Consider the following 107,387-nt stretch of genomic DNA (forward strand, 5'->3'; position numbering starts at 1 on the left):
TCCTCCCAGACAGGATGAATCACAAATCAGCTCCAACAGGAATCCCCGCGATTCAGGTTTTCAGTCGGATGCTTTAGATGAAGAGCCACATCAGGGCGCAAGCATCGCAGGAAGGCAAGCAAACCCCCGAAAACGAAGGCGGGGTGAGCGAACGGCCTCCGGACAAATCGTGAAATCTGGAAAGCGATCGAGGAATCGAGATAGTGCGATCCTTCCCTCCATTCGCGCGAGCGTCAGACCGACGCAGGTATGAGGCCCTCCGGCAAAGGCGAGATGACGGTTGGGCCGCCGCGTGGGGTCGGGGCGATCGGGATCATTGAAGGCTGCCGGATCCCGATTGGCGGCACCGATCGCGAGGTGAAGATCCGTACCCGCCGGAACCGCAATACCCCCGATCTCCACGTCCGCGGAAGTCAGGCGGTTGCCAAACTGGTTCGGGCTTTCAAGGCGCAGAATCTCCTCAACAAGACCCGGCATCATCTTCGGTTCTGCAAGGCACTGCCTGCGAAGACCTGGGTGGGCGTCGATCAGGGCAAGCCCGTTTCCGATGAGGTTCGTCGTCGTTTCATGACCTGCATTCAGAATGAAAATACAGTTCTGAACGAGTTCTTCGCCACTGAGAGCCGCCTCGCCATCTGCGGATAATAGGCGTGTCAGAACGTCTGTTTTCGGATCTCCTGGTAACGTCCGTCGGTGTGCAATGATCTCGTCCATAAGCCTTGAGAATTCCTCGACAGCACGGTGACCATCCTCGAGAGTTTCCTTTGTTGGCCTTGGCTCCAACGCTCCCAAGATGGCGAGCGACCAACGGCGCAGATCGCCCCGCATATCCAGCGGAACGGCAAGTAGATTTCCGATGACTTCAACGGGAATCGCTCCGGCAAATTCCTCGATCAGATCGGGCGATCCTTCGGGTTCGAGTTGATCAAGCAAAGATTCTACGAGCACCTCCAGCCCGGGTTCGAGGCGCTCAAGAGCGCGGGGACTGAGCGCCCCAACCATGACCTGGCGCACACGCGTATGAAGCGGTGGATCGTTGAAAACCAAAGATGTCGTGTGATGGCGGTAGAGCGGTGTGTCCTCGCCGAACTTCGGCCCAAAAAGCGGCTTCTTATCGGATAGGAACAGTGCCGTGTCCCGATAAACTCTATTGAGATCGGCATAGCGCGACAGCAGAACTGAGCCGTCGGGCTGCAGGCAAACCGGAGCCTGTTCGCGCAGTTGGGCATAATAGGGAAATGGGTCGTCTATGAACCCCGTCGGCGGATTTGCAAGGTCTAGCATGTCGGCCAATGGTTCATTCCGGAATGATTGACCAGCGCTCGGGATCATGCAACGCCCTAGCCGATAGAGGGTCAAGAAGGCGTGGGGAGGCAACCTGACGATGGATGCGGAAGAGCGGGCGAGGCGGTCCGCTGAGGCGATGTGGCGCGGCGACGGCGCTTCGGCGTGGTTCGGAATGACGTTGACCCATGTTGCCGAAGGAACGGCTACACTTGAGCTTGCCGTCGAAGCGCACCACGCGAACGGGCATGGTATCTGCCATGGTGGCGTCGTCTTTGCCCTGGCCGACAGCGCCTTTGCGTTTGCCTGCAACAGCCGGAATGTCACCACCGTCGCATTTCAGAACGCCATTACCTATCTGGCGCCGGCCAGGTTGGGCGACCGTCTGAGTGCAACTGCGCGGGAAAGAAGCCTTGCCGGGCGCAATGGAATCTATGATGCAACAGTGACGCGCGAAGACGGGACAGTGATTGCCGAATTCCGCGGTCATTCCCGCGCGCTAGGGACACAGCTGTTCGAGGAGTGACAGGGAGGAAATCGCCATGGATGATCTGACGCCGGACAGGGCGACCCTCGAGCCCATCGAAATCGCGTCGCGCGATGAAATCGAAGCCTTGCAGATCAAACGTCTGAGGTGGAGCCTTTCGCACGCCTATGAAAACGTCGCAATGGTACGGGCGCGCTTCGATGAGCGGGGAGTACACCCCGAGGATCTCCACACTCTCGAAGACCTCGCCAAGTTTCCCTTCACCGAGAAAGCAGACTTGCGCGAGCATTATCCCTTCGGTTTGTTTGCCGTACCGCGGGATCAGATCGTGCGTCTACACGCCTCCTCCGGCACGACCGGAAAACCGACTGTCGTTGGTTACACGGCGCGCGACATCGACAACTGGGCAGATCTGGTAGCGCGCTCTCTCAGGGCGGCTGGGGTGCGGCGCGGAGATATCGTGCATAACGCCTATGGCTACGGCCTTTTCACCGGGGGCCTAGGCGCTCATTACGGGATCGAGCGACTTGGCTGCACCGCAGTTCCGATCAGCGGCGGGATGACGGAACGACAGGTGACGCTTATCGAAGATTTCCGGCCCGATGCGATCACGGTAACACCGTCTTACATGCTGAATATCCTGGAGGAGTATCATCGGCGCGGCATCGATCCCCGCGAAAGCTCTCTCAAGGTCGGTATCTTCGGGGCGGAACCCTGGACAAATGCAATGCGAGCGGAAGTGGAAGCAGCGTTCGACATGCACGCTGTTGATATCTACGGGCTTTCGGAAATCATGGGGCCGGGGGTCGCAAACGAGTGCGTTGAGACGAAGGACGGATTGCATATCTGGGAAGACCACTTCTATCCCGAAATCATCGATCCCGACACCGGGGAGGTCCTCCCCGAGGGCGAGGTCGGGGAGCTTGTTTTTACAACGCTCACGAAGGAAGGGCTGCCGATGATCCGCTACCGGACGCGGGATTTGACGCGGCTTCTGCCGGGCACGGCAAGGTCCATGCGGCGAATGGAAAAGATAACCGGTCGGTCAGACGACATGATAATTCTCCGTGGGATCAACGTTTTCCCAAGCCAGATCGAGGAGCTTGTGCTGGCGACGACGGGACTTGCGCCTCATTTCCAGATCGAACTCGTCAAGGCCGGTGCGATGGATGCAATGCGGGTGCATGTGGAGATGGCTCCGGGGGCCGGAGGCTCCGAGGAAGCCGCACGTGCACTGACGCTCAAAATCAAGGGTACCGCCGGGCTCTCGGCCGACGTTGTGGTGGCCGAACCGGGCGGCGTCGAACGTTCTCAAGGCAAGGCTAGGCGTGTCGTCGACAACCGGGCGAAGACGTGAAACCGGTTCAACACCCTATTGGTCGTAGTCGATAGTCACGCTGTCCGTCAGGGGATAGGACTGGCAACTCAGGATATAGCCCTGACGGACCTCATAATCCTCCAGGGCATGGTTCGCTGCCATCTCGACTTCCCCGGCCAGAAGCTTACAGCGGCATGTGGAACAGACACCGGCCTTGCATGCAAAAGGCGCATCAAGATCATTTTCCAATGCCGCGTCGAGAACTGCCTGGTCACGGCGGGTCTCGAAGCTCCGGGTCGCACCGTCCAGCGTAACAGATATACAAACCGCACCACCTGTTCCCGCTGGTGTGGATGTAAACGGAGCGCCCCGAGGCACCTGGGCGCCGGGCGTCGCAAAAAGCTCGAACTTGATCTGAGTGTCCGCCAGGCCGTGGTCGCGCAAGGCCTTGGCGATGGCGAGCATCATCGGCTCTGGCCCACAGATGAACGACATGTCTACCGAGGCGATGTCGATCCAACGTTCAAAAAGGCTTGCGCACTTCTCGGCATCGACGCGTCCTGTGAACAGATCGATCTCCTGCGCATCCGTCTCGAGCACATGAATGACATTGATCCGGCCCATGTGGCAATTTTTCAGGTCCTCGATCTCTTCGCGAAACATGATCGTGTTCACCCCTCGGTTGGCGTAGACGAGGGTGACTCGGGAACGGGGTTCCCGGACGAGCACGGTGCGGATGATCGAAAGCACCGGAGTGATGCCGGAGCCTCCGGCAAAGCAAAGATAGTGCCGCGACGCCACCGGATCGAGCGGGGTATGAAATGCACCCATTGGTGCCATCGCTTCCATTCGGTCACCCGGCGCAAGCGTTTCATTTGCCCAACTGGAGAAGCAGCCGCCTTCAACTCGCTTGATCGCGACCTGAAGGAGTCCGTCGTCTAACCCTGTGCAGATCGAGTATGAGCGGCGCACCTCTTCGCCATCGATATCTCGGCGGAATGTCAAATACTGACCCTGAACGAAGCTGAAGGCTTGCGGGTCGTCGGGGGCGAGCGTCACGATCACCGCGTCGCGGGTCGTCTTCCGAACTTCGGTAACCGTCAGGCCGTGAAAGCGCGCCATTCCTACCCCGTCAGATACACTTGAAGTAGTCGAAAGGCTCGAGGCAATCGTTGCACCGCCATTGGGCCTTGCAAGGAGTAGAGCCAAACTGGCTCAACTTCTTGAGATCCTTACCATTGCAGCGGGGGCAGCGATCCGGTCCACCGACGGGCTGGGGCGGAGCGATACCATAGGCTTCGAGTTTCGCGCGCCCTTCTTTGCTTATCCAGTCGGTCGTCCAGGGCGGGGCGATCTGTGTTTTGAGAACGAAATCCTTAATGCCGTGATCCCGCAGGGCAGTTTCGATCTCCATCGCGATCACGCGGGTTGCAGGGCAGCCGGAATATGTTGGCGTGACAGTAACCGCGAGGCTCTTGTCCTCCCAAGACACATCTCGGACGATGCCGAGGTCAACCACCGATATTACCGGAATCTCCGGATCGGGAACGGAACCGAGCCACTCCCAGATGTCACGCGTTGTTGGACGATTCGTCACCATGTGGCACCCGGGTAAGCACGCTGAAGCCATTGCATCTGCGTCAGGATATGCCCGAGGTGCTCGCTATGGCGGATGCCGGACTTTCCGCCTTGATGGGCGAAACGGTCGCCCGGAAGTCTAAGGGTCGCCGCGGTCATCACTTCGGCGACGCGTGCGTGGTAGGCATCTGCGAGCACACTTAGATCGGGTCCGATGCCGGCAACATGAACCGCTTCATCGATTGCGTCAGGTGTGTGCATTTCGCCGGAGAACGGCCACAGGCGATCAAGTGCCGCTTGCATCCGGCGATTGCTTTCCTCGGTTCCATCACCGAGGCCGATCACGGCATCGGCAGAACGTTCAAGATGATACCGTGCTTCCTTCGAGGCTTTGGCCGCTATCGCCGCCACCCTCTCATCGGCACTTACCTCCAGTCCGGTCAACATGAGATCGTGCCAGGCATCAAACAGGAACTGCCGCATCATCGTCTGGCCGAAATCGCCGTTCGGCTGTTCGACAAGCAGGAGATTGCGAAACTCCCAGACGTCGCGGAGATACGCGAGGTCGTCGGCGGAGCGCCCTTGACCTTCCACCTCTCCCGCAAGACCGAGCCACATTTGTGTCTGACCGATGAGATCCAATGCTGTATTGGCTAGCGCAATGTCTTCTTCGAGAACGGGCGCACGGCCACACCATTCCGAGACGCGGTGACCGAGGACCAAAGTGTTGTCACCAAGCCGGAGAAGGTACTCGAAAAGCGCGTCCGGTCCCATCACATATGGCCCGCCTCATCCGGGATATCGAAGAAGGTTGGGTGGCGGTAAACCTTGGATTGCGATGGTTCGTAGAAGGGCCCTTTCTCGGAAGGCGAAGAGGCCGCAATATGCCGGGCTTCGACCGCCCAGATCGAGACACCCTCGTTCCGGCGTGTATAGACGTCGCGGGCATTCCGGATCGCCATCTCTGCGTCGGGGGCATGAAGACTACCGACATGGCGATGGTTCAGCCCGTGCTGACCGCGAATGAAGATCTCCCAAAGCGGCCACTCACTGCGCTTTGCTCCGTCGGGCCGAGGCGTTTCACTCGTCATGAGTATCTCCCGTCAGGCCCGCAACGTTGCGAGGCTCGTTGGAATGGCTGCCCGCGGCTGTTTTTGAGCGAACACTTCGCCATGCTGACCCACGTCATTCGGCAGCGACCTTCTGAGCCGCCTTCTTCCGAGCATGCGCAAGAAGACCGTGACGAACCCAGGCACCGTCACTCCAAGCCTCGTTCCTCGCTGCGAGCCGTTCCTCGTTGCAGGGCCCTTTGCCCTTGATGACGTCGTAGAACTCCGACCAGTCCGGCTCAGTGAACTCGTAATGCTCTGTCTCTTCGTTCCACTTCAGATCCGGATCGGGCACGCTAAGCCCCAGGAACTCGGCTTGAGGCACCGTCTGATCCACGAATTTCTGGCGCAGTTCGTCATTGGTGTTCATCTTGATCTTCCACGCCATCGACTGCGCCGAATGCACACTGTCCTTGTCGGAGGGCCCGAACATCATCAGAGACGGATACCAGAAACGGTTGAGAGCATCCTGTGCCATACGCCGTTGCGCCTTGGTGCCGTTCGCCATCTTCATCATGATGTCGTAGCCTTGGCGTTGGTGAAAGCTCTCCTCCTTGCAGATCCGGACCATGGCGCGCGCGTATGGCCCGTACGAAGTGCGTTGAAGCGGCACCTGGTTCATGATCGCGGCACCGTCCACGAGCCACCCGACCGCTCCCATATCCGCCCATGTGAGCGTCGGGTAGTTGAAGATGGACGAGTACTTCATGCGTCCATCGAGAAGCATCTCCGTCAATTCATCTCTGGAGACCCCGAGAGTCTCTGCTGCCGCATAGAGATAAAGCCCATGGCCCGCCTCGTCCTGAACCTTGGCAAGCAGAATTGCCTTCCGTTCGAGTGTGGGAGCTCTGGTGATCCAATTGCCTTCCGGAAGCTGACCAACGATTTCCGAATGTGCGTGCTGGCCAATTTGGCGAATAAGGGTTCTGCGATACCCCTGCGGCATCCAATCCTTCGGCTCGATCTTCTCTCCGGCGTCAATCCGCGCCTGGAATGCTGCAAGCTTTTGCGGGTCCTCCTCAGAGGACTCGGAAGCGATCATCTGGGCATACATGCATAGCCTCTCCAATTAACGGACTGAGCGAAAAGCTTACAGAGACAGCCAAAATCGAGCAAGAATTAAGTTACTTGCAAAATGCAATTATCGAATTTTTTGTAACACGAATGACCGGCCACCGCTGACGGCGCGGCGTCGCCGGCACATGAACGTAAGACGACCTCCGATTCGACCAGCCTTCGAGGGGAACCGAAGAAAACCATCGCCATCGTCAGAAGTGTGAAGCGAATTACACACCAACGGCTCGAGACGACTTCCCAGCTCGTAAAACAAACCGTTCCTAAATACAGAACAATCCAACTAAGGCGCGATCGACACATCCGTTAACCACGATCGCCAGCGGGAATATGTTGACCCTAGGGAAACAAACCGGCGAGCACGGCCCTGTATTTCTTGCTCGCTCACATCAAGTGGCCCTTCACTGTTTACGATTGAACGACCAAGACCGCACCTCACTCCGCGATACCCGGGCCGCCAATTATCGCAGTTGTGTCGAAACCGAAGCCAACCGCGTCCAATTCGTGCCTAGATCGAACGCACCATGGATCTCGTGGCGGTCGATGCACTTCGGCTGTGTGACGAGTGACTGGAGGCAACGGTTAGCGCTGTACCCCCGTGGGCCTACCGGGTCGGGTGATGAGAGGTCCTTCACCCGACCCACAGGCCCGCTCTTGAAGAGTGAATTTGAGTGATTTGGGACGAGTAAGATGAGTAAGAGAAACGCGACGCAACGCCTTTTGAATTGCCTCACCCGTCGGCGGGTTCCTTCGCCGGATGCAGGCCCCGAAGCCCCACCCCGGCCGCAGATTGCCGGCATCGGCTTCAACACACGCATCCAGACGGATTTCGGGCCGGTTCCAATTCAGCTCCTGCGCCCCGGAGACAAACTGAAATCGACGGATGGTTCATGGATCCGGCTGAAGGCAATGCGCAGGTTCGGTTTCGACCGCTCCTGCCTTGATCATCTGCCTGAAGCCCGGGGCGTTCTCTTCCCGGCCGGCAGTCTCGGCAACGGTTTGCCCCTGCAAGACGTCATCCTTGCGCCGGATCAGAGGATCACCGCAACGCATGCCGCTGGAATGCACGAAGCGAAGAGTGCCGCGGAATGTGTGGGGCATGCCGGGATCCGGCGTGTGGAACAGGATGAAGCCGTCTACTTCGTTCCAGTCTGCGATGGCAGCGGCGCTGCACTTGCCGAAGGGATCGGCGTCGGAACGCTGGCAAATTCAGCCACGGCACAGATTGGCATCTGCGCTGCTTAGAAATCGGTTGGCGCTCCTCCCTCCGCCTTGCGACGCTCCACAAAAGCCTCAAGCTCTTCACGGATCGCCTCGTCAAGATAAGGTGCTTCGAACTCGTCGACGATCTGCTTCCAAAGCCCATGCGCACGTTCAGCCGTCCAAAGGCCGCCTGCGAGTTCCCAACCCTCGTAGTTGCGCCAATCCGCGAGGAAAGGCTGGTAAAATGCCGTCGTGTACCTCTCCTGGGTGTGCTCAAGGCCAAAGAAATGTCCGGTACCAACGACCTCTCGGATGGCCTCGAAGGCCAGATCATCTTCGCTTGTGGAGTAGGTCTCAGGCTCAAGGTAGCGCTGGATCATCTGCAGGACCTCGCAATCCATCACGAACTTTTCTGGGCTCGCGATCAGACCTCCTTCAAGCCAACCTGCGGCGTGATAGACCATGTTCGACCCTGACTGTACTGCGGCCCAGAGGGAATTCGACGTCTCCCACATAGCCTGCCCGTCGGGGACGTTGGCGGCACAGACGCCTGACGAGCGTAACGGCAAGTTGTAATACCGGGCCATCTGCCCGGTCATTTGGGTCGCTCGCATATATTCCGGGGTACCGAATGCAGGGGCGCCCGATTTCATGTCGACATTCGACGTGAACGTACCGATCGCGCAGGGACACCCGGGCGCAACGTATTGGAATAGCGCAATTGCACAAAGCGCCTCGGCAATCGATTGGGCCACCGCACCGGCCATGGTCACGGGCGCCATTGCTCCTGCCAAGGTAAAAGGAGTGACCACGACTGCCTGGTTCTTGCGAATGAGCCGGAGGCAACCATCGATCATCGGATAATCATGCTTAAGCGGCGAGGTCGAATTGATATTGGTGTACATCCGCGGACCGGCCGCGAACTCCGCCTCCGTAAGGCCCTGGGAGATCCGCACCATCTCCATCACGTCCTCGACGCGCTCTTTGCCAAGCGAATAGGCGTGCATCACCTTGTCGGTCAGGACAAGCTTGTCATAGAGCACATCGAGGTGCCGCACCGAGGCATGAATGTCCACCGGCTCGACCGGATAGCCGCCGGCAAAGTGAATGCAGTTGAAATACTGGGTGAGTTTAAGAAGCGTGCGGCACTGTTCGCGAGTTCCGGGCACCTTGCCCGTTGCCAGATCCATGTAGTTGGGCGGCGAGGATACGTTTCCGAAAAGAATATGATCCTCACCAATCACGATTTTGCGGTCAGGATTTCGAGGTGTGATTGTGAAGCTCGGCGGTGCCTTTCCAACCATCTCCATCACGAAATCCCGGTCCATTCGAACCAGGTGGTCTTCAACGAAGCATCCCGCTTCACGGAAGATATCGAGGGCCTCATCGTTGAGAAACTCTATCCCGATCTCTTCCAGGATCCGCATGGCCGTGTTGTGGATTGCAGCCACACCTTCCTCGGTCAGTGGTTCGACCGGGCGGTCGGTCAGCACTGGCAGACGCCAGGGCATCTGATCTATCGCCGGGCCGCCGCGCCGTTCATTCCCGGCCCGTCCCCCGGAGCGCCTGCGCCGTGTCGCAGTGTCGGCCATTTTACCCTCGCCTCTTGCCACTGAGAGGCAACATGCGCTCGGATTGATCAACCTGCGGCGCAAAAAGCGACCTGATCTGTCGTATCTATCCCGCTTGAGTGTCGAGCCATCCCGGAAGGTGGCCGATGTCCGGAAGCACCACGTCGGCATGGGGCGCCAGATCATGATGCACGGCAACACCGGTAAGAACTCCGACCGTGCGCGTGCCCGCAGACCTCCCTGCAAGAAGATCGTGGGTACTGTCACCAACCATTATCGCGGCGCCGGGAAGGATACCCAGCGCAGCACAGGCTGCGAGGATTTGGCCTGGCGCGGGCTTTGCACCGTGTCCGCTGTCGTAGCCCGCAAGAAACCCGATTTGATCGAGTACACCGACAGCCTCTAGATGCGCCCTGGCGGGCGCCTCGCCATCATTGGTGATCACCGCGATACCGTAACCTGCCCTGGTTAATGCCGCGAAATAGGCCTTCAGAGGAACTGCCTCTGCCAGTTGCGTCTGCGCTGCACGGGAATCGATTTCATCGATTAGCACGGATCGCAGAGGCTGTGGGTTTGGCAAGTACGGCAGGAGGGCGTCAGCCACATCGGCAGACGTCCCGGCGACCAGAACGCTACCCTGTCGAAATGATCTCAACTCTACGTCATATCCAACCGCGTCCGCCAACACCGCGGAAAGCACCGGATCGCCGCCGGAAAGTTCGGCGATCAAAGAGGACGTGGAGCTGCTCCAACTCGCCTGAAAATCAAAAAGAGTACCGTCTTTATCGAACAGGATCGCGCGCGTGTAAGTCATGATCCGAATGTGCGGTGCGGTGCGCGCGGATGAAAGCGGAAATCGAATGCTCTTCGAGAACCCTTTCTCCGGAGCAAGGGGTTGTTCCCGTTCCACCCCGGGGTCAAGAGTGGAGGATGACTTATCGCCTTCACGACTCGCTTGGATTCCGGCTTTCTCGGGTCGCGCGCATTCAGGAGCGCCGTCTCGATCTGGGTCTCAGAGCGATTGGCCTCACGCGAACCACTTGGTGCGTGCTTCTTGCTGTCGGGAACGAGGGTTTGACGCAACCCTCGGACATCGCCGAATTCATTGGCATAGACAGAACCGCCACCAGCAGAGCCCTGCGCCAGATGGAGGCTGAAGGGCTCATCGCGCGAACCGCAGGCGACAAAGACGGCAGGACCCGTCAGGTCAACCTGACCAAGGAAGGTCAGGCCCGGCTGAAGCGGGGCACACCGGTGGCGGAAGACAATGCGGCAAAGCTCGCCAACAGGCTTGGGGAAAAGGACGTCGCGCTTCTCAAGGAACGGCTCGACCGGCTGATCGAGGGGGAGCCGCTGCTACCGAAACTGTAGATTTTCGTCCTTTCGCGGCCACCAAGAACCGAGCCACTTGCTACCGAAACGGATACATCCACGGCCGGTAGTCGTTGACGAGCACCAGGGCACGGTCGATCTCTTCTTGCGTCATCTTCTTGATGATCTCTTCTTGGCTGATTGCCGCATCCGGGTCTCCACCGATCGCCGAAAGCACATACCACATGTATCCGCGCACGAGGTCCGGGCTCGGCATCCCACGACCGACCTCGTAGTACCAGCCGACGCCGGATTGCGCGCCCGGATGTCCCTTCATCGCCGCACGGAGATACCATTCAAAGGCCCGCTCGTCGTCGCGCTCGACACCAAGACCAAGCGCGTACATGACACCGATCAGTTCCTCGGCATCAGCATTTCCGGACCGGGCCGCTGGCAAGAACGCTTCCATCGCCTCCTCGAAGCGTCCGGCCTCCATCAGGTCACGGCCTGCTTCGACGTCAGCCACAGCGGGGCTTGAACCTATCAGCAAAGCCGCGACTATAGCACCATGCAGTCCGCGTTTCACTGGCTCCTCCTTCTAGCTTTGGCCATTTCCGCCATGCCTGCCCAGGCACTCGAACGGCGGCCCATGACGGATGCAGATTTCCTTCCGGTGAACATGGCGCAGGCCGGGATCGGACAGCTTCTTTTCTACGACAAGATCCTGAGCGGCAATCGTAACATCTCCTGCGGGACGTGCCACCACCACGACCACGGCGGAAGCGATGGATTGAGCCTTGGAATCGGAGAAGGCGGTGTTGGTGTCGGACCGAAACGGACGGGAGGCTCCGGCGACAACAGGATCAAGAAAAGGATCTCGCGAAATGCACCCGCACTTTGGAACCTCGGTCACAAGGATATCTCGGTGCTGTTCCACGACGGGCGCCTGTCCTTCTCAGACGCTTACGACAACGGCTTCAACAGCCCGGCAGAGGAATGGCTTCCGCCCGGGCTTTCAGGTTTGCTCGCGGCACAAGCGCTCTTTCCTCTGACCGCGCAGTTCGAAATGGCCGGCAACCCGAAGGAAAACGAAATCGCCGGGGCCGTCCACGATCGGATTGATGCGGCCTGGCCCATCATTGCAAAGCGCGTGCGCACAATTCCCGCTTATGGAAAGATGTTCGTGGAGGCATTCGATCACATCGACGAACCGGAGCAGGTGACGATCAGCGAGATCGGAAATGCGTTGGCCGCCTTCATCGCGGTTGAGTGGCGAAACCACGATAGTCCATATGACCGCTGGCTTTCCGGTGACCCGACTGCGCTGGACCCGAAAGCCGATGCCGGGCGTGAATTGTTCTTCGGAGCAGCGGGATGTGGCGGTTGCCACAACGGGCCCCTTCTGACCGATCAGAGTTTTCATGCCTTGGCCCTGCCCTCCTTCGGCCCTGGACGCACCCGCAGATTTGATCCCTATGCCCGAGACGTCGGCCGGATGGCAGAAAGCGACCGATTGGAAGACGCCTATCGCTTCAGAACACCGGCCCTCAGAAACGTGGCTTTGACCGCGCCCTACGGGCACAACGGAGCATATCCGACGCTTGAGGGAATTATCCGTCACCACCTCGATCCTCTCGCCGCGCGCGAAACTTGGCAGCCCGACACGGCACGCCTTCCGGAGGTGCCCTGGCTCGAACACGTTGACTTTGTCATTCGGAATGACACGCGAGAAGAAGAACGCCAGCGTCGCGCCGTGGATATCATCCCTGTTTCGCTGACCGACCTGGAAGTACAGCAGATCGTCGCGTTTCTGGAGTCATTAACCGGTGAGTCTGCCTTGTCTCGCCCGTTGGGTCGGCCAGAAAAGGTCCCCAGCGGCCTATGGGTCGACTGATCCGCGAGCGCCGCTAGATCAGGCTAGGCACGACACAAAGGACAGGCATGCTTCTGGACGTCCGATCGCTGAAGAAAAGCTTCCCCGGGGACGATGGCCCAGTGCCCGTCCTCGATAGCGTCAGTTTGACTATCGATAGCGGAGAAAGCGTTGCCCTGACCGGGGAAAGTGGTTCGGGCAAAAGCACGCTTCTGCATGTTGTCGCTGGGCTTGAACCAGCTGATGAGGGCGCAGTACTCATTGACGGAACTGATATCGCAGCGATGGGAGACGTGGGGCGGGCACGCCTTCGACGAACTCGGCTCGGCATCGTGTTTCAACAGTTCAACCTGATCCCATCGCTCGATGTCCGGGCCAATGTCGCCTTTCAGGCACGGCTTGCCGGTCGGTACGAACAAAGTCGGGTCGAGACGCTTCTTTACGATTTGGGGCTCGGTGATCATGCCTCAAAATATCCCGAACAGCTATCGGGCGGACAGCAGCAGCGGGTCGCGATAGGCCGGGCGCTAGCTGGCGCGCCTGATCTTCTTCTGGCGGACGAGCCTACAGGCAATCTCGATGAAACGACAGGAGATGCGGTGATAGGCCTGATGCTCGATCTTGCGAAAGACGCGGGCACATCTCTTTTGATGGTTACGCATTCGGAACGCCTTGCAGGCCACCTCGACCGGCGCCTGCATCTTTCGCTGGGTCGGTTGCATTGAGCTACAGCATCACACTTGGCGCGCTCCTGTCGCATTGGAGAGTACGCCCCTTCCAGGCACTTACCCTGGTATTGGGATTGGCATTGGCGACGGCCCTCTGGTCTGGCGTGCAGGCGCTGAACGCCGAGGCGCGAGCCAGCTATGCACAGGCAACGAGCGTCGTCACTGGCACGCGACCTGTCTTGGTGCGCGAAGGCGGTGTGATCGACGAACGAGAATATGTCTCGCTCAGGCGCGCGGGCTGGCAAGTAAGTCCGGTCGTCGAAGGATGGATTGGAAGCGGTCGAAGCAGGGTCAAGCTTTTCGGCATCGACGCATTGACTGCGCCACGAGACACGCAAGCTGCAACATTCGCTTTTTCAGATGGCATGGCCGGGACAATGCTGTCGCCGGGTAGACTTTTCGCCTCTCCGGTAACAGCGGCGAGGCTTGCCGGCGAAGAATTACCGCCTGTGCATGCGTCGGACGCACTGGCGCCGGGGATAGCGATCGCCGACATCGGCATCGCTCAGCGACTTCTCGGGATGGAGGGGCAATTGAGCCATCTGGTCATCCTCGAAACCCAGCCGATGGTGCGCCCGCCCCTCGCCGATCTTGCGCCTGGGCTAACGCAAAGGAAGATCGACGGAGCGGAGGATCTTGCGCGACTAACCGACAGTTTTCACCTGAACCTCACCGCGTTCGGATTCTTGTCCTTTGCAGTCGGCCTGTTCATCGTAAATGGAGCCATCGGGCTTGCGTTTGAACAGCGTCGCCCATTGTTCCGAACCTTGCGGGCGCTGGGCGTTCCGGGACGAACCCTTACGATCGCACTGGCGTCGGAATTGCTCGCCTTTGCGCTCTTGGCAGGCTGTCTCGGGATCGTTCTGGGATACCTCATCGCTGCAGCACTCCTGCCCGATGTCGCCGCAACATTGAGGGGACTTTACGGCGTGCCGGTTGAAGGAACTCTGACGATCCGCCCCGCCTGGTGGGCCGCGGGACTTCTAATCGCAATGCTCGGAACTGCGCTGGCAGGTGCTGCGGCCCTTTGGAAAACCGCTCGGCTTCCCGTTCTAGCGCCGGCAAGGCCGCGCGCATGGGCAATGGCCGGTCACACGGCCGAGCGCGCACAAGCAATCGCGGCGCTAGGGCTAGCTGCGCTCGCTGGTGCTCTCGTCCTTTTGGGATCGGGACTTGTCGCCGCGTTCGCCATGCTGGGCGCGCTTCTCATCGCCGCAGCACTTGCGCTGCCACCCTTGTTGTCGCGAGCACTGCAACTCTTCGCCCGGGGGGCGAAGACAGCGGAAAGTGAATGGTTCTGGGCCGATACGCGCCAGCAGCTGCCAGGGCTTTCGTTGGCTTTGATGGCTCTTCTCCTGGCTCTGGCCGCAAATATCGGGGTCGGAACAATGGTGTCGAGCTTTCGACTGACCTTTGCAGGTTGGCTTGATCAACGGCTCGCCTCGGAACTCTACATCTCGACACGCACAGATGCCGAGGGTGCAGCGCTGACGGCATGGCTGGAGGCGCGCGGCTTGACTGTTCTGCCAATTTGGAATGTCGACGCGAGTATCGACGGGGCACCCGGCACGATATACGGCGTCGCTGACCACGCCACCTACCGAGACAACTGGCCGCTGATCGACGCTTCGCCTGATGTCTGGGACAAAGTCGCAGCGGGCGAGGCCGCGCTGATCAACGAGCAATACGCACGACGTGGCGCGCTTCGGCCCGGCAGCACCGTCACTCTGCCAGTGGGCGACCCGCTCGAAGTTGCCGGCATCTACAGTGACTATGGAAACCCTGAAGCGCAGATCCTGGTTTCCGTCGCGACGCTGACCGAACGGTTTCCCGGCGTCGAACGCCAGAGGTTCGGTGTGCGCGTCGCACAGGAAGACGCGAACGCACTGGCAAAAGAGATCACCGACGCATTTGGCATTCCCCCAGAAAACATGACGGATCAGGCGTCACTGAAACGCTTCTCGATTGAGGTTTTCGAGCGAACATTCACCGTTACGGGCGCCCTCAACATCCTGACGCTGGGTGTTGCCGGCATCGCCATTCTGACGTCGCTTCTAACCCTGGCCACAATGCGCCTGCCACAGCTTGCCCCGGTCTGGGCCGTCGGTTTGACACGGGCGCGGCTGGCACGGTTAGAACTGTTGAGGGCACTCGTCTTGGCAGCATTCACCGCAATTGCGGCTTTGCCCGTCGGGCTCACACTGGCGTGGATCCTTCTCGCAGTGATCAATGTGGAAGCCTTTGGCTGGCGGCTCCCGATGCATCTCTTTCCAGGCGACTGGATCAAGCTGGGCTTGCTTGCAATTCTTGCGGCGGGGCTCGCCGGGCTTTGGCCCGCAATTAAACTGGCGCGACTGGCACCGGCGGATCTGGTTCGGGTCTTCAGCAATGAACGCTAGACGATGGTTCATCCGACTCATACTTAGCTTGTGGGCTGTTTCCGCTTCTGCACAGGTGTTCGGCAGCATTGGCCCGTCGGCAGACGGGTTTGCGCAACCTGATCCCGCTTACCGCCTCTCCTTTCCCGCCGACCATGGTCCGCACCCGGCATTCCGGATCGAATGGTGGTACGTGACCGCAAACCTCACAGACTCAGACGGCAGGAACTATGGCATCCAATGGACGCTGTTCCGCTCTGCACTTGCGCCGGAAACAGGCGAGGGCTGGTCCTCCCCAGAAGTCTGGATGGGGCACGCAGCAGTCACCACTCCAGACCTTCACCTGTCTGAGGAGCGGTTTGCACGGGGAGGGATCGGCCAGGCCGGGGTCAAGCCCGAACCATTCTATGCCTGGATCGACGAGTGGCGCATGGAAGGACCAACGCTGAGCACGGTCCGCATGACGGCACAGGGAAGCGAATTCTCCTACGACCTCCAACTGACGGCTGACATGCCCTTCGTGATGCACGGAGATGCCGGGTACTCCGTGAAAACCCCCGATGGTCAGGCCAGTCACTATTATTCTCAACCGTTCTACGACGTCAGCGGAACCCTGAACTTGCCGGACGGGCCCGCTGAAGTAACCGGGACAGCCTGGCTTGATCGCGAATGGTCCTCCGACGAATTGAGCGGCGGATTTGCCGGCTGGGATTGGTTCGGTCTGACCCTCGACGGTGGGGAAAGACTTATGGGGGCTCGCATGCGAAACGCTGGAGGCGCGACCGCATTCTCGGCGGCAACTTGGATTGCGTCCGATGGCACGGTCACAGCCTTTCCGGACGGTGCATTCACGGCGGCCCCGCTTGAAACGACAGAGGTTGCCGGACGCGAAGTTCCGGTACGTTGGAGGATCGCCCTACCCGCCCGTGGTCTGGAGGCAACCGTCGTTGCGCTGAATGATCATGCCTGGATGGACACGTCATTTTCCTATTGGGAAGGGCCAGTTTTCGTTTCGGGAAGTCACACGGGCCGAGGGTATTTGGAAATGACAGGTTATGAGTGACATGACCGACGATCTCGGAGCGATCCGCTGCCAGGTATGGCAGTTGCTTCAGGAAGGTGCATCCGACCGGACTTCTGCCGCACGGCATATCGTCCTCGCTACGGTTGGACGAACCGGGGGCGCGGAAGCACGGACGGTCATCCTCCGTCGGGCCCAGCAAAGAATCGCAGCGCTTGAGTTTCATACAGACAGGGCGTCGGAGAAAGTCGCGGAAATCGAAATCCACCCGTATGGAACGGTACTCTTGTGGGAGCCGGAAACAGCGCTCCAGGTGCGCCTGCGGGTCATGTTGAGCGTGCGAAAGGGCACCGAGGCGGAGTGGGGCCGCATCCCTGCGCCGTCGCGCTTCGCGTACGGCGGGCAACCGCCGTCAGGGCAGAGGATCGTCAATCCCGGTGCCGTCAGCCTCTTGCAAGAGCCCGAACGCTTCGCAGTGATCGAAGCACGGATCGAAGAAATCGAGACCTTGCACCTCGCGACGCAACCGCATCGGCGTGCGCTGTTCAGGCGTGCTGACGATTTCACAGGTGCGTGGCTGGCCCCCTGAATCGCTGGTCTTCACGCCGCGATCCGGGCTAGCAAGACAGCATGAGACCAGGTGCAGATATTCCGCTTACCCGTGACCTCGTTCTGATTGGTGGCGGACATGCACATGCGCTCGTATTGCGCCGATGGGGGATGCGCCCCCTGCCCGGCGCGCGTCTGACAGTCATCAACCCAGAGCCTACCGCGCCCTACACAGGAATGCTTCCAGGCCATGTGGCCGGTCATTACCCCCGCGAGGCTCTTGATATCGATCTGGTGCGTCTTTGCAGGTTTGCTGGCGCGCGTCTGATCCTCGGCCGAGCGGACGCAATCGACCGCAACGCGAAGCAGGTGCACATCACCGGGCGCGGTGAGATCGCCTATGATGTGGCATCAATTGACGTCGGAATAACCTCGGATCCAACGGGTATTGCGGGTTTCGACGATCATGGCGTGGCGGCTAAGCCTCTTGGACGGTTCGCCGATGAATGGGCGGAATTCCTGGCTGGAGACAGCGAGGCGACCGTGGCGGTGATCGGTGCCGGCGTGGGCGGGGTCGAGCTTGCCATGGCCATGCACCACGCCCTCGACAGTGCGGGACGCAACCCGAACATAGCTGTGATCGACCGCGGGAGCGCTCTCTCTGGCCTTGCCTCTCGCGCACGCGACGTGATTCTGAGGACCCTGAGGGAACGTAAGATTCGCTTGATAGAAAATACCGGTGTTGCCGCTGTCGGCGCGACGGACGTGAGCCTCGACAATGGCTTAACGATTGCCGCCACGCTCACGGTCGCCACAGCGGGTGCGCGCCCCTGGCGTTGGCTGTCGGATTGCGGCCTTGAAATGACTGATGGGTTTATCGACGTCGATGAAACCCTAAGAAGCTCGGATCCTGCCATCTACGCTGTCGGGGATTGCGCCAATCTAACCTTCGCGCAGCGTCCAAAGGCCGGGGTCTACGCCGTTCGAGCCGCGCCCGTGCTTGAGGCAAATCTGCGCGCGGATCTTTCGGGCGGCGCAAGCCGGACCTTCCGGCCGCAGGCTGATTACATCAAGCTCATATCGCTGGGAAAAAAGGCCGCTGTCGGAGAGAAGTGGGGCATCACTTTCACCGGGGAACGCCTCTGGAAGATCAAAGACCGGATCGACCGGAAATTCATGAATAAGCTCAGCCAGTTACCCGCGATGCCGCCCCCCAAACTGCCATCGCCCATGGCGGCCGGCGTGCGGGCTGAAGTTGGAAATACACAACCGATGTGTGCCGGCTGCGGCTCTAAAGTCGGAAGGGTGCCGCTGATGCGCGCCCTCTCGCGCCTTTCGGGGGCACCGGAACGTCCGGATGTCACACAGCTCGACGGTGACGATGCCGCCGTTCTCTCCATCGGTTCGGCCAAGCAGGTCATTTCCGTGGACCATCTTCGGGCATTCACGGACGATCCGTTCATCTTCGCGCGTATCACCGCCTGCCATGCTCTTGGAGACATTTGGGCGATGGGAGCGCGCCCCCAGGCAGCACTTGCAACTCTCATACTTCCAAGGATGAGCGAGGCGCTTCAGGAACGATGGGTTGCGGAGATCATGGAAGGATCAGCTGCCGTTCTGCATGAAGCAGGGGCTGTCATCGCTGGTGGTCATACCACCATGGGCGCGGAACTGACGCTGGGGTTCACGGTGACAGGCTTATTGGATGGCCCACCCATAACGCATTCTGGCGCAAAGCCTGGCGACGCGCTCGTCCTGACACGTCCACTTGGATCCGGCGCTCTTCTCGCGGCAGAGATGCAACTCAAGGCGCGGGGAGAAGACATCGCCGGACTTCTTGCGGAGATGGCAAAGCCGCAAAACAAGGTGGCTGAACTTATGACCGCCGCTCGCGCAATGACAGATGTGACGGGATTTGGTCTGGCGGGCCATCTCCTCAATATTCTCGACGCCTCAGGGGTCGGCGCAGATCTCTTTCTTGACAGCATTCCCGTCTACCCCGGTGCGCGCGAGGCTTTGGACAGCGGGGTTCGATCTACTCTTGCACCGGCGAACAAGGCGGCCACGTCTGCCCGATTGAGCGGCATCGAATCTGATATTCTCTATGACCCACAGACGGCTGGTGGCCTTCTCGGCGCGATACCCGCTTCCGCACTCGAACGCACCCTCAGCGCACTCGCCAGTGTGGGCGCAAAGGCTGAACAGATCGGCACCGTCACCGATGGACCGCCAGAAATCAAAGTGACTTGATGACTTCTGCGACTTGCGACGCCACTCGGGCAACTCCGCCCGCGTCCAGGCGATCTGCCTCGATATTTGCCGAAACACTCCCCTCTGCGCGATCGCGCGACCGTGCATACCTGGTGTCGTAATGACGTTCCATCAGGTCGATTGCCAGCGTTTGCAGGTCGCCTGCCTTATGAAGACTACGCCAAACATCAACGACGTCCCTACCGTGAAAGGGAATGAGTTGATCTAGCCGGGCATCCAGGAGCGCAGGATCCGACCAGAGGTCTTGATAGGCATCAACAAGGTGTTCGGCACGGACAGGTCGAGATGCACTAAGAACGATCCGTGGCGCGTGAAGCATGGCCTTCCAAAGCGAAGGCGGCACGATCCGCGCACCGACCTTGCTCGACTCCGCCTCGATAACCAACGGTCGGTCTCGATCGAGTTTCGCCAGGACCGAGGCGATCGCGGATTCGAACCCCTTCTGGCTGGGCTGCCCTCCGGGCATCGGCCCGAGAACCGAACCACGATGGCGGGCAATGCCTTCAAGATCTAGGGTTTGAACACCGCGCTCTTTCAGAAGAGCCAGAACTGCCGTCTTTCCCGTGCCGGTATTCCCATCGATAAGCACGATGCGACCGGGCCATGACGTGTCATACAGCGCTTGGGCGACGAGTCGGCGGTAACTGCGATATCCCCCTTCGATGGTTTCCGCACGCCATCCAATCTGCTGAAGAATCGAAGCGAAGGCGCCAGATCTTTGCCCGCCCCGCCAGCAATACACCAGTGGCCGCCAACTGCCTGGTTTCTCTGCAAGACTATCTTCTATGTGATGCGCCGCATTTCGCGCGACCAGTGCCGCACCGACTTTCCGCGCCGCGAACGGCGCCTCCTGCTTGTAAATCGTGCCAACGCGGGCACGTTCTTCATTGCTCAAAACCGGCAGATTGATCGCATCTGGCAGACGATCCTCCGCAAACTCTGCAGGTGACCTGACGTCTATGAGCGTGTCAAAGCCGTGGCCGCAATAATCACTCAGTTGGTCAAATCGGATCGCCATGCGCGGTCTCTACCGCGCGCCGTGGGACCTGGTAAAGTGAGCAGCACACGTTCGGCCATCGCACGACCGGACATCCAAGCGTCGTCGAACCCGTGTCCAAGCGCCCAGTCCCCGCCAACAAGGAGCTGACCGTTGCAGACTTCGAGATAGGGTTCGCCCAAGGGTTTCTGCGCAAGCGCATAGCGCCAGCGGTGCACCGCACAATAAAGTGGTTCGGGCGGCAGATGCCCAAGAGCGGCGGCAAAGGCCGCCTGCATGGACGTCTCCACCAATGCGTCCGGCATCTCGAGATAGGCACTGCTCCACTCCGCTGTCGCATGCCCCACCCAGACATCCCGTGTCGCCTGTATTTCCTCCGGGAGTTCCTGTCTGAACAACCGATGGAAAACCGGGCCAGTCAGTCTGTTCGGCGCATCCAGCCGTTCACCGAACGCGGCCATGAATGCCCATACCGGGTTGAACTCGATATCGGCCAGGCGCTTCGAGATGCCTGGCAAGGCCGACAGCAGCACCCGCGCCTGAGGCGCCGGCACAGCCAAGATCACACGGGCGAATGGGCCTTGTCGGCGATCGTTTTCGATTTCGAGATAAAAGCCGCCGCGGCCCTTGATGATCGCTGTTACACTGTGGCGGGTTTCGATGCGAAGACCTTTCGCCATGCAGCGGGCGATCGACGACATCCCGGGTCGACCGACCCAACCTCCAAGGGAATCCTGCGATGCTCCGGCCGCCAGCAGTAACCCTTCCAGCTCCGGATTGCCCGGTGTGACGCGCGGTGCCCCGTGGTTTATGGAAAGACCTGCAAACCGCCGCGTCGCCATTCGGCCGCCCAGCCCCCTGCTTTTCTCGAAGACGACAACATTTTCGACATGACCCGAGAGTTCCCGCGCGGCTGTAATGCCGCAAAGTCCTGCCCCGATAATCGCAATTGCTCGTGTCATATTTTTTCCGGCAAACAGACGGTTATCTCCCGGCGGCTATATAGTTCCGCAGCGCGATGTTGCGAGAAATTATCGTTAGGACCTCGCCCAATGGCGTTTTTGTGCCTATCTGAACGCCATGCGCGTTCTCTCTGTCCTCCTAGTCCAAATTGCGTGTCTCGTATTGACGACAGGTGCCCAGGCCTCCGCTCCTCGGGAAGAGTGCGTCGTGCTGCTCCACGGCCTTGCCAGAACGGCCGCTTCGCTCATCGTGCTGGAACAGAGCCTCCAGGCGAAAGGCTATAGAACTGTAAACAAGAGCTATCCCTCGACGAACGAACCTTTCGAAACACTCGTATCCACGGCCGTCCCGTCAGCGGTGGAGCGCTGCGGATCGGCGAAGGTACACTTTGTAACCCATTCGCTCGGGGGTATCCTCGTGCGCGCGTGGCTCGAAGAAAACCGCCCTGATGACATGGGCCGGGTCGTCATGCTCGCGCCACCCAATCATGGCTCGGAACTGGTCGACGAACTTGGCGATCTCGGGCCTTTCCAGTGGATCAACGGCCCTACAGGTATCGTCCTCGGCACCGGCGAAGACAGTGTCCCCAACCGTCTTGGTCTCCCACCCGTGGAGATTGGCGTGATTGCAGGCAATCAGTCCCTGAACCCGATCTACTCGGAAATCATCGAGGGGCCTGACGACGGCAAGGTGTCGGTCGAAAGCACCTATCTCCCGGGTCTTGCGGATCATATCGTCCTCCCCGTCACCCACACTTTCATGATGAACGATCCGGTCGTTGTCGCGCAGACACTCGAATTTCTGAAAACCGGCAAATTCGATCATGAACTGACATTCGGCGATCTGATATCCCGGCTTATTGGCGCGGATTGACCAAGCCATGAAAGGTGCAACATCGGCGCCCGCGATCCCGTGCGCCTGAGGCGTCGCAGTGATCGCCTTTCCAACCGGGGCCGCCAGACGTTGCGCGAACCGTTCGCCTTGTGCCGAGGCAAATGAACAGATTGGGAAAATGGTGACCGGCTATCTTGCAACCGAATTGAAGGCCGCGCACTCTCTTCAGCAATATGACTCAGTTACTTAGAAAACCAGTTGGCCCATCAGGCTTCATTCACGAAATTACCCCAGAGACCGCAGGGTGGCGCTATGTCGGCTTCACCGTGTTTCGCGGTGTAGAAGGCGATCACTTCGATCGTCATTTTCCGACAGAAGAGTGCATCCTCGTGATGGTCGAGGGCCTTGCCGAGGTCAGCGTGGAGGGCACATCTCATGGGGAGGTAGGTGACCGGCTGGATGTCTTCGAGCGGACACCCCCGCATTGTGTTTATGCACCTGCAGATTCAAGGATTTCCGTCACGCTAACCACGCAGGCCACGGTTGCTCTTTGCCTCGCACCCGGCAAGGGAGCGCACAGGTCCCGACGGCTCGGGCCAGAGGGTATCTCGCTCGATGTCCGTGGCGAGGGCACAAACACACGTTACATCCACAACATCGCGATGGAAGGTCGCGATGTTGCCGATAGCCTTTTGGTCACCGAGGTCTTCACACCACCAGGGCACTGGTCGTCCTACCCTCCTCACCGCCATGACGAGGACGACTTTCCTCGAATAACATATCTTGAGGAAACTTATTATCATCGACTGAGTCCCGCTCAAGGCTTCGGGATTCAACGGGTCTTCACGGATGATGGATCGCTTGACGAGACCCTTTCGGTCTCGAACCACGATGTCGTTCTCGTTCCGCGCGGATATCATCCCTGTGCTGCGCCGCACGGTTACGACATGTACTATTTGAATGTCATGGCTGGTCCACTTAGAAAATGGCGTTTCGAAAACCACCCAGACCACGCCTGGATCGTCGAGGGGGCCTGAAGCGGCCTCCCCCTGCCGACACGCGCACGACCGTGGAAATGAGAATTGCAGCATCGAGTGCCACCGACCGATGCCGCGAGTACACCTGTTCGAGGAATGCCTTCCGCGGCAGCAATACACCGCGATGGTATTCCATTGCCTCGTTTTCGGACCTGAAACGCGCCAGACGCATCGTTTCAACACCATGCACCGCCAATGTCGCAAGCCCGGTCAGACCCGGCTTTTGTCTCAGAAGACTGCGGTAGAGGCGGGGATCCTTCTCGACTTGCGCGCGCAACGGCGGGCGAGGACCGACAAGGCTCATCTCACCCCTGAGCACGTTGAGAAGCTGCGGAAGTTCATCAAGCCGCAGTCTCCTGAGGCACCGGCCAAGGCGCGTCACACGGACCATGTCTCGCCTGTTTATCGGCCGCGGCTCCCGCTTCGCAGCATGCATCGTTCTGAATTTCAGAAGCTTGAAGCCACGTTCGGGGGCCAGCATGCGCTCCGACACATAGAAAACCGGAGCCCCGTCCAAAAGCCGAATAGCAAGTCCGATTGCAAGCATTACGGGAAACGCAAGCAAGAGCGCGATTGCCGACAAAGTGATATCAAATAGCCGCTTCGCCAGATCTCCGGCGAACCGCGGCCTAATCGCGGGCGTATACGTCCTCGTAGCGAATGATGTCGTCTTCACCCAGGTAACTTCCGGTCTGAACTTCTATCAGCACCATTGGTACCTTACCGGGGTTTTCCATTCGGTGAACGGCCCCAAGCGGGATATAAACCGACTGGTTTTCCGAAACGAGTTTGACCTCATCGTCAATAGTGACGCGTGCGGTTCCGTTGACGACGACCCAGTGTTCGGCCCGGTGATTGTGGCTTTGCAGGGAAAGCGCTGCACCTGGGTTTACGACAATGCGTTTCACTTGAAAGCGCTCTCCGATCACGAGGCTTTCGAACCATCCCCAGGGGCGATGATCGCGTGCGGATTGTTCGGCCTGATACACCCCCTTGGATTTGAGCGCGCTCACAGCTTCCTTTACGCGCTGACCTTCGGCCTTGGGAGCGACGAGCACGGCATCCGGCATTGCAACTGCTATCATACCGTCAAGGCCAATCCCAACGAGTTCTAGGCCATCGGCCTCCGAGCGAAGAAGCGTATTCTTGCAATCGATCGCTGTGACAGCCCCGCTGGCCGAGTTGCCCCGATCGTCCGGGCCCGCCTCCTGCCACACCGCCTCCCAACCACCGAGGTCCGACCAGTGTCCGTCATAGGGCATGGCCATCAGGCCGGACGCCCGTTCCATGATCGCGTAGTCGATGGAGATATCATCGGCCTCGCGCCAGGGATCGGGCGCGAGACGGGTAAACCCCAGATCGGTTTCCGCACCGGCGACGGCGCGTGAAACCGGGGCAACAATATCAGGTGCGTGGGCCCGGTAGGCTTCCAGGATCGCACGCACGCTGAACAGAAACAGACCAGCGTTCCAAAGCGTATCACCAGCTTCCAGCATGGATTCGGCCTTGGCCCGGTCCGGCTTTTCCACGAACCCAGCCAGCGCTTGCGGAGCCTCACTTGAAAGATCAGCTCCATCGCCGAGCTTGAGGTAACCATATCCGGTTTCCGGTCTTGTCGGTTTTATCCCAAAGGTCACGAGGCCGCCCGCCTCCGCAGCCTCAGACGCTTTGAATACCGCGGTTCGGAATTTCTCCGCATCCGCGATCACATGATCGGACGGGGCGACAAGGATCAGGTCATCCGCAGATCGGCTTTCCAGCCAGAGAGCGGCGGCCAATACGGCTGGTGCAGTGTTTCTGCCTTCAGGCTCGATCAGAATCGACTGCGGCGCAGCTTCAATCGCGGCAAGTTGCTCGACAACGATGAAGCGGAACGGATCGCCAGTTACGATCAGCGGCGAAGCAAAACCCGGGCCGGAAAGTCGCCGGGCGGTTGCCTGAAATAGGCTTTCCTCACCAAGGAGCGAAGAGAACTGCTTCGGATAGCTCTTGCGCGACAACGGCCAAAGCCTCGTGCCAGAACCACCGCAAAGGATCACTGGGTGGATTTTTGCCATGTTTGACACCTTGTTTACCGCGGCCTCAACTTCACGCTTCGCGCAAAGTGCCAGCCTTCAGAAACCACTCATAGGTGCTTTCAACTCCGTCTCGCAATGCGATGGACGCACGCCAGCCCATACTGGAAAGACGGCTGACATCCATCAGCTTTCGCGGCGTTCCATCAGGCTTCGAAGTGTCGAATTCAATATCGCCCTCAAATCCCGTCACGTCTGCCACCAACCGTGCCAGATCGGCGATACTGATGTCCTCACCGGTCCCGACATTGATATGGCTGAGCATCGGATCAGTGTTCGCATCGTAGGTCGCGCGGTCGAGATCCATGACGAAAAGCGATGCCGCGGCCATATCGTCAACATGCAGGAACTCGCGTTTCGGGGTACCCGTACCCCAGATCATCACGGTCTCCGCCCCGGTCTCAACCGCTTCGTGAAAACGACGTATCAGAGCAGGAAGGACATGGCTGTTCTCGGGATGAAAGTTGTCGCCCTGACCATATAGGTTCGTAGGCATGACGCTTCGATAATCGTGACCGTACTGGCGATTGTAGCTCTCACACAGCTTGATTCCGGCAATTTTTGCGATCGCGTAGGGCTCGTTCGTCGCCTCGAGACGACCGGTCAGAAGTGCGGCTTCGGCCATCGGCTGGTCCGCGTCGCGCGGATAAATACAGGAAGAGCCGAGGAACAGGAGGCGTTGGATCCCTGCAAGGTGAGAACCATGGATCAGGTTAGCCTCGATCATCAGGTTCTCATAAAGAAATTCGGCAGGATAGGTAGTGTTTGCCAGAATTCCACCCACCTTTGCCGCAGCGACAATGACCGCCTCGGGGCGCTCCGTCGCCAGGAAAGCCTCAACCGCGCGCTGGTCCCTGAGATCGAGTTCTTCACGCGTCCGCGTCAGGATAGGCACGCCACGAGCTTCGAGGGCACGGTAAATCGCTCCGCCCACCATCCCCCGGTGGCCCGCCACGAAGATTGCACCCGTCATCCCTGATCCTCGATGGAAACGGGCAGGCTATAACCGTGCTCTTTCAGCAAGCGGTGGCGCTTCGCGATCGAAAGATCTTCCGCCACCATTTCAGCACACATCTCCTGAACAGTGATTTCCGGCTCCCATCCAAGGGTCTCCCGGGCCTTTTTGGGGTCTCCGAGAAGCGTTTCCACCTCGGCCGGACGGAAGTACCTGGGATCGATCCGCATTACGACGTCGCCCGGCTTGACGGCGGGGGCGGCATTCGAGCGCACCGCTTCAACCACTGCGATTTCATCGATGCCGGTACCCTCGAACCTCAGTTCGATCCCGAGTTCTTGAGCACTCCAGGTGATGAATTCGCGAACACTATGCTGAACCCCGGTTGCGATCACGAAGTCCTCTGCTGTGTCCTGCTGAAGCATCATCCATTGCATTCGGACGTAATCCTTCGCGTGCCCCCAATCGCGCAACGCATCGATGTTCCCCATGTGCAAGCAATCCTCGAGCCCCTGTGCGATGTTTGCGAGCCCGCGAGTAATCTTTCGCGTCACGAAGGTCTCACCGCGACGGGGGCTTTCATGATTGAAGAGAATGCCGTTGCAGGCATACAGACCGTACGCCTCGCGGTAGTTCACCGTGATCCAGTAGGCATAAAGTTTTGCGACCGCGTAGGGGGATCGCGGGTGGAAAGGCGTTGTCTCCGTCTGAGGCGTTTCCTGGACAAGACCGTAGAGCTCGGACGTCGATGCCTGGTAGAATCGAGTCTTCTTCTCGAGCCCAAGAAACCGGATCGCCTCCAGAAGGCGCAGCGTCCCGATCGCGTCGACATCCGCAGTGTACTCCGGAGCCTCGAAGCTCACCGCGACATGGCTCTGCGCCCCGAGGTTATAAACTTCGTCAGGCTGAACCTCGCTCAAAATCCGCGTGAGGTTCGATGTGTCCGTGAGATCTCCGTAGTGCAAATGCATTCGAGGCGAGGGATCGTGCGGATCCTCATAGATGTGGTCGATCCTCTGAGTGTTGAATGCAGAGGCACGGCGCTTGATACCGTGCACTTCGTAGCCCTTTTCCAACAGAAACTCTGCCAGATACGAGCCGTCCTGCCCGGTAATCCCTGTAACGAGCGCAGTTTTCATATACAGCGTTCCGATATCTTCCCCGAGGATGCGGTTCGTGCTGCCACGTTTCGAACAATGCCGCAATGCCGCGCGCGTTGGAAAAAGTTTGGCGATTGCGAAATCGCGCTATTCTACAAGATGCGTTTGGTTCGCAGCGCGAGAGAAAGCGTCACGATGCTAAGATACCAGCTCTTCGGAGCATTCCTATTTGCAAGCCTTGCTGCGTTGCCCCACTGGGCAGAGGCTCAAGGCCGGCCAGCCGGTGTTGCTGTCGCGGAAGTGACAGAGCGCACGATGGCCGAAACCGTGCCGGTCTTCGCGGAAGTAGTCACGGCACGGGACGGAACAATCGCGGCGCGCGTGAGTGGCCTCGTTTCCGAGGTGCACGTTCTTGAAGGCTCCAAGGTCGCTGAAGGCGATCTCCTGACATCTCTAGATACGGAACTAGCAAAGATCGAACTGCGCCAGGCGGAAGCACGCCTCGCGGAAGCGAATGCGGGCGTCGAAACCGCCAAGGCGCGCGAGGCACGCTTGGCCGACGCGCTGGAGCGTATCGAGCGTCTTCGTGACACGGCAAGCTTCAGTCAGGGCCGTTTCGAGGAAGCGCAAGGAGAAGTTTTCACCGCACGAGGTCAACTGGCGGAGGCCGAGGCACGCGTTCATACGGCCGAGGCCAATATCGCGGAAGTGCAGTACCGGCTCAATCAAGCGGAGATTCGCGCACCATTTGCAGGCACGGTCCTCGACGTTGAAACCAATCCCGGAGAGTTCATTGCATCTGGCGCACCTGTTGTCCGCCTTCTCGACACCCGCGCGCTCGAAGTGGAAGCGAGCGTACCATCGGTTTATGTCGAAGCGCTCGAGCCGGGTGCCACTGTGAGTGCATTGACCGAGGGTGGAACACCGCTTGACCTCGTCGTGCGCGCCGTTCTTCCGCTTGAGGACATCGCGACGCGTACCCGACCGGTCCGTTTCGTCGCCGCTGACACCGAAGCCCTCAGGCGCGCGGCCGTCGGGCAATCGGTGACTGTCGAAGTTCCCGCCGGTCCTGCGCGCGAGCTTCTTGCCGTGCCAAAGGATGCTCTCGTTCAAAGCCAGGGCGGATGGACGGTTTTCATCGCCGCCGATGGTGTGGCCGAGCCCCGCCCTATCGAGATCGGCGCCGCAATCGGCGCCTATTTTGAGGTCTTGAGTGGATTGACGGCTGGCGATCAAGTGGTCGTTCGGGGCAATGAACGGCTACGCCCGGGTCAACCCATCTCACCTCAGCCAAGCCAATGAACCCCATTCGCTTCGCCATCGACCGGCCCGTCGCGGTCCTTGCCATCGTGATCATGGCCGTTCTGTTCGGCCTGATCGCAGTCACGCGCATTCCGATCCAATTAACGCCTGATGTTCGCAAGCCCGTCGTGGTCGTCACCACACAGTGGCCTGGCGCGGCTCCCGCCGAAGTCGAACGCGAGATTATCAACCCTCAGGAGGAAGCCTTCCGGGGGCTCGACGGGCTCGAGATCATGACGTCCCGCGCACAAAGCGGTCGCGCGGAAGTCACGCTGGAATTCGCCGTCGGAACGGATATGAGCCAGCTCCTTCTCCTCGTCTCGAACCGGCTCGATCGCGTGGGCGATTATCCGGATGAGGCCGGAGAGCCATCCCTCGATACAAGCGGCTCCGACGACAGCGCGATTGCCTGGGTCTTGCTGACTCCCAAGCCGGGGAACACGCGAACGATGGCGACCTATGGCGATTTCGTAGAGGACGTCGTGAAGGAGCGGATCGAACGGATCGAAGGCGTAAGCGCAGTGAACGTCTTCGGAGGTGTGACGCGGGAGTTGACCATCGTCGTCGACCCGCGGGATCTCTCGCGGTATCGGCTGACAGTTCCTCAAGTCGTTCGCGCACTCCGGGCAGAAAACATTTCAATCTCCGCAGGAGATGTCGAGGAAGGCAAGCGGCGCTACATCGTTCGCGCGGAAGGCAATCTGAACACCGTCGCCGCAATCGAAAGCGTCGTGCTGCGATCTGGTGCCGGCGCGGGGAACCAGGGCCGAATCCGCGTTGGCGATGTCGCCAAGGTAGGCTTTGACTATCAGGATCCGACGGCACGTCTTCGATATCGGGGCGAACCCGGTCTGGCCTTCAATATCGTACGCGATCCCGGCGCCAACGTGATCGAAACCATGGAAGAAGTACGCACGGTCATTGCAGAGCTGGCCAAGGGACCAGTGGCCGCGCAGGGCCTCGACATGCGCCAGGTCTATGACGAGACCGTCTACATCGAGGGCGCGATCGACCTCGTCACGCAAAACATCTGGCTGGGTGGTGGGCTGGCAGCGATTGTCCTTCTGGTCTTCCTGCGAAGTCCACGCGCAACGCTTGTCGTTTCCCTCGCGATACCGGTTTCAATCGTGGCAACCTTTGTCGCGATGGCCGCAACCGGCCGAACGCTGAACGTCATCTCGCTGGCTGGCATCGCCTTCGCGGTCGGCATGATTGTCGACGCGGCGATCGTCGTCCTGGAAAACATCTATCGGCTGCGCGAAAGGGGCACCAACCGGCGCGATGCCGCCTATCACGGGGCCCGGCAGGTCTGGGGTGCAATCCTCGTCTCGGCTCTGACAACGGTTTTGGTCTTCGTTCCTATCCTGATCATGGAATTGGAGGCGGGCCAGCTGTTTCGCGATATCGCGGTGGCGATCTCGGTCTCCGTCCTTCTAAGTCTGGTCGTCGCGATAACGGTGATCCCGGCGCTGGCCAGCAGGATCCTTAAATCGGGCGAGCAATCAATGTTGCGTCTTCCCGGGATTGATCATTTCGGTGCGCTCTTCCGATGGCTGGTCATGAGCTATACGCGGATGGTCGTTCGCATCCGTGCCATAGGAATCCTGATGGTCGTGCTGATTGCTGGCGGTGCAGCCGTCGCAACATGGACGTTCCTGCCACGTCTCGAATATCTGCCAGAAGGCAACCGTAACCTCGTGTTCGGCCTTATCATCCCGCCGCCAGGCTACAATCTCGGCACGACCGAAACGATCGCGCAAAGGATAGAAAGCGTTGCCGCACCGCTCTGGGAAGCGGCCCCGGCACCGCAAACCGAAGACGGCACGCCGACGATCGACAACTTCTTCTTCGTGGCGACGCCCGGAAACAGTTTTGTAGGCGCAACAGCGGTGGACGGCGCGCGCGCCGGTGATCTGATCCCTGTTCTCTCTCAACCGATCTTCGCAGAACCCGGAACCTTCGGGTTCATGACGCAGCCCTCGCTCTTCGGGCGCGGGATCGGCGGCGGGCGCACGATCGAACTTAATGTCTCCGGCCAGGATCTGAATGCCATCCTTGGCGTTGCCGGGCGTGCGGCGGGGATCGTATCGGGGCTTTTGCCCCGGTCCGAAGGCCATCAGTTCCGCCCGATCCCGGGCTTGGAACTCGGCGCGCCAGAAGTGCGGCTCGTTCCCGATCGCCTGAGGCTCGCCGATGCGGGGCTGGACAGTTCGGCACTCGCCCAGACGGTGGATGCCTTCAATGACGGCCTGCGGGTCGCGGAGATCACCGTGGGGGCAGAACGGCTAAACCTCGTTCTGAAGGGTGATCCGGCCCTCCAGCAGGCGAACCGAACCCAGGACGTCGGCCGCTACCCTGTCGTAACGCCGTCCGGCCAGATCCTTCCCGTTTCGGCCCTTGCCGATGTGATCGTGACCGCGGGCCCAACCGAGATTCGCCACAGGGATCGTCTCAGGACGGTCACGCTCGAGGTGCGCCCGTCGGACGCAATGCCACTCGAGGCCGCGGTTGAACTTCTGCAGGCAGAGGTCGTCGACGTCCTTCAAAGTCAGGGGCTGCCCGATGGCATTCGTCTCTCGGTTTCCGGCACGGCGGACCAGTTGTCGCAGACTTGGGACGCGATCCAGATCAACCTTATGGTCGCGATGATCATTGTATTCCTCGTGATGGCGATCCTGTTCGAAAGCTTCGTACTACCGCTCGTCATCATGATTTCAGTGCCCGTCGCAGCGGCTGGCGGGGTTGGCGGCCTTGCGCTTCTGAACACATTTCAGACCCAGCCGCTCGATATGCTGACACTCCTGGGGTTCATCATCCTGGTCGGGATCGTGGTGAATAACGCGATCCTCGTTGTCCACCAGACACTCTATCACCTCCGCGAGGAAGGCATGCCTCCGATCGAAGCGATCGAGGAGGCGACGCGAAACCGCATTCGCCCGATTTTCATGTCCACGTTGACAAGCGTGATGGGGATGCTGCCGCTCGTGCTCATCCCGGGCGAAGGATCCGAGTTATACCGCGGCCTTGGCGCAGTCGTCGTCGGCGGCCTGTCGATGTCGGCTTTCCTCACTCTTCTGACTGTTCCACCGCTCCTTCGTCTCGCGCTCAGCGCACCAGGCTTGGAGGCAGCCGGCTCGAAGCCGCAGCCAGCCGAATAGACTGCTCGTCCGGAACGTCGCAGGTGGGAGGGATTGGCCGCGCCTGCAGGTGCGGGATCGCCCTCCTACAAAGGCTTCAGTTCCACCCCTGCCGCCTCCAGTCCAGCCCGCACGGCCGCGGAAATCTCCAGCGCTTCCGGCGTATCCCCGTGGCAACAGATGGTATCGATCTGCGCCGGAATACGCGTGCCCGACTCCGCAATGATCGTGCCCTCCCGAACCATGGCGACCATGCGTTCGGCGGCCCTCTCAGGATCCCGTACCATCGCACCCGGCAAGGACCTGTCGACCAAGGTCGCATCGTCGTTGTAGGCGCGGTCTGCGAAGATCTCGCCCGCCCATGCACAGCCCAGCGCCTCAACCGCACGCTGTTGCGCCGTCGCGGCCAGCACCATGATCACGATATCGGGCGCCACCGATAGGGCTCCCTCGTAGCAGGCGCGCGCAAGTGCCTCGTCTTCGGAGGCCATGTTGGCGAGCGCCCCGTGAAGCTTGAGGTGTCGCACCTTCCCACCAGCCGCTCGTGCCATCGCCTGCGCCGCACCAACCTGATATCTTACGGCATTCGCGAGGCTGTCGTTGGGCCGGTGCATCCTGAACCGTCCGAAACCTTGGATATCCGGAAACCCGGGATGCGCGCCAATCCCCACGCCGCGATCCACCGCGAGCGCCATTGTCTTCGCCATGACATCGGGGTCTCCTGCGTGAAAGCCACACGCGATGTTCGCAGAAGTGACGATATCGAGAAGCGCAGCATCATTGCCCATGTTCCAGGGTCCGAAACTCTCGCCCATATCCGCGTTAAGATCGACCGTCGTGCTCATGCATCTTCCTCCATGCCGTAGATGTCGGCGCCACCTGCCGTCACACCGCTGATAAGCTGATAGCTTAAGAGATCACGAATTTCTTCAGCCGAGCGTACGAGGGGCCGAACAGCGCTGCGAAGCGCTCGCCATCTCGCTTCCTCCGGCTGGAATGCCGCCTCCGCCTCGTCAAATGTCAGAAACCGAAACCGAAGCTGCGTTCCCGGCGCCGCCTGCGCAACGATCGGCAAATCTTCAGGGAGGACAGAGCCGATCCGCGGATAACCTCCCGTAGTCTGGCACTCGGGCAACAGAACGAAAGGCGCACCGTCGCCGGTCATTTGTATGTCTCCCGGCACGATCATTTCGGACAGCACGGTCTTTTGCCCGGCCGCCTCGAAGGGCAGCCCATCGCCGATAAGCTTCACACCCTGCCGGTTGCCGCGCCTGTCCCGAACGAAGGTCGTCTCGGCGAAACGTGCACGCGTTTCTTCACTGTAGAACGAGGTCTGGGCGCCCGGAACAACCCGAACGACTCCGCCGGAAAAGCGATCCGCCACGTCAATCGTCGCGTCGGAAAATTCGGATCCATTTTCCTCGCCCGCCGGAAGCGTATCACCCTCCGCCACCCGCGCGCCGATCCCCGCCACGAAATTCGCGGAACGGCTTCCCAGAACCGCTTCCGTCGCGATGCCCCCTCCGAGGGAAAGGTAGCCGTATGTTCCGGATGAAGCCGGCCCGATATCAAGAACGTCACCAGGATCGAGGTGATACCGGCCAGGCCATGCGAGGATCCGATCCCCGATGCGGGCCGGCATCACTGCACCGGTCAAAGCGATACGCAGCGGGCCCGTGGCCTCGAATATCCCACCCATTCCAGCCATTTCGAGGCTTGCAAAAGCCGCGTTCTGCCCAAGGAGTGCGGCGCCTTCCGCATGGCCGGATCGATCTGCGGCCCCGCCCCTCGCAAGTCCCTTGGAAAGAAAACCCGGGCGGCCAAGGTCCTGAACACTCATTTGCGGGCCTGCGCGCTTCACCAGAAGACCAGCTGTCATGGCAAAGCCTCCCACGTTGCGCCACCATCCCCTTCCCGAAGCCCATTTAGGGCACCCGGCTCGACGCCGCGCAGGCATACCTCGTCCCCGGGAGCCAGCGGAAACGGGCGATCGGTGTTCTCCGGGCGATAAACCCGGAAAGCCGTCTGCCCCACATGCTGCCATCCGGTAGGCGATGCATTGGCGAAAAGAACCACCTGTCGGATCGCAACGACGAGCGCGCCTTCGGGCACATCGATAAGGTCGCCGAGCCGCGGAAGGTTCCAGGCTTCCGGCAACTCGCCCAAATACGGTTGACCCGGGGCAAAGCCGGTAGCCAGAACCCTCATTCGTGTGTTTGTCAATGTCTCGATAGCTGTAGCTCGCGAGACACCGACGGAAGCCGCGACGTCATCCAGCTGCGGACCAGCGGCACCTCCGAAGACCGCCGGGATCGTCCAAAGCCGGCGGCCACCGGGCAGGTCCGCTGCATAGAAGTCTTCCTCTGCAAGCAATCGCTCGAGCGCCGTTACGCCCTCGTGAAGCGCGGGGATCGACGCGAAGCGGACATAGACCGAGGCAAGCGCACTTGCGGCTTCCTCGACGCCCGCGACTTCCCCAGCCGCCAACGCTCCCTGAAAAGCGAGCGCAGCGCGGTTGCCAGCTTCTGTCAGCTTATCGGAGAACCGAACGACGCAGCCATCCACGCCCTGACGGACGATCTGTGGAAAGCGGGGTGGTTCGGGGCGGGGATGCACCATGCGGCAGACTCCATCGGGCGTCACCCCATACAATTACAAAATATCGATAAATTGTCGATGTGAAATTTGCGTCTGGCTTCAGAGGCTCGCGGCGGCGCGACTTGCCTGGTCATACTGCCCGGACGCACGCCGCAGAAACGTGGCGATCTGTCTGAAGTCCTCCATCGCCGCAGGGTCATCCGGAAATGCAGACAAAAGACAGGTGCGACGTACTTCGGCATAGGCGCTGCACAGGTTTCGACCTTCCACTGACGCCTCGTAGAAGACTTCCTTTCCTCGCTTCTCGGACGATACGAGACCAAGCTTCACCAGCTTCTTCAGCGCATAGTTCACGGTGTGCAGGTCTTCGATGTTGAGAAGAAAGCAGATGTCGGACAGTCGCTTCTCCCTGTCCCGATGGTTCACATGGTGAAGAACAAGGCTTTCCAGCACGCTAAGCTCCGGCATACCGGCAGCGGACATGCACCGCTGCACCCAGCGGGTAAAGGCGTTGTAAGCGATCATCAGTCCGAATTCATACTCGGAGACTTCGCCTTTCCCACCAGCCGCGAGATGTTCGGACGAAACGATACGGGGACCATCGGACATAGGGCGCACCATACAATCATCTGCAAATTATCGATAAATTATCAGTAACGATCAGGCAGGGATCGCGCAAGGCAGTGAGTTCAAAGTCCGAGATACCGCTGGGCGACCCCTTCATCCAACTCCGCAAATCCGCCCTCCCAGACAGTGCTACCGCGTTCGAGAATGACGGTGCGTTCCGCCACAGAGCGAAGCTCTTGCACTGATTTATCGATGATTAGAAACGCAAGCCCCGTGTCTGCCTTGAGCTGGCGAATTGCGGCCCAGATCTCCTGCCGGATCACCGGTGCCAGGCCCTCGGTCGCCTCATCGAGAACCAGAAGCCGTGGGTTTGTCATCAACGCCCGCCCTATGGCAAGCATCTGCTGCTCTCCCCCTGATAAGGTGCCGCCCGCCTGCGCCGCGCGTTCGCCAAGACGCGGAAAGAGATCGATAACCCGCGCCTCATCCCAGGCGCCTGGCCGGGCAGCGGCGATAAGGTTTTCTCGTACCGACAGGTTGCGGAAGATGCGACGCCCTTCCGGAACCAACCCAATGCCCGCCCGTGCCATCCGGCTCGATGACCAGCCCGCAACACTCTCGCCGCAAAAGAGGACCTGGCCTCCCGTCGCATTCAGCAAGCGACAAATCACACGAACTGTCGTCGTCTTCCCCATGCCGTTTCGGCCCATCAATGCCACGGCTTCGCCCTCGGCCACATCAAGGTTCACGCCAAAAAGCGCCTGGCTCGGGCCATAAGCAGCGGTGACACCTGTTAAGCGGAGAAGGCTCATCCCGACGCTCCGAGATACGCAGCCCGGACGTCCGGGTTCGCGCGGATTTCCGCGACGGTCCCCGTTGCCAGAAGCCGTCCATAGTCCAGAACGCTTATCCTGTCGGCGAGGCGAAATACTGCATCCATGTCATGCTCGACCAACAGGATGGGGGCTTCGCGGCGCAGCGCGCCAAGAAGGCCCGTCATCTGCACGGTGCCATCGGGCCCCAGCCCCGCAAGCGGTTCGTCCATGAGCAGGGCTTTCGGCGAAAGCGCGAGTGCAAGCGCGATTTCGAGCCGGCGCCGTCCGCCATGGGACAGATCGCCAGCAATCGCATCAGCCTCATCGGTCAGATTAACCCGGCGAAGCGCTGCTTCCACCCGCTCTCCGAAGGCTGCATCCCGCCTGATGTTACGGAACAGGGAAAAGCTCCTGTGCTCGGTCCCAACGAGTGCAAGAAGAACATTCTCGCGCACGCTGTGTTCCAAGGCGACCTGGGAGACCTGAAATGTCTGAGCGAGCCCGGCTCGGGCCCGGGCGGCCGCACCTAGCCCGGTCATGGAGGACGCCCCAAGAAAGACTGTTCCGCTGTCGGCACTCAATTCGCCCGTGATGAGCTTCAAAAGCGTCGACTTTCCCGCGCCGTTGGGGCCGATCAGTGCATGGATTTCACCCACCTTCAGATCAAGGGACACGTCATCCACGGCTTTCAGTGCCCCGAAACTGATACTCAGCGATCTCGCCTGAAGAACCGGCTCAGCCATGCTGCCCTCGCCTACCTGCAAGCAAGCCGACGATTCCTCCGGGAGCAAACACCACGGTGCCCAACAGTATCGCACCAACATAGATCAGCCAGTATTCGCTGACACCACCCAGGAAGTGCTCCAGAAGAATGAACACGCCCGCGCCGATCACCGGGCCAATCAGCCTCCCTACCCCTCCGAGGATGACGAAGATCATGATTTCACCGGACGTCTGCCAACTGAACATTGACGGGCTAACGAACCGATTGAGATCGGCAAAGAGCGCCCCCGCAAGCGCGGTGACGGATCCTGAGATCACAAAGGCCAGAAGCCGCACGCGGTAGGGCTCGATGCCGACAGAGCGCACACGCGCCTCGCTTTGCCGCGCGGCGTCGAGGGCAAGACCGAAGGCCGACCGTTCGATCCTGTGAGCGAGGTAGAGGACGATCAGAAGGATCGCATAGACAATTCCAAAGAACTGAATCGGGTCGAGCGTATTCAGCCCTGGGAAGCTGTTTCTCACGTAGATCGACAGACCATCCTCCCCGCCATATGCCGGCCAGGAGATCGCGAAATAGAAAAACATCTGCCCGAACGCGAGCGTCACCATAATGAAATAGACGCCGCTCGTTCTGAGGCTCAGCGCTCCGATCGCCCAAGCTGCCATCGCACCGGCCAGCACCGCCGTCAGCCAGATAACCGGCATCGACTTTGTTCCTTCGATCAGGAACGGGACCTCCATCAGCGGTGTGAAACTTTGCGAGTGACTTGCAAGAATCCCCATCGCGTAGCCGCCGATCCCGAAGAAGGCGGCGTGGCCGAGACTCACAAGCCCGCCGATACCCAGCGCGATATTCAACCCAACCCCCGCCATGGCCAGTATCGCTACCTTGGTCGCAAGCGTAATCGTGAACGGTGCCCCCTGTGCCCAGGCGACCAGTGGGACGATCAGCAACACCAGGAGCGTCGCGGCGGAGAGAGCACTGACACGTGTCATGCGACGCGAAACAGCCCTGTTGGCCGAAGTACGAGAACGATTGCCATGAGGATATAGATCGACATCGAAGCAAGCGCGGAACCAACCGCTGTTGCCTGGGACGGGTCGAGAAATGCGCCGAACAGAACCGGCAGCAAAGTGCGGCCAAGTGTGTCCGTAAGACCCACAAGGATCGCACCGACGAGCGCGCCCTTCACGGATCCGATACCACCGATCACAATCACGACGAAGGCAAGGATCAGCACAGGTTCCCCCATGCCAACCTGCACCGACTGGATTGCTCCCACGAGTGCCCCGGCCCCGCCGGCAAGTGCGGCCCCCAGCGCAAAGACAAGTGTGTAAAGACGCCCGATGTCCACGCCGAGCGCCGCAATCATTTCACGATCCGCCTCCCCGGCGCGGATCTGCATACCGATCCTTGTCCGCGCGATCAGAAGGAAAAGACCGACAGCCACGACAAGGCCGATCCCTATAAGCGCAAGCCGATACGCTGGGTATTCGATCCCGCCCGGCAAAACCACGGGGCCCGACAAGGCGTCGGGTACGTCGAGGTAAAGCGGGAATGATCCGAACGCCCAGCGGGTCGCTTCCGAGAGGATCAGTATCAATGCAAAGGTCGCCAGCACCTGATCCAGATGGTCGCGCGCATAGAGCCTCCGTATCACGACGACTTCGATTATGGCCCCGGCGGCAGCGGCCGCAGCAAGGCTTGCCATCAACGCCAGCATGAACGAACCGGTTGCCGCGGCCACCCCGGCCGCAGCAAAGGCACCGATCATGTAGAGCGAGCCGTGAGCGAGGTTGATCAGGCCCATTACGCCAAAGATCAACGTAAGACCGGCCGCCATCAGAAACAGCATCACACCGAACTGAAGGCCGTTCAGGATCTGCTCGGCGAGAAGAAGCGCTGACATATCTTGGTCCGGGACGGTGCCGCAGGCGAAGCGCCGGGCCCGGCTCGGGGCCCGGCGCGCCGCGACCTCGTCAGATCACATTTTGCAGTCGGCTGCGTAGGCGTCCGAATGATTTTCCAGCCCCGTGCCGATGATCTTGTTGGTGAATACGTCACCCTCCTTGATCACTTCGCGAACGTAGATGTCCTGGATCGGATGGTGGTTCGGGCCGAACGCAAAATCGCCGCGCACGCTGTCGAAATTCGCCGCGCGAAGCGCGTCGCGGAAACCGTCTGCATCGGAAACAGAGGCCGCATCGAGCGCTGAAATCAGAAGGTTGGCCGTATCAAAGCCCTGGCTGGCGTAAAGCGAGGGCAGACGGCCATACTCGGCCTGAAAGGCCTCGACAAACGCAACGTTGGCCGGGTTGTCGAGATCCTTGTTCCATTGCGACGTATTCACCACGCCAAGCGCCGCGTCGCCGACGGCCTGAAGGATACCCTGGTCAAAGCTGAAAGCGGGGCCGACAACCGGAAGATCGACGCCCGAATCCGCGTACTGCTTCAGGAAAGAGATCCCCATGCCGCCGGGAAGGAAGAAAAACACGCTGTCCGCACCCGACGCGCGGATCTGCGCGATTTCGGCAGCATAGTCGGTCTGGCCGAGCTTCGTATAGATTTCTCCGGCAAGCTCACCTTCATAGAATCGCTTGTACCCGGTCAGCGCGTCCTGACCGGCTGGGTAGTTGGGCGCGAGGATAAAGCTGTTCTTATAGCCGGCCTGGGTCGCATAGGCGCCTGCCGCCTCATGCAGATTGTCGTTCTGCCAGGCGACATTGAAGTAGTTAGGATGACACCCCTGCCCGGCCAGTGCCGACGGCCCTGCGTTCGGGGAAAGGTAGAACTTTCCCTGCGCCGTCGCCGCCGGAACAACTGCCATGGCGAGGTTCGACCAGATGATACCGGTAAGAACATCCACGTTCTCCGACTGGATCATCTTGTCGGCGAGCTGAACCGCGACCTCGGGCTTGCGTTGATCGTCTTCGATCACGACTTCGATGTCGTCCCGGCCCGATTGCTTGATGGCCAGCAGGAAGCCGTCGCGCACATCGATGCCAAGCCCCGCGCCACCGCCCGACAAAGTGGTGATCATCCCGACCTTGGCACCATCGGCCATCGCCGCACTGCCAACCGCCGCGACACAGGCCGCAGCAAGAAGCGTCTTGAGTTTCATGTTATGGTCTCCCTGGTTCCGGTCGTCTTCTTCAGAACGCCTTGAACGTCAGCGTCGTAAGCGACCGTTCTATGCCCTCTATGTCGAGCAGATTGTCGTTGATGTATTCGCCAATGTCGGCGTCCTCCGGTGGGTAGAGTTTAAGGAGCAGGTCATATTCACCCGAGGTCGAGTAAAGTTCGGAGTGGATCTCGCGCAACGCAATTTCGCGGGCCACCCGGTAGGTGGTTCCGGGCTTGCAGCGGATCTGTACGAACAGGGCGGTCATGCGCTCCCCCATCTGGCAGGCCATCGTATTGCTAGGCCAACGTCATGGATCGCGCAATGGGGCCTTTGCGACCGATGACGTCGCGATCGGGCCAGAAGCAAACAGACAAGGCCGGTTTCCCTAGCGATCGAAACTCAAGCCGGGGAAGGACACTCCATGCGTTCGCACGCCCAAGCCGTTGTCATCGGAGGCGGCGTGATCGGCTGCTCGATCCTCTACCACCTCACAAAGGCGGGATGGACGGATGTCGTTCTTCTTGAGCGTTCGGAGCTTACTTCGGGCTCGACCTGGCACGCTGCGGCGAACATGCATGGTTTGCACGATGTTACCAACATCTCGCGGCTCCAGCATTACACGATGAACCTTTACAAAGAGCTCGAGGCGGAGACTGGCCAGAGCTGCGGTGTGTTCCAGCCAGGCTCGCTCTATCTCGCACAGACCGAAAACCGGGTTCATCAGCTCAGGCTTCAGAAAGCAAAAGCCCGACGCTACGGCATGAATTTTCACGAGGTCGGCCGCGACGAGGCGGAGAGGCTGCACCCGCTCGTGAATTTCGATGGCGTTCGCTGCATAATGTTCGAACCCGACGGCGGGAATGTCGATCCCTCAGGCGTCACCAACGCCTACGCCATCGGTGCACGCCAGAGCGGCGCTGAAATTCACCGCTTCACGCCTGTTACAGGCACCGAACCACAACCTAACGGCAGCTGGATCGTACGGACAGACAAGGGCGATATCCGCACCCCCTGGATCGTGAACGCTGCCGGGCTCTGGGCACGGGAAGTCGCTGCATTGGCGGGGGTGGAGCTTCCGCTCATTCCGACAGAGCACCAGTACTTCGTGACCGAAACGATCCCGGAAATCTCGGCGATGAACCGGCGCTTGCCGTCGGTCGCGGACCGTGACGGAGAGTACTACTTGCGCCAGGAAGGCAAGGGGTTGCTGGTCGGCGCCTACGAGCGCGACATGCGCTTCTGGGCCGAAAACGGGACACCGCAGGACTTTGGGCACGAACTCTTCGCCGATGACCTCGAGCGGATTGAAGACAACATGATGCGCGCCATCGATCGGGTTCCGGCCGTCGGCACGGCGGGCATAAAAAGGGTGATCAACGGCCCGATGATCTGGTCACCCGACAGTTCCGCTCTCTTTGGACCGGTGCCGGAGCTTCAGGGCTATTTCTGCTGCTGCGGGATCATCCCCGGCTTTTCGCAGAACGGCGGCCTCGGACGGCTGAGTGCGGAATGGATCATCACGGGCGAGCCGACGCTTGATCTCTTCGGATGGGATCTCGCACGTTACGGATCCTGGGCAGGAAAGGCGTTCACGAAAGCCCGGGTCGCAGACCAGTATGCGCACCGGTTCAAGATCCACTACCCGAACGAGGAGCGTACGGCCGGTCGCCCCGTACGGACGCGCCCCGCCTACGAGCGTCAGAAGGAATTGGGCGCCGTGTTCGGGCTGAACTACGGGTGGGAACATCCCTTGTGGTTCCGGGCGGAGGGTGAGCCCGATGTGGAAACCTACGGCTTCACGCGCCAGAACTGGTGGGAGCCGGTGGGCCGCGAAGCGAGAATGCTGCGCGACCGGGCCGGCATCATAGATATATCGAACTTCGCGAAATACGTCGCGCGAGGCCCAGGGGCCGAAACCTGGCTGAACACGATCTTCGCAAACAGGATGCCCCGCGAGGTCGGCCGGTCCTGCCTGACACCCCTGATCGGCGTGCGTGGCGGAATTGCAGGCGACTTCACCGTAACGAAGATGGCAGAAGATGAATTCTGGGTCATCGGCTCGGGCATGGCGGAACGTTTCCACCAACGCTTCTTCAACGCCGTCCCACTGCCAGATGACACGACATTCCTGAGCCGAACCGAAGGCGTCTGCGGCTTCAACGTCGCCGGCCCCCTGTCGCGCCAAATTCTGCAATCGCTCTCAAACGACGATTTCTCACCCAACGGTTTCTGCTTCATGAGGTCAAAACCAGTCGAAATTGCCGGTGTGACCGTCGGGGCCCTGAGGGTATCCTTCACCGGCGATCTCGGCTGGGAGCTTCATTGTCACACCCGCGATCAACTCCGTCTCTACGATGCTCTGATCGAGGCTGGCCGGGCCGTAGGCGCAGGGCCGGTAGGCAGCCGCGCGCTGATGTCCCTCAGGCTTGAAAAGGGCTATGGATCATGGGGCCGTGAATACAGCCCGGAATGGTGGCCACAGGAATCAAACCTCGAACGCCTCATCAATCTCGACAAGGATTTCCTGAACAAATCGGCCTGCACGTCGACATTGTCCAAGCCCGCGAGGGAAAAGATGGCAATATTCGAGATCGAGGTAGAGGAAGCCGACGCTTCCGGCGGAGAGCCGATTTTTCTTCCTGACGGCACCCCCGCCGGACAGGTTACATCCGGAGCTTACGGGTATCATGTCGAGAAATCCTTGGCTCTAGGCTATGTGCGGGCCGACGTTGCGACACCCGGCCGGGTTTTTGACGTGGCGATCCTCGGCCGTCCCCATCGTGCAACGCTTCTCGAACAACCGCCGTTCGACCGGGATGGATCACGATTGCGTGGTTAACGGGCCCCTATTCCAATTGGCGGAATTCTGCTAAGCGCAGGCTATGTCGGAAGAAAAATTGTTTGATGATGGACGCATATTGCTGCGTCGCTCCGGAGATGTAGGGACTGTGGTTTTCAATCATCCGCAGCGCCTCAATGCGATGCGCCTTTCGATGTGGCAAGCATTGTCCCAGGCCGTGGCCGAACTGTCGGATATGCCGGGCCTTCGCGCGGCTGTGTTCCAGGGCACGGGCGGACATGCCTTCGTGGCAGGCGCCGATATTTCCGAATTCAAGGATGTCCGTTCGGGAAGAGACGCCGTCGAAGCCTATGACGATGCCGTCGAGGCCGCGGAAACCGCGATCGCTGCCCTCACGGTTCCGACGATCGCTGCGATCCGCGGCTATTGCATTGGCGGCGGGCTCGGCATCGCCGTACGATGCGACATTCGCCTCGCTACGACATCGGCGGAATTTGCGCTCACCCCCGCCCGCCTCGGCATTGGCTATCGCCCGGCCGGCGTAAAGGCGCTACTGCGCTGCGTTTCCCCCTCGGTCGCGGCCGATCTTCTGTTTTCGGCCCGCTCACTTTCAGCCGCCGAAGCTCTTGAGGCCGGCCTCGTAAACCGGGTCTTCCGCGACGAGGATTTCGAGAAGGGGTCAAGCTCCTATATCTCGCGTATCGCCGCCAATGCGCCTTTGTCAGTTCGAGCGGCAAAGGCGGCGTTGCAAGAACTCGTGCGTCCGGTCGAAGAGCAGGATCTTACGCGCGTCGAGGCACTGATCAACGCGTGCTTCGAAAGCGAAGACTACTCTGAAGGGCACACCGCGTTTCTGGAAAAGCGAAAGCCTCGGTTCACCGGCCAATAGATCAGACGCGATTCAGAACCGCGCGCGTAACGGCTTTCGTGCCCATATCGCCGCCGAATTCCATCGGGCGGATCTCTCCTGCTGCGAACCCGTCTTCGACCGCGCGTTCTACCCGCTGCGCGGCACTGGCGCATCCAGCCACGCCGGTCCGTTCCGCAAGATAGTCCAGCATAAGTGCACCCGAAAGAATGGCTGCCAGAGGATTTGCTTTGTCCTGCCCCATAATGTCCGGCGCGCTGCCATGTGCGGGCTGGAACAGTCCGTGCGCATCACCGATTTCCGCGCAGGCCGCCATGCCCATACCCCCCACAAGGCCGCCGGCAAGATCTGAAAGGATGTCACCGAACATGTTCTCCATCACGAGGACGTCGAACGCCCAGGGGCGCCGTATCAGATCCAGCGCCTGAGCATCCACATAGGAATATCCCTTGTCTAAATGTGGATGTTCCAGCGCAATTTCGTCGAAGATCTTCCGAAAGAACGCCATCGAGGCAAAGACATTCGACTTGTCCACACACGTTACATGCCCCGGCCGCCCACGCTCCCTGCGCCGCTCGGCAAGGTGGAATGCGAACCTGTGCAAACGCTCGGTCGTTGCACGAGTGATCCGCAATGTATCTCTCACTTCGACATCGCCGATGATCTGACTGCGCCCGTGGGCAGCCGCGGAATAGAAAAGCCCCTCTGTCGACTCTCTTAGGATCACCAGATCGATCTCTGCCGCCCGTGGATCCGCAAGGCGCTGCGGTGCATTCGGATAGGCCCTGACCGGTCGAACCCCTGCATAAAGACCGAACAGATCCCTGAGGCGAAGGTGCGGAGATATCTCCGTGCCATCGGCATGCCGAACACTGGGAAGGCCTATAGCGCCGAGGAATATCGCGTCTGCGCTCCCGGCGCGGGCCTCGCCGTCAGGTTCGATATCGCGGCCGGTCTCCGAAAAGTAGGAGGCTCCCGCTTCGATCCGTTCGTAGGCGAGCGGCGCGAGGCCTTCCACTTCCATCGCCTTGTCGACGACGGCCAAGGCGGCTTCGGTCACGTCAACTCCGATCCCGTCTCCACGGATCACCGCGATTCTGGCAGTGTCTGGCATTGGCCCCTCCATGTCGCCGGCCCAGGCCGGGCCTACGACCGACCTCCGGTCGAATAGTCGCAAATCAGACGCGGCGAAACCCGCAGGTCGCGAGCCCATGACGTAACTGCGATTCGAGGTCTCACGTACCGCGCGGCATATCCACTGTCTCACTCCGACCAGGCTGCGCTCTAACAGTCACAGGATCGTTCACAATTCAGCAACACTGGCGGGCTCCAACCACCGTTCCACCGCCGATCATGGCAAGACAAAGGCAAAAAAGTTGCGGAGAGAAGGCAAGGTTACTACTTTATAAACTGCGGAATTTGGGGGCTCTGGGGGTCACTCGCTGCTGGATCGTCTTGCCGGAACGTTTCGTCGGATCGTGTGTTTGATCCGAAAGCAATCGATCCCGGGCCGGACTGCACCGGTCGCATCTTTGGTGAGTGCAGGGTTGTGTACGGAGTGTGTCTATGAAGAAGGTCTCGATCCCGGGTGGCGGAGAAATCCAGTCTGCCTCGGTCATTGATCTGCTTTCTGGCAGAAGCGCTGCGGCATCTGACGCCCAAAACCGTTTGCCAATTGTCACCGAAGCAAAATCCGCCAATGCGCTGGCAGGCCCATTGACCTCTCGTGCAACTGGGGCGGTCAAGGTCGCCGATCCCGCTACGCTTCCTGAAAATCCCGGACGGGCGGCAAAGCTTGGCTTGGCAGGGGCGATCATCTTCGCATCCGGCACGGCCGCACTTGTTTCGGCGGTCTTCTCCGGCTGTGTGGCGGCGGGGATGGGCACGCTTTGGACGGCCGTCGCCATTGCCGCGCTGTACTCGACAGCCACTCTGCTACATCTCATCGTCTTCGGAGAATTCCGCAGTACCGGCCTTGGCGACACGCCAAGCCGGCTGATCGGCGTTGTCGAAGCATCCATCCTCGCCTGGTTCCCCACGCTGCTTGTATTGCTGATTGTGTCCCAGACGATCGTCGGCCCGCTCCCCTGGTTCGTTGCCCTTTTGGGACCGCTCTCGGTTCTTCTGAACGGCATAGCCGCATGGTTGGTCACCAGTCGCCTGACATCTACGGGAGAGCGGGTGGGCCTCATCCTCTTCGATCGGGCGACGGAAGATGATCTGCCGGGCCTGCCGGTTGGGAAGCATAGCTTCACCCGTCGCGTGCACGTGACCTCCGGCTGGTCAGACATAGCGACCAAGGCCATGGCCGAGGCGGTGCGTGACGGTCAGGTCGACCAGATTCTCGTCGTCGCGCCTCAACATGCCGCAAGCGGTGCTCTGGCCGTTGTGACGGATCTTAACATGTTCGATCTCCCGGTCTGGTACGCACCTCCGAAGGCACGACCATCTCAATTGATGCGCCTGCGCTCACCGATGAACAGCCGCATACGCGAGGCGATGAAGCGCTCGGTTGATGTCGTCATTTCGTTGCTCGCAATTACACTGATGTTCGTGCCCTGCCTTATCGTCGGCATTCTGATCTGGCTGGAAGACCGTGGTCCCATCTTCTTCACGCAGCCTCGGGTCGGTCGAAATCAGGTTCCATTCCGGATGCTGAAATTCCGTTCCATGCGATACGATCTTTCGGACGAGCGCGGGGATCAGCTCACCACAACCAACGATGACCGGGTCACCCGGATCGGTGCCTTCATGCGCAAGACGTCGTTCGACGAACTGCCGCAGTTCATCAATGTGCTGAAAGGCGAGATGTCGATTGTCGGACCGCGCCCGCTTGTGGTCGGGTTCCACTTCAAGGGACATCCGTTTGCCGAGATCATTCCCGATTTCAACTATCGCAGCCGGGTACGCCCTGGCGTGACGGGCCTCTCGCAACTTCGGGGCCTCCGCGGAACACCGGACACCTTCGAAGACGCCTGCGAAATGATGAACGAGCGTACGGTCTGCGACAATGACTACATCGAGCGCTGGACGATCTGGCTCGACCTGAAGATCATCGTGATGACGGTTCTCAGCGGGGCATTCGTGTCAAAGGCTTACTGACCGAAATTACCGTCACTTCCGTATTGCCTTCTCTGATCGGCTGACTAACGTATCGGGATCGCCCGTTGGGAGGACTGGCGACACTCTCGCGCTACGCGGAAACATGCGGCTTAGGTGATCCGGATCCTGGATCGTTTTCGTCGCATCAGTGTTGCAACTGCTCCCTATAGAAGCGGCGTCGAAAACAATGTCAGGGAGCAAACCTTTATGAGGAAACTCACTCTTACTGCCGTAACCGCTGCGTCTCTCGTTGCGGCTCCAGCTATCGCACAGACCGAGATCACCTGGTGGCACGCACATGGCGGGCAGCTCGGCGAAACGGTCAACGCCGTAGCTACGATGTTCAACGAATCGCAATCGGACGTCGTGCTGACCCCCGTCTACAAAGGCGGCTACGAAGACACGCTGACAGCCACAATTGCCGCCTTCCGGGCTGGCGAACAGCCGAACATCGTTCAGGTGTTCGACGCGGGCGCAGCGACGATCATCGGCGCGCAAGGTGCCGTCATCCCGGCAGAGGACCTGATGGCCCAGACGGGCACCGAATTCGACGCGAACGACTATATCTCGGGCGTCCGCTACTTCTACGCCGACGCGAGCGGCAAGATGGTCGGCATGCCGTTCAACTCGTCGACCCCGATCCTCTACTACAACGAGGATGCGTTGGCTAAGGCGGGCGTTGAACCACCGAAGACCTGGGAAGAGTTCGAAGCCATCGCCCCCGCGATCGTCGAGGCGGGCTATATTCCGCTCGCCCAGTCGCACAGCCCGTGGATCTTCACTGAGAACTTCCACTCGCGTCACAACATTCCGTTTGCGTCCAATGACAACGGATACGAAGGCGTCGATGGCACCCAGATCCTCGTCAACAACGACGCGATCAAAACCCACTTCACCAAGGTGAAGGAATGGCTCGACAAGGGCTGGTACGGCTACTACGGCGCCGGCTGGGGTGACAACCAGGCTCCTTTCGAAAATAGCGAAGTCGCGATGTGGCTTGGTTCGTCCGGCTCGTTTGGCGGCTTGAAGAACTCGGTCGATTTCCCGTTCTCGGCGACCTACCTTCCCTACTGGGAAGCGATCAATCCCGAACCTACCCAGACCTTCATCGGCGGTGCTGCTCTTTTTGCCCTGACCGGACATAGCGACGAAGAGAACGCGGCTACCGCCGAATTCTTCAAGTTCCTGTCGTCGGCCGAGGTGCAGGCGTTCTGGCACAAGTCGACGGGCTATGTTCCGATCACGACGGCCGCCTACGAAATGGTCAAGGAAGAAGGCTACTACGAAGAGACGCCTCAGGCCGAGATCGGCATCCTGCAGCTTTCGCTGCCGGGCGGCGACTATTCCAAGGGCTACCGTATGGGCAACTACGTCCAGATCCGGGACGTCATGAACCGTGAATACGGCAAGATCTTCTCGGGTGAGACGGACGTCGACTCCGCGTTTGCGACGATCGAAGAGGAAGGCAATAAGCTCCTCGAGCGGTTCTCGAAAACCCAGTAAGCGCCTTGAAGGTTTAATAAATCACCGGCTGAGCCGCGGCATGTCCCGCGGCTCAGCTTCGACCGTTCGCAAGCGGCGCGAACGGGAATGGACGACCAACGCGGGGGTAACGAAAGATGGACAAGGCACGGTTCGGCAATCCATGGATGCCGTATCTTCTGCTCGCGCCACAGATGGCGATCATCTTGGTCTTCTTCCTCTGGCCGGCGGCCGAGGCGATCCGGTCTTCCTTCTATCTCGAGAATCCATTCACCGGTCAGGGCACCTTCGTCGGAATTGAGAACTACACCGACGCGCTCACCGGCTCAGACTATCAGCGCACGGCCTGGTTCACCCTCGTCTTCACTGTGCTCGTCTCGGTACTGTCCCTCGCCCTCGGCCTTATGTTCGCTGTTTCCGCAGATCGCGTGCTGCGCGGCCAATCCACCTACAAGACACTTCTGATGTGGGTCTACGCCATCGCCCCCCCGGTCGCGGGCCTGATCGGCGTGATGCTCTTCGACCAACACATCGGGCCACTTGTCGATTTCTTTGCTCTCTTCGGATGGCAAATGCAGATCGGTGTGAATTACTGGGATACGGGCTTCGCGATGATCGTCGTTTCGACGTGGAAACAGGTGCCCTACTGCTTCATCTTCTTCCTGTCGGGGCTTCAATCGATCCCGAACTCTGTAAAGGAAGCCTCGGCAATCGACTGCCGTTCGGAAACCCGGCGCTTCTGGACAATCACCTTTCCGCTGCTGGCACCGACCACGTTCTTTCTGCTGATCCTCAATATCACCTATGCGATGTTCGAAACCTTTGGCACGATCGACCAGATCGTGAAGGATCAGCCCGGCAACTCGCCCGTAACACTTGTCTACAAGGTGTTCCGCGACGGTTTCCGCGGCAACGATATCGGGGGTTCGTCGGCACAATCGGTGATCCTGATGATCGTCGTCCTTCTTCTCACCATCGCACAGTTCCGGCTGATCGAACGCCGGATCCACTATACATAGAGGGCGAACGAATGGCTGTTACCGAACTCGACACCGCCGCGGATGCCCCCACGAAAACCGCGACGAAGAAGAACAAGCCCCGCGGCAACGTCCGCATCTACGATCATGCGGTTCTCGTCATCGGCGTATTGCTCATGATGGGCCCGCTGGTCGTCGCCTTCATGACATCCACCTTCGATCACGTCACGATCCACCGCGAAGGGATGCAGATCGGCTTCGGGGGGAACTTCCTCGAAACCTACAAGAACGTGCTTTACCAGGAGGGCGGATTCACCGGCGAGGTAACAGGGCTTCTCATGACGCAGAACAGCCTGATCCTCGGAATCGGCTTTGCGGTCGGCAAGATCATCGTTTCGATGCTTGCAGCATACGCCATCGTTTATTTCCGCTTCCCGCTGGCCACGTTCTCCTTCTGGGTAATCTTCTCGACCTTGCTGCTGCCCCTCGAAGTGCGGATTTTGCCCTCCTACGAGGTCGTCCAGCAACTCGGCATGTTGAACACCTATTCGGGCCTGATCGTGCCGCTTATCGCATCGGCGACAGGAACCTTCTTCTTCCGGCAGTTCTTCAAATCCGTGCCCAACGAGCTGATCGAGGCCGCCCGCATCGACGGCGCTGGCCCGGTGCAGTTCTTCTGGGACATCCTCGTGCCGCTCTCGCGCACCATGATCGCGGCAATCTTCATCATCATGTTCGTCGTGGGCTGGAACCAGTATCTCTGGCCAACGCTGATGACCACTGAGGAGGGTTACTTCACCCTCGTTCGCGGCATCCGCAACATCATGCAGCAGATGATCGGGGCCGACATCCCCGAGTACAACGAGGCGCTGGCGATGGCGATCCTCGCAATGCTGCCGCCCGCGCTGGTCATCGTGATCTTCCAGCGCATGTTCATCAAAGGCCTTGTGGAGCAGGAAAAATGACAACACTGCGCATCAAGAACGCATTCAAACGCTATCCCAACGGGGCGGAAGCCGTAAAAGGCGTCTCTGTGGATGTCGAGGACGGTGAACTTGTCGTCTTCGTCGGGCCCTCGGGATGCGGAAAATCCACCCTCCTGCGTATGGTCGCCGGCCTCGAAGACGTCACCGATGGCAAGATCGAACTCGCGGGTCGAGTCGTCAACGATCTTGAGCCGGCCGACCGCAACATCGCGATGGTTTTCCAGAACTACGCGCTCTATCCCCACATGTCGGTGCGCAAGAACCTTGCCTATGGCCTAAAGAACCGCGGCACGCCCGCGGAAGAAATCAACCGCAAGGTTGATGACGCCGCCGCCCTCCTTCAGATCAAGGATTTTCTGGATCGCAAGCCCTCGCAGCTCTCGGGCGGCCAGCGTCAGCGCGTCGCGATGGGCCGCGCCATCGTACGTGATCCGGCGATTTTCCTCTTCGACGAACCCCTGTCGAACCTTGACGCGAAACTCCGCAACCAGATGCGGCTCGAGATCAAGAAGCTGCAGCGCAACCTCGGGACAGCGGCCATCTACGTGACCCATGACCAGGTCGAAGCCATGACCCTGGCCGACAGGATCGTCGTTCTCAACAACGGTCAGGTCGAACAGATCGGTACGCCGCACGAAGTCTACTCGCATCCGGCATCCACCTTCGTCGCTAGCTTCATCGGCGCGCCCCCCATGAACCTCATCGATGCGACCTTGACCGACACCGGTGTCGATATCGACGGCCAATCGCTGGGACTTCAAAGCCCCCGCACCGGTGCGGTCAAGCTCGGTCTGAGGCCCGAACGTATCCAGATCACGCCCGAAAACGGGGGGCTTGCCGTCGACATAGGCGTTGTCGAGGAACTGGGGGCCATCCGGCTCATCCACGGCACGCTCGGCAGCCAGGATATCACCATCGCACAGGATGCCGAGTTGCCTGAACCCTCGGGCCGGGCAGGAATCTCCTTCCGCACGGATGATGCCCATTTCTTCGATACGTCCTCCGGGCGCCGTATCTGACGAGGATGACACCGTCAGATCTGTTCCGCGAACGCTGGCGGGCGCGGGACAATCGCGTATTGATCTCCGTCCATCGCGGGCTGTGGGGGCCACTGCCGGAAAACAGCCGCGCAGCCATCGAGGCCGGCCATAGCTTCGGGATCGTGGAAATCGACGTGCAGCTATCGAAGGATGGCATACCCGTTCTCATGCATGATCCGGATTTGCAGCGTATGGCCGGTAACACGGGTAAGGTCGCTATGCTGAGTGCAGCAGAACTATCAGCCCATCACTTGCGGGAAGGTGACGGCGGCCCCGATGCGAGGATCACCCAAGAAACGCTCCCTGCTCTCGCAGACGTACTTGCCGATGTACCCGATCGCGCCTTCTTCGACTTCGACGTGAAAGAAGATCGCGAGGTTGAAGCCGTTGCTGCCGCGATCCAAAACCTCGGCCATGCCCACACGGGATCAATCAAGATAGACGTGAACACTCCGGAAGACGCGAAACGGCGCGCTGCTTTGGAGGAGCGCTACGGCATAATGGTCATGGCGAAGGTCATGCTGCCTGACGCCGCGCCCAACGTCATCGAAACGCTCGTTCAGTCCGGCGCGGCGTCTGCGGAGATCTATTTCGATGACTTCGACCAACTGGGCAAGGCCGCAAAGGCGGCCGGCGAGTCGTAGGCCCTTGGGACCTATACGATGGATCCCGTGCATTGCTGCGGATTGTCCGATGCCAGGGCCTTGCATGATCCGGACGCGGTGTGGGGCCGCCTCGCAGATGGTGGAATCGCTGTCCTGATGACCGATCATGCCCGAGCCCTCGCCGCATGGCGCGACCGATAGAATAAATGACTTGTTTCGGTGGTGGACAGCAGGGCTGAGCCTTGCCACTCTGTGCTCCGCGAACGACTCCGCAGATTGAGCGGAGCACAGGTTGGGAGTGATCCAAGCATGCAGTTTTTGAGGGCTGAAAGCGTCTCCGACGTGGCGCGCTGCCTTGCCGAGAGTCCGAATGCCTACGTCCTGGCGGGAGGAACGGACCTTCTGGTGCAGATGGGCACACGCCGCATCGCGCCGGAAATGGTAATCGACATCAAGCATCTGCCCGGCATCGGCGAGATCACTCAAACCGAAAACGGCTTCCGGATCGGCGCGGCCGTTCCCGGTGCTAAGCTTGGAGAAGACGGCGCGCTTACCTCCGAATGGCCGGGTGTAACCGAGGCCGCGCAACTCATCGGCTCCACCCAGATTCAAGGCCGGGCGACCATGGCCGGCAATCTCTGCAATGCGTCGCCCGCGGCGGATTGTGTTCCCGCGCTGATCGCCGCTGGTGCGGAGGTCGAAATCGCCGGCCCCGACGGCACCCGCATGGCAGCCGTTGCAGATATCCCCACAGGCCCCGGAAAGACAACGCTTGCCGAAGGGGAGTTTGTAACCGCAATACTTCTGCCGAAACGCCAACCTGCAAGTGGCGATGCCTACCTTCGCTTCATCCCGCGCACCGAAATGGATATCGCCGTGGCCTCGGCCGGCGCATGGCTCCAAACCGACGCCGACGGCACGGTCACTGCGGCCCGGGTCGCGCTCGGCGCCGTTGCACCGACAGCCTACCTTGTCGACGGGGCCGGCGATCTGCTCGTGGGCACGACGCTCGACGACGATACCCTGAAGAAGCTCGAAGCGCACTGCGCCGCCTCCGCTTCGCCAATCGATGACAAACGCGGCACTGTCGCTTTCCGCATCGAGGTCGCCGGAGTTCTGGCCCGCCGGGCTGCGAAAATCGCCTACGAACGTGCGAGGGAAGCCAAATGAGCGGTATCGTCGTATCAACCACCGTGAACGGGGATCCGCAGGATTTCGTCTGCGCCCCGGGTGAGACCCTCCTCCATGCCCTGCGCGACCGCCTTGGCCTTACCGGCTCGAAAGAAGGCTGCGGAACCGGCGATTGCGGCGCCTGCTCGGTCACGCTCAACGGTCGCCTCGTATGTTCCTGCCTCGTCCTTGCCGCAGAGGCCGACGGGGCCGAGATCGGCACGATCGAAGGTGTCGCGGAAGCCGGGAAACTTCATCCGCTGCAGGAGGCGTTCATCGAACACGCGGCTCTGCAATGCGGGATCTGCACACCTGGCATTCTGGTGGCTGCCAAGTCTCTGTTGGAGCGGAACCCCGATCCCACGGACGAGGAAGTGCGCTACTGGCTCGCCGGCAATCTCTGTCGCTGCACAGGATACGACAAGATCATCCGCGCCGTTCAGGCCGCGGCGGCCCAGATGAGGGAGGAAACTCATGGCGTTTGACGCAGCGAAGGACCGCCAGTTCAAGGTTGTCGGCACCCGCCCCCGCCGGCCGGATGGCATCGACAAGGTAACCGGCAAGGCCCAGTACGGGGCGGATATGTCGGCCCCGGGCATGCTGCACGGCTTGGTGCTTCGAAGCCCGCATCCGCACGCACGGATCGTTGGAATCGACGCCAGTGCAGCGCTCGACATGGCGGGCGTCAAGGCCGTCGTAACGAATGCTGATCTGGCGGAGCCCGAAGACGATTTCTACCGAGACATCAAGGATAACGTGCTGGCCCGCGACAAGGCGCTCTACGACGGGCACGCCGTCGCGGCCGTCGCGGCCACCTCGCTGGAAATCGCGCTCGCGGCGCTCGACCGGATCGAGGTCGAGTACGAAGTCCTTCCGCATGTCACCGATGTGGATGCGGCCATGGCACCGGATGCACCCGTGGTACAGCCGGGCCGGGCCGACGAGACTGTTCCTTCGGGCCACTCGGAAAACGTGACCGGCTACTGGCAGTTCGGCCATGGCGATCCCGAAGGCGGCTTCGCTAAAGCCGACAAGATCGTGGAACGAAGCTTCAAGACGGCGGCGACTCACCAGGGCTATATCGAGCCGCATGCCTGCCTGGGCTCGATGACGAGCGACGGCAAAGGCGAACTCTGGTGCTGCACCCAGGGTCAGTACATGGTCCGCTCGACCTGCGCCGCCCTGCTCGGGATGGATGCAAGCCAGCTACGCGTCACGGCCTCCGAGATCGGAGGCGGCTTCGGTGGCAAGACAACGACATTCATCGAGCCGGTGGCGCTGGCCCTGTCGCGGAAGTGCGGCCGCCCGGTGAAGATGGTGATGTCGCGCGAGGAGGTGTTCCGCGCCACCGGCCCGACCGCCTCCTCGTCGATCGACGTGAAGATTGGCATGACATCGGACGGCAAGGTCACTGCCGGTGCCGCAACCCTTCGTTATCAGGGGGGTGCCTTCCCAAGCGAAACGGTGCTCTTTGGCGCGCAGTCGGCCTTTGCCGCGTACGATCTCGAAGCGGTCAGAACCGAGGGCTTCAGTGTCCTGACAAATCGTCCCAAGGAAGCCGCCTATCGTGCGCCGGGCGCACCTATGGCCGTCTATGCCGTCGAAAGCGTGGTGGACGAATTGTGTCAGCACTTCGGGCTCGATCCCTTCGAGGTTCGGCTCAAGAATGCCGCCCGCAAGGGAACGCTGTCCTCCTACGGGCCGACATTCGATGAAATCGGATTGGTCGCCACGCTCGAGGCGGCCCAAGCCCACGCTCACTACAGCGCACCCCTCGGGCCGAACCAGGGCCGCGGCATTTCCTGCGGATTCTGGTTCAACTTCGGCGGCAACACCTGCGTATCCCTCAACGTGAACGATGACGGCACCGTGGGCGTGACCGAGGGCAACCCCGATATCGGCGGCTCTCGCGCCTCTATTTCCATGATGGCAGCCGAAGAACTCGGCATCCCCTACGAAAAAGTGCGAACGGTGGTGACAGACACCAATTCTCTGGGGTTCAACGACGTTACCGACGGCAGCCGCGTCACCTTCGCCGTCGGTCTCGCGACGATCAATGCGGCGCGGGCAGCCAAGGCCGAGATGTGCCGCCGCGTGGCAAAGCTCTGGGGCCTCGAAGAGGATGCCGTGAAGTGGGAAAACGGGGCGGTCGTTCCCGCCGGCCCCAACGCCGGCAAACACGAATCGATGAGCCTCGCCGAAATCGCCGCGATCGCCGACCAGACGGGCGGGCCGATCGCCGGTCATCACGAAACGAATGCCGACGGCGCCGGGGTAAGCTTTGGCGTCCATATCTGCGATGCCGAGGTTGATCCCGAAACCGGTGCAACGAAGGTACTGCGCTACACGGTGTTCCAAGATGCGGGAAAGGCCGTGCATCCCGATTACGTGGAAGGTCAGATGCAGGGCGGAGCGGTCCAGGGCATCGGCTGGGCACTGAACGAGGAGTACATCTACGGCGATGACGGCAAGCTCCAGAATCCGGGCTTCCTGGATTACCGCGTGCCAGTGGCCTCGGACTTGCCTCCCATCGATACGGTCATTCTCGAAATTCCGAACCCTGGCCATCCCTATGGCGTCAGGGGTGTGGGAGAGACCTCGATCGTCCCGCCGCTTGCAGCACTGTCGAACGCGATTTCCCGCGCTGCGGGGATCCGGCTGGCCGAGCTTCCAATGTCCCCGCCGCGGATCCGCGCAGCACTTCGAGGCTGAAAGACACGAGAACCCCATGATCCGGGTAAAGCTCTGGGGATCGCTCCGCAGCCTTGCGGACGATCAGGACGAAGTGGAGATCGACGCGCGGACGTTGAAAGACGTCCGCGACGCCCTTTCCTCCCGGTTTCCACGGCTGAAGCCTCAGATCGATCGCGGTGTATCCTTTGCCGTCGACGGGCTGATCTATCGTGACGACTGGCTTCTCGACGTCACCAAAGCGAACGAGATCGTGATGATGCCGCGCATGGTGGGTGGCTAAAGACCAGACGTCGATTTACGCGCGCGCCAGCCGGCCGCTCCGACAGGTTGCAGCCCGGCTATTTCGTTCAGGCAAGTCACTGCGCTTGACGCATAAATTACCCTGCCGCTACGCTCCCAACCAACCGGCCGTCCATTGAAGAAGGCCGGAGAAGCGCGGCGCGTCGCCGCGCCCGATCAGATCCGCAGGGGGGATCAATTCATGACCACATCTCTCTCTCTCACCGGCCTCACGGCTGCCGCCGTCGCCGTCGCTTTCTCAGGTGCAGCGCAGGCCGATCTCGTCATCTCGAACTGGGATGGTTACATGGCGCCGGATGCAGTTGACACTTTCGCATCGGAAACCGGCACCGAGGCCGAACTCGTACTTCACGCAACCAACGAAGAGATCATGGGCAAGCTCATCGCCTCGGGCGGTGAAGGCTACGATGTTGTCTTCGTTTCCTCACCCTTTGCCGAGGTGCTGAACAACCTCGGGCTTGCCGCGAAGCTTGATCACTCGAAGATCCCGAACCTGGCAAACCTCTACTCGGAAGCAAATGCGCTCGAGCATGATCCGGGCAACACTTTCTCCGTGCCCTATGCTTGGGGAACCACGGGCCTCTGCTATCGCTCCGATCTCGTGGCAGACGCGCCCGACAGCTGGAACGATCTCCTTTCTCCGGCCGACGACGTGGCGGGAAAAACCACCATGCTTGCCACAGATCGCTGGCTCTTGGGCGCGGGCATGCTGGCGAACGGCGTCAGCGTGAACGAAACCGATCCCGACAAGCTCGAAATGGTAAAAAACGCGTTGATCGAGGCGAAAAAGACGCTTCTCGCCTATGACGACACCACTTTTTATTCAAAGCTCGTCTCGGGCGAGGCCGTGCTCGTGCATGCCTGGGATGGCTGGTGCAACTACGGGATCGCTGAAAACACCGATATCAAATACGTCATCCCGGAAGAGGGTTCCGATCTTTGGGTCGATACGATGGTCGTGCTCGAGGCATCCGACGACAAGGATGCCGCCCACGCCTTCATCAACTGGATTCTCGATGCAGGCAACCACGGCTGGGCCGCGGAGAACATCCTCTACAAGGTGCCGAACCAACCCGCGATGGAAGCTCTCGACGCAGGTCTGATCGAGGCCTTCCCAAACATGGGCATGGCACCGGCTGACATGACGGGTTTCGAACAGCTTCGTGATGTGGGCGAGGCGCAACGTGCCTATTCGCGGATCGTAAGCGAAATCCGGGCCTCTCAGTAATCCAACCGCTACCCGGGCCGGTTCCGACCGGCCTGGGGCATTCGCATGACCCCACGCCACTCCACCGCACTCATGGCTCCGGCGCTCGTCTGGCTGACGGCGCTGCTTGTCGTGCCTTGCGGTCTGATCCTCGCACTGGGATTCTTCAGGCGCGGGATATATGGCGGGATCGAATATACATTCACGCTCGAAAACTTCGCGCTTGTCTTCGATCCGCTCTATGCCGGCATCTTTCTCAAATCGGCGCAGATCGCCGGGCTGGCGACGCTCATCGCCGTCATCGTCGGATATGCCGCCGCCTACGCCATCGCGTCGATGCCTCGGCGATGGCAGCCCCTGCTTCTTTTTCTGGCGATCCTGCCCTTCTGGTCGAACTACCTGATCCGCACCTATGCCTGGATCGTGATGCTGGCGCGCGAGGGGCTTCTCACACAGGTTCTCAGACTTGGGGGGTTCGAAGGCGAGGCGCCGTCGCTTCTCTACACCGAGGGCGCAGTGATCACTGGGCTTGTCTACAACTACCTCCCCTTCGTGATCCTCGCCTGCTACGCGCCGCTGATCCGGATGAACCCGGAATTGCGGGAGGCCTCGCGCGATCTTGGCGCAGGGCCGGTTACGACCTTTCTGCGCGTCACCCTTCCCTCGACAGTTCACGGGATTGCTGCGGGGGCCGTGTTCGTGTTCGTCCTGTCGATCGGAAACTTCGTGACCCCGGCCCTGCTTGGCGGCGGACGCTTCCAGATGATCGGCAATGTCGTCTATGCCCAGTTTCTGACGGCGAACGACTGGCCGTTCGGGGCGGCTCTTTCCGCCGCGCTCATCGCTATCATGCTGACACTTCTGATGCTTCAGGCCCTCGCAGCCGATCGCACCGCCAACCGGAACCACGCCGATGGGTGAGCGGGGCACTTTCCGGGTAATGCTCCTGATCGTCGGGCTTGTCTTCGCATTCCTCTACATACCGATCTCGGTCGTGGTCGGTCTCTCTTTCAACGATGGCGGCCTGCCGACGGCCTGGACGGGGTTCTCGACCCGCTGGTACGGCGAGCTTCTCGCGAATGACGATATTCTTCACGCCGCCGGAAATACCCTCATCGTGGCCCTCGCTTCCACACTGGTTTCGACGGTCCTGGGTACACTCCTCGCCCTCGGCGTCGAACTCCGCCGCCGCAAGGGCCATGCACTCGAGGCGCTGATCTTCGCTCCGATGATCATCCCGGACATCGTCCTGGCCATCGCACTTCTCAGCTTCTTCTCACTCCTGAACGTCACCATGGGCCTGCATACGATCACCATGGCGCATGTCGTCTTCAACCTCGCCTTCGTCTGTTCGGTCGTCCGCGCCGCTCTGAAGACTTTTGACTGGTCGATCGTCGAGGCTTCGGCCGACCTTGGCGCCTCGCAGATCACAACCTTCTTCCGCGTCGTCCTGCCGGTCCTCGCTCCGGCCATCCTCGCCGGCGCTCTCCTCGCCTTCACGCTCAGCGTGGACGAGTTCATCATCGCCTTCTTTACCTCTGGCGCAGGCCGCTCGTCGATCACACTGCCGATGCAGATCTTTTCGATGATCCGGTTCGGCGTCACGCCCGAGATCAACGCACTCGCCACCATCGTATTGTCCGTAAGCGTAATCGCCCTCACCCTGTCGCAGCGCCTCAGCCGGCGATCGGTGATCCCGACATGACCGCGCTTCTGGAACTCCGCGACGTGCGCTGCGACTTCGGGGCGGTGCGGGCGGTGGATAGCGTGTCGCTCGACATAGCCGAAAACGAATTTTTTGCACTCCTCGGGGCCTCTGGCAGTGGAAAGACGACCCTTCTTCGGATGCTCGCCGGGTTTCAAAAGCCAACCTCGGGGGCAATCCTGCTGGACGGAAAAGACATCAGCCCTCTTCCACCGGAACGGCGACCGGTAAACCTTATGTTCCAGTCCTACGCGCTCTTCCCGCACATGAGTGTGCGACAGAACGTCTCTTACGGGCTCGAAATGGATCGGTTGCCGAAGGCGGAGATCGCCGCACGGGTCGGCGAAATCCTCGAAACGGTACAACTTTCGGATCTCGCCGAACGAAAGCCCGAACAGCTCTCCGGCGGTCAGCGCCAGCGCGTCGCTCTCGCGCGCGCCCTCGTCAAGCGCCCGCGCCTGCTGCTTCTGGACGAACCCCTTGGCGCGCTCGACAAGAAACTCCGCGGGGCGATGCAGCTTGAACTCAAACGGTTGCAACATGAGGTCGGGATCACGTTCATAGTTGTGACCCACGATCAGGAAGAGGCGCTGGTCATGGCCGATCGGATTGCCATCCTCGACAAGGGCAGGCTCGTTCAGTGCGGGCCGCCGCGCGAGATCTATGAACGCCCGGCGACACGTTTTGCAGCCGATTTCATCGGCACGATGAACTTCCTTCCCATCTCTGCGAACAGTGGGGGGCTGACCCTGGCAACAGGCGAGCCACTCAAGTCGAATGAGCCCGCGCCGAACGGCCCGTCGGTCGCCGCGATCCGGCCCGAGCGGCTTCGTCTCCATGAAGCAGGCGACGACAACAGGCTCGACGGCACAGTCCGCGCCCGCGCCTATCACGGCCTCGACCTTCAGATCCATGTCGAAACGGCCGCAGCACCCGATCCCGTCATCGTCCGCATCACGGCCGATGTGGCCGACCGCATTACGCTCGCCATCGGCGACCCGATCACCCTGGGCTGGTCTGCCCGGGATACCCGCATCTTCGAGACTTGATAGAGGGACCAAAACCCATGAGCCAGAAAACCATCGCATTCTTTCCCGAAGCCGCCTTCGGCCCGGCCCTGAACTCCGTCGGCATCGCACAGGCCGTCGAGGCGCGCGGTCACAAGGCAGTCTTTCTTTCCGATCCCGGCTTTGTCGAAGTCTATGAAGGCTACGGTTTCGAGGCTCATCCGGTGAACCTGTCCGAACCGATGCCGCCCGAAGAGATGGCGAAATTCTGGGAGGATTTCATCAACGGACACATCCCCAACTTCTCGAAGAAGCCGATCGACCAGCTCGACAACTACGTAAAGGAATGCTGGGAAGCTATCGTGGACAGCGCGAAATGGGCACAAAAGGACCTTCCGGGCGTTCTTGCGAAGATCCAGCCCGACGTTATCTGCGTCGACAACGTGATCCTCTTCCCGGCGATCAAGCAATTCGGCAAACCGTGGGTGCGGATCATCTCGTGCTCCGAAAACGAGATCGAGGACGAGGCGATCCCACCCCACCTTTCGGGAATGAGCGAGAATGACACAGAGGGTCACAAGGCGTTTCGCGCTCGATTCCACGAGGTGATCAAGCCGATCCATGATGATTTCAACGAGTTCCTGAAAACGACCGGCGAGGATCCCTACGAAATCGGCGAGTTCTTCGAGGCATCCCCCTACATGAACCTCCTGCTCTACCCGGAACCGGTCACGTACACCCGCGCCAAACCCCTCGACCCCGCGCGTTTCCAATACCTCGAAGGCTGTGTCCGGAAGGACGATCCCTATACTGTGCCGGAATTCGCCACAAACAACGACGGACCACTGATCTACGTCTCTTTCGGCAGCCTCGGCGCCGGAGACACCGACCTGATGAAGCGCATCATCGCGGCAATTGCAAAAAGCCGGTTCCGGGCCCTGGTCAACGTCGGCGACTACAAAGATGCCTACGACGACATCCCGCCGAATGTGCATATTGAGGGTTGGTATCCCCAGCCCTCCGTGATCCCGCTTGTCGATGCTGTCATCCACCACGGCGGAAACAACTCGTTCACCGAATGCCTCTACTTCGGCAAGCCGTCCATCATCATGCCCTATGTCTGGGACGGGCACGACAACGCCATGCGGGTGCAGGAAACCGGTCACGGCTTCAAACTCGATCGCTACGAGTGGACCGAAGAAGAACTGCTCGAAAAGATCGAGGCCATGCTTGCCGACGATGCAATGGCGGCCCGTCTGGCCAAGACCTCGGCGCATATGCAGTCGCAGAACGGGCCGGAAAAAGCCGCCGGTCTGATCCTGGATCTTGCGGAGGGAGGCGCATGACCTCGGTTCCCCGAATCCAGAATCCGCTGACGGAAAACAATCTGGTCGACTGGGGCGAAGTGCCGACGATGATCGACGGCAAGTCACTCACCTCCGGGAAACTCATCCACAAGGGGCCCGAGGGGCAATCAGAATGCGGCATCTGGGTGTGTACGCCCGGAACATGGGCGTGCCATGTCACCCGCGATGAATTCTGCCACTTTCTCGCGGGTCGCGCGACCTACGAACACGAAACCGGCGAGATCATTGAAATCCGGCCGGGCACCGCGGCCTTCTTCCCGGAAAACTGGAAGGGCACCTGCACCGTCCATGAGACTGTTCGCAAGGTCTACATGATCCGATGACCGGTTTCGATCCTATGCGCCCCGCATGGTACCTTGTGCCGGAGTATCACCCGGCAGAAGAGGCGCGGGCGGTTCTCGATCCGGGAACGCTTCTTGAGGTCGGGCAGCGTGCGATCTGCGGCTCTGGTGAAACCGAAAGCGCGCTTGCCGCTGTCACCGCAGCTCAACGCAACTGGGCCCGCTTCGATTCACGCAGCCGCGCCGCCGCGCTGCACGGGATCGCGGCACATATCGAACAAGACGACCTGACCGAGGTCGCCCGTCTCATGACGCTCGAGATGGGAAAACCCTACCCCGAGGCCGTCGGCGAACTTGCGAATTGTGCCTCGATCTTCCGCTATTACGCCGAACTGTCCCGTGATGATGCCGGGAAGATCGCCGGCACAACGCAGGCCGGCTCGTTCCAGTATGTCCGCTACGAACCTCTGGGGGTGTCGGCCCACATCATGCCGTTCAACTTCCCCGTTCTTCTGATGTGCTGGACAGTCGCCGCATCGCTGGCCGCGGGGAATGGCTGTGTGGTCAAACCGGCCGAAGCGACCACGCTTTCGACCCTGCGTTTCATGAACGTCTTCCGCGATCTGCCACCCGGCCTTCTTTCCTGCCTGCCGGGTGGGCCGAACTTGGGGCGCGCGCTTGTCGAAAGCCCGAACACTCACGCCATCGCCTTCACGGGCTCGGCCGCGACCGGCAAGGCCGTCGCGTCTGCGGCCGGTGCCCGCCTCAAACCCGCGATCATCGAAGCAGGCGGGTCCGACGCCCTAATCGTTACGGAACATGCCCCGCTCGATGTCGCCGCCGCCGGTGCCGTCACCGCTGCTTTCCACATGTCTGGCCAGGTCTGCACCTCCGCCGAGCGGCTTTTCGTTCACGAGAAGGTCTTCGATGCGTTTCTGGAGCGCTTCACCGCGGAAACCCGGCGGCTTCGCATCGGCCACGGCCTAGAGACCGCCGAAATCGGCCCTCTCGTGAGCGAGGCTGCCCGGGCAAAGGTTATCCGGCTCGTCGAAGACGCGCTCGGGAAAGGCGCAACACTTCACTGCGGCGGCCGCATCCCGCCCGATCGCGAAACAGGCTGGTTCTACGAACCAACGATCCTTTCTGACTGCACTCCGGACATGGCACTCCTGAAAGAGGAATGTTTCGGTCCCGTCGCATCCATCACCAAAGTCGGTTCCCTCGACGAGGCCATAGAGCGCGCAAACGCCTCCGAATTCGGACTGGGCGCATCGCTGTTCACCACCTCTCTCGAAGAAGCGATGGAGGCCGCGGATCGCATCGAAGCGGGGATGGTCTGGGTCAACAACCCACTGATCGACAATGACGCCCTGCCGTTCAGCGGCTGGAAGAACTCAGGAATGGGCCGAGAACTCAGCCGTCAGGGTCTCGATGCCTTCCGGCGCTCCAAGATGGTTATCCTCGACCATAAGCCGGTGCGGCAGGACTGGTGGTATCCCTATCCCGACGACTGGTTCTACGGCTCTGGCGGACGCGGAACGGAGTAAGCGCATGGGATATCGGATCGCTCTTCTCGGAGGCGCCGGAATGATGGGGCGCGGAATTGCACGTGATCTTCTGTCAGATCTGGCGATCGTTCCTATCGACGAACTGAAGATATGCGACATGACGGAAGGCGGAATGGCGGCTCTTGCATCCGAACTTTCCGACGTGCGCCTTTCGACGCATCCAACGGATGTCACCGACGCCACCGCTTTGGCCGGCTCCCTCACCGGGGTCGACATCTGCATCAACGCCGTGCCCACGCTGGCCGGTCACCAGATGCGCATCTTCGAAGCGGCCCGCGCCGCCGGGGTCGACTATTGCGATCTGGGCGGGCTTGGAACATTCACGGTCCGCCAGCTCGAACACCGCGATCGATTTCGCGAAAGCGGTGTCACTGCCGTGCTCGGCATCGGGGCCGATCCCGGGCTTTCGAACGTGATCTGCCGCGCAGTCGCCGACAAGCTCGACACGATCGACAGCATCCACCTCTACTGGGCCGCAGAACTTGTCGGCCCGGAGAACCCGATCCTCGTTCCGCCCTATTCCGTATCAACGGTTCTTGCAGAATACGCGAACCCCAGCACGCAGTTCGTAGACGGCGCACACGTCACCTGCCCGCCACTGTCAGGCCAGCAAATCATCGATCTCCCCGAGCCCTGGGGCCGATGCGACTTCATGTTTTCTCCGCACTCCGAGCAGCTCACGGTGCCCCTTGCCCCGGGAATCGCCGAAAAGGGTATTCGCGATTTCACCTGGCGACTCCATCTCCCGCACCGCGAACACGAGGCCTGGATTGGCCTCGTGAAGGCCGGATTCGGTGAGTTCGACCGACCGGTTCAGATCAACGGCACCGATGTCAGCCCGCTCGATCTTCTGAACGCGGTGATTGCCCGGAACATCGCCGAAAACTCCGACAAGATCCCCGATCAGGAAAGCCACGAAATTCATTTCGCAATCGGAACGGGCACGATCGGCGACGCTCCCGCGACCGTGCGTTGCGAGGCTATCGTTCGGCCCGATCCGATCTACGACGGATATGTCGATGCGGCCACCTCGATGAACGCCTCGATCGCGGCACAGCTCATGCTCCTTTCGGATCCGAAACCAGGGGTCTGGGCGCCGGAAAGCTACTTCGATCCGGAAACTTACTTCGCAGAGGCCAGAAAGCGGAAAATCACCATCTCACTCGAGGTTACGCACTAGAGGCCGCCTATCCGCCCCGGTAGACGTGAACAGAACACGCCGCATGCCGCGTGACACGCGCCGCCGTGCTGCCCAGAAGATAATCCGCCAGTCCGGGTTTGTGCGATCCCATCACGATACAGTCGACCCCGTGCTCTTCCGCATAGCTCAGGATCGTACGGCCCACATGGCCCTGGATAAGCGCCCGTTCCACCCCGGCGGCGCCGCCGAGCTTCTCGTCGAAAAGCGCTTTGGCCCTTTCCGTCCCCTGCTGCAAAAGGTCTTCGCGCAGCCGCGCATTCGCAGTACCCTGCGGTTCCTCCAGAACATGCAGCGCGGTTATTTTCGCGCCGGGCGAACTGATCATGCGCGCGATTTCAAGCGTCTTCTCAGACACGTTGTGATCAAGCGCCATGGCCACGAGAATGTTTCCGTACATGACGTCTCCTTCCTTCAGCTTCGGTCTGCCGCTCATGAACCCGCCCCGACGCTCGGTCAGCCACCGACCTCTTTCCGATTGTGTCGGATCGATGAGTAAAGCGCGTATCCGATCAATAAGACGCCGATCAGGCCGGTCAGCGTTTCGGGAACGTGTACAAGCGATTGCAGGAACATGATCAGCGCAAGTGCGAAGATCGAATAGAATGCGCCATGCTCGAGATAGCGAAAGTGCTGAAGTGTTCCCTTCTCGACCAGCATGATCGTCATCGAACGCACATACATGGCGCCGACGCCAAGACCGATCGCGATCAACAGGATATTGGTCGTAAGGGCAAATGCCCCGATCACCCCGTCGAAGGAAAAACTCGCGTCAAGGACTTCGAGATACAGGAATGCCCCCATCCCGCCTTTCGCACCAAGCTGGGTCATGGATTGCGACGACTGGTCGAGAAACGTGCCCAGCCCATCGATAAGCGTAAACGTCAGAAGCCCCATGATCGACGAAAACAGGAAAGCAGATCGGTGATCCTCCGCCAGGGCACGGGTGATCAAAAGAACGATGATCAGAACGAAGGCGATCTCGAAACCGCGGATCGATCCGCACCGCCGCAACCTCCGTTCTATGGCCTCGATCCAGTCGATCGATTTGTCCTCATCCACGAAGAACTTAAGCGCCACCATCATCAGAAACGTCCCGCCGAATGCCGCGATCGGCCCATGGGCATGCGAAATGATCGCAGAATACTCCTCGGGTTCCGCCAGCGCGAGACGCATCGCTTCGAACGGGTTCACCCAAGCAAAGATCGCGACGATGGCAAGCGGAAACAGAATGCGCATCCCGAAAACAGCTATCAGAATGCCCCATGTCAGAAACCGCCGGCGCCAGACCGGCGTCATCTCTTCCAGCTTGTTGGCGTTTACGATCGCGTTGTCGAATGACAGCGAAATCTCCAGCGCCGCCAGCACTGCCCCGATCAGCAGGAAGGACATGACCGCGCCGAGGGTCTCCTCCGTCTCCCATCCAAGCCAGCCCGACAGCGCCAGTCCGATCACCGTTACGATCAAGGACCACTTGAGATAGGAGATGGCGCTGCGCCGCTGATCCATCCGGTCATCCACCCACGAGCTTGGGTAACCAGAGCGCAATCCCCGGGAAGATGAAGATCAGGATAAGGCCGATCACCTGGATCACCATGAACTGCATCATTCCAAGGTAGATATCGCGCAGATCCCATTCGGGAACGACCCCTTTCAGGAAGTAGGCCGACAACGCCACGGGGGGACTGAGCCACGCGGTCTGCAAATTCACCGCCACCAGGATCGCGAACCAGACCAGCAGGTCATTCTGGCTTTCAAAGCCCAGATCCAGCGACGTAACCGTCGGGATCAGGATCGGCACGATGATCAGAACGATCGGCACCCATTCCAGCGGCCAACCCAGCAGAAAGATCAGCGCCATGATAAGGATCAGCACGAGGATCGGCGACATATCGAGGCTAAGCAGAAGCTCGGTCAGCATCTTGGGCGTGCCGAGATTCGAGAATACCGCACCGAAAAAATTCGACGCCGCGACGAGGAACATGATCAGCACCGTGATCTCGAGCGACTTGATCAGCGCATCGTAAAGCCCCGGTATCGTGAACTTGCGGTACAGCATCGACAGAAGCACGGCACCGAACGCACCGCAGGCGGAAGCCTCCGCTGGTGTCGCCCAGCCGGCCAGGATCGATCCCAGCGCGAAGGCGATCAGAACCGTTGGCGGCACAAGGCCCATGAAGAACTCGTACCACAGCGGCGAGAAATAGAAGCCGCCCGGGCGCGCCCTGTCCAGCCACGTGTAAACCGCATACATCACTCCGATCCACAGGACCGGAACGATGATTGCACCCAGTAGGAAACCGAACCCATCGGTGATCCCCTTGGTGATCAGCCAGATCAGGAAAATCAGCGAGGCCATCACGAGGATCACCTCGAGGATGTAGAACCGCGATGTCTCGGGCTGCTCGTCCGGCGGCAGGATCGGCCCCATCGACGGGTCAAGCCAGCACCGCCCCAATGCATAAAGCAGATACAGACCGGCCAGCATCACACCGGGAATGATGGCGGCACGAAATAGGTCGGTCACCGGAACTTCCAGAACCGGCCCCATCACGATCAGCATGATCGAAGGCGGGATAAGAATGCCGAGCGTACCGCCCGCCGTGATCGTGCCCGCCGCCAGCTTCACGTTGTAGCCAGACTTGTTCATCGTCCGCGCTGCCATGATCCCGAGAATCGTGACCGACGCCCCGACAATCCCCGTGGCCGCCGCAAAAATGGTCGAGACAAAAAGCACCGCGATGAACAGCGCCCCGCGCGTCCGGCTCATCATCATCTGCACGGCCTGGAACAACCGTTCCATAAGACCGGCCTGCTCCATCACGATCCCCATGAAGATGAACAGGGGCACCGCAACCAGTTGGTCGCTCAGCATGACCGAGTTGGTCTGCAGCGTCATGAGGAACGTCGCCAGCTTGAAGTTTGCGCCCCAGGTACCGAAGACGAACCCAAGGAAGATCAGCGTGAAGGAAATCGGGAAACCGACGAAGATCGCGAAAAGCATCACGGCAAGCATGATCAGTCCGATCGTCGGCTTCTCGATGCCCGGCCCGCTTCCGAAGACGGCCTCCCAATAGTCGCCAACCGGCACGAGATCGGGGAAGAAAACCCCAAGCGTGATGATCGCCAGCGCGACGAGGTACACGGGGAATATACGCAGGAAGATGCGTTCACGATCCTTGCCCATCTGGTGTAACGCCCGGAAAAGCTCGGGAAACCCCTGCAACAGCAGCAGAAAGGCACCGACCGGCATCGCAAGACGCGCGGGCCACAAAAGCGGCGCCCAGGTCGAATCCGAAGCTCTCTCACCGGTCAGGAACGCTTTCAGGAAATACTCACCAGACACCCAGGTGAAGAACAACATCGCCGGAATGTAGAACGCCATGTAAAGCGTTGCATCGACCGTTGCCTGCGTCTTCAGAGACCAGTTGCGATAAAGAAAATCGGCGCGGATATGCACGCCGCGCATCAGCGCATAGCCTGCAGCGGCCATGAACAGCACGCCACCCAGCATCCGGCTAACATCATAAACCCAAAGCGTCGGTCCGAAACCCCAGGCGATTGCGGTTTCCGACATGCCGTTCTGGCTGAGGATCGCGAACATGTTGCGCGAAAAGACTTCGAAGACGATTGCAACGATCAGCGGGATCATCAGAACGCAGATCAACCGTCCCGCCCAAAGGTTGATCACGTCGATCGCCGCCGTGATCGGCCGCTGCCAAGGGGTCATGTCGTTCGGCGTCTGTCCCGGTTTCTCGGCCCGCCGTTCGGCTATCAGCTCGTCGGTGATGTCCAGGTCGCCCGGATTCACTTCATCGGCCATCCCACATGTCCCCGTCGTCTTGTTATGAGTTATGAAGGCCCCGGCGCTGACGCCGGGGCCCGTTGTCGGAACGACCCTACTTTAGGCTATCGGCGAAAGCCCGGCCCAGATTGGCATTCGAGGTTTGGGCGCCCGCCCAGAACGGCACGGCGATCTCGGCGAAATCCTTCTGGCTCTGCCAGACCTTCGCGAAGAACTCGTTCTCCGCCGCGTTTGTCTCGAGCGCGGCCTTGGCGGCCTGCATGTACTCCGTGAAGTAGTCTTCCGGGGTATCATGAAGGATCACGCCGTGGTTCTCCGTCAGATCCTTGAGCGCCTTGCCGTTCTCATAGATCCGGTAGGACATGGCCTTGGAAAGCGAAGCATTCGCCGCCACCTCGATCGCCGTCTTCTCGGCTTCGGTCAGCGAGTCATAGACATCGCCATTGATGTAAAGGTCGGCGTTCACGACCACCTGGTGCAGGCCTTGCAGGTAGTAATGCTTCAGAACCTTCTGGAAACCGAAGACCGAGTCGGGCTTCGGACAGCACCACTCCGCCGCGTCGATCGTGCCCTTCTCAAGCGCCGGCAGGATGTCGCCACCCCCCATGGCAACCGAGGCAACGCCGATATCCTTGTAGGTCTGCCCAGGAATGCCCGGCGGGGTGCGGAAGCGGTACTTCCGGAAATCATCCATGCTCGCGATCGGCTCCTTGAACCAGCCAAGCGCCTCGGGGCCAACCGGCTGTAGCATGAAGCCTTTCACGTTCACGCCCATCTCGTCCCAAAGCTGGTCGTAAAGCTCCTTACCGCCTCCGTACTGAAACCACGACACGAATGCGATGTTGTCGATGCCCACACCGGCGCCCGCCACGGGGGAGCCGAACAGCATGGCTGCCGGATGTTTGCCCGACCAGTAATGCGTCCAGGCAAACCCGCCCTCCAGCAAACCGCTATCGACGGCATCGAGCGTTTCCTGAACCCCGACGACCGCACCGGCCGGCAGGATCTCGAATTTCACCGACCCGCCGGTAAGGCGTTCGACATCATTGGCGAAATCCTGAAGCATGAACACTTCGTCCGCCTGCGCCGGGATCACCGACTGGACGCGGATCACGGTTTCGGCCATGGCGGCCGAGGCCATCAGGGCGAAAGCCGCAGCCCCCGTCGCCAAGGTTTTGAGATTGAACATCTGTGTCCTCCCTATCTCAGTTGCCCTCTCCGTTCTTGTGTCACCCGGGGTAGAAGGCTCAGCCCCGAGTAACGTTCGTGCGAGCCCCGCAGGGGGCCCGTAAGTCAGGTCAAGCGCGCGCGTCCTCCAGAATCATGCTGCTGGCCTTTTCACCGATCATGATCGCCGGCGCGTTGGTATTGCCGCTCACGATCTGCGGCATGATCGAGGCATCGGCCACCCGAAGACCTTCGACTCCACGCACCCTCAGACGCGGATCGACAACTGCCTTGTCGTCGATCCCCATCTTGCACGTCCCGGTCGGGTGATAGATCGTCACCGCCGTCCGGCGCGCCCAGTCAAGCGTGGCCTGTTCGTCGTCGAACGCCACGCTTTCCCCAGGTGCGTATTCTTCCGTTACATGCGACTTCAGCGGCTCGAACCTCGCGATCCGCCGTGCAACCTGAATGCCTTTCACGATGGTCCTGCAATCGGTATCGGTCGCGAGGTAATTGGGGTGGATCAGGGGATGATCGTCCATATTCGCCGAGCGGAGCTCGAGGTGGCCCGCGCTTTCGGGCCTGAGTTGCAGGACCGAAGCCGTAAAGGCCGAGAACCGGTGAACGCCCTCGCCCGGACTGTCTGCGCTGAAAGGCTGGATGTGGAACTGAATGTCCGGTGTTTCGAGATGCGGTTCTGTCTTCAAAAAGGCCGTGCCCAGACTCGCCGCCATGGTCATCGGCCCGGTCTGGGTCAGAACATACCGCAGCCCGATAAGCGCCTGCTTGAAGATGTTGTCGGTCTCGACGTTGATCGTGCTGAGGTCCGTCTTGAAAACCGGACGGGCCTGCAGATGGTCCTGCAGGTTCTTCCCCACCCCCGGCAACTGCACCGACACCTCGATGCCATGCGGGGCCAGATCTGCAGCATCCCCGATCCCTGACAACATAAGGATTTGCGGCGAACCGATCGCCCCAGCACTCAGGATCACATCGCGCCGGGCGCGGATCTCGGTCATCTCTCCCTTGATACGCGCCCGGACGCCCACTGCCCTCCGTTTATCCAGCAGAACCTTTTCGGTCTGTGCATCCGTCAGGACGGTCAGGTTCCTTCGCCCCCGCGCCGGCCTAAGATAGGCGACGGCCGAAGAACAGCGCCGCCCCCCGATCATGGTCAGCTGGAAATACCCAACGCCCTCCTGATCGGCATCGTTATAGTCCTCCGTGCGCCGGTAACCCGCAGCCACGGCGGCGTCGACCCAGTGATCCACGATCTCACGCCTGAGCCGCGACGTCTGGACAGACAGCGGCCCGTCCGTTCCTCTGAGATCGGTTCCATTCCGGCCCTTCCACGTTTCCGATCTTTTGTAGAATGGCAGGACATCCTCCCAGGACCAGCCGGTGCACCCAAGCTGCGCCCAGTGATCGAAATCCTGCGGCTGACCACGCACGTAGAGAAGCCCGTTGATCGAACTCGACCCCCCAAGAACCCGGCCACGGGGCCACGAAATCGATCGCCCGGCGATCCCGGCATCAGCTTCGGTCCGGAAGCGCCAGTCTGTCTTGGGGTTCCCCATCGTCCGGAAATAGCCGACCGGCACATGGATCCATGGGTCCGTATCCGGTGGACCGGCCTCAAGCAGCGCGACCGTGTACTGCCCAGTTTCCGAAAGCCTGCTGGCCAAAGCACAGCCGGCAGAGCCCGCGCCAACGATGACGAAGTCAAACTCTACAGCCCCACCCTCCCTAGGTCAAAAAATGAGACTTTTTGTCTCGATTTTTGCTTGAAAACCACGCTACTATGATTCGCGCGCAATACAACGCTGAAATCGCCCCATGCCAGACGCCGAACGCATACCCACCAATCTCAGGACACTCCTGATCCTCGAGATCCTGGGGAAAAGCGACGGCGCAATGACTGCGACAGAGATCAATGAAAATCTTGGTCTCCCGAAGCAGACAGTGCACCGGCTCTGCACCACACTTGAGAAAAACGGCTTCATCGTCCGTCAGGGCAACTCCAGGCGCTTCCTGCCCGCGCGGCGGCTGCGCGATCTCGGGGCCGGGATCCTCCACAACTCCCGCCTTCACATCGCGCGCCGGCAGATCCTGAGGGAACTGGCGCAGGAGGTGGGCGAGACGGTGAACTTCGTCGTACCCGAAGATGACGGCATGAGTTATGTCGACCGGGTGGAAACCGACTGGGTCATCCGAATTCAGCTTCCGATCGGAACCCATGTTCCATTTCACTGCACTGCGAGCGGCAAGTGCTTCATGGCCAGCCTCGCACCTAAAGCGCGCAAGCGCTTCGTCGACGCCCTGAAGTTGAAACCCTTGACGCCTAAGACGCACACAGATCAGGCGGCACTTTTGACGGATCTCTCTGCCATAGCCGATCGCGGCTACTCGCTTGATGACCAGGAATTCATCGATGGCATGGTCGCGATCGCGGTTCCGGTTCGCGATCCGGAGGGCAGGTTCATGGCCGCCCTTGCCTGTCACGGCCCCACACAGCGGATCTCGATACAGGACGCCGTTGCTCGCAAGGATGTGCTTCAGAACGCCGCGCGGCGCCTCAGCGAAACGATCCTGGTTGCCGAATAGGCATTGCGCGAAAAGTGGGCCGCGGCGCGTGCAAAGGCAGCGCCGCGGCCTGTCTTGTTATGCCGCCAGATCGAACCGGTCAGCGTTCATGACTTTGCTCCAGGCGGCCACGAAATCGCGCACGAACTTCGCGGCATTGTCGTCCTGAGCATAGACTTCGGCGTAAGCCCGCAGGATCGAATTCGAACCGAAGACGAGGTCGGCACTCGTCGCCGTCCACTTCAACTCACCGGTCTTGCGGTCGCGAATCTCGTAGGTGCCGTCCGCCTCGACCGGATGCCAGCTATAGGCCATGTCGGTCAGGTTGACGAAGAAATCCGGCGTCAGCGCACCAACCCGGTCGGTGAAAACGCCATGGGCGGAACCGCCATGGTTCACACCGAGAACGCGCATACCGCCCACGAGCACCGTCATTTCCGCAGCCGTCAGGCCAAGAAGCTGCGCACGGTCGAGCATCATTTCCTCTGGGCTGACCGCGTAGTCCGTCTTCTCCCAGTTGCGGAAACCATCGGCGAGCGGCTCCAGCACATCGAACGAAGCGGCATCCGTCTGCTCGTCGGTCGCGTCGCCCCGACCCGGCGCAAACGGCACGGTCACGTCGTGACCGGCGGCCTTGATCGCCTGCTCCAACCCGACATTACCCGCCAGGACGATGACATCCGCCACCGAGGCCCCGTTCGCCGTGGCGATCGGTTCGAGAATTCCAAGCACCTTGGCCAGACGCTCGGGCTCATTGCCCTCCCAATCCTTCTGTGGCGCAAGGCGAATGCGGGCACCATTGGCGCCGCCCCGCTTGTCGGAGCCGCGGAAGGTCCGCGCACTGTCCCATGCGGTGGCGATCATCTCGGCAGGCGTCAGGCCGCTCTCCGCAATTTGCGCCTTCACCGCATCGACGTCGTAATCGGTCGGACCTGCAGGGATCGGATCCTGCCAGATCAGATCCTCGGCAGGTACATCCGGCCCGAGATAATTCGCCTTCGGCCCCATGTCGCGATGGGTAAGCTTGAACCACGCACGCGCGAAGGTATCGGCAAAGTACTCCGGATCCGCCATGAACTTGCGGCAGATCTCATTGTAGATCGGGTCAACCTTCATCGCCATGTCGGCATCGGTCATGATCGGGTTGTGGCGGATCGAGGGATCGGTCGCATCAACCGGCTTCGCCTCTTCGGGCATATCCACCGGCTCCCACTGCCATGCGCCAGCGGGCGATTTCTTCAGCTCCCACTCGTAGTTGAAGAGGTTGTCGAAATATCCCATGTCCCACTGCGTCGGATGCTTCGTCCAGGCACCCTCGATGCCGGAAGTAAAGGCATTCGCCGCCTTTCCTTCAAGGCCAGGGTTCGCCCATCCAAAGCCCTGCGCCTCGATCCCGGCCGCTTCCGGCTCGACGCCGATCGCATCGACCGCGCCACGGCCATGGGCCTTGCCAACCGTGTGGCCGCCGCAAGTCAGCGCCGCGGTCTCTTCGTCATCCATCGCCATACGCGCGAAAGTCTCGCGAACATGAAGCGCGGTGCGCGCCGGATCCGGCTGACCGTTCACACCTTCAGGGTTCACATAGATCAGGCCCATGTGCACGGCCCCCAGCGGATTCTCCAGCGTCGAGGGGTCTTCCAGATCGCCATAGCGGTTTTCGCTCGGCGCCAGCCACTCGCTTTCCGAACCCCAGTAGACGTCGGTTTCCGGGCCCCAGATATCCGCGCGCCCAAAGCCGAAGCCGAACGTCTTCAGCCCCATCGACTCGTACGCCATGTTGCCCGCGAGAATGATGAGATCGGCCCAGCTCAGCGCGTTCCCATACTTCTTCTTCACCGGCCAGAGAAGACGCCGCGCCTTGTCGAGGCTCGCGTTGTCCGGCCAGGAGTTGAGCGGCGCGAAGCGGATGTTGCCCGATCCGGCACCACCGCGCCCATCAGACATCCGGTAGGAGCCGGCCGAATGCCACGCAAGCCGGATCATCAGGCCGCCGTAGTGGCCCCAATCCGCCGGCCACCAGTCCTGGCTTTCGGTCATCAGCGCCTTCACATCGGCCTTCACCGCATCGAAATCGAGCGCCTTGACGGCCGCCCGATGGTCGTAATCTGGGTCCATCGGATTGGTCCGCGCACCGTGCTGGTGCAGGATGTCGAGGTTCAGCGCGTTGGGCCACCACTTGGTGACGGGCTTGTCCATGGCGGTATTGCCGCCGTGCATTACGGGGCAGCCAGTGGGGGCGACGTTGTTTCCGTCCATGAGAATCTCCCTAACCTGAATGGGCCACCTCAGGGCGGCCTTGGAATGGTTCTAAAGTAGCCTTTTCATTAATCCCAATTGAATATTCTAACTGGACTGATAATTTTTCCTTATGATTGGCCTTACGCTAAAACATCTCCGTTATCTCGACGCCCTCGCACGTCACGGGCATTTCGGTCGCGCCGCCTCCGCCTGCTCCATCACTCAACCGGCATTGTCCATTCAGATCAAAGAGCTGGAAGCGATGGTCGGCACGCCACTCGTCGAACGCGCCGCCCGTCAGATCCGCCTGACCCCGCTCGGCGAGGATTTCGTCAGTCGCGCGCGCAAGATCCTGCTCGACGTCGAAGAACTGGAAGATCTCGCCCGCGCCGCCACCGCGCCGATGGCAGGCCGCCTCCGTCTTGGCGTGATTCCCACCGTGGCCCCCTATTTCCTCCCTGAAATCATCACTGCCCTGTCTCAACACTTTCCAGATCTCGACCTGCAGCCTCGGGAAGCGATCACGCCGGCCCTGATAGAAAGCCTCCGCGAGTCTCGCCTCGACGTCGCCATCGTTGCCCTCCCGATGTCAGAGCCTTCGTTCCGCGAATTCGCCCTCTTCGAAGAGGAATTCGTTCTGGTACGCCCCGCAGAACAGGCCGGACGTCCGGTTCCCCGGCCAGACCTTCTGCACGAGATGCGCCTGCTTCTGCTGGAAGAAGGGCATTGTTTCCGGGATCAGGCCCTTTCCTTCTGCAACCTGGCCCCCAGCAAACCGCGCCAGTTGATGGAAGGAAACTCGCTGACGACTCTGGTGCAGATGGTCAGCTCCGGGATGGGGGTCACGCTGATCCCCGAAATGGCGATCCCTTTGGAAACGCGCTCGGCCGAGGTTGCGATTTCCCGCTTTCCTGCTCCTAAACCCAGCCGCACGATCGGCATGGTCTGGCGCCGAACCAACCCACTCGCGGACCGGCTCATGAAAATCGGTGCGATCATCCGTGGGGCGGGTCAGGCAAAGCGAAGCCAGATCGCCGGAGCCGTCTGATCACACCTCAGAAACTACTGCGATGCGTATCGCCGCTCGTACGCATGAACTCCCGGAACGTCTTCGCCGCCGGCGGCAGATCCACGTTCACGGCCCAGGCCAATCCGACGTCCATGGTCGGCACCGGGCTCGCAAGATCCACGGCCTCGACCCGAAGCCCCTCCAGCGACCACGGTCGATACACCATGTCCGACAGAATGGTGACGCCCATGCCGCTCGCCACCATCGACCGGACCGCTTCTACCGAAGATGTGCGCATGAGGGTCTTCGGCCGCACACCCGCCTGGTTCCAGTAGCGCTGTGCAGTGTTCGACGCCTCGTCCACGGTCAGCATGATGTAGGCTTGGGTCGCCACATCCGCGAGCGAGATCGACTCGCGCTCCAGAAAACCGTGCCGGGTGCCGAGCCAGAGCCGCCGGGAAGAGCGGATAAGGGTTTCGTACGCAAGCGCCTCCTGATCCGCGATGTTCGACGTCAGCAGCACCGCGATGTCGTACTGGCCCGACTGCAGCCCGGATTCGATATCCGTCCGACTCGCTTCCACAGGCTGCAACTCGATACCCGGATAATAGCGCGTGAAACGTTCAAGATGCGGCGGAAGGTAATACCCCGCGACCGTGTATGTCATCGCGATCCGAAGTTTTCCGGTCAGTGTCGTGCGCACCGAACGCGGTGCGTGCACTGCCTCATCCACGGTGGCGAAGATGCGGTGGGCGTGCTGAAGGAAGATCGTCCCATCATGGGTCAGCGACACGCCCCGCACATGGCGGCGAAACAGCGGACACCCCACAATGTCTTCCAGTTGGCGGATCGCCGTGGTGATCGCGCTCTGCGATACGTTCAGGTCGCGCGCCGCCCGCGAGATCTGCCCTGCATTCGCGGCCGCGATGAAGTAGCGGATTTGCCTGAGCGAAGGGTCCATCTGTTTTCCAGAAAGCAGCTATCGGATTTTCCAAGGTTAACTTGGCTGACAGAACAGCCAGGTGTCAATATTCGGGAACGGCGCGGGGGCGAGAATAAAATATACTTATTACAATTACTTGCCAAACTTCCGCCGCCAGTCGCACGCCTTCGCGCACCCTGTGGATGAATCACAGTGCCATCAAAAATTCCGATAAACAAACTGATAAGTTTGAATTTGTCATATCTCGGGCCCGCGCGCAGGATGACAGCCATAGAAACGAGGCCGCAAAGGCCGTCGCTTCCCATGGAGTCCAATCGGGAGTTGAATTCATGAACATTCGCCACATCGCCACGATCACCGTGTCGGCTTTGGCTCTGTCTTCCGCCGCTGCCACGGCGCAGGATGCCTGGTATCCCTACGCGGTCGAAAGCTGGGAGCCGGCCTTCGACATGTCGAGCCCGCGCACCTCGATCGATTACGTGCCGCTCGAGAAGGCCAGTCAGGCGTGGGAGATCTGCGTCTCCTTCCCGCACATGAAAGATGCCTACTGGCTCGGCGTGAACTACGGCGTCGCCTCAGAAGCCGAACGGCTTGGCGTCAAGATGCAGCTTGTCGAAGCAGGTGGTTACACCGAACTCAACACCCAGATCAGCCAGATCGAGGATTGCGTCGCCGCCGGCGCGGATGCCGTCGTGATCGGCGCGATCTCGTTCGACGGCCTCAACAACCTCGTCAGCGAAATCCGCGGCCAGGGAATTCCGGTGATCGACGTGATCAACGGCATGTCCTCGCCGGAACTCAGCGCCAAATCTCTCGTCTCCTTCGGCGAGATGGGCGCAAAGGCGGGTGAATTTCTTGCGACTTCGCATCCTGATGGCGACCCGGTCAAAGTGGCCTGGTTCCCGGGTCCGGCGGGCGCTGGCTGGGTCGAGGCCGGCAACGCGGGCTTCCTCGCCGCGGCAGAGGCCGGTGCGGTCGAGGTCGTCGATACCTTCTACGGCGACACCGGCAAGGAAGCCCAATCCAAGCTCGTCGAGGATGCGCTCGAAACCTATCCCGATCTTCAGTACATCGCCGGCACGGCGGTGACGGCCGAGGCTGCTGTCCCGATCCTCCGCGCCCGCGGGCTGACTGATCAGGTCAAGGTGATCTCCTACTACTTCACGCCGGGCGTCGACCAGGGCATCAAGCGTGGCCAGATCCTCGCGGCCCCCACCGACTCCACCGTGATCCAGGGCCGGATCGCCATCGATCAGGCGGTGCGCATTCTCGAAGGGCAGGACTACCACAAGCACGTCGGCCCCGCCCTCTATGTCGTGACGACCGACAATCACGCGGATTTCGATCCCACGTCGACGCTCGCGCCACAGGGCTTCAGCCCGGTCTTCCGGGTGGAATGATCGCTCTATGAGCACGCCCGCACCGCTTCTCGCCACCCGGGGCCTGACCAAGGACTATCCCGGCGTGCGCGCCCTCGACCGCGTCGATTTCGATCTCCGCGCGGGCGAAGTGCACGTTCTCTTCGGTGAAAACGGTGCGGGAAAATCCACGCTCATCTCCATGCTGTCCGGCGCGAACACTCCCAGCGCCGGACACATCGAGCGCGACGGAGAAGTCGTTGCTTTCAACTCGGTCCACGACGCCCGCGATCACGGCGTCTCGGCCGTCTTCCAGGAATTCTCGCTGATCCCGCAGATGACCGTCGAGGAAAACCTGTTCCTCGGCGCCGAGCACTGCAAGGGCATCTTCCTCGACCGATCGGATATGCGGCGCGAAGCCGAACGCATCCTGACCGAACTCGCCTTCGATCTCCGCCCCGACCGCAAGGTCCAGCATCTGAGCCGGGCAGAACAGCAGATGGTCGAAATCGCCAAGGCATTCCGCTCTGACCTGTCCGTTCTGATCCTGGACGAACCGACTGCAAGCCTGACCGATCATGAAACCGATCAGCTGTTCCGGCTCATCGAAGACCTGACCGCACGCGGCGTCGGCATCATCTACATCACCCACCGTATGGCCGAGATCCGCCGCATCGGCGACCGGATCACCATCCTGCGCGACGGCAAGTTGATCGATACGATCGGTGTCGACGAAGCCGACGAGGACAGGTTGGTGGAACTGATGACCGGCCGCGAAGTCGGCGCGATCTTCCCCGAGATCTCTCTCGCCCCGCCGGGCGAAGAAATCCTCCGTCTCGACGGAGTGTCAACGCCCTCCGGCAGCGTCATCGACCTCTCCCTTTCGGTACGCCGGGGCGAGATCGTGGGTCTCGCGGGCCTCGTAGGGTCCGGCAAGTCCGAAGCGATGCAGGCCGCTTATGGCGCGCTCCCCGTCTCCGCCGGAACCGTCAGCTACAAGGGGCGCGACGTCACCGGTCACACGCCCGGCGCTGCGATCCGCGACGGCTTCCTCTATCTTCCCGCCGATCGCCACGACGAAGGCCTTCTCATGGTTCGCCCCGTTCGTGAAAACATGTCGCTCGCGTCGCTTGACGTGGCCCCGTTCCGGCGCGGCATCTTTCTCGACCGCGGAGGAGAACGCCGCAAGGTGGCGGAACTGGCCGAACGGCTGAACCTGTCACCCAACCAGCCCGAACGCGCGGTTGATCACTTCTCGGGCGGAAACCAGCAGAAGGCGATGCTGGCGCGCAGCCTCACCCGCAAGGTTGACCTCGTCGTATTCGACGAGCCGACGGTAGGCGTCGACGTGGGCACGAGGGCGGCAATCTACCGCTTCATTCTCGAACTCGCCGAGGCGGGCGCCGCCGTGGTCATCGTCTCGTCCGACCTGCCTGAAATCCTGAATCTCGCAAGCCGGGCCTACGTCTTCTATCGTGGCCAGATCCAGATCGAGCTTCGCGGTCCGGACCTCACAGAAGAAAACGTGCTCGCCAATTTCTTCGAACGGGAGAGCGCCTGATGGCCGATGCCACCTCCACCCAGAATTCCGGCGGTGCGGGCGACTGGCTGAAGCGCCTCTTCGTCAGGCTCGGCATACTGCCCTTCCTCCTGGTCATCGCCGTCATCGTCTTCTCGCTCATGTCAGACAATTTCCTGACGGGGCGAAACCTCATGAACGTGCTGCGCCAGTCGGTCTACCTGACGATCGTGGCCCTCGGCCAGATGTTGGCGCTTCTGACAGGAGGCTTCGATCTCTCGGTCGGCACGATCCTCGCCCTCGCCTCGGTGGTGGGGGCAATGGTCATGGCCTCGATCTACGCCGCGATGCCTGATGCTGTGTTTCTCGCGATCACGCTCGGCTTTCTCGCCGGGGTCGCTGCAGGTACAATGATCGGTGTCGCGAACGCCGTGGGCGTGGCCTATTTCAATGTCTCGCCCTTCATGATGTCGCTTGGCATGGCCTCGGTCGGCTTCGGCATCGCGCTCTATCTCACCGGCGGCGTCCCTGTGTACGGTATGCCGGTCGAGTTCGGAGATATCTTCGGATTCGGCACGATGCTGGGCGTGCCCACGCCGGTCTGGGTCGCAGGGCTTCTGATCGTGCTTCTGTGGGTTCTTCTCTACCAGACACCCTATGGCCGCTACTTCTACGCCGTGGGCGGAAACGCGAAGGCGGCGCGCCTCTCGGGCATCAACGTGCGCGGCACGCTTTTCGCCACCTACGTGCTCTGCGCCGCACTTGCGGCAACCGCCGGCATGCTCCTGACCGCCCGCCTCGACACAGGCGAGGCGAATATCGGCGCCTCGATGCCGCTCGAAAGCATCGCCGCTTGCGTCATCGCCGGTGTCAGCCTGCGGGGCGGCATCGGGCGGCTTGAAAACGTCGTTCTGGGCGCGCTCTTTATCGGGCTCGTCCAGAACGGAATGAACCTCGCGCGGATCGAAAGCTACCTCCAGACGGTCGTTCTGGGCGCGCTCCTGATCCTCGCGGTGATCGCCGATCAAATCAGGCTGCGCTATGTCGCATCACTGAAGGACTGAGGGAGGACAAGGACATGGCGGATCTCAACTGCGACATGGGCGAAAGCTTCTCGCTCTATCACATGGGCAACGATGCTGAACTCATGCCCTATATCGACCAGGCAAACGTGGCCTGCGGCTTCCATGCCAGCGATCCGAACCACATGCGCACGACGGTGGAACTCGCGGTAAAGCACGATGTACGTATCGGCGCCCATGTCTCGCTCCCCGATCTCGCCGGCTTCGGGCGGCGAGAGATGAAGATCGAGGAAGAGGAGATGCTGAACATCATCCTCTACCAGATCGGCGCGCTCGACGCCTTCTGCAAACAGGCCGGCACCACGCTTGCCCACATCAAGCCGCACGGCGCGCTCTACGGCATGGCGGCCCGGCAAGAGCCGATCGCCCGCGCGGTGGCCCGCGCCTCGGTGATCTATGGGCTTCCTGTCATGGGCATCGCGGGCACGCTCCACGAAACCGTCTATGAGGCGGAAGGTGCAGGCTTTATCGCCGAATTCTTCGCCGATCTCGATTACAGCGACGAGGGCGGCCTCATCATCACCCGCGAACACGACGCGGTCGACCCGGCGCTGGCGGCCGAACGCGCCCGCCGCGCGGTAGAGGATGGCAGCCTCGAAACGGTAGGCGGCAAGTCCCTCCCCGTCCGGGCAGAAACCGTATGCATTCATTCGGACACACCGAACTCACGGGATATCGCGCAAGCCGTCAGCGCGGCCCTGTCGCAACTGAAAGCCGCTTGAGCCTCAAGAAGGAGAGACAGCATGGCACATGAGATCAAATCCCCGATCCCGGGTACCTTCTACCGCAAACCCTCACCGGAAGAGCCGCCCTACAAGTCGGAAGGCGACTCCGTGGCCAAGGGTGACACCATCGGCCTCGTCGAAGTGATGAAGACATTCCACGAGGTGAAGGCCGACGGCGAAGGCACCGTATCCTCCTTCGGTGTCGAGGATGGCGCGCCGGTGATGGCCGGACAGGTTCTCGCGGTGCTCGACTGATGCCGATCAGGAAGCTCCTGGTCGCCAATCGCGGCGAGATCGCGGTGCGCGTGATCCGCGCCGCGCGTGACCTCGGCATCGCGACGGTACAGGTGCATTCGGATGCAGATGCCGAGATGCTGGCGGTCCGCATCGCGGACGAAGCGGTCAATATCGGCCCGCCCCAGGCCGCGAAATCCTATCTGGATACGCAGGCGATCCTGAAGGCCGCGAAAGACACAAGGGCTGACGCCATCCACCCCGGCTACGGCTTTCTGTCCGAAAATGGATCCTTCGCCACGGCCGTGGCCGATGCCGGCCTGATCTTCGTCGGGCCAAGCGGCGATACCATCAACCTGATGGGCGACAAGGCCGCGGCGCGCGTGCAGGCGGCCAAGGCCGGCGTTCCCACGGTGCCCGGCAGCGACGGGGTCATCTCTGATATGGACGAGGCGGCCCGCCTCGCCGCCGAAATTGGCTTCCCCGTCATGATCAAGGCCGCGGCCGGTGGTGGCGGGCGCGGCATCCGTATCGCGGAAAACGCCGAAGAGTTCCGTAAACTCGCCCCCCAGGCCTCCTCCGAAGCCAAGGCCGCTTTCGGCGACGGTGGCATCTACATCGAAAAGGTGATCGAAAAAGCCCGCCACATCGAGGTTCAGATCCTCGCCGACGGCATCGACGCCATCCATTGCTGGGAACGCGAATGCTCGCTCCAGCGCAGGCGCCAGAAGGTCTGGGAAGAGGCGCCTTCCACCGCTCTCGACCCGGATACGCGCGAAAAGCTCTGCACGTCCGCCGCCGATCTTGCCCGATCTGTCGGCTACAAGGGCGCGGGCACCGTCGAATACCTCTTTGACGACGCAACCGGCGATTTCTACTTCATTGAAATGAACACCCGCATTCAGGTCGAACACCCTGTGACGGAAATGATCACCGGGCTCGATCTCGTTGGCGAGATGATCCGTATCGCGGCCGGCGAACCCCTGCGCTTCACCCAGGCCGACATTGCCGCGCGGGGCCACTCCATCGAGGTTCGCCTCAACGCCGAGGATCCGGCCAACAACTTCATGCCCTTCCCCGGCATGATCTCAGGCCTCGACATCCCCACCGGCCCCGGCGTGCGCTTCGATCACATGCTCTATCACGGCTACGGCGTGCCACCGTTCTACGACTCTCTTCTGGGCAAGCTGATCGTCCACGGCGAGAACCGCGAGGCTGCGCTCACGCGGCTCGGACGGGCGCTGGCCGAGCTCCGGATCGACGGGCTCACCACCACCGCGGCGCTTTTCGAGGCACTGCTGACGGCCGACGACGTGCGTTCGAATATGGTTCACACGAAATGGCTCGAGCCCTGGCTCGAAGCCAACACCGACACCATCGCAAAGCTACAACTGACGGAGGGAGACACAGCCGCATGACATGCCGATACACCTTTGGCGGGGACGAGCACATATTCGTCGAAGTCGACGAAGCCATGTCGCTCGAGGCCTTCTTCGTCTCCCTCGCCATCACCAACGCGGTCCGTGACGCCAAGATCGACGGCGTGACCGAGATCTGCCCGGCCAACGCCTCGTTCCAGATCAAATTCGACCCCGACGTCATCCATCCCGAAAAACTCCTCGGCATGCTGAAGGAGATGGAGCAGGAGGCGGAGCGCGCGGAATCGAAGCTCAACACCCGGATCATCGAAATCCCGGTCCACTACCAGGATCCATGGACGCACGAGACGCTGATGCGCTTCCGCGAGCGCCACCAGGATCCGAACGCCACCGACATCGAATATGCCGCGCGGATCAACGGCTACGACGACGTGGCCTCCTTCATCGACGCGCATTCCGGCGCGCCGTGGTTTGTGTCGATGGTTGGCTTCGTCTCGGGCCTTCCGTTTCTCTACCAGATGGTCGACCGGCCCCGTCAGATCGAGGTGCCCAAATACCTTCGGCCCCGCACCGACACGCCGAAACTGACGGTGGGCTATGGCGGCTGCTTCTCATGCATCTATTCGGTCAGGGGCGCGGGCGGCTACCAGATGTTCGGCATCACGCCCATGCCCATCTACGACCCCCAGCAGGAAGTCAGCTATCTCAAGGATTTCATGGTCTTCTTCAAACCGGGCGATATCGTGAAATGGAAACCGATCAGCCGCGAGGAATACGACGCGGCGGTGGAAGACGTGCAGGCGGGCCGGTTCGAGCCGCGGATCGCCGACGTCACCTTCGATCTCGAAGCCTTCAACGCCGATATCGACGGCACCAACGCCAAACTGATGGAGGCCCTCTATGCCGGTTAATGTCATCTCAGCGGGCATCCTGACGACGATCCAGGATCTTGGCCGTCCGGGCTACTATCACCTCGGCATACCCGTGGGCGGGGCGATGGATCGCCTCGCACTGCGCGCCGCCAACATGCTCGTCGGCAACCCCGAGGATGCGGCAGGGCTCGAATGCGTCTTCATGGGGCCAGAACTCGAATTCACCGAAGATGCGACGGTCGCCGTCTGCGGTGCCGATCTTCCCGCCAAGGTCAACGGAACCGAGCAACCTGGCTGGACGGCCTTCGACGTGAAGTCGGGCGATGTACTCAGCTTCGATTTCCTCCGCGGCGGCGCGCGCGGCTACATCGCGATCTCGGGCGGCATCGCCACGGCCCCCGCACTCGGCAGCCGCTCGACCTATGCCATCGGCGCGCTCGGCGGCTATGAGGGTCGCGCCATCCAACCCGGCGACACGCTGCCGCTCGGCGCAGACAAAGCATCGGGCCGCGCCGGAAAATCGGTGCCGGAAAACCTGCGCCGTGGCCCGGGCTCCAGCGCCGAACTCCGGATGCTGCCGGGCCTCTACTGGCACCGCATCACGGAAGCGGCGCAAAAGGCTTTCTTCGAAGATACGTGGAAGGTCGCGAACGAGGCCGACCGCATGGGCTATCGCTTCCAGGGCGGACGGCCGATGGAATTCGTCGAACGCGAACAGCCCTTCGGCGCTGGCTCCGATCCGTCGAACATCACCGATGCCTGCTATCCCTACGGCTCCGTACAGGTCCCCTCGGGAACCGAGCCCATCATCCTTCACCGCGACGCGGTGTCGGGCGGCGGGTACTTCATGATCGGCACGATCATCTCTGCAGACATGGATCTGATCGGTCAGCTTCAGCCAAATACCGAAACCCGCTTCGTGGAAGTCGACATGGATGGGGCGCTCGAAGCCCGCGCCCGCCGCAAGGCCATCCTCGCGGCGATCCGCGACGCGCTCTGAACAAGAAGGAGACAGCAAGGTGTCCGACACGATCCAGCAACCGACCCTCCGCACGGCCTTCGGCCCGCGCGGCCTGACGATGTCGATCCTCATGGTCGTCGCAGGCAGCGCACTCATGACGCTCGCGGCGAAGGTGCAGGTGCCCTTCTTCCCGGTGCCGATGACGATGCAGGTGCTCGTCGCTCTTCTCATCGGCGCGGCCTACGGGCCACGGCTCGCGGCCGTCACCATCGGCGCCTATCTCGCCCAGGGTGCCGCCGGTCTCCCTGTCTTTGCCGGGACGCCCGAAAAGGGGATTGGCCTCGCCTACATGGCCGGTCCCACGGGCGGTTATCTCCTCGGCTTCCTCCTCGCGGCCATCACGACCGGCTGGCTCGCGGAACGCGGCGGCGACCGGGGGCCGTTCCGCCTCGCGCTCACCGGCCTCTCAGGGATCGCGGCGATCTACGTCCCCGGCCTCCTCTGGCTCGGCACACTCATCGGCTGGGATCAGCCGGTGCTTGTCTATGGCCTCTGGCCCTTTGTCCCCGCCGAGATCCTGAAGCTCGCGCTCTTCGTGGTCATCGTCCATCTCGGCACCGGCGCGCTCCGGCGGCGCTGACAGCGATGTGCGAGGCCACGGGCACCGCGACGGGCACCGTTCTGATCGAGAACGAAACCGTCCGCGTGACCGAGTGGCATTTCGCCAGGGAAGGCGACAACACGGGCTGGCACCGCCACGAATTCGATTACGTGGTGGTGCCACTCTTCGACGGTCAGCTTCGGATCGAGGCACCGCGGGGTCAGATGTCACTCGCCGATCTCCGAAACGGCGTGCCCTATTACCGAAACGCCGGCGTCGAACATGACGTGATCAACGCCAACCCCTTCCCCTGCCGCTTCATCGAGGTCGAAATCCTCTGACAGAGCCTTCGGTGGACAGCGCCCCCTCGCGCCGCATATGTCTGTCGGATAAGCCCGCGACTGAACGGTGACGCCTTGACCGAGATCCCGAAAAGCATCGACGACACGATCGCGCAGCTCAGCGCGCAGAACTACATCTGCGGGCGCGATCTCGGCACCGTGGCCTTCCTCGCGCTCAAACTCGGCAAGCCGCTCTTTCTCGAAGGCGAGGCCGGCGTCGGCAAGACCGAAATCGCCAAGGCGCTTGCCGCCATGCTGGGCCGCCGCCTGATCCGCCTCCAATGCTATGAAGGCCTCGATGCGGCCTCCGCGATCTATGAATGGAACTTCTCGGCTCAGATGATCGCGATCCGTACTGCGGAAGCGGCCGGAGAAAGCGATCGGTCCGCCCTGAAAGAGGAACTCTTTTCCGAAGAGTATCTCATCCGCCGCCCCCTCCTCGAAGCGCTCGAACCGCACCCGGAAGGCCCCCCGGTTCTCCTGATCGACGAGGTCGACCGCACCGACGAACCATTCGAAGCCTTCCTTCTCGAACTTCTCTCGGACTTCCAGGTCACGATCCCCGAACTCGGCCCGATCCGGGCGGAAGACCCGCCCATCGTGATCCTCACGTCGAACCGCACCCGCGAAGTGCATGATGCGCTGAAGCGCCGTTGTCTCTACCACTGGGTCGACTACCCCGCATTCGAGCGCGAGCTCGAAATCCTGAACGCCCGTGTCCCCGAAGCCACCGCCACGCTTTCCGCCGAAATCGTCGCCTTCGTGCAGGCGCTGCGCGGCGAGGATCTGTTCAAGTCTCCGGGTGTCGCGGAAACCATCGACTGGGCCCGCTGCCTCGTCGCCCTCGACACGATCGAGCTTGCGCCGGAGGTCGTGACCGACACACTCGGTGCGGTGCTCAAGTATCAGGACGACATTGCCCGCATCGCCGGCGCCGAAACCACGCGTCTCCTCGACGAGGCAAAGACCGCGCTCGACCGGGCGTCCTGATGGCCCACGCCACGGCCTTTGGGGAAACCGACGGGCGGCTGGTTGAGAACATCGTCCACTTCGCCCGCGCGCTTCGGAAAGCCGGGATGAAGGTCGGCACCGCCCAGGTCGAAACCGCGATCCGCGCGGTCGAGGTCGCAGGCTTCACGCGCCGGGTCGATTTCTACCATATCCTCCGTGCCACGCTTGTCAGCCGCACCGAAGACCTCGAAGTCTTCCACCAGGTCTTTTCGATGTTCTGGCGGGATCCGGACGTGATCCAGTCGATGCTCCACATGCTCTCGCCGCAACTCGCGACCGATCCGGAACGCGAAGATCCCGCCGCAGCGGCAAAGCGCGCCAGCGAAGCTCTCAAATTGCGCGATCGCCCGCCCCCCGAGAAAACGCCCAAGGAAGAAGAGATCGAGCGCGAGGCGTTCATGAGCTGGTCGGAACGCGAAGTCCTGAAACGAAAGGATTTCGAACAGATGTCGGCGGCCGAACTCCGCGAAGCCGAACGGGCCATCCGGAATATGACCTGGCGGCTCGATCCCCTCCGCTCCCGCCGGATGCGCGCCGACCCGCGCGGAAACCGGCCCGATGCGCGCGCCACACTCCGCGCCCTCACCCGCAGGGGCGGCGAAATCGGCCGCCTCGAAATGAAATCGCCCCGCGAACGTCTTCCCGATCTCGTCGCACTCTGCGACATCTCGGGCTCCATGTCGGTCTATTCCCGCATCATCCTGCGGTTCCTCCACGCCATGGCCCATGCGCCCGTCAAGGAATGGGGCCGGGTCAGCGCCTTCACCTTCGGCACTTCCCTTACCAATGTCTCCCAGGCCCTCCGCGTGGCAGACCCGGATGCCGCCCTCACGGCGATCGGGCGCGAGGCGGGCGACTGGGAAGGCGGCACACGCATCGGCGCGGCGCTCGAGCGCTTCAACAAGGATTGGTCGCGGCGTGTCCTCACCCGCGGCGCGGTGGTGCTCCTGATCTCCGATGGCCTCGAACGCGGCGCCCCCGATCTCCTCGGTGCCCAGATCGAACGGCTTTCCCTGTCCGCGCGGCGCCTCGTCTGGCTCAATCCGCTGCTCAGGTGGGAAGGTTTCTCGCCACGGGCCGCCGGTATCAGAACGATCCTGCCCCACGTCGATGCCGTCTACGCGTGCCACTCCCTCGACAGCCTCGCCGCCCTCTCCGGCGCCCTTTCGGGCGCAGACTTCCGCAAAGCCCTTCTGCACGCGATTTGAACGGCTTGACGCCTACGGCGGCGGGAAAACTCTTGCGTTGTTCCCATAGCCGGATAGGCTTTGCTCCGAAGGAACACCCAAACAAATTCCCCTGGGAGGAATCGCTGATGGAGATGACGGGCGAGCATTTGATCGCCGCGCCGCGAGACGTTGTTTGGGAAGCGCTGAACGACGAAAACGTGCTGCGTGCCTGCATCCCTGGCTGTGAAGAACTGAACCGGATCTCGGAAAACGAACTCCACGCCATCGCGGTGCAGAAGATCGGCCCGGTCAAGGCTCGGCTCGAAGGCACCGTCGAACTCGTCAACCTGAACCCGCCGGAAAGCTATACGATCCAGGGCGAGGGCAAGGGCGGCGTCGCGGGCTTCGCCAAGGGCGGCGCGGATGTCATGCTGACCGAAGTGCCCGAGGGCACCCGCCTCACCTACGAAGTGAAAGCCACTGTGGGCGGCAAGCTCGCGCAACTTGGCAGCCGCCTCATCAACGCCACCGCCCGCAAACTCGCGGCGAAATTCTTCGACAATTTCCAGGCCCATCTGAACAGCGCCGACGCGGCGGAATAACGGCCTGAGACAGCAGAACGGGCGCAGCCACGGCGCCCCTAAACGAAACGCGCGCAATAATCGGCGCGCCGACAGGGAGGATCGAATGACACAGGTCTCAATCACGGTAAACGGAAAGGCCTCGAGCCGGGATATTCCCGACACGATGCTCTTGTCGGATTTCCTTCGGGAAGAACTCAGGCTCACCGGCACTCACATCGGCTGCGACACCAGCCAATGCGGCGCTTGCGTGGTTCACGTGAACGGCAAGGCCGTGAAGTCCTGCACCGCCCTCGCCGTGTCCCTCGACGGGGCAGAGGTGACGACGGTCGAAGGCCTCGCCAATGGCGAACTGCACCCCATGCAGGCGGCCTTCAACGAACATCACGGGCTTCAGTGCGGCTTCTGCACACCGGGCATGATCATGTCCGGGATCGACATGGTGAACCGCTACAAGGCCGAGGGCCGCACCCTCGACGAGGCGGCGATCCGGCATGAACTCGAAGGCAATATCTGCCGCTGCACTGGCTACCACAACATCGTCAAGGCGATCGGCGACGCCGCCGCCAAGATGTGATCGGATTTCGGAGGATTTGAGATGAGCGACGGAATTGGCGCCCGCGTAAAGCGCAGAGAAGACAAGCGGTTCATCACCGGCAAGGGCAAGTATACCGACGATATCCGCATGGATAACCAGGCCTATGCGGCCTTCGTCCGCAGCCCCCACGCCTCGGCCCGCGTCACGAATATCGATGCCTCGGCGGCCCTCGCTATGGAAGGCGTCGTCGCCGTCCATACCGGCCCCGAGATGAAGGAAGACGGGATCGGCGACATCATCACCGGCTGGGCGATCACTTCGAAGGACGGCTCGCCCATGACCTGCGGCGTCTGGAACCCGATGGTTACGGAATTCGCCCGCTACGTGGGCGACGCGATCGCGATCGTCATCGCCGATACGCAGGATCTCGCCCGTATCGCGGCCGAGGCGGTGGAAGTCACCTACGAAGAGCTCCCGGCCTGCGTGAACCCGGCCGACGCCCTTAAGGACGGCGCGCCCCAGGTGCATGGCAACGTCCCCGGCAACCTGATCTTCGATTGGGAAGTGGGCGACGAGGCCGCCGCCGACGAAGGCCTGGCGAAGGCGACCCACGTCACCGAAATCGACCTCATCAACAACCGGCTGTCACCCAACGCGATCGAACCGCGTTCGGCGGTCGCGATCTTCGACGACGCCGAGGATCACTACACCCTCTACTCCACCAGCCAGAACCCGCACGTCGCACGCCTCGTGCTCTCGGCCTTCTACAACGTCGCACCCGAACACAAACTGCGCGTCATCGCGCCCGATGTGGGCGGCGGCTTCGGCTCCAAGATCTACATCTATCCCGAAGAGATCGCCTGCCTCTGGGCCTCGATGAAGACCAAGCGCTCGGTCAAGTGGACGGCCCAGCGCACCGAAAGCTTCATGACCGACGCCCACGCCCGCGACCACGTGACGAAGGCGCGGATGGGCTTTGACGCCGACGGCAAGATCACCGGCTTCAAGATCGATACGATCGCCAATATCGGCGCCTATGTCTCGCTCTTCGCCACGGCGACGCCGACCTATCTCTACGGCACCCTGGCCTCGGGCGTATACGACATTCCCGGCATCTACTGTAACGTGAAGGCAGTGCACACCAACACCGCACCGGTCGATGCCTATCGCGGCGCTGGTCGGCCCGAAGCCACCTACATGATCGAACGCCTGATCGAGATGTCGGCCCGCCAGCTGGGGATGGACCCCGCGGAACTGCGGCGGAAAAACTTCATCCGCGAGTTCCCCTATCAGACGCCGGTCATCCTGCAGTATGACTCGGGCGATTTCGATGCCTGCCTCGACAAGGCGCAGGCATTGGCGGATGTCGCCGGCTTCCCGGCCCGAAAAGCCGAAGCGGCAGCCCGCGGCAAGCTTCGGGGGATCGGCTACTCCACCTTCATCGAGGCCTGCGGGATCGCCCCCTCGGCGGCGGTCGGTTCGCTCGGCTCCGCGGTGGGCCTCTGGGAAAGCGCCGAAGTGCGCGTGAACCCGGTCGGCACGATCGAGATCCTGACCGGCTGCCACAGCCACGGCCAGGGCCATGAAACCACCTTCTGCCAACTGGCTGCCGAAAAGTTCGGCGTCCCCATCGACAACGTCAAACTTGTCCACGGCGACACCGACGCGGTGCAGTTCGGCATGGGCACCTACGGTTCCCGCTCGGGCCCAGTGGGCATGTCTGCGGTCATGAAGGCGCTCGAAAAGGTCGAGGCCAAGGTCAAGAAGATTGCCGCCCACCAGCTCGAAGCCTCCGAAGACGACATTGTCATCGAAGGCGGCGAAGTCTCGGTGGCGGGCACCGACAAGAAGATGGCCTGGCACGAGGTTGGCCTTGCCGCCTACATCGCCCACAACCTGCCCGAAGGCATGGAGCCGGGGCTCAAGGAAGGCTCCTTCTTCGATCCGGTGAACTTCTCCTTCCCCTCGGGCTGCTTCATCTGCGAGGTCGAGGTCGATCCCGACACCGGCGAAACCGAGATCGTGCAATTCGTCTCGGCGGATGATTTCGGCGTCATCATCAACCCGATGATCGTCGAAGGGCAGGTGCATGGCGGGGTGACCCAGGGCATCGGCCAGGCGCTGACCGAATGCGTCGTCTATGACGAAAGCGGGCAGCTCGTGACCGGCTCCTACATGGATTACACCATGCCGCGCGCCGACAACGTGCCGTCCTTCAAGGTCGAACATTCTTCGACGCCCTCGCCCACGAACCCGCTCGGGATCAAGGGCTGCGGCGAGGCGGGCGCGATCGGCTCACCGCCCGCGGTCATCAACGCGATCACAGACGCGATCGGCACCGACAACCTGCAAATGCCCGCGACGCCGCAAGCCGTCTGGATGGCGCTGCAATCGGCCCAAACCTCGATGGCGGCCGAGTAAGGAGGACAAGCCATGCACGCAGCGAAATATCACAAACCCGCCTCCGTCGCAGATGCCGTTGCCGCGCTTTCGGGCGCGGAAGACGGCAAGGTCCTGGCCGGCGGCCAGACCCTCCTGCCAACCATGAAACAACACCTCGCCGCCCCAAGCGACCTCGTGGATATCCGCGGGATCGACGGCATGTCCGGGGTCTCCGCCTCCGACGGGGTAATTACGATCGGCGCGGCAACAACCCATGCCGAGGTGGCCGCAAGCAGCGCGGTGCAGGAGCATATTCCCGCACTCGCCTGCCTCGCCGCAGGGATCGGCGACCCGGCGGTGCGCCACATGGGCACCATCGGCGGATCGCTCGCAAACAACGATCCGGCGGCGGATTATCCGGCGGCGGTTCTTGGCCTCGGCGCAACGGTCGTGACCAATGCGCGCGAGATCTCGCCGGAAGACTTCTTCGAAGGCATGTTCGCCACGGCGCTCGACGATGACGAGATCATCACGGCCATCCGCTTTCCTGCCCCGCAGGCATCCGGTTACGCAAAGTTCCGCAACCCAGCCTCGCGCTACGCCATGACAGGCGTCTTTGTCGCGCAAACCGGCGACGGTGTGCGCGTCGCTGTCACTGGTGCGGGCGATGACGGTGTCTTCCGGCACGACGGGCTCGAAGCCGCGCTTGGCGCGGATTTCTCCGCCGGCGCCTGCGACGGGGTGGAGATCAGCGCGGATGGTCTTCTCTCGGATATCCATGCCAGCGCCGAATACCGCGCCAACCTGATCCGCCAGATGGCCAAGCGCGCTGTCTCCGGCGCAACCTGACACCGCGCCGGAACCAGGGCGGGCCGCTACAGGCGGTCCGCCCTTGCGCCGGGCAGCAGACTGCTGCCAATCACCTCCTCCGACACCTCCGGGATCTCGGCACGCTCCGCGTCGCCCTACCCTCTGACGCGCAGATTCTCAGGGTCGTAGGGGCCACGCGGGATCACCTCCGCCGGAAACCGCTCGCCAAGCATATCGATCTCAACGCGACTGCCGGTCCCGGCAGATCCGGGGTCCACATAGGCAAGCGCAAGGTTCAACCCGGTCCTGTATCCCCATTCCCCTGAGGTCACGGTCCCAACCACATCGCCCCCGGCCATCACCGACGCCCCAGGGCGAGCCGCACGATCGGCGCACTCCACGGACAGGCACACCAGCGATTTCCGCAACCCCGCATCCCGCCGCCCGCGCAAGGCCGCCTGCCCGATGAACTCCGCCTTCTCCAGCTGCACGAACCTCTGCAAACCTGTCTCGAACGGATCGAATTCGGTCAGAAGATCCGCCTTCCAGTGCAGATAGCCCTTCTCGATCCGCATCGAGTCGACCGCTCTCGAACCGAACAGCCGAAGCCCGTGCGCCTCCCCCGCCCTCCTCAGAGCGAGATAGGCTGCATATAGTTGATTGTTGGGGACATGGATTTCGTAGGCCAATTCGCCGGAATAGCTTACGGCCATGACAACGGCCGGCGCGATCCCCACAAACGCCTCCCGCACGGAAAGCCATGGGAAGCCCCCGGCGGACCAGTCAGCCCGCGACACCTCCGAAAGCACGGCACGCGCCTTCGGCCCTGCCAGCACGAGGATCGTCCAGTCATTCGTCAGCGCGCGAAGCTGCACGTCCTCACCCGGGCGCAGATGCGCCGAAAGCCAGTCGAAATCGTGATACTCCGCAGCGGCCGCGGACCCGTACCAGATCCGCTTCGGCCCCCGATCCGAGGCCGGAAACCGCGCGATCGTCGCCTCGCACTTCACCATGCCATGTGAATTCAGAAGATAGCACAGGCCCACACGCCCGTCCGCCCGCGGCACACGGCCACAGATCATCCGGTCGAGGAAGGTATCCGCATCCGATCGGGTAATTTCGATACGGTTGAACCCGTTCACTTCCGTTAGACCAACCCCTTCCTGAACGGCCCGCACCTCCTCACCCACGACCGCGTGAACCTCGTTGAACCGGAACCCGAGCGTTTCCTCGAACGCTGGGTAGGGCTTGATGTAGTCCACCCGCTCCCAACCATTCACCACATCGAACTCGGCCCCTTCGGCGGCCAGAACAGGGGTCAGAGGCGTCGTCTTGATCGGGCGGCCGGCCGGCCGGTGCTCATGCGGGAAGTGAAAGCGGAACTCGTTCTGATAATCCTCGATGGCCTTGAGCGCGGTCAGTTCCACATTTCCGTACCCCGTGAACCGCCGCGGATCGAGCACCCAGGTGTCATAGCAGGCCTCACCGTGAACGATCTGCTGGGCCAGAAGCCAGCCATGCCCACCCCCCTCGCCCAGCCCCGCACGCAACCCGATGATGCAATAGGCATTCCGCTTTCCGGGGATTGGCCCGACAAGCGGCGCCCCGTCGATCGTATAGGTGATCGGGCCGTTGACGATCGTGTGAATGCCAACCTCCTCTAGCGCTGGCATTCTCGCGAACGCGCCCTCCAGCACATCCGTCACCCGGTCCAGATCATCGGGACAAAGCGCATTCGAAAATTTCGGATCGATCCCATCCATGCCCCAGGTCTTGCAGCCCTGTTCATAGAACCCCACGAGCAGGCCGAACTTCTCCTGCCGCGAATAGAAATCGCTGATCGGACAGCGCAGCAGCGGCATCCTGTGCCCCGCCTCGCGGATCGCCGGAATCTCCTCGGTCACGAAGTACTGATGTTCCATCGACATCACCGGGTGGTGAACGCCCATCATCGCGCCAACCTCGTTCACCCGGTATCCGCAGGCGTTGACGACGATATCGGCATTCACGACGCCCTTCGGCGTCTCCACCTCCCAGGTGTCGTCCTTCAGCTGGCGTAGCCCGGTCACAGGCGTATTGCGATGGATTTCCGCCCCTGCCGCCCGCGCCCGCCGCGCAAGCGCCTGGCACAACTGCGCAGGGTCGATATCCCCGTCCAGCGGATCCCAGAGGCCGCCAATCAGGTTCTCGGTCGAGATCAGCGGGTGCCGCCGCGCGCATTCCGCCGCGTCGATCACCTCGAACTCGACGCCCATCCCCCGCGCCATCGAGGCGAAATGGCGATACCCGTCCATTTGCGCCTCGGTATTCGCAAGCCTGATGCCGCCGTCACCGTGGTGGTAGTTGATCGGATAGTCCGGGTCGGCGGTCAGTTCGCTGTAAAGCGCGATGGAATGGCTCTTCAGGCCGACCATCGTCTGCGTCATGCCGAAATTCGTCACCTGCGCGGCGGAATGCCAGGTCGTGCCCGATGTCAGTTCGTCACGCTCCAGAAGCATCACGTCGCCCCACCCCTCTTCCGTAAGATGGTAAAGCGTCGAGCATCCGGCGATCCCACCGCCGATCACCACAACCTTCGTGCGCGTCTTCATCGCAGGATCCCCATGCTGCCGGCACCCATGTCGGCCAACACGGACGCCTCAATCAAGCCGGACGCCGTCAGTTTCGATTTTTTCGAAGCAAACGTCTTAATTTGCCGCATCTGAACGCAAGTGATTGCCGCGGAACGGGCCATCGGATTTCCTCGTAGTCAAGCGAACCGGAAAAGGCACAGATCCATGACAGAGGCGCGAACCCGGGGCGGGCGACGCGACCGGCTGATCCAGCGCGCAAAGGGGCCGGCCAATCCCTGCCCCCCGGGCCAGATCGGCGGCCAGTATCGCCCGCTCCCCCCGGAAGATATCGCCGCGATCTACGACACCGCCCTCCGCCTTCTGGCGGATCTCGGAATGGGGGAAACCCCGGCACGTCTCGCCACCGATCTCGTCGCTGCAGGGGCGGAAGACCGGGGCCGCGGCCGCATCCACTTCCCCCGGCCGCTTGTCGAGGATGCGATAGCGCGCGCCGCCAAGACATTTGTCCTCCACGGCCGGGATGAAACCCGCTCGATCGAGGTCGGCGGCTCCAGCGTCCACTTCGGCACCGGCGGCGCGGCGGTGCAAACCCTCGATCTCGATACCGGTCGCTACCGCCCGGCGACGCTCGCCGATCTGCACGACTTCACACGCCTCCAGGACACGCTTGAAAACGTCAGCTGGTTCACCCGCTGCTGCGTCGCGACCGATCTGCCCGACACCTTCGAGCTTGACGTGAACACGGCCTATGCGCTTGTCAGGAACACGACGAAGCCGGTGGCAACATCCTTCACATTGGCAGGCCACGTTGCCCCCATCGTCGACATGCTCGACATCGCGGCGGGCGGGCCAGGCGCCTTTTCCCGGCGCCCCTTCCTCAAGGCGCATATCAGCCCCGTCATTTCTCCGATGCGCTTCGGCGAGGATGCGGTGGATGTCGTCTATGCCTGCCTCGCCCACAACATCCCCGTCTCCTGCATCACCGCCGCCCAATCCGGCGCCACCGCCCCGGCAACGCTCGCGGGCTTTCTCGCCCAATCCCTCGCCGAAACGCTGGCAAGCCTTGTGATGGTCCATGCGATCCGCCCGGGGCATCCGATGGTCTTTTCGAACTGGCCCCTCGTCATCGATCTCCGAACCGGCGCCTTCGCGGGCGGCGGTGGGGAAATTACGGTGATGAACGCAGCCTCGGCCCAAATCTCGAACTGGCTCGGCCTCCCCTCCGGCGTCGCCGCCTCAATGACGGATGCCAAGGCAATCGACGCGCAATACGGCGCCGAAAAGGGCATGACGGCCCTCGCCGCCGGGCTCGCCGGCGGGAACCTCATCTATGAAAGCTCAGGGATGACCGCCTCGCTCCTTGGCGCGAGTTTCGAGGCCTTCATCCTCGACAACGAGATGCATTCAGCCATCTACCGCACCATCCGCGGCATCGAAGTCAGCGAGGAAACACTTGGCTTCGAGGCGATCTGCGAAGCGGTTCTGGGCGAAGGCCACTTCCTAGGCCACGCCCAGACGCGCGCGGCGATGGAACGCGATTACTACTACCCCAGGCTCGCCGACCGGGACGCCCCCGTCACCTGGGCCGAGAAGGGCGCCCCCGACATCTGGCAACGCGCGAAACTCCGCGCGCGGGAAATCCTGGCCACTCATAATCCGTGCTACCTTTCCGAAGCCCAGGATTCCGCAATCCGGTCCGCCTTTCCTATCCGGTCGTAGCTGGGGCCGGCGCAATCAGCGCAAACTGATGCGCAAGCCACGGATAGCGCGTGATCATCGGGTCAATGGTCCGGCGCAGCACAGCATTCCGCACGCTGCTGTCGATGACCCCGCGAATGCTCTCCGGCAGATCCTCCCGGCAATAAAGCGAGATACGCCGCGTGAAGGCCTTTCCCGGGAATGGTAGCGCCCGCAACTCCGCGTGATACCGCTGCGCCCGCGCAAATGTCAGCGCAGAGGTGATCGTCCAACCCCGCCCCGCCGCCACCATCGACAGGATCATGTGGGTGCTCTCGAATTCCATCCGCTCGGGATATCTCATTCCAAGCCGCCGCAACTGCGCCTCGATCTGGCGCCCGATCAACTGCGTTTTCGAGTATCGCAGAAACGGAAGCTCATCCGTGGTAAGCGCCAGGCCCTGCAGATCCGGCAACCCTCCGGCCAGGCTGGCCGGGACGACAAGAATGAACGGATCGCGCAGAAGCGGTTCCTCGATCAGCCCAAGCCGCTCATGCTCCATCGACGAGGCCAGGCCCACATCGACTTGTCCGGCCTGCAACAGGTCGAGGATTTCATGGGTCGGTCGCGACAGCGCCGAGAAGTCGCAACGCGGCATCGCCTCCACCATCGCGTGAAGCATTTCGGGCCCGACATCGGTGTCGAAATCCTCGATATGCGCCACCCGAAGACGGCGCACCAGCGACGCCAGATCGTCCGACCAGATGTCGGAAATCCCCATCCCCAACAGCCACAACGCCTCGTCCACGCGCCGCAGCAGGGTTTCCCCTGCCACCGTCAGCCGCATGGGCCTGCGCCCATGATCCAGAAGCGCGACCCCCAGCGCGTCTTCCAGGCAACTCAGATGATGCGAAACGGTACTCATCGACACGCCAAGATGCGCCGCTCCGTCCCTGACCGTGCCGTGGCGGGCGACCGACTGGAACGCCTCCAGCCACTTAATGCTGAGCGGTGACCTCTCCATCGCCTCCGGCCGTGCCGAGGCATCCCCATCACGGGATGCGATCACCCTCAGCTTCGATTATCTCGAACAAAGGTCAATATCAGACTGGCCCTGCGAAGATCAGCCTGCGTCGCCCGCCAGCCGGCGAACGGCATCGAGGTAATGCCTCGGCACTCGGATCCCGGCCTCCTCGGCCGCAGAAATGGACGTTGCCCGCCGAGTACCGGGAACACGCGCGCCCTCCATCCCCTCGATAAGGGTCAGAAGCCCCTCGAGGCGCGCGCTGAACGGCTCTGCGCCTTCGGGCGGTCGGAACAGGATCAGGAACTGCCCCACACCGGGTTTCGGGCCGTCAGCGGTAAAAAACGATCCGGCTTCCGAACTAAGCGCAGCCCCCGTCATCACCGCGGAAAGCGTCTCGACCATCAGTGCAAGCGCCGTCCCCTTCGCCCCTCCGATCGGCTGCATTGATCCCGCCAGTGCCGCCTCGGGATCGGTCGTCGGGTTCCCGTCCGCATCAAGCGCCCAGTTGTCCGGAATCTGCTTGCCCGCCTTCTTCGCATTCATGACCTTGCCGCGCGCCACCCGCGACAGCGACAGGTCGATCACAAGCGGCGCGCCATCGGGGCGCGGCGCCGCGAATGCGATCGGGTTCGTTCCGAAGAGCGGCGTCTTCGCCCCCCACGGCGCAATCGCAACCGGGCTGTTGGCAACCATCAGCCCGACCAGCCCCTGCCGCGCGATCCGGTCCACCTGAACCGAAAGCGCCCCGCAATGGTGCGAGCGCCGGATCGCCACCGTGGCGGTGCCATGGGCATGCGCAACGTCCGCGCCCTCCGCGATGCCCCGCTCCAGCGCCGGATAGGCGAAGCCATATCCAGCGTCCACAACCAGCGTGGTCGTCGCCGGGCGCGAAACCGTCACCTCCGCATCGGCCACGATCTTCCCCGTCCGCACCTGCGCGATGTAATCGTCGATGCGCGAAAAGCCGTGCCCCACCTGCCCTTCCGCCTCTGCGGCCACCAGGGCCTCCGCAACGCTTTGCGCCGCGGCCGTGGGCACGCCATTGGCGGCAAATGCCCGGGCGACAAGGCCGATGGCCTCGCCCAGCTGAAGTGTTTCGGTCTCGTCGGTCATGGCGTCGTCATCCGTTCTCATCCAGCGGTGCCGGTTGCTTTTGCGCCAATCACGGCGCCTCGTCAAAACACCCTGCGGAACGTGCAGCATGACGGCCCCGGCCAACCGCACATAGCCATCACGCACCAGACGATGCAAGCGCTTACATTTGCGTCGCAAACGGTCTAACCTGGAAATTACGCCCCCAGGGCGCGCAAACCGGGCACCTCGGTGGAGGGTATCAGATCCATGTCCTCGGCTCAGTCCGAAAACGGCAGCCAAGTTCCCACGCTGGAAGACGTGGCCGCGCGCGCAGGCGTCTCAACCGCAACCGTCTCGCGCTGCCTCAATACGCCGGATCGGGTTTCAACCCTCACCCGCGATCGCGTCATGGCGGCGGTTCGCGAGCTGGGCTACGCGCCGAATTTCGGCGCCCGCGCCCTCGCCGCGAAACGCACCAATACCTTCGGTGCCATCATCCCGACGATGGAGAACGCCATCTTCGCCCGCGGGCTCCAGGCGTTTCAGGAAGAACTCGGCAAGCACGGCATCACGCTTCTGGTCGCCAGTTCGTCCTACAGTCCCGAGCTCGAAGAGGAACAAATCAGGGCACTGATCGCCCGCGGTGCAGATGCACTTCTTCTCATAGGCCACGACCGGACGGACAAAAGCTACGCTCTCCTGCAGCAGCGCAACATCCCGCACGTGGTCGCCTGGGCCTTCGACCCCTCGCAATCCCGGCTATCCATCGGCTTCGACAACAACAAGGCCATGCGCGCCCTGACCCGCGAGGTTCTGAACCTCGGGCACCGCTCGATCGCGATCATTTCCGGCCTGCGCGAGGGCAACGACCGGGCCCGCGAACGCGCCAGGGGCGCTCTTCAGGAAATGGCGACAGCCGGCATCCCGGAAACAGATGTTCCGGTCATCGAGACGCATTACGGTATCTCGAATGGCGCGGATGCCTTCCGGAAGATCATGCAAGACACGCCAAGACCCACGGCCGTTCTCTGCGGCAATGACGTGCTCGCGGCCGGCGCATTGTCCAGTGCCCGGCAGATGGGGCTGCGCGTTCCGGAAGACGTGTCCATCACGGGGTTCGACGATATCGAGATCGCCGACATCGTAACGCCGCCGCTGACCACGGTTCATGTCCCGCATCGCGAGATGGGCCGCGGCGCCGCGCGGCTCCTGCTCGCGCTCAGCCGCGGTGAAATTCCAGGGCCAAGCATCGAACTCGATGCAAAAGTGAAGTGGGGCGAATCTCTGGGGCCTGTGCCGGAAGCCTAGGCCACCGACGACGGAAGTGGATGCGCCCCGCGCTTGGGGCGAACGAAAGAACAGGATGCAGACGGGCAAGGCGCGCCCCGGGCATCGAAGAACCGTGGGAGGCGGATCTTGGAGGCAATTGGCCTGACATTTCCGATGATGGTCGTTCTCGGCCTTCTTCTCTTCACCGTCATTCTCTTTGTCTCTGAAGTCGTCCGCATCGATTTCGCGGCGATCCTCGTCATGGTCCTTCTCGGGCTTCTCAGCCAGGTCCCCGGCCTCGAATCCCTCGCCGATGTAAGCCAGCTTTTTGACGGGCTCGCCTCCAATGCCGTCGTATCGATCATCGCCGTGATGATCATCGGCGCCGGGCTCGACAAGACAGGGCTCATGAGCAAGGTCGCGGCCCTGATCCTGAAGCATGGCGGCCAGACGGAAGCCCGGGTTGTTCCGATCATTTCAGGAACGGTCGGGGTGATCTCGTCCTTCATGCAGAATGTGGGCGCCGCCGCGCTGTTTCTCCCAGTGGTCAGCCGGATCGCCGTGCGAACGGAGTTGCCGCTCAGCCGCCTCCTGATGCCGATGGGCTTCTGCGCGATCCTCGGGGGAACCATGACGATGGTGGGCTCGTCGCCGCTCATCCTTCTGAACGACCTGATCCATACGGCCAACAATACCTTGCCCGAGGCCGATCGGATGGAGACGTTCGGGCTTTTCTCCGTCACCCCCGTCGGCCTCGCCCTCGTCGCAACCGGCATCCTCTACTTCGTCCTCTTCGGGCGCTGGATTCTTCCCAGCGGCCAGAAGGGCGGAGACGCGACAAGCGGCCAGACGACGAAAGACTATCTGAAAAGCATCTACGGCCTTAAAACGGACATCTTCGAAATCACGATCCCGGAAGGTCATCCCGTCGCGGGCCAGACATTCGATGACGTCATCCAACGTTACCATGTCTACATCATCGGCAGCGCCTACCAGGGCAAAACCTGGTTTGCCCCGGTCATCCAGACGGAAATCACACCGCCCTGCCGTCTCGCCGTGCTGGGCCGGGCCCGGGAAGTCCGCCACATGGCGGAAGATGCAGGGTTCATTCTTCACGACAAGCTCGATGTCTTTGCCGAGGATTACGCGCCCACGAAATCCGGCGTGGCCGAGGTCGTCATACCGCCCGGCTCCTCGCTCGTCGGGAAATGCGCCCACGACGTCGTCTTCCGAAAAACCTACGGCGCAAGCATGCTGGCGATCCATCGCGGCGAAGAAACGCTAAGCCTCGTGTCGACCGAAGATCACGAACCGACACAGATCGCCGAGGTCCCCTTCCGCGCGGGCGATACCCTTGTTCTCCTGACAACCTGGGAAGCACTGACCCGCCTCAGCCGCAACCGTGACTTCGTCGTGGTCACCACCGATTACCCTCAGGAAGAACTGCGCCCGACAAAGGTCGGCTGGGCGCTTCTGTTCTTTCTGATCGCCGTCCTGCTGATCCTCTTCACCGATCTCAGGTTGTCTCTCTGCCTTCTGACAGGCGCCGCGGGCATGATCCTCACCCGCGTTCTCGACATCGACGAGGCCTACAACGCCGTCAGCTGGAGCACCGTGTTCCTTCTCGCCAGCCTCATCCCACTGGGTCAGGCCGTACAAAGCTCCGGCACAGCCACATGGATCGCGCAGGAAATTCTCATCATCCTCGACGGCTGGCCGGTCTGGTCGCTTCAGGCCGGTCTTGCGATCCTGGCAACGGTCTTCACCCTCATCATGTCGAACGTGGGGGCAACGGTCCTTCTCGTGCCGCTCGCAATCTCGATCGCCATCGCGGCTGGCGGCGATCCGGCGATCTTCGCCCTGACCGTCGCCATATCGACGTCGAACTCGTTCCTGATCCCGACACACCAGGTCAACGCCCTGATCATGGGGCCTGCGGGCTACCGGGTGATGGATTTCGTGAAGAGCGGCGGGATCATGACGATCCTCTTTCTCGTGGTTTCTCTCGCGGTGATGAACCTCGTCTTCTGAGGCCGGCGCCCGGTTCAGCCGCCCGTCTGGCCCTTCACCCGGTCCCTCAGCTCGTTCTTCCGGATTTTCCCGGTCGAGGTTTTCGGCAGCTCGCCGATCACAACCTTCTTCGGCCGCTGGAACCCGGCAAGCCCCGCCCGCGCATGGTCCAGAAGCTCGGCTTCTGTCGCTTTCGCACCCTCCACAAGCTCGACGAAGGCACAGGGCACCTCGCCCCATGTCTCATCCGGCATCGCGACGACGGCCGCCTGCGCGACCTCGGGATGGGAATACAGCGCCTTCTCCACTTCGATCGACGAAATGTTTTCGCCTCCGGAGATGATGATGTCCTTCGCCCGGTCGCGAATCTCGATATAGCCATCGGGGTGGTGCACACCGATATCCCCCGACCAGAACCATCCGTCCCGAAACGCCTCCGCGGTCGCATCGGGCTGCTTGAGATAGCCCTTCATCACGATATTCCCGCGGAAGACGATCTCGCCCAGGGTCTCGCCATCCCAGGGTACCGGTGCACCGGTCTCGGGATCGAGAACCAGAACATCCTCCTCAAGTTCATAGGCCACCCCTTGCCGGGCCTTGAGCCGCGCCTGCTCCTCCAGCGGCAAGGCATGCCATTCCGGCTTCTCGGCACAAACGACAGCCGGGCCGTAAACCTCCGTCAGCCCGTAGACATGGGTCACCGATATCCCCATTGCCTCCATTGCCTGGATGACCGGCGCCGGCGGCGGCGCGGCCGCGGTCATCATCTTAATCGACTGGCTGAAGGCACGCCGCTCACTCTCCGCCGCGCCCGCGATCATCGACATGATGATCGGCGCCCCGCAAAGATGCGTCACCCCGTGATCGGCAAAGGCGTCATAGATCGCCCCAGCCCGCGGCGCTCTCAGAAAGACATGGGTGCCCGCCAGCAGTGTGATCGTCCAGGGGAAACACCAGCCGTTGCAATGGAAAAGCGGCAGCGTCCAAAGGTATACGGGATGATGCGGCATCTCCCATGTCACGACGTTGTTCACCGCATTCGTCCAGGCGCCCCGGTGCGAATAGACGACGCCCTTGGGCCGCCCCGTCGTACCGGAGGTGTAGTTGAGCGCCAGCGCATCCCATTCGTCATCGGGCAGCGTGTAGGGAAATTCGCTCTCCCCTTCCGCCAGCAGGTCCTCATAGGTCAGCGCGCCGATCCGATCCCCGCCCGGCCCCTCGGTATCGACGATATCGACGACAAGAAGATCGCGGCCAGAGCGCCTCACCGCTTCCGCCGCCATGTCCGAAAACTCAGTATCGACGAGAAGAACCCTGGCCTCCCCATGCTCGAGGATATAGCCGATCGTCCCTGCATCGAGCCGCACGTTGTTCGCGTTCAGCACGGCGCCCAGCATCGGAACAGCCAGCGCGCATTCCAGAGCCTCTGGAATGTTCGGCGCGATCAGCGCCACCGTATCCCCCTTGCCGATCCCCCGCTTCGACAAGGCCGACGCCAAGCGCTTGCACCGGCCCGCGACCTCGCCCCAGGTCCGGCGGATACGCCCGTGGATCTGCGCGGGAAGTTCGGGATGCACCCGTTCGACCCGCTTCAGGATCGACACCGGCGACAGCGCAGCATGATTGGCCGCACACCGCGCCAGTTCGGGGCCGTCGAAGATCATTCGCCCGTCCAGTCGGGCATGTCTTCCTTGCGCGTGAAAGCCCCGATCCCGGCTTCCGCATCCCGCGCCATCATGTTCTCCGCCATGACCCGACCGGCAAAGGCATAGGCCTCCTCAAGGGGCATCTCCGCCTGCTCGTAGAACGCACGCTTGCCGATCTTCACCGCTCCCGGCGATTTCTCCGCAACGATCCGCGCCATCTCCATCGACGCGCCTTCCAGCTCGGCCAGCGGCACCACCCTGTTCACAAGGCCCATCTCCGCCACGCGCGCCGCTGGCAGGAATTCCCCCAGAAGAAGCATCTCCATCGCCAGCTTCCGCGGCACATTCCGGCTCAGCGCCACCATCGGCGTCGAACAGAACAGCCCGATATTGACGCCCGAGGTCGCGAAACGCGCATTCTCTGCGGCCACGGCCAGATCGCACGACGCCACAAGCTGGCATCCGGCCGCCGTCGCGATCCCCTTCACCTCCGCAATCACCGGCTGCGGCAGTCGCACGACCCGCAGCATCATCGCAGAACAGGTCGCAAAGAGATCCTGGTAATATTGGAAGCCGCCATCAGGATCGGCGCGCCGCGCCGTCATTTCCTTCAGGTTATGCCCGGCACAGAAATGATCCCCGGCAGAGCGCAGGATAACCGCCTTCACGCTCCGGTCCTCGGCAATCGCATCAAGCGCCGCGGACAAGGCCGCAAGCATCGCTTCCGACAGCACGTTCATAGAGCGCGGCGTGTTCAGCGTCAGCACCGCCACCCCGTCTTGATCGGCCCGCAACAGGGGCTGTGGCAGGGTCTCGTTCATGTCAGATCGCCAGGTCCAGCCTCGGTTTCCAGAACGGGCGGAACAGCTCGATCTTCGGGCAGCGGTTCATCACCACCTTCAGACCCGCGTCTTCCGCCAGCTTCGCAGCGGCATCATCGTATACCCCGATCTGTCCCCAAAGAACCTTCGCCCCGATGGCGATTGCCTGCTCTGCAATCCCGTAAAGTTCTTCCTTCGGGCGGAACACCTCGACCATGTCCACCGGCCGGTCGATCTCGGCCAGCGAATGGTAAACCTTGATGCCCCTGATCTCGGTCACGTTCGGGTTCGGATTGACCGGGATCATGTCGTATCCGGTCTCGTGCAACACCCGCAGCACGCCATAGCTGAACTTGGTCTTGTCCGCACTTGCCCCCACCATCGCGATCGACTTCACCGATTTCAGGATGCCGGCAATATAGGCGGGGTCGTAATCATAGATCCGGTCGATATCGGCCTCTGGCATTCAGGCCTCCTTTGGCGTTGCGATATCCGCCTTGAGCTCATGCGGCTCAAGCGGATCGAGAAAGGGGTTGCGATATAGTTTGTCGTGGCTTTCCACGCCGATCTCAAGGGTCAGGTCGGTCTCGGGTCGCGCCACGCACAGAAGAACATAGCCATGGGAAAGTTGCCGGTTGTTCAGCGCCGTCTGCCGCCGCTGGTCCACCCGGCCCTCCACAAGCTTCGCGGCACAGGTGATGCAGCCGCCGCATTTGCAACCATAGGGAAGGTCGACCCCCTGCTCCCGCAGCGTCTCCAGCAAGGGCCGGCGCGCCGCGACCTCGAACACCGCGCCGCCGCGGTTCGCGATGGTGATCGTCCGTGTCCCCGTCACAGAGGCCGTCCCGGGCTTGCCCCGGGACCTCCCCACCCGCGTCCGGCGAGGCCCCGGGGCAAGCCCGGGGCGGCACGTCCCACCCCCCGTATCACAGCCATATATCGCTCGTGCAGTCGCCGCCGGGATAGCGGGTTTCATGGCACCGGCTGGGCCCGTTCGGCTCCTTCCCGAAATCCACGATGAAATCGGGGTTGATCGACATACCCCCGTTTTCGACATCGCAATCGATCATCACCATCACCCCGCCCTGGGTGCGGATCTCGGGGTAGAACTGGTTGTCCCAGGTCGAAAACAGCGAGGTCGTCACGTAAAGCCGCCGCCCGTCGAGCGACAGCTGGAACATCTGCGGGCCGCCCGCCACCTTCACCCCGTTCACCTCTGGCGCCCGGCCCAGAAGACCCCCCATCCAGACCTGGCCGGTCAGCTTCGGGTTGTGCGGGTCGGTGATGTCGTACTGGCGCATATCCCCGTGCAACCAGTTGTTGAGATAGAGGTACTTGTCATCCATCGACACGAGGATCGCGCTCATCACGCCCGGCACCGGGATCGGCCATTCGGGATGCGGCTCGTTCTCCACATCGATGACCTTCTCCCATTCCCATTTGCCCGCCTCCGACTTCCAGAAATGGATGACGTTGGAACTCAAGGCCGCGCCGCAGAAGCCGTGCGTGCTGTCCGGGTCATGCAGGAACTTCACCTCAAGCGGGATCAGCCCGTCTTCCCCCAGATACAGGCTCTCGACCGGCACCCGCTTCTCGAAATCCCAGATATGCAGGCGACGCCCGTACTTCAGATGCCCCACCTCTTCGAGGTCGAAGCCCGGCATGAACGTGTTCGGCGCCGCCCATTCCGAACTCACCATCACGTTGTGGCGCGGCTGGTACCAGAAGTCATACCCGAACGGGATATCGCCCATCGAGGCCTCCCATCGCCCCACGATCTCGAACTCCTTGTCGAGGTGAAGGTACCCCCCGGGCGCCTCACCCTTCGCATCGCCGAGGAAAGAAATGATGATCTCCGAGCCGAGGCAATGCACCGTATGTGGTCCGCTCAGGTCGGCCTTCCGCTTGATCTCCGCCCCGTCGATCACCTTGTGAAGCCGCGGTGCGCGGGGATCTGTGGCCGTATCGACCACGTGGATGTTGTTCGACCGCACACCGGGGACCAGCAGGTACCTCCGGCTCATCGACGCGTCGTCATGGCAGGACGAGCAGGCGTTCCACCCCATGTGATGCAACTCGTCCCCGATACCGGGCATTTCAAGCCGGTGGATCACCTGGGCATAGGTCGGGCTGTCCGGATCAGCATCGACCGTGGCCAGGTAGTCGGGCTTCTGAATGCCCGTGCCGGTATAGATCGCGATCGTGTAGAGAAGCTTTTCCCGCGGTGCCCGGATCGCCTCCGCCGGGCTCACATAGCCCGGCCCGCAACATGCCCCGTCCATCATCCGAAATCTCCCTAGCGACCACTCTGCGCCACGATCATGGTGGAGCGAGACAACGGCCACCGCAACCCAGGCAGGCGACGTCCTCGGGACGAACGCGACATCGATTGTGACCTGACCGGCGTGTACCCGGAGATCTAGGCTAGGAGGTTCTGAAGAGGATCGTGGCGCGCTGGGGATGCGCCATCTTGTGATCTCACGAATGCCAAGGAGTTCCAAAGTTCTCGAATAAAATACTATTTTTGCTTAGATTTTCCTCCGAGGGCGCCCTATACATTCCTCCCTGTTCCATATTATTTAGGGGGAACAATCGGGGGGATGAGAGTGGAGATTACAAAGTCATCGAACTCCAAGGCGCTTACGGCCGCGTTCGTCAAGAACGTCAACGTGCCAGGCAAGTATCATGATGGCAAAGGGACTGGTCTCTTTCTTCTGGTCAAGAAATCGGGTCGCCGTTCATTCGTGCAGCGCCTCACGATCCGGGGAAAGCGTCATGACATCGGCCTGGGGGCTCCGCCCTTCGTAACACTTGCAGAAGCCCGCGAGCAGGCTTTCGAAAACAAGAGACTTGCGTTGAAGGGCCGCGATCCGCTCGCCGAAAAAGCTAGGGCGCGGGAAACACCGACATTCGAAGACGCCGCGAGACAGGCACATCTTGAGCTCTCCCCGACCTGGAAGAACCCAAAGGATCGGAAGGCGTTTCTGTCTACGCTCGAAAACTATATCTTCCCTCGCTTCGGCAGCGTGCCCCTTCCGGACGTGACAAGCGCCGATGTGCGTCGCGCAATTCTGGCCGTACGCGCGACGGCTCCGGGCATCGCACGCAAGCTCGTCTACCGTGTGTCCTCCGTCTTCAAGTGGGGCATTGCCGAAGGGCATTGTGAGAACAACCCAGCGACCACCCAGGCACTCGCGCTGCCCCGCGAAACTCGGGCTGTCCAGCATCGCAAGTCCCTGCCCTATTCCGAGGTGTCCGGCTGCATCGAGACAGTGACGGCATCACGCGCCTGGATCGCGACAAAACTGGCTCTTGAGTTCATTGCTCTGACGGCCTGTCGCTCCGGAGAGGCGCGATTAGCAAGATGGGACGAAGTTGACCTGACCCCGTGCGACACGGCGACATGTGCGACATGGACGATCCCAGCAGACCGTTCGAAGTCAGGGCGACCTCACATAGTTCCTCTTTCCCGTAGAGCGATCGAGATCCTTCGCGAAGCTGAGGAACTAAAGGATGGCTCCGACCTCGTCTTCCCGAGCCTCCGCGGCAAGCCACTATCGGACATGTGTCCGGGATCAGCACCTGTGGGACTGATTAAAGGGTTTTCGTAACGGAGGGTTTCTGGCTCATCTGAACCATCAA

The 107,387-nt window shown here is 61.4% G+C and carries 98 protein-coding genes; 57 read left to right on the plus strand and 41 right to left on the minus strand.

What is annotated here, in order from left to right:
* Positions 1 to 90: 90 nt before the first annotated feature.
* Positions 91 to 1,284, minus strand: a complete 1,194-nt coding sequence (locus tag RXV90_RS17620; RefSeq protein ID WP_316650229.1) for a cytochrome P450 — start codon at positions 1,282 to 1,284, stop codon at positions 91 to 93.
* Positions 1,285 to 1,384: 100 nt separating this feature from the next.
* On the opposite strand from RXV90_RS17620, the gene paaI reads away from it, so the two are divergent.
* Both paaI and paaK read left to right on the plus strand, forming a co-directional pair.
* A complete protein-coding gene (gene paaI, locus RXV90_RS17625) occupies positions 1,385 to 1,810 on the plus strand; it encodes a hydroxyphenylacetyl-CoA thioesterase PaaI (protein ID WP_316650230.1) in 426 nt (141 codons plus the stop codon).
* A 16-nt stretch (positions 1,811 to 1,826) separates the two neighbouring features.
* Entirely contained in the window at positions 1,827 to 3,128 is a 1,302-nt protein-coding gene (gene paaK / locus RXV90_RS17630; RefSeq protein WP_316650231.1) for a phenylacetate--CoA ligase PaaK, read from the plus strand.
* Positions 3,129 to 3,143: 15 nt separating this feature from the next.
* On the opposite strand, the gene RXV90_RS17635 is transcribed toward paaK, so the two are convergent.
* From RXV90_RS17635 to paaA, 5 genes are all read right to left on the minus strand, one after another.
* Positions 3,144 to 4,211, minus strand: a complete 1,068-nt coding sequence (locus RXV90_RS17635) for a 2Fe-2S iron-sulfur cluster-binding protein (RefSeq protein WP_316650232.1) — start codon at positions 4,209 to 4,211, stop codon at positions 3,144 to 3,146.
* Positions 4,212 to 4,221: 10 nt separating this feature from the next.
* Entirely contained in the window at positions 4,222 to 4,689 is a 468-nt protein-coding gene (gene paaD, locus RXV90_RS17640; protein ID WP_316650233.1) for a 1,2-phenylacetyl-CoA epoxidase subunit PaaD, read from the minus strand.
* Entirely contained in the window at positions 4,683 to 5,441 is a 759-nt protein-coding gene (paaC, locus tag RXV90_RS17645) for a 1,2-phenylacetyl-CoA epoxidase subunit PaaC (protein WP_316650234.1), read from the minus strand. Before paaC ends, paaD begins: the two co-directional genes overlap by 7 nt.
* On the minus strand, positions 5,441 to 5,758 hold the full coding sequence (paaB, locus tag RXV90_RS17650) for a 1,2-phenylacetyl-CoA epoxidase subunit PaaB (RefSeq protein ID WP_316650236.1): 318 nt from the start codon (positions 5,756 to 5,758) through the stop codon (positions 5,441 to 5,443). Before paaB ends, paaC begins: the two co-directional genes overlap by 1 nt.
* Before the next feature lie 94 nt (positions 5,759 to 5,852).
* Entirely contained in the window at positions 5,853 to 6,830 is a 978-nt protein-coding gene (paaA, locus tag RXV90_RS17655; protein WP_316650237.1) for a 1,2-phenylacetyl-CoA epoxidase subunit PaaA, read from the minus strand.
* Between the two features lie 710 nt (positions 6,831 to 7,540).
* Between paaA and RXV90_RS17660 the strand changes: the two genes are divergently transcribed.
* Positions 7,541 to 8,095, plus strand: a complete 555-nt coding sequence (locus tag RXV90_RS17660) for a Hint domain-containing protein (protein WP_316650238.1) — start codon at positions 7,541 to 7,543, stop codon at positions 8,093 to 8,095.
* Here the strand turns inward: RXV90_RS17660 and RXV90_RS17665 are convergent.
* Both RXV90_RS17665 and RXV90_RS17670 read right to left on the minus strand, forming a co-directional pair.
* Complete coding sequence (locus RXV90_RS17665) at positions 8,092 to 9,645, minus strand: trimethylamine methyltransferase family protein (protein ID WP_316650337.1); 1,554 nt, start codon at positions 9,643 to 9,645, stop codon at positions 8,092 to 8,094. The two genes, RXV90_RS17660 and RXV90_RS17665, sit on opposite strands and share 4 nt — an antisense overlap.
* An 85-nt stretch (positions 9,646 to 9,730) precedes the next feature.
* Positions 9,731 to 10,534, minus strand: coding sequence for an HAD family hydrolase (locus RXV90_RS17670; RefSeq protein ID WP_316650239.1), 804 nt, complete (start codon positions 10,532 to 10,534; stop codon positions 9,731 to 9,733).
* A 20-nt stretch (positions 10,535 to 10,554) separates the two neighbouring features.
* Here RXV90_RS17670 and RXV90_RS17675 point away from each other — a divergent pair, with 20 nt between their 5' ends.
* Complete coding sequence (locus tag RXV90_RS17675) at positions 10,555 to 10,995, plus strand: MarR family winged helix-turn-helix transcriptional regulator (protein WP_316650240.1); 441 nt, start codon at positions 10,555 to 10,557, stop codon at positions 10,993 to 10,995.
* A gap of 40 nt (positions 10,996 to 11,035) precedes the next feature.
* Here RXV90_RS17675 and RXV90_RS17680 read toward each other — a convergent pair whose 3' ends face one another.
* Complete coding sequence (locus RXV90_RS17680) at positions 11,036 to 11,431, minus strand: tetratricopeptide repeat protein (protein ID WP_316650338.1); 396 nt, start codon at positions 11,429 to 11,431, stop codon at positions 11,036 to 11,038.
* A 153-nt stretch (positions 11,432 to 11,584) separates the two neighbouring features.
* Here RXV90_RS17680 and RXV90_RS17685 point away from each other — a divergent pair, with 153 nt between their 5' ends.
* From RXV90_RS17685 to selD, 6 genes are read left to right on the plus strand one after another with little or no spacing between them, the layout of a single operon-like run.
* Entirely contained in the window at positions 11,585 to 12,829 is a 1,245-nt protein-coding gene (locus tag RXV90_RS17685) for a cytochrome-c peroxidase (RefSeq protein WP_316650241.1), read from the plus strand.
* A 47-nt stretch (positions 12,830 to 12,876) separates the two neighbouring features.
* Complete coding sequence (locus RXV90_RS17690; protein ID WP_316650242.1) at positions 12,877 to 13,533, plus strand: ABC transporter ATP-binding protein; 657 nt, start codon at positions 12,877 to 12,879, stop codon at positions 13,531 to 13,533.
* Positions 13,530 to 15,935 carry an ABC transporter permease gene (locus RXV90_RS17695; RefSeq protein WP_316650243.1) on the plus strand — a complete coding sequence of 802 codons (2,406 nt, stop codon included), beginning with the start codon at positions 13,530 to 13,532 and terminating at the stop codon, positions 15,933 to 15,935. Before RXV90_RS17690 ends, RXV90_RS17695 begins: the two co-directional genes overlap by 4 nt.
* Positions 15,925 to 16,977, plus strand: a complete 1,053-nt coding sequence (locus tag RXV90_RS17700) for a lipocalin-like domain-containing protein (protein ID WP_316650244.1) — start codon at positions 15,925 to 15,927, stop codon at positions 16,975 to 16,977. The genes RXV90_RS17695 and RXV90_RS17700 overlap by 11 nt, the downstream gene beginning before the upstream one ends.
* Before the next feature lies 1 nt (position 16,978).
* A complete protein-coding gene (locus RXV90_RS17705) occupies positions 16,979 to 17,524 on the plus strand; it encodes a pyridoxamine 5'-phosphate oxidase family protein (RefSeq protein ID WP_316650245.1) in 546 nt (181 codons plus the stop codon).
* A 41-nt stretch (positions 17,525 to 17,565) separates the two neighbouring features.
* A complete protein-coding gene (selD, locus tag RXV90_RS17710; RefSeq protein WP_316650247.1) occupies positions 17,566 to 19,734 on the plus strand; it encodes a selenide, water dikinase SelD in 2,169 nt (722 codons plus the stop codon).
* Here the strand turns inward: selD and mnmH are convergent.
* Together mnmH and RXV90_RS17720 are read right to left on the minus strand one after the other, a co-directional pair.
* Positions 19,721 to 20,773: a tRNA 2-selenouridine(34) synthase MnmH gene (gene mnmH, locus RXV90_RS17715; RefSeq protein WP_316650249.1), complete on the minus strand. Its 1,053-nt coding sequence runs from the start codon at positions 20,771 to 20,773 to the stop codon at positions 19,721 to 19,723. The genes selD and mnmH overlap by 14 nt on opposite strands.
* Positions 20,749 to 21,714 carry an NAD(P)/FAD-dependent oxidoreductase gene (locus tag RXV90_RS17720; protein ID WP_316650251.1) on the minus strand — a complete coding sequence of 322 codons (966 nt, stop codon included), beginning with the start codon at positions 21,712 to 21,714 and terminating at the stop codon, positions 20,749 to 20,751. Before RXV90_RS17720 ends, mnmH begins: the two co-directional genes overlap by 25 nt.
* Positions 21,715 to 21,922: 208 nt before the next feature.
* Here RXV90_RS17720 and RXV90_RS17725 point away from each other — a divergent pair, with 208 nt between their 5' ends.
* Both RXV90_RS17725 and iolB read left to right on the plus strand, forming a co-directional pair.
* Positions 21,923 to 22,588, plus strand: coding sequence for an alpha/beta hydrolase (locus RXV90_RS17725; protein WP_316650253.1), 666 nt, complete (start codon positions 21,923 to 21,925; stop codon positions 22,586 to 22,588).
* Positions 22,589 to 22,782: 194 nt separating this feature from the next.
* Positions 22,783 to 23,586: a 5-deoxy-glucuronate isomerase gene (iolB, locus tag RXV90_RS17730; RefSeq protein ID WP_316650254.1), complete on the plus strand. Its 804-nt coding sequence runs from the start codon at positions 22,783 to 22,785 to the stop codon at positions 23,584 to 23,586.
* On the opposite strand, the gene RXV90_RS17735 is transcribed toward iolB, so the two are convergent.
* From RXV90_RS17735 to gmd, 4 genes are read right to left on the minus strand one after another with little or no spacing between them, the layout of a single operon-like run.
* The gene (locus RXV90_RS17735) at positions 23,528 to 24,262 is read right to left on the minus strand and encodes a sugar transferase (protein WP_316650256.1); all 735 of its coding nucleotides are present in this window, start codon (positions 24,260 to 24,262) and stop codon (positions 23,528 to 23,530) included. The genes iolB and RXV90_RS17735 overlap by 59 nt on opposite strands.
* Positions 24,216 to 25,643 (minus strand): mannose-1-phosphate guanylyltransferase/mannose-6-phosphate isomerase, encoded by a 1,428-nt coding sequence (locus RXV90_RS17740; protein ID WP_316650258.1) that lies wholly within the window; start codon positions 25,641 to 25,643, stop codon positions 24,216 to 24,218. The genes RXV90_RS17735 and RXV90_RS17740 overlap by 47 nt, the downstream gene beginning before the upstream one ends.
* A gap of 31 nt (positions 25,644 to 25,674) precedes the next feature.
* Positions 25,675 to 26,634, minus strand: coding sequence for a GDP-L-fucose synthase (fcl, locus tag RXV90_RS17745; protein ID WP_316650260.1), 960 nt, complete (start codon positions 26,632 to 26,634; stop codon positions 25,675 to 25,677).
* Positions 26,631 to 27,707, minus strand: coding sequence for a GDP-mannose 4,6-dehydratase (gmd, locus tag RXV90_RS17750; RefSeq protein ID WP_316650339.1), 1,077 nt, complete (start codon positions 27,705 to 27,707; stop codon positions 26,631 to 26,633). Before gmd ends, fcl begins: the two co-directional genes overlap by 4 nt.
* Between gmd and RXV90_RS17755 the strand changes: the two genes are divergently transcribed.
* Together RXV90_RS17755 and RXV90_RS17760 are read left to right on the plus strand one after the other, a co-directional pair.
* A complete protein-coding gene (locus RXV90_RS17755) occupies positions 27,603 to 29,018 on the plus strand; it encodes an efflux RND transporter periplasmic adaptor subunit (RefSeq protein WP_316650261.1) in 1,416 nt (471 codons plus the stop codon). The two genes, gmd and RXV90_RS17755, sit on opposite strands and share 105 nt — an antisense overlap.
* Positions 29,015 to 32,176, plus strand: a complete 3,162-nt coding sequence (locus RXV90_RS17760; RefSeq protein WP_316650262.1) for an efflux RND transporter permease subunit — start codon at positions 29,015 to 29,017, stop codon at positions 32,174 to 32,176. The genes RXV90_RS17755 and RXV90_RS17760 overlap by 4 nt, the downstream gene beginning before the upstream one ends.
* A gap of 65 nt (positions 32,177 to 32,241) precedes the next feature.
* Here the strand turns inward: RXV90_RS17760 and RXV90_RS17765 are convergent, their stop codons facing one another.
* The 10 genes from RXV90_RS17765 to RXV90_RS17810 form a co-directional block, all read right to left on the minus strand.
* The gene (locus RXV90_RS17765; protein ID WP_316650263.1) at positions 32,242 to 33,000 is read right to left on the minus strand and encodes a LamB/YcsF family protein; all 759 of its coding nucleotides are present in this window, start codon (positions 32,998 to 33,000) and stop codon (positions 32,242 to 32,244) included.
* Positions 32,997 to 34,034 (minus strand): 5-oxoprolinase subunit C family protein, encoded by a 1,038-nt coding sequence (locus tag RXV90_RS17770; RefSeq protein WP_316650265.1) that lies wholly within the window; start codon positions 34,032 to 34,034, stop codon positions 32,997 to 32,999. The genes RXV90_RS17765 and RXV90_RS17770 overlap by 4 nt, the downstream gene beginning before the upstream one ends.
* The gene (locus RXV90_RS17775) at positions 34,031 to 34,774 is read right to left on the minus strand and encodes a 5-oxoprolinase subunit B family protein (RefSeq protein WP_316650266.1); all 744 of its coding nucleotides are present in this window, start codon (positions 34,772 to 34,774) and stop codon (positions 34,031 to 34,033) included. The genes RXV90_RS17770 and RXV90_RS17775 overlap by 4 nt, the downstream gene beginning before the upstream one ends.
* A gap of 78 nt (positions 34,775 to 34,852) precedes the next feature.
* On the minus strand, positions 34,853 to 35,362 hold the full coding sequence (locus RXV90_RS17780) for a winged helix DNA-binding protein (protein ID WP_316650268.1): 510 nt from the start codon (positions 35,360 to 35,362) through the stop codon (positions 34,853 to 34,855).
* A gap of 80 nt (positions 35,363 to 35,442) precedes the next feature.
* Positions 35,443 to 36,132 (minus strand): ABC transporter ATP-binding protein, encoded by a 690-nt coding sequence (locus RXV90_RS17785; RefSeq protein WP_316650269.1) that lies wholly within the window; start codon positions 36,130 to 36,132, stop codon positions 35,443 to 35,445.
* Positions 36,129 to 36,878, minus strand: coding sequence for an ABC transporter ATP-binding protein (locus tag RXV90_RS17790; RefSeq protein ID WP_316650271.1), 750 nt, complete (start codon positions 36,876 to 36,878; stop codon positions 36,129 to 36,131). Before RXV90_RS17790 ends, RXV90_RS17785 begins: the two co-directional genes overlap by 4 nt.
* Positions 36,871 to 37,854: a branched-chain amino acid ABC transporter permease gene (locus tag RXV90_RS17795; protein ID WP_316650272.1), complete on the minus strand. Its 984-nt coding sequence runs from the start codon at positions 37,852 to 37,854 to the stop codon at positions 36,871 to 36,873. Before RXV90_RS17795 ends, RXV90_RS17790 begins: the two co-directional genes overlap by 8 nt.
* Positions 37,851 to 38,768: a branched-chain amino acid ABC transporter permease gene (locus RXV90_RS17800; protein WP_316650274.1), complete on the minus strand. Its 918-nt coding sequence runs from the start codon at positions 38,766 to 38,768 to the stop codon at positions 37,851 to 37,853. The genes RXV90_RS17795 and RXV90_RS17800 overlap by 4 nt, the downstream gene beginning before the upstream one ends.
* Positions 38,769 to 38,843: 75 nt before the next feature.
* A complete protein-coding gene (locus RXV90_RS17805; RefSeq protein ID WP_316650275.1) occupies positions 38,844 to 39,980 on the minus strand; it encodes an ABC transporter substrate-binding protein in 1,137 nt (378 codons plus the stop codon).
* A 31-nt stretch (positions 39,981 to 40,011) separates the two neighbouring features.
* Positions 40,012 to 40,248, minus strand: coding sequence for an Lrp/AsnC ligand binding domain-containing protein (locus tag RXV90_RS17810; protein ID WP_316650276.1), 237 nt, complete (start codon positions 40,246 to 40,248; stop codon positions 40,012 to 40,014).
* A 156-nt stretch (positions 40,249 to 40,404) separates the two neighbouring features.
* On the opposite strand from RXV90_RS17810, the gene RXV90_RS17815 reads away from it, so the two are divergent.
* Positions 40,405 to 42,822 (plus strand): GcvT family protein, encoded by a 2,418-nt coding sequence (locus RXV90_RS17815; protein ID WP_316650277.1) that lies wholly within the window; start codon positions 40,405 to 40,407, stop codon positions 42,820 to 42,822.
* 43 nt (positions 42,823 to 42,865) lie between these two features.
* Positions 42,866 to 43,672 carry an enoyl-CoA hydratase gene (locus RXV90_RS17820; RefSeq protein WP_316650278.1) on the plus strand — a complete coding sequence of 269 codons (807 nt, stop codon included), beginning with the start codon at positions 42,866 to 42,868 and terminating at the stop codon, positions 43,670 to 43,672.
* Between the two features lies 1 nt (position 43,673).
* Here the strand turns inward: RXV90_RS17820 and RXV90_RS17825 are convergent, their stop codons facing one another.
* Positions 43,674 to 44,765: an isocitrate/isopropylmalate dehydrogenase family protein gene (locus RXV90_RS17825; RefSeq protein WP_316650279.1), complete on the minus strand. Its 1,092-nt coding sequence runs from the start codon at positions 44,763 to 44,765 to the stop codon at positions 43,674 to 43,676.
* A gap of 452 nt (positions 44,766 to 45,217) precedes the next feature.
* On the opposite strand from RXV90_RS17825, the gene RXV90_RS17830 reads away from it, so the two are divergent.
* The 19 genes from RXV90_RS17830 to RXV90_RS17915 all read left to right on the plus strand — a co-directional run bounded on the left by RXV90_RS17830 (position 45,218) and on the right by RXV90_RS17915 (position 64,322).
* The gene (locus RXV90_RS17830; protein WP_316650280.1) at positions 45,218 to 46,753 is read left to right on the plus strand and encodes a sugar transferase; all 1,536 of its coding nucleotides are present in this window, start codon (positions 45,218 to 45,220) and stop codon (positions 46,751 to 46,753) included.
* A 207-nt stretch (positions 46,754 to 46,960) separates the two neighbouring features.
* A complete protein-coding gene (locus RXV90_RS17835; protein ID WP_316650340.1) occupies positions 46,961 to 48,256 on the plus strand; it encodes an extracellular solute-binding protein in 1,296 nt (431 codons plus the stop codon).
* Positions 48,257 to 48,372: 116 nt separating this feature from the next.
* Positions 48,373 to 49,254: an ABC transporter permease subunit gene (locus RXV90_RS17840; RefSeq protein WP_316650281.1), complete on the plus strand. Its 882-nt coding sequence runs from the start codon at positions 48,373 to 48,375 to the stop codon at positions 49,252 to 49,254.
* A gap of 11 nt (positions 49,255 to 49,265) precedes the next feature.
* Positions 49,266 to 50,177, plus strand: a complete 912-nt coding sequence (ugpE, locus tag RXV90_RS17845) for a sn-glycerol-3-phosphate ABC transporter permease UgpE (RefSeq protein WP_410482381.1) — start codon at positions 49,266 to 49,268, stop codon at positions 50,175 to 50,177.
* Complete coding sequence (ugpC, locus tag RXV90_RS17850; RefSeq protein ID WP_316650283.1) at positions 50,174 to 51,217, plus strand: sn-glycerol-3-phosphate ABC transporter ATP-binding protein UgpC; 1,044 nt, start codon at positions 50,174 to 50,176, stop codon at positions 51,215 to 51,217. The genes ugpE and ugpC overlap by 4 nt, the downstream gene beginning before the upstream one ends.
* Before the next feature lie 5 nt (positions 51,218 to 51,222).
* On the plus strand, positions 51,223 to 51,882 hold the full coding sequence (locus RXV90_RS17855) for a glycerophosphodiester phosphodiesterase family protein (RefSeq protein WP_316650284.1): 660 nt from the start codon (positions 51,223 to 51,225) through the stop codon (positions 51,880 to 51,882).
* An 18-nt stretch (positions 51,883 to 51,900) separates the two neighbouring features.
* The gene (locus tag RXV90_RS25865) at positions 51,901 to 52,044 is read left to right on the plus strand and encodes a hypothetical protein (RefSeq protein WP_410482382.1); all 144 of its coding nucleotides are present in this window, start codon (positions 51,901 to 51,903) and stop codon (positions 52,042 to 52,044) included.
* Between the two features lie 108 nt (positions 52,045 to 52,152).
* Entirely contained in the window at positions 52,153 to 53,013 is an 861-nt protein-coding gene (locus RXV90_RS17860; protein WP_316650285.1) for an FAD binding domain-containing protein, read from the plus strand.
* Positions 53,010 to 53,498, plus strand: coding sequence for a (2Fe-2S)-binding protein (locus RXV90_RS17865; RefSeq protein WP_316650286.1), 489 nt, complete (start codon positions 53,010 to 53,012; stop codon positions 53,496 to 53,498). The genes RXV90_RS17860 and RXV90_RS17865 overlap by 4 nt, the downstream gene beginning before the upstream one ends.
* Positions 53,488 to 55,725: a xanthine dehydrogenase family protein molybdopterin-binding subunit gene (locus tag RXV90_RS17870; RefSeq protein WP_316650288.1), complete on the plus strand. Its 2,238-nt coding sequence runs from the start codon at positions 53,488 to 53,490 to the stop codon at positions 55,723 to 55,725. The genes RXV90_RS17865 and RXV90_RS17870 overlap by 11 nt, the downstream gene beginning before the upstream one ends.
* 16 nt (positions 55,726 to 55,741) lie before the next feature.
* Entirely contained in the window at positions 55,742 to 55,987 is a 246-nt protein-coding gene (locus RXV90_RS17875; RefSeq protein WP_316650289.1) for a MoaD/ThiS family protein, read from the plus strand.
* A 201-nt stretch (positions 55,988 to 56,188) separates the two neighbouring features.
* Complete coding sequence (locus RXV90_RS17880) at positions 56,189 to 57,235, plus strand: polyamine ABC transporter substrate-binding protein (protein ID WP_316650290.1); 1,047 nt, start codon at positions 56,189 to 56,191, stop codon at positions 57,233 to 57,235.
* Between the two features lie 45 nt (positions 57,236 to 57,280).
* The gene (locus RXV90_RS17885) at positions 57,281 to 58,135 is read left to right on the plus strand and encodes an ABC transporter permease (RefSeq protein WP_316650291.1); all 855 of its coding nucleotides are present in this window, start codon (positions 57,281 to 57,283) and stop codon (positions 58,133 to 58,135) included.
* A 19-nt stretch (positions 58,136 to 58,154) separates the two neighbouring features.
* Positions 58,155 to 58,919: an ABC transporter permease gene (locus RXV90_RS17890; RefSeq protein ID WP_316650292.1), complete on the plus strand. Its 765-nt coding sequence runs from the start codon at positions 58,155 to 58,157 to the stop codon at positions 58,917 to 58,919.
* On the plus strand, positions 58,916 to 59,968 hold the full coding sequence (locus RXV90_RS17895; protein ID WP_316650293.1) for an ABC transporter ATP-binding protein: 1,053 nt from the start codon (positions 58,916 to 58,918) through the stop codon (positions 59,966 to 59,968). The genes RXV90_RS17890 and RXV90_RS17895 overlap by 4 nt, the downstream gene beginning before the upstream one ends.
* 17 nt (positions 59,969 to 59,985) lie before the next feature.
* Entirely contained in the window at positions 59,986 to 61,272 is a 1,287-nt protein-coding gene (locus RXV90_RS17900; RefSeq protein WP_316650294.1) for a glycosyltransferase, read from the plus strand.
* A complete protein-coding gene (locus RXV90_RS17905) occupies positions 61,269 to 61,616 on the plus strand; it encodes a cupin domain-containing protein (RefSeq protein ID WP_316650295.1) in 348 nt (115 codons plus the stop codon). The genes RXV90_RS17900 and RXV90_RS17905 overlap by 4 nt, the downstream gene beginning before the upstream one ends.
* Complete coding sequence (locus tag RXV90_RS17910; RefSeq protein ID WP_316650296.1) at positions 61,613 to 63,121, plus strand: aldehyde dehydrogenase family protein; 1,509 nt, start codon at positions 61,613 to 61,615, stop codon at positions 63,119 to 63,121. The genes RXV90_RS17905 and RXV90_RS17910 overlap by 4 nt, the downstream gene beginning before the upstream one ends.
* A 4-nt stretch (positions 63,122 to 63,125) precedes the next feature.
* Positions 63,126 to 64,322 carry a saccharopine dehydrogenase family protein gene (locus tag RXV90_RS17915; RefSeq protein WP_316650297.1) on the plus strand — a complete coding sequence of 399 codons (1,197 nt, stop codon included), beginning with the start codon at positions 63,126 to 63,128 and terminating at the stop codon, positions 64,320 to 64,322.
* 7 nt (positions 64,323 to 64,329) lie between these two features.
* On the opposite strand, the gene RXV90_RS17920 is transcribed toward RXV90_RS17915, so the two are convergent.
* From RXV90_RS17920 to RXV90_RS17940, 5 genes are all read right to left on the minus strand, one after another.
* A complete protein-coding gene (locus RXV90_RS17920) occupies positions 64,330 to 64,776 on the minus strand; it encodes a universal stress protein (protein ID WP_316650298.1) in 447 nt (148 codons plus the stop codon).
* 20 nt (positions 64,777 to 64,796) lie between these two features.
* Positions 64,797 to 65,849, minus strand: coding sequence for a DUF475 domain-containing protein (locus tag RXV90_RS17925; protein ID WP_316650299.1), 1,053 nt, complete (start codon positions 65,847 to 65,849; stop codon positions 64,797 to 64,799).
* A 4-nt stretch (positions 65,850 to 65,853) separates the two neighbouring features.
* Entirely contained in the window at positions 65,854 to 68,163 is a 2,310-nt protein-coding gene (locus RXV90_RS17930; protein WP_316650300.1) for a TRAP transporter large permease subunit, read from the minus strand.
* A gap of 76 nt (positions 68,164 to 68,239) precedes the next feature.
* Positions 68,240 to 69,334 carry a TRAP transporter substrate-binding protein gene (locus RXV90_RS17935; protein WP_316650301.1) on the minus strand — a complete coding sequence of 365 codons (1,095 nt, stop codon included), beginning with the start codon at positions 69,332 to 69,334 and terminating at the stop codon, positions 68,240 to 68,242.
* Positions 69,335 to 69,443: 109 nt separating this feature from the next.
* Positions 69,444 to 71,027, minus strand: coding sequence for a GMC family oxidoreductase (locus RXV90_RS17940; protein ID WP_316650342.1), 1,584 nt, complete (start codon positions 71,025 to 71,027; stop codon positions 69,444 to 69,446).
* A gap of 121 nt (positions 71,028 to 71,148) precedes the next feature.
* Here RXV90_RS17940 and RXV90_RS17945 point away from each other — a divergent pair, with 121 nt between their 5' ends.
* Positions 71,149 to 71,916, plus strand: a complete 768-nt coding sequence (locus tag RXV90_RS17945) for an IclR family transcriptional regulator (protein WP_316650302.1) — start codon at positions 71,149 to 71,151, stop codon at positions 71,914 to 71,916.
* A 57-nt stretch (positions 71,917 to 71,973) separates the two neighbouring features.
* Here RXV90_RS17945 and katG read toward each other — a convergent pair whose 3' ends face one another.
* Positions 71,974 to 74,151, minus strand: a complete 2,178-nt coding sequence (katG, locus tag RXV90_RS17950) for a catalase/peroxidase HPI (RefSeq protein ID WP_316650303.1) — start codon at positions 74,149 to 74,151, stop codon at positions 71,974 to 71,976.
* A 112-nt stretch (positions 74,152 to 74,263) separates the two neighbouring features.
* On the opposite strand from katG, the gene RXV90_RS17955 reads away from it, so the two are divergent.
* Positions 74,264 to 75,181, plus strand: coding sequence for a hydrogen peroxide-inducible genes activator (locus RXV90_RS17955; RefSeq protein WP_316650304.1), 918 nt, complete (start codon positions 74,264 to 74,266; stop codon positions 75,179 to 75,181).
* A gap of 7 nt (positions 75,182 to 75,188) precedes the next feature.
* Here the strand turns inward: RXV90_RS17955 and RXV90_RS17960 are convergent, their stop codons facing one another.
* Positions 75,189 to 76,103, minus strand: coding sequence for a LysR family transcriptional regulator (locus RXV90_RS17960; protein ID WP_316650305.1), 915 nt, complete (start codon positions 76,101 to 76,103; stop codon positions 75,189 to 75,191).
* Between the two features lie 311 nt (positions 76,104 to 76,414).
* Between RXV90_RS17960 and torT the strand changes: the two genes are divergently transcribed.
* The 16 genes from torT to RXV90_RS18040 all read left to right on the plus strand — a co-directional run bounded on the left by torT (position 76,415) and on the right by RXV90_RS18040 (position 91,687).
* Positions 76,415 to 77,485 carry a TMAO reductase system periplasmic protein TorT gene (gene torT / locus RXV90_RS17965; protein WP_316650306.1) on the plus strand — a complete coding sequence of 357 codons (1,071 nt, stop codon included), beginning with the start codon at positions 76,415 to 76,417 and terminating at the stop codon, positions 77,483 to 77,485.
* Positions 77,486 to 77,492: 7 nt separating this feature from the next.
* Positions 77,493 to 79,004, plus strand: a complete 1,512-nt coding sequence (locus tag RXV90_RS17970) for a sugar ABC transporter ATP-binding protein (RefSeq protein ID WP_316650307.1) — start codon at positions 77,493 to 77,495, stop codon at positions 79,002 to 79,004.
* Positions 79,004 to 80,026, plus strand: a complete 1,023-nt coding sequence (locus RXV90_RS17975) for an ABC transporter permease (RefSeq protein ID WP_316650308.1) — start codon at positions 79,004 to 79,006, stop codon at positions 80,024 to 80,026. The genes RXV90_RS17970 and RXV90_RS17975 overlap by 1 nt, the downstream gene beginning before the upstream one ends.
* A gap of 14 nt (positions 80,027 to 80,040) precedes the next feature.
* Entirely contained in the window at positions 80,041 to 80,766 is a 726-nt protein-coding gene (gene pxpA, locus RXV90_RS17980; RefSeq protein WP_316650309.1) for a 5-oxoprolinase subunit PxpA, read from the plus strand.
* A 21-nt stretch (positions 80,767 to 80,787) separates the two neighbouring features.
* The gene (locus tag RXV90_RS17985; protein ID WP_316650310.1) at positions 80,788 to 81,024 is read left to right on the plus strand and encodes an acetyl-CoA carboxylase; all 237 of its coding nucleotides are present in this window, start codon (positions 80,788 to 80,790) and stop codon (positions 81,022 to 81,024) included.
* Positions 81,024 to 82,421 carry an acetyl-CoA carboxylase biotin carboxylase subunit gene (locus RXV90_RS17990; RefSeq protein WP_316650311.1) on the plus strand — a complete coding sequence of 466 codons (1,398 nt, stop codon included), beginning with the start codon at positions 81,024 to 81,026 and terminating at the stop codon, positions 82,419 to 82,421. Before RXV90_RS17985 ends, RXV90_RS17990 begins: the two co-directional genes overlap by 1 nt.
* A complete protein-coding gene (locus RXV90_RS17995) occupies positions 82,418 to 83,293 on the plus strand; it encodes a 5-oxoprolinase subunit B family protein (protein WP_316650313.1) in 876 nt (291 codons plus the stop codon). Before RXV90_RS17990 ends, RXV90_RS17995 begins: the two co-directional genes overlap by 4 nt.
* The gene (locus tag RXV90_RS18000) at positions 83,283 to 84,254 is read left to right on the plus strand and encodes a 5-oxoprolinase subunit C family protein (RefSeq protein WP_316650314.1); all 972 of its coding nucleotides are present in this window, start codon (positions 83,283 to 83,285) and stop codon (positions 84,252 to 84,254) included. The genes RXV90_RS17995 and RXV90_RS18000 overlap by 11 nt, the downstream gene beginning before the upstream one ends.
* Before the next feature lie 19 nt (positions 84,255 to 84,273).
* Complete coding sequence (locus tag RXV90_RS18005; RefSeq protein ID WP_316650315.1) at positions 84,274 to 84,855, plus strand: biotin transporter BioY; 582 nt, start codon at positions 84,274 to 84,276, stop codon at positions 84,853 to 84,855.
* Between the two features lie 5 nt (positions 84,856 to 84,860).
* Positions 84,861 to 85,157, plus strand: coding sequence for a cupin domain-containing protein (locus RXV90_RS18010; protein ID WP_316650317.1), 297 nt, complete (start codon positions 84,861 to 84,863; stop codon positions 85,155 to 85,157).
* Positions 85,158 to 85,232: 75 nt separating this feature from the next.
* Complete coding sequence (locus RXV90_RS18015; RefSeq protein ID WP_316650318.1) at positions 85,233 to 86,147, plus strand: AAA family ATPase; 915 nt, start codon at positions 85,233 to 85,235, stop codon at positions 86,145 to 86,147.
* Positions 86,147 to 87,376 (plus strand): vWA domain-containing protein, encoded by a 1,230-nt coding sequence (locus tag RXV90_RS18020; RefSeq protein WP_316650319.1) that lies wholly within the window; start codon positions 86,147 to 86,149, stop codon positions 87,374 to 87,376. Before RXV90_RS18015 ends, RXV90_RS18020 begins: the two co-directional genes overlap by 1 nt.
* 107 nt (positions 87,377 to 87,483) lie before the next feature.
* Positions 87,484 to 87,939, plus strand: coding sequence for a CoxG family protein (locus RXV90_RS18025; RefSeq protein WP_316650320.1), 456 nt, complete (start codon positions 87,484 to 87,486; stop codon positions 87,937 to 87,939).
* Between the two features lie 85 nt (positions 87,940 to 88,024).
* Entirely contained in the window at positions 88,025 to 88,495 is a 471-nt protein-coding gene (locus tag RXV90_RS18030) for a (2Fe-2S)-binding protein (RefSeq protein ID WP_316650321.1), read from the plus strand.
* Positions 88,496 to 88,516: 21 nt separating this feature from the next.
* On the plus strand, positions 88,517 to 90,877 hold the full coding sequence (locus RXV90_RS18035) for a xanthine dehydrogenase family protein molybdopterin-binding subunit (RefSeq protein ID WP_316650322.1): 2,361 nt from the start codon (positions 88,517 to 88,519) through the stop codon (positions 90,875 to 90,877).
* 12 nt (positions 90,878 to 90,889) lie between these two features.
* Positions 90,890 to 91,687 (plus strand): FAD binding domain-containing protein, encoded by a 798-nt coding sequence (locus RXV90_RS18040; RefSeq protein WP_316650323.1) that lies wholly within the window; start codon positions 90,890 to 90,892, stop codon positions 91,685 to 91,687.
* 116 nt (positions 91,688 to 91,803) lie between these two features.
* Here the strand turns inward: RXV90_RS18040 and RXV90_RS18045 are convergent, their stop codons facing one another.
* Positions 91,804 to 94,239, minus strand: coding sequence for a GcvT family protein (locus tag RXV90_RS18045; protein ID WP_316650324.1), 2,436 nt, complete (start codon positions 94,237 to 94,239; stop codon positions 91,804 to 91,806).
* Between the two features lie 186 nt (positions 94,240 to 94,425).
* Between RXV90_RS18045 and RXV90_RS18050 the strand changes: the two genes are divergently transcribed.
* Positions 94,426 to 95,940 (plus strand): trimethylamine methyltransferase family protein, encoded by a 1,515-nt coding sequence (locus RXV90_RS18050; protein ID WP_316650325.1) that lies wholly within the window; start codon positions 94,426 to 94,428, stop codon positions 95,938 to 95,940.
* Here RXV90_RS18050 and RXV90_RS18055 read toward each other — a convergent pair.
* On the minus strand, positions 95,927 to 96,967 hold the full coding sequence (locus RXV90_RS18055) for a LysR family transcriptional regulator (protein ID WP_316650326.1): 1,041 nt from the start codon (positions 96,965 to 96,967) through the stop codon (positions 95,927 to 95,929). The two genes, RXV90_RS18050 and RXV90_RS18055, sit on opposite strands and share 14 nt — an antisense overlap.
* Before the next feature lie 54 nt (positions 96,968 to 97,021).
* On the minus strand, positions 97,022 to 98,059 hold the full coding sequence (locus RXV90_RS18060) for an Ldh family oxidoreductase (RefSeq protein WP_316650328.1): 1,038 nt from the start codon (positions 98,057 to 98,059) through the stop codon (positions 97,022 to 97,024).
* Between the two features lie 207 nt (positions 98,060 to 98,266).
* On the opposite strand from RXV90_RS18060, the gene RXV90_RS18065 reads away from it, so the two are divergent.
* Together RXV90_RS18065 and RXV90_RS18070 are read left to right on the plus strand one after the other, a co-directional pair.
* Positions 98,267 to 99,307 (plus strand): LacI family DNA-binding transcriptional regulator, encoded by a 1,041-nt coding sequence (locus RXV90_RS18065; RefSeq protein WP_316650329.1) that lies wholly within the window; start codon positions 98,267 to 98,269, stop codon positions 99,305 to 99,307.
* Positions 99,308 to 99,415: 108 nt separating this feature from the next.
* On the plus strand, positions 99,416 to 101,299 hold the full coding sequence (locus RXV90_RS18070; RefSeq protein ID WP_410482383.1) for an SLC13 family permease: 1,884 nt from the start codon (positions 99,416 to 99,418) through the stop codon (positions 101,297 to 101,299).
* A 14-nt stretch (positions 101,300 to 101,313) separates the two neighbouring features.
* On the opposite strand, the gene RXV90_RS18075 is transcribed toward RXV90_RS18070, so the two are convergent.
* From RXV90_RS18075 to RXV90_RS18095, 5 genes are all read right to left on the minus strand, one after another.
* A complete protein-coding gene (locus RXV90_RS18075; RefSeq protein ID WP_316650330.1) occupies positions 101,314 to 102,942 on the minus strand; it encodes an acyl-CoA synthetase in 1,629 nt (542 codons plus the stop codon).
* Complete coding sequence (locus RXV90_RS18080; protein WP_316650331.1) at positions 102,939 to 103,745, minus strand: enoyl-CoA hydratase; 807 nt, start codon at positions 103,743 to 103,745, stop codon at positions 102,939 to 102,941. The genes RXV90_RS18075 and RXV90_RS18080 overlap by 4 nt, the downstream gene beginning before the upstream one ends.
* Position 103,746: 1 nt before the next feature.
* The gene (locus RXV90_RS18085) at positions 103,747 to 104,211 is read right to left on the minus strand and encodes a CoA-binding protein (RefSeq protein WP_316650333.1); all 465 of its coding nucleotides are present in this window, start codon (positions 104,209 to 104,211) and stop codon (positions 103,747 to 103,749) included.
* Positions 104,212 to 104,580: a 2Fe-2S iron-sulfur cluster-binding protein gene (locus RXV90_RS18090; RefSeq protein ID WP_316650334.1), complete on the minus strand. Its 369-nt coding sequence runs from the start codon at positions 104,578 to 104,580 to the stop codon at positions 104,212 to 104,214.
* Positions 104,581 to 104,671: 91 nt separating this feature from the next.
* The gene (locus tag RXV90_RS18095; RefSeq protein WP_316650335.1) at positions 104,672 to 106,030 is read right to left on the minus strand and encodes a selenium-binding family protein; all 1,359 of its coding nucleotides are present in this window, start codon (positions 106,028 to 106,030) and stop codon (positions 104,672 to 104,674) included.
* 321 nt (positions 106,031 to 106,351) lie between these two features.
* On the opposite strand from RXV90_RS18095, the gene RXV90_RS18100 reads away from it, so the two are divergent.
* Positions 106,352 to 107,356: a tyrosine-type recombinase/integrase gene (locus RXV90_RS18100; RefSeq protein WP_316650336.1), complete on the plus strand. Its 1,005-nt coding sequence runs from the start codon at positions 106,352 to 106,354 to the stop codon at positions 107,354 to 107,356.
* Positions 107,357 to 107,387: the final 31 nt, after the last annotated feature.

Origin of the sequence: Ovoidimarina sediminis (assembly GCF_032586175.1) — a bacterium.
Lineage (GTDB): Bacteria > Pseudomonadota > Alphaproteobacteria > Rhodobacterales > Rhodobacteraceae > Ovoidimarina > Ovoidimarina sediminis.

What these genes read in the sequence shown, in the direction of transcription:
- RXV90_RS17620 (WP_316650229.1), bottom strand. Translation starts at nt 1,284, where the DNA reads ATGCTAGACCTTGCAAATCCGCCGACGGGGTTCATAGACGACCCATTT.
- paaI (WP_316650230.1), top strand. Translation starts at nt 1,385, where the DNA reads ATGGATGCGGAAGAGCGGGCGAGGCGGTCCGCTGAGGCGATGTGGCGC.
- paaK (WP_316650231.1), top strand. Translation starts at nt 1,827, where the DNA reads ATGGATGATCTGACGCCGGACAGGGCGACCCTCGAGCCCATCGAAATC.
- RXV90_RS17635 (WP_316650232.1), bottom strand. Translation starts at nt 4,211, where the DNA reads ATGGCGCGCTTTCACGGCCTGACGGTTACCGAAGTTCGGAAGACGACC.
- paaD (WP_316650233.1), bottom strand. Translation starts at nt 4,689, where the DNA reads ATGGTGACGAATCGTCCAACAACGCGTGACATCTGGGAGTGGCTCGGT.
- paaC (WP_316650234.1), bottom strand. Translation starts at nt 5,441, where the DNA reads ATGGGACCGGACGCGCTTTTCGAGTACCTTCTCCGGCTTGGTGACAAC.
- paaB (WP_316650236.1), bottom strand. Translation starts at nt 5,758, where the DNA reads ATGACGAGTGAAACGCCTCGGCCCGACGGAGCAAAGCGCAGTGAGTGG.
- paaA (WP_316650237.1), bottom strand. Translation starts at nt 6,830, where the DNA reads ATGTATGCCCAGATGATCGCTTCCGAGTCCTCTGAGGAGGACCCGCAA.
- RXV90_RS17660 (WP_316650238.1), top strand. Translation starts at nt 7,541, where the DNA reads ATGAGTAAGAGAAACGCGACGCAACGCCTTTTGAATTGCCTCACCCGT.
- RXV90_RS17665 (WP_316650337.1), bottom strand. Translation starts at nt 9,645, where the DNA reads ATGGCCGACACTGCGACACGGCGCAGGCGCTCCGGGGGACGGGCCGGG.
- RXV90_RS17675 (WP_316650240.1), top strand. Translation starts at nt 10,555, where the DNA reads ATGACTTATCGCCTTCACGACTCGCTTGGATTCCGGCTTTCTCGGGTC.
- RXV90_RS17680 (WP_316650338.1), bottom strand. Translation starts at nt 11,431, where the DNA reads ATGGAGGCCGGACGCTTCGAGGAGGCGATGGAAGCGTTCTTGCCAGCG.
- RXV90_RS17685 (WP_316650241.1), top strand. Translation starts at nt 11,585, where the DNA reads ATGACGGATGCAGATTTCCTTCCGGTGAACATGGCGCAGGCCGGGATC.
- RXV90_RS17690 (WP_316650242.1), top strand. Translation starts at nt 12,877, where the DNA reads ATGCTTCTGGACGTCCGATCGCTGAAGAAAAGCTTCCCCGGGGACGAT.
- RXV90_RS17700 (WP_316650244.1), top strand. Translation starts at nt 15,925, where the DNA reads ATGAACGCTAGACGATGGTTCATCCGACTCATACTTAGCTTGTGGGCT.
- RXV90_RS17705 (WP_316650245.1), top strand. Translation starts at nt 16,979, where the DNA reads ATGACCGACGATCTCGGAGCGATCCGCTGCCAGGTATGGCAGTTGCTT.
- selD (WP_316650247.1), top strand. Translation starts at nt 17,566, where the DNA reads ATGAGACCAGGTGCAGATATTCCGCTTACCCGTGACCTCGTTCTGATT.
- mnmH (WP_316650249.1), bottom strand. Translation starts at nt 20,773, where the DNA reads ATGGCGATCCGATTTGACCAACTGAGTGATTATTGCGGCCACGGCTTT.
- RXV90_RS17720 (WP_316650251.1), bottom strand. Translation starts at nt 21,714, where the DNA reads ATGACACGAGCAATTGCGATTATCGGGGCAGGACTTTGCGGCATTACA.
- iolB (WP_316650254.1), top strand. Translation starts at nt 22,783, where the DNA reads ATGACTCAGTTACTTAGAAAACCAGTTGGCCCATCAGGCTTCATTCAC.
- RXV90_RS17740 (WP_316650258.1), bottom strand. Translation starts at nt 25,643, where the DNA reads ATGGCAAAAATCCACCCAGTGATCCTTTGCGGTGGTTCTGGCACGAGG.
- fcl (WP_316650260.1), bottom strand. Translation starts at nt 26,634, where the DNA reads ATGACGGGTGCAATCTTCGTGGCGGGCCACCGGGGGATGGTGGGCGGA.
- RXV90_RS17760 (WP_316650262.1), top strand. Translation starts at nt 29,015, where the DNA reads ATGAACCCCATTCGCTTCGCCATCGACCGGCCCGTCGCGGTCCTTGCC.
- RXV90_RS17765 (WP_316650263.1), bottom strand. Translation starts at nt 33,000, where the DNA reads ATGAGCACGACGGTCGATCTTAACGCGGATATGGGCGAGAGTTTCGGA.
- RXV90_RS17770 (WP_316650265.1), bottom strand. Translation starts at nt 34,034, where the DNA reads ATGACAGCTGGTCTTCTGGTGAAGCGCGCAGGCCCGCAAATGAGTGTT.
- RXV90_RS17775 (WP_316650266.1), bottom strand. Translation starts at nt 34,774, where the DNA reads ATGGTGCATCCCCGCCCCGAACCACCCCGCTTTCCACAGATCGTCCGT.
- RXV90_RS17780 (WP_316650268.1), bottom strand. Translation starts at nt 35,362, where the DNA reads ATGTCCGATGGTCCCCGTATCGTTTCGTCCGAACATCTCGCGGCTGGT.
- RXV90_RS17785 (WP_316650269.1), bottom strand. Translation starts at nt 36,132, where the DNA reads ATGAGCCTTCTCCGCTTAACAGGTGTCACCGCTGCTTATGGCCCGAGC.
- RXV90_RS17790 (WP_316650271.1), bottom strand. Translation starts at nt 36,878, where the DNA reads ATGGCTGAGCCGGTTCTTCAGGCGAGATCGCTGAGTATCAGTTTCGGG.
- RXV90_RS17795 (WP_316650272.1), bottom strand. Translation starts at nt 37,854, where the DNA reads ATGACACGTGTCAGTGCTCTCTCCGCCGCGACGCTCCTGGTGTTGCTG.
- RXV90_RS17800 (WP_316650274.1), bottom strand. Translation starts at nt 38,768, where the DNA reads ATGTCAGCGCTTCTTCTCGCCGAGCAGATCCTGAACGGCCTTCAGTTC.
- RXV90_RS17805 (WP_316650275.1), bottom strand. Translation starts at nt 39,980, where the DNA reads ATGAAACTCAAGACGCTTCTTGCTGCGGCCTGTGTCGCGGCGGTTGGC.
- RXV90_RS17810 (WP_316650276.1), bottom strand. Translation starts at nt 40,248, where the DNA reads ATGACCGCCCTGTTCGTACAGATCCGCTGCAAGCCCGGAACCACCTAC.
- RXV90_RS17815 (WP_316650277.1), top strand. Translation starts at nt 40,405, where the DNA reads ATGCGTTCGCACGCCCAAGCCGTTGTCATCGGAGGCGGCGTGATCGGC.
- RXV90_RS17820 (WP_316650278.1), top strand. Translation starts at nt 42,866, where the DNA reads ATGTCGGAAGAAAAATTGTTTGATGATGGACGCATATTGCTGCGTCGC.
- RXV90_RS17825 (WP_316650279.1), bottom strand. Translation starts at nt 44,765, where the DNA reads ATGCCAGACACTGCCAGAATCGCGGTGATCCGTGGAGACGGGATCGGA.
- RXV90_RS17830 (WP_316650280.1), top strand. Translation starts at nt 45,218, where the DNA reads ATGAAGAAGGTCTCGATCCCGGGTGGCGGAGAAATCCAGTCTGCCTCG.
- RXV90_RS17835 (WP_316650340.1), top strand. Translation starts at nt 46,961, where the DNA reads ATGAGGAAACTCACTCTTACTGCCGTAACCGCTGCGTCTCTCGTTGCG.
- RXV90_RS17840 (WP_316650281.1), top strand. Translation starts at nt 48,373, where the DNA reads ATGGACAAGGCACGGTTCGGCAATCCATGGATGCCGTATCTTCTGCTC.
- ugpE (WP_410482381.1), top strand. Translation starts at nt 49,266, where the DNA reads ATGGCTGTTACCGAACTCGACACCGCCGCGGATGCCCCCACGAAAACC.
- ugpC (WP_316650283.1), top strand. Translation starts at nt 50,174, where the DNA reads ATGACAACACTGCGCATCAAGAACGCATTCAAACGCTATCCCAACGGG.
- RXV90_RS17855 (WP_316650284.1), top strand. Translation starts at nt 51,223, where the DNA reads ATGACACCGTCAGATCTGTTCCGCGAACGCTGGCGGGCGCGGGACAAT.
- RXV90_RS25865 (WP_410482382.1), top strand. Translation starts at nt 51,901, where the DNA reads ATGGATCCCGTGCATTGCTGCGGATTGTCCGATGCCAGGGCCTTGCAT.
- RXV90_RS17860 (WP_316650285.1), top strand. Translation starts at nt 52,153, where the DNA reads ATGCAGTTTTTGAGGGCTGAAAGCGTCTCCGACGTGGCGCGCTGCCTT.
- RXV90_RS17865 (WP_316650286.1), top strand. Translation starts at nt 53,010, where the DNA reads ATGAGCGGTATCGTCGTATCAACCACCGTGAACGGGGATCCGCAGGAT.
- RXV90_RS17870 (WP_316650288.1), top strand. Translation starts at nt 53,488, where the DNA reads ATGGCGTTTGACGCAGCGAAGGACCGCCAGTTCAAGGTTGTCGGCACC.
- RXV90_RS17875 (WP_316650289.1), top strand. Translation starts at nt 55,742, where the DNA reads ATGATCCGGGTAAAGCTCTGGGGATCGCTCCGCAGCCTTGCGGACGAT.
- RXV90_RS17880 (WP_316650290.1), top strand. Translation starts at nt 56,189, where the DNA reads ATGACCACATCTCTCTCTCTCACCGGCCTCACGGCTGCCGCCGTCGCC.
- RXV90_RS17885 (WP_316650291.1), top strand. Translation starts at nt 57,281, where the DNA reads ATGACCCCACGCCACTCCACCGCACTCATGGCTCCGGCGCTCGTCTGG.
- RXV90_RS17890 (WP_316650292.1), top strand. Translation starts at nt 58,155, where the DNA reads ATGCTCCTGATCGTCGGGCTTGTCTTCGCATTCCTCTACATACCGATC.
- RXV90_RS17895 (WP_316650293.1), top strand. Translation starts at nt 58,916, where the DNA reads ATGACCGCGCTTCTGGAACTCCGCGACGTGCGCTGCGACTTCGGGGCG.
- RXV90_RS17900 (WP_316650294.1), top strand. Translation starts at nt 59,986, where the DNA reads ATGAGCCAGAAAACCATCGCATTCTTTCCCGAAGCCGCCTTCGGCCCG.
- RXV90_RS17905 (WP_316650295.1), top strand. Translation starts at nt 61,269, where the DNA reads ATGACCTCGGTTCCCCGAATCCAGAATCCGCTGACGGAAAACAATCTG.
- RXV90_RS17910 (WP_316650296.1), top strand. Translation starts at nt 61,613, where the DNA reads ATGACCGGTTTCGATCCTATGCGCCCCGCATGGTACCTTGTGCCGGAG.
- RXV90_RS17915 (WP_316650297.1), top strand. Translation starts at nt 63,126, where the DNA reads ATGGGATATCGGATCGCTCTTCTCGGAGGCGCCGGAATGATGGGGCGC.
- RXV90_RS17920 (WP_316650298.1), bottom strand. Translation starts at nt 64,776, where the DNA reads ATGAGCGGCAGACCGAAGCTGAAGGAAGGAGACGTCATGTACGGAAAC.
- RXV90_RS17925 (WP_316650299.1), bottom strand. Translation starts at nt 65,849, where the DNA reads ATGGATCAGCGGCGCAGCGCCATCTCCTATCTCAAGTGGTCCTTGATC.
- RXV90_RS17930 (WP_316650300.1), bottom strand. Translation starts at nt 68,163, where the DNA reads ATGGCCGATGAAGTGAATCCGGGCGACCTGGACATCACCGACGAGCTG.
- RXV90_RS17935 (WP_316650301.1), bottom strand. Translation starts at nt 69,334, where the DNA reads ATGTTCAATCTCAAAACCTTGGCGACGGGGGCTGCGGCTTTCGCCCTG.
- RXV90_RS17945 (WP_316650302.1), top strand. Translation starts at nt 71,149, where the DNA reads ATGCCAGACGCCGAACGCATACCCACCAATCTCAGGACACTCCTGATC.
- katG (WP_316650303.1), bottom strand. Translation starts at nt 74,151, where the DNA reads ATGGACGGAAACAACGTCGCCCCCACTGGCTGCCCCGTAATGCACGGC.
- RXV90_RS17955 (WP_316650304.1), top strand. Translation starts at nt 74,264, where the DNA reads ATGATTGGCCTTACGCTAAAACATCTCCGTTATCTCGACGCCCTCGCA.
- RXV90_RS17960 (WP_316650305.1), bottom strand. Translation starts at nt 76,103, where the DNA reads ATGGACCCTTCGCTCAGGCAAATCCGCTACTTCATCGCGGCCGCGAAT.
- torT (WP_316650306.1), top strand. Translation starts at nt 76,415, where the DNA reads ATGAACATTCGCCACATCGCCACGATCACCGTGTCGGCTTTGGCTCTG.
- RXV90_RS17970 (WP_316650307.1), top strand. Translation starts at nt 77,493, where the DNA reads ATGAGCACGCCCGCACCGCTTCTCGCCACCCGGGGCCTGACCAAGGAC.
- RXV90_RS17975 (WP_316650308.1), top strand. Translation starts at nt 79,004, where the DNA reads ATGGCCGATGCCACCTCCACCCAGAATTCCGGCGGTGCGGGCGACTGG.
- pxpA (WP_316650309.1), top strand. Translation starts at nt 80,041, where the DNA reads ATGGCGGATCTCAACTGCGACATGGGCGAAAGCTTCTCGCTCTATCAC.
- RXV90_RS17985 (WP_316650310.1), top strand. Translation starts at nt 80,788, where the DNA reads ATGGCACATGAGATCAAATCCCCGATCCCGGGTACCTTCTACCGCAAA.
- RXV90_RS17990 (WP_316650311.1), top strand. Translation starts at nt 81,024, where the DNA reads ATGCCGATCAGGAAGCTCCTGGTCGCCAATCGCGGCGAGATCGCGGTG.
- RXV90_RS17995 (WP_316650313.1), top strand. Translation starts at nt 82,418, where the DNA reads ATGACATGCCGATACACCTTTGGCGGGGACGAGCACATATTCGTCGAA.
- RXV90_RS18000 (WP_316650314.1), top strand. Translation starts at nt 83,283, where the DNA reads ATGCCGGTTAATGTCATCTCAGCGGGCATCCTGACGACGATCCAGGAT.
- RXV90_RS18010 (WP_316650317.1), top strand. Translation starts at nt 84,861, where the DNA reads ATGTGCGAGGCCACGGGCACCGCGACGGGCACCGTTCTGATCGAGAAC.
- RXV90_RS18020 (WP_316650319.1), top strand. Translation starts at nt 86,147, where the DNA reads ATGGCCCACGCCACGGCCTTTGGGGAAACCGACGGGCGGCTGGTTGAG.
- RXV90_RS18025 (WP_316650320.1), top strand. Translation starts at nt 87,484, where the DNA reads ATGGAGATGACGGGCGAGCATTTGATCGCCGCGCCGCGAGACGTTGTT.
- RXV90_RS18030 (WP_316650321.1), top strand. Translation starts at nt 88,025, where the DNA reads ATGACACAGGTCTCAATCACGGTAAACGGAAAGGCCTCGAGCCGGGAT.
- RXV90_RS18035 (WP_316650322.1), top strand. Translation starts at nt 88,517, where the DNA reads ATGAGCGACGGAATTGGCGCCCGCGTAAAGCGCAGAGAAGACAAGCGG.
- RXV90_RS18040 (WP_316650323.1), top strand. Translation starts at nt 90,890, where the DNA reads ATGCACGCAGCGAAATATCACAAACCCGCCTCCGTCGCAGATGCCGTT.
- RXV90_RS18045 (WP_316650324.1), bottom strand. Translation starts at nt 94,239, where the DNA reads ATGAAGACGCGCACGAAGGTTGTGGTGATCGGCGGTGGGATCGCCGGA.
- RXV90_RS18050 (WP_316650325.1), top strand. Translation starts at nt 94,426, where the DNA reads ATGACAGAGGCGCGAACCCGGGGCGGGCGACGCGACCGGCTGATCCAG.
- RXV90_RS18060 (WP_316650328.1), bottom strand. Translation starts at nt 98,059, where the DNA reads ATGAGAACGGATGACGACGCCATGACCGACGAGACCGAAACACTTCAG.
- RXV90_RS18065 (WP_316650329.1), top strand. Translation starts at nt 98,267, where the DNA reads ATGTCCTCGGCTCAGTCCGAAAACGGCAGCCAAGTTCCCACGCTGGAA.
- RXV90_RS18075 (WP_316650330.1), bottom strand. Translation starts at nt 102,942, where the DNA reads ATGATCTTCGACGGCCCCGAACTGGCGCGGTGTGCGGCCAATCATGCT.
- RXV90_RS18080 (WP_316650331.1), bottom strand. Translation starts at nt 103,745, where the DNA reads ATGAACGAGACCCTGCCACAGCCCCTGTTGCGGGCCGATCAAGACGGG.
- RXV90_RS18085 (WP_316650333.1), bottom strand. Translation starts at nt 104,211, where the DNA reads ATGCCAGAGGCCGATATCGACCGGATCTATGATTACGACCCCGCCTAT.
- RXV90_RS18095 (WP_316650335.1), bottom strand. Translation starts at nt 106,030, where the DNA reads ATGATGGACGGGGCATGTTGCGGGCCGGGCTATGTGAGCCCGGCGGAG.